This is a genomic window from Neorhizobium galegae, from assembly GCF_021391675.1.
GTDB classification, from domain to species: Bacteria; Pseudomonadota; Alphaproteobacteria; order Rhizobiales; family Rhizobiaceae; genus Neorhizobium; species Neorhizobium galegae_B.
In genome coordinates this window covers 633,704-745,447 of sequence record NZ_CP090096.1, presented here as the reverse complement: position 1 = coordinate 745,447, position 111,744 = coordinate 633,704, and the positions used below count along the sequence as shown (strand labels likewise).

The window sequence follows — 111,744 nt, the reverse complement described above, 5'->3', positions numbered from 1 at the left end:
CTCGCCTCGGAAAGCCTGAAGCGCACCACGATGGAACTTGGCGGTCATGCGCCGGTACTCGTTTTCGACGATGCCGACCAGACCGCGGCGCTCGACATGTCGGTACAGCGAAAATACCGCAATGGCGGCCAGGTCTGCGTTTCACCGACCCGCTTCTATGTGCAGGACAAGTCCTATGACGCCTTCTGCGCCGGCTTTGCGGAGCGTGCCGCGAAGATCACGGTCGGCGACGGCCTCGATCCGGCGACCGGCATGGGTCCGCTCGTCCACGGCCGCCGCCGCGATGCAATCGAGGCGCTGGTGCAGGACGCCACCGCCAAGGGCGCCAAGCTGCTCGCCGGCGGGCATCGCATCAACAACGAAGGCTTTTTCTATGCCCCGACCGTGCTTGCCGACGTACCGGGCGATGCGCGGATCATGACCGAGGAGCCGTTCGGCCCGGTCGCCGTGCTCAACCGCTTCTCGGATTTCGACGACGCTATCACCAAGGCGAACGAACTGCCCTACGGGCTTGCGGCCTATGCCTTCTCCAATTCGCACAAGACCATCGCAAAACTATCCGACGCGCTGGAAGCGGGCATGGTCGGCATCAATTCCTTCAACATCTCCATGCCGGAAACGCCGTTCGGCGGGGTAAAAGCGAGCGGCCACGGTTCCGAAGTCGGGATCGAGGGCGTCGATGCCTACATGGTCACCAAGACGGTCAGCATCACCTGACGGACGAGTTTCTGGCGGGTTATTAAATGTTTCCAAGAGGATTGCAGCATGAAACACGAAAAACCGACCGGAACATTCGCCGCCGAGGCAGTTCTGTCGCATATGAAGGCCGCCGGCATCGATGTCCTGTTCGCCAATGGCGGCACCGACTTTCCGTCGATCATCGAGGCGTTTGCCCGCCAGTCCGAAACCGGCCTGAAAATGCCGGAAGCCCTTGTCATCCCGCATGAGGGTGTCGCGGTCGGCATGGCGCACGGCTATTACCTGATGACGTCAAAACCGGCCGGCGTGATCGTCCACGTCAATGTCGGGCTTGCCAACTCGGTCATGGGCCTGATCAACGCCCGATCCGAAAACGTGCCTGTCATGATGTTCTCCGGCCGCACGCCGATCACCGAACACGGCCGTTTCGGCTCACGCTCCTCGCCGATCCATTGGGGCCAGGAAATGTTCGACCAGGGCGGCATGGTCCGCGAAGTGGTCAAATGGGACTATGAACTGCGTTACCCGGAACAGGCAGGCATCGTCATCGACCGCGCCATGAGCATCGCCATGAGCGAGCCGCGCGGCCCGGTCTATCTGAGCCTGCCGCGCGAGGCGCTGGCCGAAGGTGCGGAGGTCGAGATCAGCCACCGCTCGACGGTTACCCCGACGATCTTCGGCCCGGCCGACCCGGAATTGGTCGCTCAGGCTGCCGACCTGCTCGCCAAGGCAAAAAACCCGCTGATCATCACCCAGAGCCCGGAACTCGCTGCGGATTTCGAGCCGCTCGCCGGCTTCGTCGAGAAGTTCGCGCTGCCGACAATCGAGATGTGGGCGACGCGCCTGGCCCTGCCGAGCGACCATCCGATGATGATTGGCCGCGACTCGACCCAGGTGCTGAAGGAAGCCGACGTCGTGGTGGTGATCAATGCCGCGGTTCCGTGGATTTCCGACCATACCGCCCCCGCCGAAGGCGCCAAGATCATCGCCATCGGCCCGGATCCGCAGCATAGCCGCGTGCCGATCCGCAGCTTCCCGATCGACATCGCGCTTGCGGGCGGCGTCAACAAGACGATCGCGGCCCTTGCCGCTGCGATGTCAGAACGCGTGCCGGCCAGCGAAACCTTCTCCGAACGCCGCGAGAAGTGGGCCAAGGTGAAGGCAACCCAGGTGGAAGCCGCCGCCAAGCGCGCCGCGATCGGCAATGGGTCACCGATGACGCCCGCCTATGTCAGCGCTTGCGTCTCCGCCATCATGGACGAGAAGACGACTGTCGTGAACGAACTCGGCATCGATCCATCGGTGATGGAGTTCAAGCATCCGAAATCCTACTTCTCGACCCCGCTTTCCGGCGGTCTCGGCTTCGGCCTGACCGCAGCGCTCGGCGCCCAGCTTGGAGACCGCAGCCGCCAGGTGATCGCCACGATCGGTGACGGTTCCTACATGTTCGCCAACCCTGTCGCTTGCCACCAGACCGCGACCGCGCTGAAACTGCCGCTGCTGACGGTCGTCTTCAACAACGGCATCTGGAACGCCGTGCGTCGCTCGACGCTCTACATGTATCCGGACGGCAGCGCCGCGACCGCCAACACCATGCCGATCACCGCGCTCGATCCGGCTCCGGACTATGCCGCCGTCGCCCGCGCCCATGGCGCCCATGCCGAACGCGTCGAGACCGGCGCCGACTTGCCGGCGGCGCTGCAGCGGGCATTGGCCTCGACCAGGAGCGGCCAGCAGGCCATGATCGAAGTCATGGTTTCCTACTGAGAGGCGTCGGACATGGGGGGAGCCAGGAACGACGCAAGGACGACAGAAACGCTGGCGGAACTCCGCCGACGTTATCCGATGGTCGGCGACCTGGAGAAACGGGCGAAATGGCGTATTCCGCGTTTTGCCTACGAGTTCCTGCAGGGCGGCGCCGGCGATGAAACCGGCCTCAACCGAAACCGGACAGCGCTGCAGGCGGTCGAGGTCGTGCCGCGTTACGGGCTGGACGTGTCCAAGGTCGACACCTCGGTTGAGCTCTTCGGCCATCGTTATGCCGCCCCGATCGGCATTTCGCCGATCGGCTTCGACGGCATGATGTGGCCGGGCGCCACCGAACAGTTCGCCAAGGCCGCCCAGGCCCACAACATCCCTTACATGGTCGGCACGCTCGCCTGCGCGACGATCGAAAAAGTCGTGGAATGGGCCCCAGACGTCACCTGGTTCCAGCTCTACCCGATGGCGCCGAACAATCACCAATACAGTCTCGAAATGGCCGAGCGCGCCCGCATCGCCGGCGCCAAGGTTCTGGTCGCGACGCTCGACGTGCCGGTGCGCGCCAAGCGCCCGCGCGATCTTCGCAACGGCCTCACCATGCCCTTCAAGCTGACGCCGAAGACGATGTTGGCTGCGGCCTTGGCCCCTTTCTGGCTGGATGCGATCCGCCGCAAGGGCATGCCGACCTTCGCCAACATGGCTGGTTTCGCCGGCGCCCCGGACCGCGTGACGACCTCTGCCTTCGTGCAGCGACATATTGGCGGCGGCTTCCCCTGGGAGCAGATCGCCCGGCTGCGCGACAAATGGCTGGGGCCGATGATGGTCAAGGGCGTCATGCACCCGGCTGACGCCGAGAAGGCGCTGGAACTCGGCCTCGACGGCGTCGTCGTCTCGAACCACGGCGGCCGCCAGTTCGATGCGGCACCTGCGACGATCGACGTGCTGCCGGAAATCGCCCGCACGGTCGGCACACGTGGTACGGTGCTGTTCGACAGCGGCGTCGTGTCCGGCGTCGACATGGTGCGCGCGGTTGCCTGCGGTGCCCATTCGTCGTTTGCCGGCCGTGCCTTCATGCTCGGCCTTGCCGCACTCGGAGACCATGGCGCCACGCATATGGCGCAGGCCTTCATCGAGGAATATCGCATCACGCTCGGCCAGAGCGGGCTTTTGAATACCGGAGAGGCCCGTCGCGCGCCGGTGCGCCATCCCGGCGCCTGGACACGACAAGACTTCGAACCTCACCTCTAATCGACCATGTCTCCGGGGAGGAGAAACCCATGAAAGTTGCCGACGCCATCGTGGAAATTCTGAAGCGCGAGGGGATCGAGGTCATCTGCGGCTACCCCGTGAACCACGTTCTCGAACATGCGGCCATGGGCGGTATCCGCCCGATCATCGTGCGCCAGGAGCGCCACGGCCTGCACATGGCCGACGCCATGTCGCGCCTCTCTTCCGGCAAGACGATCGGCGTCTTCGCCATGCAGCTCGGACCGGGCACGGAAAATGCCTATGGCGGCATCGCCCAGGCCTATTCGGAATCCGTGCCGCTGCTGGTCCTGCCGATGGGCTACGAGCGCCGCGTCGCGCATGTCGATCCCAACTACAATGCCACCCGCTCGATGCGCGACATCACCAAGTCCGCCGAGCCGATCACCTCGGCCGCCGAAATCCCGAACATTTTTCGACGCGCTTTCTCCAAATTGCGGAATGGCCGCGGCGGTCCGGTTCTGGTCGAAATCCCGAACGACATGTGGCAGGACGAGGTGCCGGAACCGCTGAACTATCGCCCGGTTCTTTCCACCCGCTACGGGCCGGACCCGATTGCCGTGCGCGACGCGGTCGACCTGCTGCTCGCCGCCAAGCGGCCGATCCTCTATGCCGGCCAGGGCATTCACTACGCGCAGGCCTGGCCGCAGCTGAAACAGCTCGCCGAACTGCTGGCGATCCCGGTTTCCACCAGCCTCGAAGGCAAAAGCGCGTTTCCGGAACCCCATCCGCTCTCCGTCGGCGCCGGCGGTGCGGCGATTTCCAAGACCCTACGCCATTTCCTCGATAGTTCCGACCTGATCTTCGGCATCGGCTGCTCCTTCACCGAGACTGCCTTCGGTGTGCAGATGCCGCTCGACAAGACGGTCATCCACGCGACGCTCGATCCCGATCACGTCAACAAGGACATCGAAGCCAAGGTGGCGCTGGTCGGCGACGCGGCGCTGACGCTCGACGCGGTGCTTGCCGAGCTCGAAGCCCGCAAGGTTTCTCCGCGCGACCATACGGAAGTCGCCGCCGAAATCGCCAAGGTGCAGGAAGAATGGCTTTCCGAATGGATGCCAAAGCTCACCTCCGACAGCAAACCGCTGTCGCCCTACCGCGTGCTCTGGGATTTGCAGCACACGGTCGATATCGAAAACACCATCATCACCCATGATGCCGGCAGCCCCCGCGACCAACTTTCGCCGTTCTGGAAGTCGGTAAAGCCGCTCACCTATATCGGCTGGGGCAAAACGACCCAGCTCGGTTACGGCCTGGGCCTTGCCATGGGCGCCAAGCTGATGCATCCGGACAAGCTCTGCATCAATGTCTGGGGCGATGCGGCGATCGGCTTTACCGGCATGGATTTCGAAACCGCAGTGCGCGAGCGCCTGCCGATCCTGTCGATCCTGCTCAACAATTTCTCGATGGCGATGGAACTGCCGATCATGAAGGTTTCGACGGAGAAATACCGCTCGACCGACATTTCCGGCGACTACGCCGCCTTCGCCCGCGCGCTCGGTGGTTACGGCGAACGCGTCACCGAACCAAGCGAGATCATCCCGGCGATCAAGCGCGGCATCGAGCAGACGCAAAAGGGTGTGCCGGTCCTCCTCGAATTCATCACAACGCAGGAAATCGCCCGTTCGCGCTACCATCGCATGCTGACCGGTGAGAAAAAGTGACCTCCCTGCAATCCACCCTCGACGCCCTGAAGCTCCATTTCGGCGACCGGCTTTCGACCACCGAAGCGGTGCGTGAACATCACGGCCACGACATGTCCCGGCAGCCGACAAGGTTGCCGGATGCGGTTGTCTATGCCGAAAACGAGGACGAGGTGGCGCGCGTCGTCTCCGCCTGTTTCGAGGCGGGCATACCGGTGACGCCGTTTGCGGCCGGCTCCTCGATGGAGGGCCACACGATCCCGCTGAAGGGCGGCATCTCGCTCGACCTCACCCGCATGAACCAGATCGTCCAGGTCAATCATGAGGATTTCGACGTTCAGGTGCAGGCGGGCGTCACCCGCAAGCAGCTCAACGCCCATATCCGCGATACCGGCCTGTTCTTCCCCGTAGATCCCGGCGCCGACGCCTCGATCGGCGGCATGGCCTCGACCCGGGCCTCCGGCACCACCGCCGTGCGCTACGGCACGATGCGCGAAAACGTGCTGGCGCTGCGTGTGGTCACACCGCAAGGCAAGATCATCACCACCGGCCGCCGCACGAAAAAGTCTTCTACGGGTTACGACCTGACCAAGCTCTATGTCGGCGCCGAAGGCACGCTCGGTGTCATCACCGAGGTCACCGTCAGGCTGCACCCGATCCCGGAAACGATCGCCTCTGCCGTCTGTGCCTTTGATACCATGCGCGGCGCGGTGGAAGCCGTCGTCGCGACTATCCAGAGCGGCATCCCGGTCGCCCGGATCGAATTCCTCGATGAAGTGGCGGTCGAGGCTGCCAACCGGCATGCCGGCCTGACGCTGAAACTGGCGCCGACCCTGTTCCTGGAATTCCACGGCAGCCCGCGCTGGGTGGAGGAGCAGTCGAACACGGTTCGCGAGATCGCCAACGAGTTTGGCGGTTCGGATTTCGAATGGTCGACCCGCACCGAGGACCGCGAGCGGCTGTGGAAGGCCCGCCACGAGACGATCTATTCCAACCAGACGCTGCGCCCCGGCTGCAAGGCGTTTACGACAGATGTCTGCGTGCCGATCTCGCGGTTGGCGGAGGCGGTGCTCGCCGCCCGCGAGGACATCGATAATTCCTTCGTGATGGGCAAGATCATCGGCCATGTGGGCGACGGCAATTTCCATGTCGGTTATCTGATCAAGCCGGAAATCCCCGAAGAGCTGGCCGAAGCCGAGCGCCTCGCCGAACGGCTCTACCAGCGCGCCATGGACATGGGCGGCACGTTCAGCGGCGAACACGGGATCGGCATTTCGAAGCTGAAATATCTCCGCCGCGAACATGGCGGCGCGGTCGACATGATGAATGCCATCAAGGCCGCGATCGACCCGAAGGGCATCATGAACCCCGGTAAGCTGGGTCAGGTGGAGTGAAGGCGGGCAGAGCCCTCAGATGATCATCGGCTGAGATCAATGCGACTGGTCACCACCGGTTTGCCGCTCGAAAGGTCCTTGTCGACCGTCTGGAGCCTGAGGCGGTCGTTGCCGATCTTCTCGATCGTCATGTTGGCGACGCGATCCCCGTTGATCACCCTCGCCCAGCGGACGCCGAGATTGATCGCATTGCCGCGGCGGTTGCCGGAAAGCACTGAAGGCTGGCCGGAGGGCCCGACATAGGTGCCGCTATAACCGCGATCCGAAGCCTGGAGATCGGCCGATATGCTGCGCCGGACGACCAGCAGGCCTCGGCAGTTTCCCTGCATCGAAAGGGTAGTCGCCCCGGCCGTCGAGGTGAAGTCGCAGACGACATTGATGGGTTTGCCTCCGATGCGGGTCAGGACAGTCCCGTTGCCGCTCCAACTGCCGGCAAGCGTCTTTAGAAAATCGCCCTCAGCCGCCGAAGCTAAGGTCGGCGAGAAAGCCGAGGCGATAAACGCGGCGGAGACTAGAAACGAGCGCATGGCGATAATCCCATCTGTGTCTGCTTCGAACGCCGGCCAAGCCGTTCCGTTCCACAAGGCCCCCAGGCGGCCGCCTCGGAACCCGGCGGATCTCTTCCCTTCATCCTCCCCTGCCCTAACTGCATTTTCCGGGCGAGGAAGAAGGAGCGAGTATGATCATCCGGTCTGGAAGTTGCCTTTGCGGCAAGGTGCGGTATTCGGTGAAGGATGCGCCGATCAGGATCGGGCTCTGCCATTGCGCCGATTGCCGCAAGGAAAGCGGCTCGAGCTTCGTCACGTTCGGCATCTGGCCGCGGCATGGCTTTGAAAGCACAGGCGAGGTCAGATATTTTCATGGGCGCGGTTTCTGCCCCGAATGCGGCTCGCGCGTCTTCAACGAGAGCGACGACGACGAGATCGAAATCCGCGTCGGATCGCTCGACATGGCGCCGACCGATCTCGAACCGGTCTACGAAATATGGGTGAAGCGGCGGGAGAACTGGCTGAGCCCGCTTCCCGTCCCTCAATTCGAGGAAGACCGCAACTGACGCGTTGTCGTCACGCCAGGACCCTATAGAGCGCCGCCGAGCGGACGGGAGACAGACAAATGTCGGAACTGATCGACAAGGCGATTGTCATCGCGACGAAGGCCCATCAAGGACAGTCGTCGAAAACCGGCGGCCCGTTCATCGACCACGTCCGGCGCGTCGCCGAAAACGTCGCCGGCGAGGACGAAAAACAGGTTGCCTGGCTGCATGACGTGGTCGAGAAAGGTCCCGGCTGGACATTCGAGCGGCTGGGCCAAGAAGGCTTTTCCAAAGCAGTCGTCGATGCCGTCGACGCGATGAGCAAACGCGATGGCGAGGAATATTTCGCCTTCGTTCGCCGCTCGATCGAAAACCCGCTCGCCCGACCGGTGAAGCGCGCTGACCTCACCGACAATCTTGCCCAGATGCGCCAGATGGGCGGCGACGGTTCGAAATTTGCCGAAGGCCTGCGCATCCTCAACGAGCGATATCCATCCTGACCCCGGGAACCTTGCGCCATCCCTTGCCGTTCGTTTTCGCGCGGCAGAAGCCGCGATCCAGCGACAGGATGGGCACATGGAACTTGAGAATCAGGTGGCTCTGGTCACAGGAGCAGGCTCGGGCATCGGCAAGGCGGCAGCGATGAAACTCGCGGCGGAAGGCGCAAAAATCGCCCTGCTCGGCCATACGAGAACCGAGATCGAAAAGACTGCCCAGGAGATAGAGAAGGCTGGCGGAGAAGCGCTCGTGCTCGAAGCGGACGTTTCCGACGAGAACCGGATGCGCGAAGCGATCGATCAGCTTGCGGAAAAATTCGGGCGGCTCGACATCGTCGTCGCCAATGCCGGCATCAACGGTGTCTGGGCGCCGATCGACGACCTGAAGCCGGAAGAATTCGACAGGACGATCGCCGTCAACCTGCGCGGCACCTATCTGACGCTGCACCTCACCGTGCCGCGTCTGAAGGCGCAGGGCGCCGGCTCGATCATCGTCGTCTCTTCGATCAACGGGAACCGCACCTTCACGACACCCGGCGCCACCGCCTATACCGCCACCAAGGCCGCGCAGGTGGCGATGGTGCAGCAGCTGGCGCTGGAACTCGGCAAGCACCACATCCGCGTCAACGCCGTCTGCCCCGGCGAGATCGAGACCAATATCGGCGACAACACCAAGCTTCGCCACGCGCAGGAAACCGCAATTCCGGTGGAATGGCCGGAGGGCCAGGTTCCGATCAGCGACGGCAAGCCGGGAAAAAGCGAGGACGTCGCCGAAGTCATCGCCTTCCTCGCCTCCGACCGCTCCCGGCATGTGACGGGCACGCCGATCTACGTGGACGGCGGCCAGGGGCTGCTGAGGTAGGATTGTTTTTCCGCTTTGAGCGGCGCTGCCGACGTTGTGCCGTCGAACGGGGAGACAGCCGGTTGAACGGCGGGCATAGGACTTCAGTCCCAATCCTTCTCGTGGAACCCGGCCCCTCAATCCGCGTTCATGTCGCGCAAAAGATTGAGGAAACACCGAATGAAAAACCTGCTTCTCGCATCGGCCCTGGCCATTTCTTCGATTCTCTCGGTCGCCGGCCCGTCCGACGCCGCGAGCGTCACCATTACCACCAATGAGCGGATCGCCCCGCGTCACACCGTCCGCGAAGTCTACCGTCCATATCGTCCCCGCCATCGTGACTGCATGGTCAAGAAGGTGAAGACCCGCTACCACGGCCGGGTCGTCGTCAAGACCACCCGCGTCTGCCGCTGAACGCCAGATCGCAAACGAGAGAGGGCGGCGGCGATCGGGCCGCCCTTTCCTGGCTGACCGGCCAGTTGACAGATGCCGCGAGCGATCGGGCCCTCAGCGCGAAGATATGGGTTGAAATCCGCAGGGAATCCGGCAATTTCCCTGTCCTGAATGGAGGCAAGCCCATGTCCAGCATATCAGCGGAAAAAGCACCGGTCATCGTCATCGACCTGCAGACCAACATGTTCGACGGCCTTGTCGAGCCACCTCTCCATGATGCGGATCTCCTGACCGACCGCGCCCGCAAGGTGATCGACTGGGCGCGGCGCGACGGCCGGGCGATCGCCTTCGTGCGCCATGACGGGCCGGAGGGCGATCCGCTGGCGCCGGGAGAGCCGGGCTGGCCCGTCTGGCCGGCACTCGGCCAGCGGGACGACGAGCCGACCTTCTCGAAAACCGTCCGGGACTCCTTCAGCAACCCGGAACTCGGCGCATGGATCGAGAGCCAGGGCGCGCCCGAAGTGGTTATCCTCGGCGCGCAGACGGATTTCTGCATCGCCGGCACGGTGCAGGGGGCGATCGCGGCCGGGCTGAAGGTGACGGTGGTTTCCGACGCCCACAGCACGCTCGACCAGCCGCCGGAGAGCGCCGCCGCCATCATCCGCCGCTACAATGCCCAGTTCGCCGAGGCCGGCGTCAATCTGGTGACGACCGAGGCGCTGACCGGTGCGCCGGCCGCCTGATCGGCTCTAACCCAACGCCAGCCGGCGGGTGATGCCGATCGCCTCGAGAAACACCTCGTCATGGCTGACGACCAGCAGCGCGCCGTCATAGGCGCGCAACCCGGCCTCGACCGCGGCGATGGAATCGATATCCAGATGGTTGGTCGGCTCGTCGAGGATGAGCAGCGGCGGCGGCTCTGGCCCGCCGAGCACGCAGGCAAGCCCCGCCCGCAGCATCTGCCCGCCCGACAGCGTGCCTACCACCTGCAGCGCGGCATCGGCACGGAACATGAAGCGGGCGAGCGCCGCACGCCCGGCATTTTCGTCCGCCTGCGGATTGAGACGCCGGAAATTGTCGCGGATCGAGAGCGTCGGATCGAGCAGGCTCACCCGCTGGTCGAGCATGGCGGATCTGACCGGCACCCGCACCGTGCCCGAGAAGGGCGACAGGCTACCGGAAATCAGCGATAGCAGCGTCGTTTTTCCCGAACCGTTAGGACCGGTGACGGCGATGCGTTCCGGCCCGGTGATCTCGAAGGAGAAGTCGTGCAGGACCGGCTTTTCGACCTCGTAACCGGCGGTGACGTTGTCGATCCTGAGCACGTCCCGGCTCGCCGGCAGGCCGGTCGGCGGCAGCGTCACTGAGAGCGGCTGCAGGATCTCGATCTTTTCACGCGCGGCGGAGATGTCGTCGGCCGATTGGGTTCGCAGCCGCTCGGCAAGCCGGGCATTGTCGCCGCTGGTGTTTTCCGCCCGCCGCTTCATGCCGCCGGCGACGATACGCGGCATGTCGCCCCGCGCGGCCTTCTTCTTGCCGGCGCTGTCCTTGCGCGCCTTGCGCTCAGTGGTTTCCTGCGCCGTGCGGCTGACCTCCGCCATCCGCTTTTCGGCGTCAGCAAGATCGTGCTCGGCGGCGGCCAGTTCCAGCGCCTTGCGCTCCCGGTAGCGGCCCCAGTTGCCGCCATAGCGGGTGGCATCGAGCGAGGTTAGCTCGACGATCGCGTCGACGGTCTCCAGAAGCTCGCGGTCGTGGCTGACGATGATCGCCCCACCGCGCCAGCCGGCGAGCAGGTCTATCACCGCTTGGCGGCCGGCTCGGTCGAGATTGTTGGTGGGCTCGTCGAGGATCAGGAAATCCGGCCCGGTGAAGATCAGTGCCGCCAGCCCCGCGCGGGTGCGCTGGCCGCCCGACAGCGTTTCGAGCGGCGTGTTCGCATCCGCGTCGAGCCCTGCCCGTGCCAGAGCTTCTGCCATGCGCGACTCCAGCATCCAGTCGGCATCGGCGAGTTCCTCGGCGGAGGCCTCGCCCGCTTCCGCGCGGGCAAGAATAGCCAACGCGCCGCGCGTGCCAAAAAGGTCGGCGATCGTCTCACCGGTCGCGACCTGCACGCTCTGGCGCAGCATGTCGAGGCTGCCGGAGACGGAGACCGTCCCGGATGCGGGCGTCAGTTCGCCGGTGATCAGCCTGAGCAGCGTCGTCTTGCCGACGCCGTTGCGCCCGACCAGGGCGGCGCGTTCGGGCCCGAAGCTGAGGTTCAGATTGGAAAAAAGCGGCCGGCCGTCAGGCGTGGACCACGAAAGATTGGCAAGCGTAATGGAAGGCATGGACGGATTCCCGAATGGCAAGGCAAAGCGGCGTTGCGTTTCGGCTGGAATCCATGATCCACCATCCTGTTGGTGCTGCAGATGGCGATTTTTTAGGCGGAAAATGCGGCGCGTTCAAGACTGGGAAGGAGATGGCTCGCGGGGTAGTGTCAGGGTTCCTTGTCTGTTGACCGGAGGCAACAGGAGATGCCTCACCAACTTTAAAGCACATCCCGCCGGGTATTGTCCTTGCTCGGCATTGACCATTTTGGGTATATCTTTGCGGTGGCGAAAACGGGCACGATCCGATGGATCATGAACGGAGAAGGCATCAACGGGCTGGCTCAGATACGGCCGTCACCACCGGAGAATAGATGTGGGGTTCCTGCATGGAGATGCTGCGAAGGTGGGCATACCAGTCATCGATCATCCCGGCGATAGTTCCCTTTAGGAGCGACAGATACTCACTGTCGCTGAGCGCCGCAACGTCCTCTTCGGTCATGTTGTCGGGAACATGGGTTCGATCAACCTGATCCTTGGATGTCGAATCTTTCCAGACCTCTACCGCGCTCTGAAAGCGATCAGCTTCCAGCATGAGCGAAAGCAGCAGCTTATTTGCGGACATGTCTGGGCCATCGGCCTCGCCTTCATTGATCGGACTCTCCACTTCGGGCGCGGGAACGACCGGTGCACCATCGGGGCCAAAAACTGTGACGTCGAATGTCAACTCGGCGAAGAATTTAAGGATGCGGGCGGTCCTGTCCTGGGCCAGGGCCATTCCTTCAAGACCTGCCTCCTCGGTGTCGAAGCCGATGGAGGAATAGTCGAAGCCGTCGGCAAGTTCCGCCACGCCGCCTTCATAGATTCGTGCCAGGACAACATCGCCGATCTTGATTTCGAACTTTAATTTGCTGGGGTGATTGCTCGCCGTTGAATCGGCAATTTGCTCCGCTGACGGCGGCGGCAACCCGATGACATCGTCGAGATCGGGAGCTGTCGAGAACTTCCCGAAAGCATCATAGATAAACTCACTGACATCGCTGCTTCCTGAGTCGTCAAGCAAGGTTGCTGGCGAAGATGGGTTCTCCGAAGCCGTGGGTTTCGTGCCCACAGTAGCAGGCGTTTCCGCACCCTGCAGAAGCTTGAGCGCGTATGTATTGGTTACGCCAAGCATCGAACTGCCAATCGTCGTCATCTTACCCCCGTGTCCAGATTTTCCGGACCAAACGACGTTGTGATCAAAATGATCGCAACACATCACCAGCGGCGGAGATGCAATTTCCGAGGTTAGCGGGAATGGCTTGCACGTAACTTGCGATAGCGGAACAAGGAAGCCGCATCGCCCCCTCTTCAGGAATACACCGGCTTCCTATTGTCTTGATGGACGCTCAAGTGCGGTTACGCTCGCTCCTCCCACAGTTTTGCAAGCTCCACCACCGTCTTCACGGCCAGTTCCATGTCCTGACTGCTCACGAATTCCAGTGGCGAGTGGAAGGCGTGGCCGCCGGCGAAGAGGTTGGCGCAGGGCAGGCCCATGAAGGAGAGGCGGGAACCGTCCGTGCCGCCGCGGATGCTGCCGCGCACCGGGGTCATGCCGGCCCGGCTGATCGCCTCGACCGCGTAGTCGACGATGCCCGGATGCTGGTCGAGCACCACCTTCATGTTGCGGTACTGTTCCTTGACGGTGAAGGTGTAGGTCGAGCCCGGATAGTCGGCGATCACCTGTCTGGTGATCTCCTCGAGCAGGGTCTCCTTGGTCTTCAGGCCCTCCTCGGTGAAATCGCGGATGATGAAGGAGAGGTTCGCCTTCTCCATCACGCCGGACATGCCGGTCGGGTGGATGAAGCCGTCGCGGCCCCTGGTGGTCTCCGGCGCCATGTCCTTCGGCAATCTGGCGATGATGCCGCCAGCGATCTTGATGGCGTTTTCCATCTTGCCGAAGGCGAAGCCCGGATGCATGGCGACGCCCTTGATGGCGATCTCCACAGCATCGGCCGAAAACGTCTCGTCCTCGATGGTGCCGGCGGTCTCGCCGTCCAGCGTATAGCCGAAATCAGCGCCGAGCTTTGCGAGATCCACCTTGTCGACGCCCCGGCCGATCTCCTCGTCGGTCGTGAAGAGGATGCGGATCGCGCCGTGCTTGACGTCCGGGTTGTTGATGAAGAATTCGGCCGCCGACATGATCTCGGCAATGCCCGCCTTGTCGTCGGCGCCGAGCAGCGTGGTGCCGTCGGAGGTGACGATGTCGTTGCCGATCTGGTCCTTCAGAACCGGATGTTCGGATACCCGGATCACCTGGTTCTTGTCGCCGACGAGCTGGATATCGCCACCCTGATAGTTTTTCACGATCTGCGGCTTGACGTTGGTGCCGGAGAAGTCCGGCGCCGTGTCCATATGGGCGCAGAAGCAGATGACCGGCACGTTGTTCTTCGAAGTCGTCGCCGGGATCGTCCCGTAGATATAGCCGTGCTCGTCGAGATGCGCATCGGTAATGCCGATCGCCAGCATTTCCTCGACCAGCAGCCGGCCGAGATCCTTCTGCTTCATCGTCGAAGGCTGGGAGGGCGACTTGGCGTCCGATTGGGTGTCGATGACGACATAACGGAGGAAACGATCGGTAACGCTGTCGGCCATGGTTCTCAAATCCAAATTGTAGAACGGAATAATGGAGTTGTAGCGGGTGAAGGCCGGGGCGTGAATGGGGTGTGTAGGGAAATCGTCTTGTTCCTGGGCGGTGGTATGCACCTCCTCTTGGTGGGCCAATCGCAATGGAAGGAAACAGCGCAACAGGCCGATCTCCCCCCTTGAGGGGGAGATGCCTGGCAGGGCAGAGGGGGGTGCTGCGGCATACTCTTCGACAATTGAGTTTGCGGCACCACCCCCCTCTGTCACCTCTGGTGACATCTCCCCCGCATGGGGGGAGATCAGTGGGAGCTTGCCGCCCGCCTGTCTCAAGGAAGGCAGAGCCTGGCGAAATTCTCGCAACGTCTACCGCTGCACCCCGATATCCGACGCCCCAACCGAGGGGGCGGCGTTGCCCCAGCTGTTGCGGACATAGGTGAGCACGGCGGCCACCTGCTCGTCGGACAGGCGCCAGCCGAGCGAAGGCATGGCGGGTGTCGTTTTCGCCTGCGGCGTATGCACCGCCTGGCTGCCCTGCAGCACCAGACGCATCAGCGTCTCCGAGCTCGGCTGCTGCACGATCGAGCTCCCGGCCAGCGCTGGGAAGAGCTGGCTGGCCCCTTTGCCGTCGCCGCCGTGGCAGGCGGAACAGGTGTCGTGGTAGATCGCCGCCCCTACCTTCATGCGCGCATCGCTCGCGGGGATCGGCTGCGGTTTTTGTGCCGGTCCGCCTTCGGTGCTCTTGAGATAGGTGGCGATCGCCTTGACGTCCTCGTCGGCCATGAGAGAGGTCGAGGCCTGGATCGCCTCCGCCATTGGCCCCGAGGCGATCGTATGCCCGTTGGTGCCGGTCTTCAGGTACTGGACGATCTCGTCCTCACTCCAGCTGCCGATCCCGATATAGGAGTTGCCGGTGATGTTGGGCGCATACCATCCCTGCAGCGAACCACCCTGCAATGCTTCGCTGGTCTCGTCGGCGCCGAGCGCGGTTTTTGGCGAATGGCAGGTGCCACAATGGCCGGGACCCTGGACGATATAGGCGCCGCGGTTCCATTCGGCCGATTTCGACGGGTCGGGGCGGAATTCGCCGGGCGTGAAGTTCAGCATGTTCCAGCCCATCATCGATAGGCGGATATTGAACGGGAACGGCAGCTGGTTGGATTCGACCGGGTTGAAGACCGGATCGACCGTCCTAAGATAGGACCAGAGATTGCCGACGTCCTTGTCGGTCATCTTGGTATAGGCCGGATAGGGCATGGCGGGGTAGAGCCGCTTGCCGTCATGGCCGATACCGTTCTTCAAAGCGCTGCGGAAGTCCGCCTCCGTCCAGTTGCCGATACCCGACGCCTTGTCGGGCGTGATGTTCGGGGGAATGATCTGGCCAAAGGGTGTTTCGAGCGGCAGCCCGCCGGAGAGCGGTTTTGCCCCCGGCGCGGTGTGACAGGCGGCGCAATCGCCGAGGATCGCCTGATAGCGGCCGCGGATGATCTCGTCCGCCTGGTCGGGCGCCTGGGCGAATGCGAGGCCTGCCGAGAGCGTCGTTGCGGCAAGGGTGAGGGAAAAGACGATTCTGCTCATGCCGACACCAGAGGTTGGCCCGGATTGCGGAGATATTGCTGGCGGATGACATCCGCCGCATGGAACGCCAAGGCGCCAACCGTGCCGGTCGGGTTCTTGCCGGCATTGTGCGCGAAGGCGGAAGCGCCGATGACGAAGACGTTGGCGACATCCCAGCTCTGCAGGTATTTGTTGACGGCGCTGGTCTTGGGGTCCGTGCCCATGATCGCCCCGCCGGTATTGTGAGTGCTCTGGTAGGGCACCGAGTCCCAGCCCTTCTTGCGGCGGGTATTGGTATATTGCCGGCCGCCGAAGGCCTTGGCGATGTCCTCCATCCGGTCAGAAACCCAGTTCGACATGCGGATGTCGTTGTCCGGAAAATCGAAGGTGAAGCGCAGGAGCGGCCGCCCGAACCGGTCCGTATAGGTCGGGTCGAGATCGAGATAATTGCCGCGGGTCGGGTAGCTCGATCCTTGGGAGGAAAAGCCGAGCGTCGACTTGTAGGACTTGACGGTCGCCTTCTTCCAATCGCTGCCCCAGCGCGGCGTGCCGGGCGGGGTCGGGCGGGTCTGGATCGGCCGGCCGTTCGAGGGGATGCAGTTGATGCCGGCACCGCCGACGAAATCGAGCGGTCCGTGGTCGAAGGCATCGCCGTTATAGTCGTCCACCGTCTGGCCGAGCGCGCCGGCGGCGATGAACGGATTGAAGTTCTTGTCGTCGAAGAACACCTGAGCGCCGGCATTGGTCTGGTAGCAGTAGTTGCGCCCAATCGTGCCTTCGCCGGTATTCGGATCGTAGATCTGGCCGATGCCCGACAGCATCATCAACCGGACATTGTGCAAACCGTAGGCGCAGAGAAGCACCATGTCGGCCGGCTGGAAGAATTCCTCGCCCGACGTGTTGACGTAGGTGACGCCGCGGGCGTGTTTCTTCGAGGCGTCGAGATCCACATGCAGGACTTCGGAGTCTGTGCGGACCTCGAAATTCTTCTTCTTCATCAGCACCGGCAGGATGGTGGTCTGGGCAGAGGACTTCGAATAGTTGGCGCAGCCGAAGCGTTCGCAGAAACCGCACATGGTGCACTGGCCCATGGCGATGCCGAGCGGGTTGATATAGTCCTTGGAAAGGTTCGCGGACGGCGTCGGGAACGGGTGCAGGTTCAGCGACCTGGTCACCTCGGCAAACAGCGTCGGCGCATAGGTCATCTGCATCGGCGGCAGCGGATAGTCGCGGGCGCGCGGATCCTCGAACGGATTGCCGCCCTCCTGGATCTGGCCGCTGATATTGCCCGCCTTTCCGGAAATGCCGGCGAGATATTCGAAGCGGTCGAAGGATTTTTCCATCTCGGCGCCGGTCACGCCCCAGTTCTGCAATTGCAGGTCCTGGATGCGCCCTGCGCCATAACGATCCCTCAGGTGGTCGGCGATCTGGAAATCGCTGTCCCAGAACCGCCAGGTATGGCCGTTCCAATGAACGCCGGCGCCGCCCACTCCGTTTCCGGGCAGGAAGGATCCGTAGTCCCGCATCGGCAGCGCCGTCTGCGAGGTGCTGTTGCGCATCGTCATCGCTTCGACGGCCGGCTGCAGGAAGAGATCGCGGCGGATGCCGTAACGAAGCTCGTCCTGGGCATAACCGATGTTGAAATCGGTGGCGGTATCACGCCACGGGCCGCGTTCGATCGCCACGACGTCGAGCCCGCCCTCGGTCAGTTCATGAGCAAGGATCGCGCCTGTCCAGCCAAGGCCGACGATCACGACGTCCTTGCGGGGTAGAATAGTTGTCATGTTTTCAGGTCCCTACCTGGTCATCCATTCCATCGAGCCTGCGATCGAAACCGGAGGCAGGGGATAGGGTTGGTTGTGTTTGGAAACGTGGTCGCGGTAATCGTATCGCGCGCCGGGGAATCCCAGCATCTTCCACGAGGCCATGTCCTTGTTGCCGCCATAGATCGGGTCGGCGAAAAAGCCTTCCATCACGTTGGCGAGCATCAGGTTGAAGAAGGACTTGGCATCCACCTTGTTCGGCAGGGTGATCTTGCCGGCTTCGAGATCCTTGAGCACGGCGTCCTGGTCGGTTGGCGCTAGTTCGGCGAAGCGCTTGCCGCCCTTGGTTTCGCGGGTGAACGCGTTCAGCGCGGCTATCCCGGATCGGTAGCGCTGGGCCGGCGTGTCAGGCGCCTGATAGCCTTGCGTCGCCAGGCCGGGCATGAACGGACCCTTGGTATAGAGCCGGCTCGACGTGCCGTAGGAGCCCACGAGCTGCCGGTCGAGATAGAGAACGCAGCCGGCATCCTTGCCACCGAGCGACAGATCGTCCGCCGGCACCAGCCGGTCGGCGACCGCTTCCATGGTTTGCGCCTCTTCCGGGGTGAAGAACAGCCAGCCTCCAGGCTTCACCTGCACCGGCGGATCGGCGGAACGTGCCTCCCAGGGCAGGCTGCCGGAAATGCTGCGCGCCATCACGGGCGCAGCGCTGCCGGCCAGAATGGTAAAAGCGACGGAAGAAAGGAATTGGCGCCGCGTGGGGCGCTTAAGACAGTGGGTTTCCATAGGAAGACCTCCCCGGAGAGAAAAGGTCGGTGACGCGCCAAAACGACGTGCGCCGATGAGATCGAACCGAACGGTTCAACGATTCACCTAGAGCAGGTCCGACCCGCGGCAACCCTTCTGGAACATTAAATCGTCACTGCTGCCGCGCGTCAGGAATCGCCGGCACCGAGCGGGCCGCGATGCCCCAGACGGGCCGAGATCGCTCGCGCCGCGACAAGCAGCGGCTCGGCAAAACCGTTGAGGTTCTTCAGCGACAGGCGCTGGACGGGACCCGCGACCGCGACCGCGCCGACCACTTCCGACTGGGCGTCGTGGATGGGTGCGGCGATGGCGCGCATGCCGAGTTCGTTCTCCTCGTCTTCCACCGCGTAGCCGAGGCGGCGGATATTGCCGAGTAGTTTCTGCAGCTTGTCCGGATCGGTGACGGTTTTCGAGGTCCGCAGCGGCAAGGGCGCCGCGGTGAGCGCAGCAATGCGGCTTTCCGGCTGGAAGGCAAGCAGCGCCCGGCCGGCCGCCGTCGAATGATAGGGCGCGCGCATGCCGATCTCAGCGCTGATGCGCACCGCCTGCCGGGACGGCTGGACGCGGACATACATGATCTCCGGTCCGGCCGGCACGGCGAGCAGCACCGTCTCGTCCGTCTCCTGCCTGAGATCCATCAGCACCGTGCGCGCTTCCGTGGAGAGGTCCATGCGGTTGCGCACCAGCGAGCCGAGACCGAACAGCCCGAGCCCCAGCCGGTAACGGCCGGTCTCGCGGTTCTGCTCGAGAAAATCCTCCGCCATCAGCGTCACGACCAGCCGGTGGACGGTGCTCTTGGCGATACCGAGACGACGGGCAAGCTCGGTGACGCCGATCTCCGCATCGTCACCCTCGAAGGCTTTGAGGATGCGGATCGCCATCGAAACCGAGGAGAGCCGGCTCTTCTGGTCCTCATCCTGCGCGCCCGTGATCTTCATTTCAGTTGTCGCTCCCATGACAATCTGCCGGCACCCATCCGGATAACACGTGCCGTCGACCCGGCAACACAAAAGCGCCGTTGACAGCCTAATATCCAAAGGAATATCCTGTATATGGACCGGCGTTCCGTATAGAAGAACACATGACGGCGACTCAAGCAAGCGGAAACACCATCGGTGACCGCGCGGTTTGGTGGCCCGCCAGGAACCGGGCTTGCGAAACAAGGACTTGAAACAAAGAGAATACTAAATTGGATACCCCAAAAACCGTGCCGCTGATCGTCGCATCGGCCCTCATCATGCAGCAGATCGATTCGACGGCGATCGCCACGGCCCTGCCGACGATTGCGGACGCACTCGGCGAACCGCCGCTCGCATTGCATTCGGCGATCACCGTCTACGTGCTGTCGCTCGGCGTGTTCCTGCCCTTGAGCGGCTGGCTCGCCGACCGTTTCGGCGCCCGGTTGGTGTTCTGCTCGGCGATTGCGCTGTTTACCTTCGCCTCGCTGCTCTGCGCCGCCTCGACCACCCTCACCATGCTGATCGCGGCCCGCGCCCTGCAGGGTTTCGGCGGCGCGCTGATGCTGCCGACGGCACGGCTGATCCTGGTGCGCTCCGTCCCGCGCGAAGAACTGGTTTCCGCCATGGTGCTGATGAGCATGCCGGCCGTGGTCGGCCCCGCGATCGGGCCGCTGCTTGGCGGTTTCATCACCGGCATCAGTTCGTGGCACTGGATCTTCTGGATCAACTTGCCGGTCGGCATCGTCGCGATCATCCTGACGCTTATGCTTATCGACAAGATCCCGCCGACCGAACGCACGTCCTTTGATTTTCAGGGCTTCATCCTCACCGGCTTCGGCATCGGCGCGGTCATCTTCGGCTTCGATTCTCTCGCCCGCGGCATGAATTCGAGCGCTTTGATCCTGGCTGTGGTCGGCATCTCCCTGCTCGGCCTCTACATCCGGCATGCGCACAAGACGCCGAATGCCATTCTCGACCTGAAACTCTTTCGCTACCCGACATTCCGCTCGAGCGTCACCGGCGGTTCGCTGTTCCGGATCAGTATGGGCGCCCTGCCCTTCATGCTGCCGCTGCTGATGCAGGAAGTTTTCCATTACACGCCGCTGCAATCCGGCGCGATCACCTTCGTCTCGACGATCGGCGCCTTCGGCATGCGAACCATGACGAGACGCATCCTGCGTCGTTTCGGCTTCCGCAACGTGCTCCTCTGGAACGCGCTGATCGCCAGCGCGTCGATGGGCCTGCTCGCCACCTTCACGCCCGCTACGGCGCCGGTCGTCATGGTCCTCATCATCCTGCTCGGCGGCTTCTTCCGGGCTTTGCAGTTCACCTCGCTCAACACGCTGACATTCGCGGAAACCGAAGACCCGGAGATGAGCCACGCCACGTCACTGTCGCAGATGGCGCAGCGCATCGCCCAGAGTACAGGCGTCGCGATGTCGGCCATGCTTTTACATTATTTTTCCGGCGGCTCCGAGACGCTCACCAACTTCGCCTTCGCGATGTCCTTCGTCATTATCGCGATCATTTCCGCATCTTCGTGCTTCTCCTTCTTCCGCCTGTCCGAGACGGCCGGCGACGTGCTCGCGGGCCGCAAGAAGGTGAAGGAAGAGCCGATCGTGGCCGAACAGGCCGATGCGGCGGAGTAAGGCGGCGGCGGCTAGAGCCACGCACGGGAGTATTAAAGCTCGCCGACCTTTGCCGGCGAGCCCTCCGCGGCTGCGACCCCGTTTTGTGATCGGTTGCAGCCGACATGAGCAGAGGCGCGAACGAGCCCACGGCCAGGCAGTCCAGCTACGGATGCGCGGGCGGTTCGCGGAAACGCGATCGTTTCATCTCTTCGATCCTTCAGTCCGCGAGCGGACTATTGGACGAGGGAAGCGAGGTTTCGTGTCGTTGGAGCTTTGGTCGGCGTTGCGTCGACCGGGACGATATCGACTACCTCGGACAGCAGGAACTGCTTCGGAGAACCGCAGATGGTTGCGTAGACGATCCGGTCTAGTATTTTCAGGCTTTCGGACACGAATGTCCTTTGGTCGCCATTGTCGAGCACCGATACAACGTACATGTTGATCCCATAGAGGTTAGGCGCGCAGGTCATTCGCGCACCAACATTCCTAAGCCAGCCATGGTTAACGCGACGTTAATCCTGGGAGACCCCGTGCCAAAAGTGGCGCTTCCCTGACCATCCGCCTCCGAAATTCACGCCTTACGCTCCGCCCCTTGAAACAAATTAGTTGGCATGCTAACTAATGCACATATAAAACTTAGCACACTAACCTTAAGCTCACGATGAAACCTGATCCAATCGCATCTGAATTCCTTGAGGCGCTGACCAAGGTCAGCCGCAAGATCCGCACGGCATTCAACCAGCAGGTGACGGCACATGGGCTGACTTATCCGCGCGCCCGCGCCCTGTTCCGCCTCGCCAAGAAGCAGAACATGACGCAGAGCGAGCTTGCGTGCGAGCTGGAACTCGAACAGGCGACCATGGTGCGCCTGCTCGACCGGATGGAGGAGAACGGCCTGATCGAACGCCGGCCGGACCCGAACGACCGCCGCGTCAAGCTTCTGTTTCTGACGGTCCATGGCGAGGAACAGGCAAACCTCGTCCGCTCGATCGGCGACCGCATGCGCGAGCAGATCTTTCAGGACATCGATGCCGGCCAGATGCATGTCGCCATGGCCCTGTTCGAGCGGATCACGGCCAATATCGGCGAGCTGGAGGACATCGATGTCCCCGCGTGAGACAGCAGCAAGGCAGGAAGACGCAACCATCATACGGCCGGATTTCCGCAGAAACGCGGAGCCGGCCGAAACCGTTGAGGCAATCGAGGCCCGGCCTGAGCCCGCTTCCCCACCTGCCCCGGCCGCGCCGCCTGCCTTCGTGCCCAAGTCGCATAGAATGGTCGCCGCCTACATGCTGGCCGGCACGCTGATTGCGCTCACGCAAGGGCTCGGCATGAGCTTCATCTCCACCAACCTGCAGCAGATCGCCGGCCCGATGGATCTGACCCAGACCGAAGCCACCTGGCTGATGGCGGCCTATCTCTTCCCGAATGCCAGCCTGACGCTGCTGCTCTTCAAAGTGCGGGCCCAATACGGCCTCCGGAACTTCGCCGAGGTGGCGATCGTCGTCTATGTGCTCGTCTGCCTGGCGCATTTCTGGACGGACAGTTACGAAAGCGCGCTGGCACTGCGCTTCTTCGCAGGCGTCGCCGCAGCGCCGATGACGTCGCTCGGTTTCCTCTATATTCTCGAGCCGGTTGCCCCGGCAAAGAAGTTGAGCATCGGCCTCTGCGTCTCGCTGACGGCGCTGGCCCTCCCCTCGCCGGTGACCGGCATCATCTCGCCCTATCTGCTGGATATCGGCGGTTATCATGCGCTCTATCTCGTCGAGATGGGGCTTGCCATGGTCTCGCTCGGCCTCGTCTACGTGCTGCCGCTCGCCTCGCCGCCGCGTGCGAAAGTGATCAGCAGCCTCGATGTCATCAGCTACGTCTTCCTCGCCATCGGGCTCGGCTGTTTTGCCGTGGTGTTCACCGTCGGCCGGCTCTACTGGTGGACGGCGGTCGACTGGCTCGCCTGGATGATCATCGCCGGCATCGCTGCTTCGGCGATCTTTGCCGCGATCGAGCTCAACCGGAAGAACCATCTGGTCGATATCCGCTGGCTCACCTCCCGCGAAATCCTGCATTTCACCGGCGCTCTGATGGTGTCTCGCCTCGTGTTTTCCGAACAGACCAGCGGCGCGATCAATTTTCTGCGCAATGCGGGCATGCTGAACGAGCAGATGGCCGGGCTCTACTGGGTCATCCTCGCTGGTGCCGTCGCTTCAGGCGTCGTCTGCGCCATCATCATGAAGCCCGGCCGCGCCTCGGCGATCCACGCCGTCTCGCTGCTGCTGGTGGCGGTGGGCAGCTACATGGACAGCCAGTCGACCATCCTCACCCGGCCGGAACAAATGTATCTCAGCCAATTCCTGGTGAGCTTCGCGAGCGGCCTCTTCCTGCCCCCGGCGCTGATGATCGGCATGGGCGCTGCGATGAAACGCGGCCCGAGCTACATCCTCTCCTTCATCGTCGTTTTTCTCGCCACCCAGAAGATCGGCGGTTATCTGGGCAGCGCCCTTTACGGCACCTTCGTGCAGTGGCGCGAGCAGTTCCATTCCTTCCGGCTGGTCTCCGAGCTCGCCTCGACCGATCCGCTGGTGGCAACCCGGCTGAATCAGCTCGGCGGCGCCTATGGCAAGGTGCTGACAGACCCCAACCAGCAGGTGGTGCAAGGCGCCGCCCTTTTCGCCAGGCAGGTGCAGCAGCAGGCCTATGCGCTCGCCTACAACGACTCCTTTCTGCTGACCGCCTGGGCCTCGCTCGCCGCGCTTGCCTTCCTTCTCCTCCACGTCGCCTGGCGCAACCGCCACCGGCTTTTGCCAATCAAGACCCCGACGCCCGCCGCTGCCTGAAGCCCCGAGCAGAGCCCGAAAACAAGAAACGAAACTGCCATGTCCAAGATCTTCCGCTTCATCGCCACCTATGTGGCACTTGCCATCGGCGCCGCCGGCATTGTCGTGGTGCTTTATGCCTGGAACCTGCCGCCCTTCCACGGCACGCTCGAGACGACCAACGACGCCTATGTGCGCGGCCAGGTGACGATCCTCAGCCCGCAGCTTGCCGGTTACCTCACTGAGGTGCCGGTCCAGGACTACCAGAGCGTCAGCCGAGGCGACCTGATCGCCAGGATCGACGACCGCATCTACGCCCAGAAGCTGGAACAGGCCAAAGCGGCGCTCGCAACAGCAGAAGCTTCGCTCTCCAATTCCGAACAAAGCCGCAAGTCGGCCGAAGCCAAGATCCAGTCCGCCAAGGCCGCCGTCGAAAGCGCCAACGCCGCCTTCGATGCCGCCAGGACCACCTACGACCGCACTCAGAGCCTGCTCGAAAAGAACATCGCCACCCAGAGCGAGGCCGAAAAGAACCGCGCCGCCTTCAACCAGGCGCAGGCCGCCGTCCACCAGGCCGAAGCCGCCGAACTCGTCACCGAGCAGGACCTCAACACAATCGTGGTCAGCCGCAAGTCGCTGGAAGCCAATGTCGAAAGCGCCAAGGCGGCGGTGAAGCTTGCCGAAATCGACCTTGCCAATACCCGCATCACCGCCCCGCAGGACGGTACGCTCGGCGAGGTCGCCGGTCGCATCGGCCAGTATGTCTCGATCGGCACCCAGATCGGCTCAGTCGTGCCTACCAAAGTCTGGGTGGTCGCCAATTTCAAGGAAACCCAGCTCGGCGGCATGACTGCCGGCCAGAAGGTGACCTTCACCGTCGATGCCCTGGGGCATGAAAAATTTACCGGCCGGATCGAGCGTTTCGCGCCGGCCACGGGTTCGGAATTCTCGGTCATCAAGGCCGACAACGCCACCGGCAACTTCACCAAGGTTGCCCAGCGCATTCCGGTCCGGATCGCCATCGAGCCGCGACAGAGACTCACCGACAGGCTCGTCCCTGGCATGTCGGTGGTCGCAAGCGTGGACCTCGCGCAAGACGGTGCGGCTCTGGCCGAGGCCAAGCTCGACTGATCGCCAACTGGTGATCAGGAACTCGCCTCTGACGATCCGACGGACAACGCCCCGCGCCTGTTCGGTATTCTTGCGGAGCGCTTTGTTATCGGTCGGCTGGATCTGTGCGCCGGCGCGCATGAAACGGGTGGTCGCCACTCGTTTTCGGCCTGTAATGCTAGGGGCCTCATGTTACGGGAGCTCCAACATGTCGCCATTGTTGGCACCGCACGCATCTCCGCCGGGCATCGCAATAGTCACGAATTCCAAGCCCATCGAAGCTCTGCGGCGCGAGAAACCGGCGTCGCAGTGGACCACGCTGAAAAGACCCGCGTGTTCGTCGGTGCCCCTGGCGAGGCGTCCTCCGGTGCACCATCCACGCCACACGCACCATTCCTTATTTGACGCGCCGCAGCAATCGACTAACATTGGTGGAAACTCCAGGTATTTCCCATGAGCGTCCGCCCTCCCCAGTCGTTCCATCAGCCAGGTTTCGCCAATACCGGCCTTAACGTCCTCGAATACGAGCTGATGTCCGAGCGCGCGGCAGCGCTGGGGCGGCAGGGGCTGAAGGTGGAGGAGGCGCTCGCCGAGTTGAATGCCTGGGACCCGGAGCGCGACAACGAGGTGCTGCGGGAGAGCCTTCGCGACGATGCGGCGGACGCCGTCTGGGGGCTGTTCATTCAGCGCGAAATCTGCGGTCTTCGGAACAATCGCGACATCATCAAGAGGTATGCGATCCCGAGCGAGGTGCTTGCGAGGGTGGGGGCAGTCCGCAAGTGAAATTCGTTCCACACATGAAACTCGAAGTGAAATTTGAAATTGCCCGCAGATCTCTTGTCGAAGCACTGCGGCTGGAAGATGGAATTGAGCAATGTCCAGACCCGTGATCGGCGTCATCGGGAATACCCATAGTGTCGAGAACCGTTTTTCCGCCCAACTCGTCGGCGAGCAGAACCTCCGGGCAATCGCGGACGTCACAGGCGCCCTGCCGCTGATGTTTGCCGGCAATCCAAACATCACCGACATTCCGACGTTGCTCGACACCGTCGACGGCATCCTCCTGACCGGCGCCAGGGCCAATGTCCATCCGAGCCATTTCAACATCGAGCCGCATGCCCGCCACGAACCCTATGACCAGAACCGGGATGCAGTCGCCCTGCCGCTGATCAGTGCCTGCGTTGCTGCCGGCATACCGGTATTCGGCATCTGTCGAGGTTTTCAGGAGATGAATGTCGCGGCCGGCGGCTCGCTGCACCCGGAGATCCGCGAGCTGCCCGGTCGCATGAACCACCGCATGCCGCGCCTGGAAAATGGCGAGATCCACCCGGACCTGACCGTCGTCTTTGCCGACCGGCACGACGTCCGGCTGACCCCGGACGGCACGTTCGCGCGCCTGCTCGGCCGCGAGACGATCCGGGTCAACTCCCTCCACGGCCAGGGGATAGACGAACTGGGAACCCGCATCATCGCCGAAGGCGTGGCGGAAGACGGCACGATCGAGGCGATCCGGTTCAAGGAGGCGGAAGGGTTCGCCCTTGGCGTCCAATGGCATGCCGAATACGACCCGCAGATCAATCCCATCAACCGCGCCCTGTTCGAGGCCTTTGGCGAAGCCGTCAGGACGCGCAAGTACGCAGGCTGATATCTGCCATTCAACTTGCCGACACGAGCGCGGCGCATATATTGCCAATCGTATTTCGGGGGAGTCGGCGATGCGGGCAAACGCAAGGTATCTAACAATTCTACTGGCGGGCCTTACCCTCCTTGGCGCCGGAAACGTCCCGGCACGGGCCGATTTTTCAGGCCCGCTCAGCCCCGGCGCGTTCGAAGCGACGCTGAACATGGGGCCTATCGCCGAGACGCTGCGCCGGCAGATGCAGCGCAAGGGCAACCAGGCCCCGGCATCCGCCACCCCCGAGACCGCCCGGCCGCTGCGGCCGGACAGTTTCCGTTACGTCCCCTCGAAAGCCCGCCGCACGGCCAATCTCGCCAGCTTCGTCGCCAAGAGCCGGGCTGTCGATCCGAAGGGGGCGGACGACCTCGCCCAGTTGGTCGCCTCCCGCGACATCATCGAGGAGATGCGGGCGCCGCTCGCCAAATACGGGTTGCGGATCGACAACCTGGCCGACGCCTATACGGTCTGGTGGATCGGCGCCTGGCAGGCGACGCGCGGTTCGACCGACGATCCGAGCCAGGCGGCAACGGCTGCCGTCAAGCAGCAGGTGATGCGTACCATGGCTTCGGTTCGCGAATTCGCCAACGCCAACGACAGCCTCAAGCAGTCCATGTCGGAAGCCCTGTTCATGCAGGCGCTGCTGCTCGGTGTCGGACTGGAACAGGCCAAGGGCAATGCCGCTCAGACCAAGGCCATCGGCCGTGCCGCCGCCGAAGGTGCGCGCGGCATGGGGCTCGACCTTACCTCGATGACCCTGACCGACGAAGGTTTCAAGCCGGCGGACTGAACCAGCCCGGTAGTTGCGGACTTTTGATGGCCCCCGATGATCCGCGGCGGGGTCGATATGATGGGTCGCTCGGTGGCGAGTTGACAGGTGTCAACAAAGCCTCAATGGCCGGCGCGCCGACGCCATCCTCTACTCGCGTAGCCCGTTCTGCCGTCTTGGCAGCTGGAGAAACCAGGGGTACCCTTGGTTCCGGAAGCTTGGGAGGGCGTCATGACATCGAGTTTCAATGTCCGCAACGCGGCCGGTTATGAGCAACTCATGGGGCGCTGGAGCCGGCGGCTGGCACCCCAGCTGATCGATTTCGCCGGTCTTCAAGATGGGGAAAAGGTTCTCGACGTCGGCTGCGGCACGGGAAGCCTGACATTCGCACTGCCGAAGGCAGCCAATCTTTCCGAGATCGCGGCGATCGACTATTCGCCCGTCTTTGTCGAAGAGGCGATCCGCCGCAACACCGATCCGAGGATCAGGATCAGCCAGGCGGATGCCTGCGCGCTGCCGTTCGCGGACAGATATTTCGACCGGGCGATGGCGCTTCTCGTCCTGCATTTCGTGCCGGAAGCGGACAAGGCCGTTGCCGAAATGCGGCGCGTGGTGCGGCCGGGCGGGGTGGTGGCTGCAACCGTCTGGGATCATCTCGGCGGCATGCCCGCCATGCGGATGATGTGGGACACGGTTTCGATGCTGGACGACAATGCCCGGCAGATGCGAAGCCACCATTTCTTCCAGCCGATGATGCAGCCGGGCGAGATGAAGGACAGCTTCATCCGCCAAGGTCTCGTCGACGTGGCGGAAGTCTCGCTGATGATCCGGATGGATTTTCAGTCCTTCGACGACTACTGGGCGCCGATCGCCGCCGGCGAAGGACCGCTCGGCAAATACGTAGCCTTGCTCGAACCGGGGCTTCGGGCGAAAACCGACGCCGCGGTCAGGGCCGCCTATGAGGCGGGCAGGCAGGATGGTCCGCGTTCGTTCGTCTCCGTCGCCTGGGCCTGCCGGGGTGTGGTTCCCTCCGCCTGATCGCCTGACGCCGAAAGCACAGCGCCCTCCCGGCTATTCGGGAGAGCGCTCGTCATCCGATCCGGTTCGGCCGATCAATGCGCCGTGTTCGCCTGACCACCCTTCTTCTTCGCATCGTGACTATGGTGGCTGTCGCGTTCGCCGCCGCCGCCCGAAACGCGGCTGGCGGAACGCAGATCGTCGTCGGCCGGCGGCTTTTTCACCTCGAGCGGCACACCTTTTTTCGCGTTGGGGGCATTTTCATGGGACGCGCCCGGCCCGCCCTGCCGGATGCTTGCGGGTGTCTTCTGCGATGTCGACATGATGAACTCCCTATCGGTCCTGCTGATAACCCTGGTGGGTCGTGTTGACCTTGGTATTGCCTTGCTGACCCTGCTTGCCGGGATCATTCGCCGCCTGAAGCTTGCCGGGTTTAATATCGGACGTATGGGCCTGCTCGCCGGAGCCCTTGTGGCTCAGGTTTTCCGGGGGCGTCGGGGGAAGTTTGCTGCTCATGAAGGGTCTCCTTTTCTTCGGGTTTCCCACTGGTCTAACCCGCAGCGAGTCACGATGTTCCATCAGACGAGTTGTTGCCGCCGGGGCGAGGAACCGCCACCCGCGCTCTCGCGTTCGAACGGGTTAAAGAGGCAGGGAGAGCTTCGATGAACGACTTTCAGGATCAGCTTGCCGCCGCGATCAAGCAGGCTGCATTGCCGATAGAACGCAAATGGTGGCATACCGCCACCGTCTATCAGGTCTATCCGCGCAGTTTCTGCGATCTCAACGGCGATGGCGTCGGCGATATTCCCGGCATCACCTCCAAGCTCGACTATCTGAAATCCCTCGGCATCGAGGTGATCTGGCTGTCGCCGATCTACAAGTCGCCGATGGACGACAACGGCTACGACATTTCCGATTACCAGGACATCGCCCCTGAATTCGGAACGCTCGCCGATTTCGACAGGCTGGTATCGGAGGCCAAAAAACGGGGTATCGGCATCGTCCTCGATCTCGTCGTCAACCACACGTCGGACGAACATCCGTGGTTTCACGAGAGCCGCAAGGGCCCGGGCAACCCGTTCCGCGATTTCTACATCTGGCGCAAGCCGGCCTCAGACGGCGGGCCGCCGAACAGCCTCAAATCCTCCTTCGGCGGGCCGGCCTGGACGCTCGATCCCTTGAGCGGCGAATATTACCTGCATCTGTTCTCGACCCGCCAGCCGGATCTCAATTGGGCAAGCCCGGTTGTCCGGGCCGAGATCTACAAAATGATGAACTGGTGGCTGGAGCGCGGCATTGCCGGTTTCCGCATGGATGTCATCGATTATATCGGCAAACAGGTGGATCAGGGAATCGTCCACGACGGTCCGCACCTGCACGACTACCTGCAGGAAATGAACCGCAAAACATTCGGCAATCGCGATATCCTGACTGTCGGCGAGACCTGGAGCGCGACGCCCGGTTCGGCTCTCCTCTATTCCGGCCGCAACCGCCACGAACTGTCGATGGTCTTCCAGTTCGAGCATGTGACCCAGCAATGGGATGAGATATTCGGCAAATGGCGCTCGAAACCGTTCGACCTGGTGAAACTGAAATCGGTGCTCGGCAAATGGCAATACGCGCTGTCGGACGACGGCTGGAACTCGCTGTTCTGGGGCAATCACGACCTGCCGCGCGCCATCTCCAAATATGGGGATGCAACCGGTTATCCGGCAGAATCGGCCAAGATGCTGGCGACCGTACTGCACCTGATGAAGGGCACGCCCTTCATCTATCAGGGCGAGGAGATCGGCATGACCAATGTGCCGTTCACGGCGATCGAGCAGTATCGCGACATCGAAACGCTCAACATGCACCGGCTGCATATCGAGGCCGGCCTGTCGCCGGAGGAATTCATCAAGGGCGCCAACGAAAACGCCCGCGACAATGCCCGCACTCCAATGCAATGGAGCGCCGCGCCCTATGGCGGCTTCTCGACAGGCGTGCCGTGGATCGAGGTCAATCCTAATTATCCGACGATCAATGCCGAACGCGAAATGACCGACGAAAAGTCGATCTGGAACCATTATCGCAAGCTGATCGCGCTCAGGAAACGCCACCCGGTGATCGTCTATGGGATTTATCAGAGCTGGCTCGACAGCCATCCGGACGTCTTCGTCTACTCGCGAACGCTCGACGGGGAGCGTTTGGTGGTGGTGGCCAATTTCTCCGCCCGCGAGGTGCCTGTCGAGCTGCCGGGCGAATTGAGGATGTCGGGGGAAGGCCTGATCTCGAACTATGAACCGGTCGACCGGCTGGGCGAGAGCCTGATGCTGAAGCCATACGAGGCTTTCGCGGTTTTTGCGCGGACGCTTTGAAAAGGTGCGTCACCTTCAGATCTGCCCCTCATCCGGCTGCCAGTTAAACCGCCCTCACCCGCAGCAGCCGCAGCGCATTGATCGTCACCAGTACAGTCGCTCCCGTATCCGCGAGGATCGCCGGCCACAATCCGGTGATGCCCAGGATGGTGGTCACCAGGAAGACGGCCTTCAGGCCGAGTGCGATGGTAATGTTCTGGTAGATATTGCGCATCGTCCGCTTCGACAGCGCAATCATTGCCGCGATGTCGCCGACCCGGCCGTGCAGTGCTGCGGCATCGGCAGTTTCGAGTGCCACGTCGGTGCCGCCTCCCATCGCGATGCCGACATCGGCGGCGGCGAGTGCCGGGGCGTCGTTGATGCCGTCGCCGACCTTGCCGACCACGTAACCCTCGCGCTTCAGCTCGCCGACGATGCGGCTCTTGTCTTCCGGCATCAGCTCGGCACGCACCTCGATGCCGAGGTCCTTGCCGATCGCTGTCGCAGTCCGCGCATTGTCGCCGGTCAGCATCACGGTCCTGATGCCAGCATCGGTCAGCGCCTTCAGGCCGGCCCTGGCGTCGGGACGCGGCTCGTCGCGCATGGCGATGGCACCGGCGAGGACCCCGCCGACGATCAGCACCGAGACAGTCTTGCCCTCGTCGTTGAGGCCGGTGATCCGCCGGGAATGGGCCATCGGCAGCGAAACCTGCTCGGCCGCTGCCTTGGGCGAACCGAAAAACACCTCCTGGCCTTCGACCACCGCCGTGACGCCCTTGCCGCCGAGCGCCCTGGCATCCGTCGCAGCCGGGATCTCGACCTCGTCATCGGCAGCCTTGGCGAGGATTGCAACGGCAAGCGGATGGCTCGAGCCGGTTTCGAGCGCGGCGGCAACGCGCAACACGTCTTCCGCATTGCGGCCGAAGGCGATGACATCGGTCACCTGGGGCTTGCCGGCCGTCAGCGTTCCAGTCTTGTCGAGCGCGACGGCGGTAATATTGCCGAGGGTTTCCAGCACCGCGCCGCCCTTCATCAGCAGGCCGCGGCGGGCACCCGAAGACAGCGATGCGGCAATCGCCGCCGGCGTCGAGATGACCAGCGCGCAGGGGCAGCCGATCAGCAGGATCGCCAGGCCCTTGTAGACCCACTCGCTCCAGGACGCACCGGCAACGAGCGGCGGCAGGATGGCGACCAGGGTCGCCACCGCGACGACGCCCGGCGTGTAGTACCGCGAGAACCGGTCGATGAAGCGTTCGGTCGGGGCCTTGCTCTCCTGCGCCTCCTCGACCAGCCGCACCACGCGGGCAATCGTATTGTCCTCGGCAGCCGCCGTCACGCGAACCCGCAAGGCGGCATCGCCGTTGATCGTGCCGGCAAAAACCGTGTCGTCCATGCCCTTGGAGACGGGCGTGCTTTCGCCCGTCACCGGCGCTTCGTCGATCGCGCTTTCGCCGGCGATGATGATGCCGTCGGCCGAAATACGGTCACCGGGACGCACCAGAATGATTGACCCGACGGCAAGGCTCTCGGCCGGTACTTCGCGGGTCTGGCCGTTTTCTTCGAGAAGCGCGTTCTGCGGCACCAGCGCCGTCAGGCTCTGGATGCTCTGCCGCGCCTTGCCCGCTGCGACCCCTTCCAATAGTTCGCCGATGAGGAAGAGGAAGACCACGGCGGCCGCCTCTTCCGAAGCATCGATGATAACCGCGCCGACGGCGGCAATCGTCATCAGCATCTCGATCGAAAACGGCGTGCCGGCAAGCGCGGCCATGATGGCGCGCCGGGCGATCGGCACGAGGCCGATCAGCATCGCGGCGGTAAAGATATAGGTGTCATAGGCCGGCACCAGATGACCGATCCCGTAGGCCGCCACCAACGCAAAGCCGACCAGGATGGTCAGGCGGCCCTTTGCCGATTTCCACCACGGCCCGTCCATCGGTCCGTGATCGTGGCCGTGCAGGCCTTCGATTTCTGGTGTGCCGTGGTCGTGGTGGGAGTGATCGTGCCCGCCGTCGTGGGCGTGATGGTGGCCGTGGTCGTGCGTCTTGCCGATCTCCCCCTTGAGGGGGAGATGCCCGGCAGGGCGGAGGGGGGTGTATCCGCATATTCATTGGCCGTTGAGCCCGCGGCACCACCCCCCTCTGTCATCTCCGATGACATCTCCCCCGCAAGGGGGGAGATTGGGAGCTTGCCTCTTCCCAGCGCCCTCAACGAATACCCCAGCCCCACGACCTTCTTCTCGATGGCGCCGAGGTCGCCGGTGCCGTCGTGCTTCACAGTCATAGTGCCGGATGCAACCGAAACGGACACGTCCTCGACGCCCGGCATGCGGCGCACGGCGGTGTCGATCTTCGTCGCGCAGCTGGCGCAATCCATGCCGCCAACCTTGTATCGTGCCTGTGTCGTTGCGTTCATCGTCTCATTCCCGTTGGATCGAGCCTCGTCTCTACAACCTCTAGCGACTAGAGCTGCAAGGCCCAAAATCAGAAAAAATCACTGGCGAAGCGCATTATCTTTGCTGTAAGCCATGATGAAGACAGGGGCGTCCGGCAAAGCCGGGCTGAGAAGCACCCTTAGAACCTGAACCAGATCATGCTGGCGGAGGGAGTCGTCCGGGCGTTCAACATTGCGCCCTGCGCCTGCCCCGCCGAACGAGGCAGACATGCAGACGACGATGCCCCTTGGACCCCTTGGACAGACCCCCGGCCAGCTGCTGACCGCGATGCGCGAAAAAAATCCGCTTGTGCAGAACATCACCAATTTCGTGGCGATGAACATCGCCGCCAACGTGATGCTCGCGGCCGGCGCCTCGCCCGCTATGGTGCACACGAAGGAAGAAGCCGGCGAATTCGCCCGCATCGCTGCGGCTCTGACGGTCAATATTGGCACCCTGTCGCCGGATTTCCTGGCCGGCATGAAGGCGGCGGCCTCAGCCGCCGCAGAAGCTGGCAAGCCATGGGTGCTCGACCCCGTCGCCCATTACGCCACCGCCTATCGCCGCGCCGCACTCGCCGAATTGATGGAACTGAGGCCCACGGTCATCCGCGGCAACGCCTCGGAAATCATCGCGCTGGCCGGCAGCCAGTCGAGCGGCCATGGCGTCGACAGCGGCGACAGCGTCGCGGCGGCGGAAGGCTCGGCAATCACCATCGCCCAACAAAAGGCTTGCGTGGTGGCTGTTACCGGCGAGGTGGATTTCGTCACCGACGGCCGGCGTTCGGTCCGCATCCTCGGCGGCTCGGCCCTGATGCCGCGGGTTACCGCTCTCGGCTGCTCGCTCACCTGCCTGGTCGGCGCCTTTGCAGCGACCACGGACGACCCCTTCGAGGCGACGGTCGCCGCACTCGCGATGTTCGCGGTCGCGGGCGAGGAAGCGGCCTTCACCGCCTCCGGTCCCGGCTTCTTCTCGCCGATCTTCCTCGACCGTCTCGCGGCGCTGACCGGCGAGACGCTCGATGCCCAAGCAAGGATCGTCGCAGCATGAAAAAGACCTTCGACCTTTCCGTCTATCTCGTCCTCGATCCCGATCTCTGCCGCGAGATCGGCATGATCGAGACGACAAGGTTGGCCGTCGCCGGCGGCGTCACCATCGTCCAGTTGCGCGACAAGCAGGCGGATACGGCAAAAATGATCGAGACCGGCCGGGCGCTGAAGGCGGTGCTGGCCGGCACCGGCGTGCCGTTAATCATCAACGACGACGTGGAGGCAGCCATCGCGATCGGCGCCGAAGGCCTGCATGTCGGGCAGAGCGACATGGCGGCAGTGATGGCGCGGCAGCGTGCCGGCCATGGCATGATCCTCGGCCTCTCGGTCGAGACCGAGGACCTGGCGCGGCGGGTGGACCCATCGATCGTCGATTATGTCGGCATCGGCCCCGTGTTCGCGACCAGCACCAAGCCCGACCACAAACAGCCGATCGGTTTCGACGGGCTTGCGCGCATCGCCGCCATGGCGCCGGTTCCGGCGGTCGCGATCGGCGGCGTCAAGGCGGAACATGCCGCCCCCGCGCTCGCCGCCGGCGCAAAAGGCATCGCAGTGGTGTCCGCCATCTGCGGCAAGCCCGACCCTGAAGCCGCCGCCCGCAGAATCGCCGCGGGAATCGAAAGGGCACGCGCATGAGCATCAAGAATGTCCTGTCAATCGCCGGTTCGGACCCTTCCGGTGGGGCCGGCATCCAGGCGGATCTGAAAACCTTTGCGGCCCGCAGCACCTATGGCATGGCGGCGCTGACCGCGCTGACCGCCCAGAATACCCAAGGGGTTACCGGCGTGCATGCGGTGCCAGCAGCCTTCGTCGCAAACCAGATCCGCACTATTTTTCTCGACGTGCGAGTCGATGCGGTGAAGATCGGCATGATCGCCAATGCCGAGATCGCCGAAGCGGTTGCGGACGTGCTGCGCCCCTATCGCGATACCGTGCCGATCGTGCTCGACCCGGTGATGATCGCCAAGGGCGGTTCGCCGCTGCTGGCGCTCGATGCGGTGGATGCCGTCACCTACAAGCTGATGCCGCTCGCCACCGTCGTCACCCCCAACCTGCCGGAAGCAGCCGCTCTGCTCGGCGAGACGATCGCCACGACCCGCGAAGAGATGGCAGCCCAGGCCGAGCGGCTGCTGAAGATCGGCCCCAAGGCAGTCCTGGTGAAGGGCGGTCATCTCGACAGCACGGACAGCCCCGACGTGCTTGCTGACGTAACCGGCATCCACTGGTTCGAGGGCAGACGCACCGCGACCAGCAACACCCACGGCACCGGCTGCACGCTCTCGAGCGCGATCGCCGCCGAACTCGCCAGGGGCGCCTCGCCGGCGCAAGCGGTCGCGGTCGCCAAGACCTATCTCGCCGGGGCCATCGCCGCCGCCGACACCCTCACCGTCGGCACCGGCCACGGGCCGGTGTCGCATTTTTACGCGTGGTGGTGAGGCGCGTTTACGATCATATCGGGCACGGCAGTCTTCGCGGTCGCAAGGCGCTGTCCGCGACTTTCCCGCAATTGAGGAGACAGCACGGTCATCCGGCTTGATAGGCGTGAAGACTGCTTCTCAGCCCTTCTGCACCGCAATCTTCTCGAAGGCGACGGCGATCTCCTGGCTGCCATAGGGTTTCTTCAGAAGCACTGCACCTTCTACTGCCGCCTCGTCGGGAATGCGGTCGTTGCCGGTCGCGAACACGATGCCGACATCGGGAGATAGCTTGCGCGCCTGCTGCGCGAACTCGCCGCCGGAGAGACCCGGCAGGCCGAGGTCGGTGACCACTACGTCGAAGCTGCGCTCCTCTATCATGATGATCGCCTCCTCCGCGGTCGAGGCTTCGGAAACCTGGTGCCCCAGTTCGGCCAGCAGATCGGCCGTGCTCATGCGGATCAGGAAATCGTCCTCGACCAGCAGCACGGAATAACGCGGCAGAACCGGCCGCTGCCCGATCGGCGGGGCGGGCGGCTTGGCTGCGAACGACGCCCTCACCCGGTTGCGGTGCTGCTGGCCGTTCAGCACGTGGCGGATCTTTCGCGCCAATGCCTCGCGGGTATAGGGTTTCGAGAGCAGTTCGACCCCGGGATCGAGCCTGCCACCGTGCACGATCGAGTTTTCCGTATAACCCGAGGTGAACAGCACGGCGATATCAGGCATCCGCTCGCGCGCGTGCCTGGCAAGCTCGGTGCTTTTCAGAGGTCCCGGCATTACCACGTCAGTGAACAGAAGATCGACCGGTACGCCGCTTTCGATGACGCTCAGCGCACCCGCCGCGTCCTTCGCCTTCAGCACCGCATAACCGAGATCGCCGAGCAGCTCGACGACGGTGGCACGCACCTGCTCGTCGTCCTCCGCCACCAGAATGGTTTCAGTGCCGCCCGTCACCGGACCGAAATCGGCGTCGGTGACGAGATCCTCGCTGCGCTGGATGCGCGGGAAATAGATCTTGACGGTCGTGCCCTGCCCGAGTTCGCTGTAGATCTTGACATGCCCGCCGGACTGCTTGACGAAACCGTAGACCATGGAAAGACCGAGGCCCGTGCCCTTGCCGACGGGCTTCGTCGAGAAGAACGGCTCGAATACCTGTTCCATCACGTCCGGCGTCATGCCGGTGCCCGTATCGGTCACCGCCAGCATCACATATTGACCGGCCGGCACGTCCGCATGCTGGCGCACGTAATTGTCGTCGAGGAAAGCGTTGCCCGCCTCGATCGTCAGCTTGCCGCCGCTTTCCATCGCGTCGCGCGCGTTGATCGCGAGGTTCAGCAGCGCATTCTCGATCTGGGTTGGATCGACCAGCACGTTCCATAGGCCGCCGGAGCGGATCGTCTCGACCTCGATATCCTCGCCGAGCGTGCGGCGCAGCAGTTCTTCCATGCCGGTCAGGAACCGGCCGATATTGACGACCTTCGGTTCCAGCGGCTGGCGGCGGCCGAAGGCGAGCAGCTGGCTGGCGAGCTTGGAACCGCGCTCTACGCCGGCAAGCGCATTTTCCACCCGGCGGCTTGCCCGCTGGTTGCTGGCGACGTCCTTGGCGAGAAGCTGGAGATTGCCGGAGATCACCTGCAGCAGGTTGTTGAAATCGTGCGCGACACCGCCTGTCAGCTGGCCGAGCGCTTCCATCTTCTGGCTCTGGCGCAGCGCCTCTTCCATCTTCATGCGTTCGGAGATCTCGGAGGCGATCTTCTGTTCGAGGCCGGCGTTGAGCACCTGCAGCGCCTCCTCGGCGCGCTGGCGTTCGGCAAGGTCGCGTTCCGCGGCGCGGAAAAGCCGCGCATTGTCGATGGCGATCGCCACCTGGCCGGCAGCCCCCACGACCAGCCGTTCATGCTCCTCGCGAAACTGAGCCGGCTCGGCATGGCCGAAGAACAGACCGCCGATCACCTCGCCGGAGCGCGAGATCACCGAAACCGTAAGATAGCTGCGCACCGGCAGATGACCCTTCGGCATGCCGAAATACGGATCATTCCGGCCATAGCGGGCGTCCTTCAGGATATCGTCGGAGCGGATGATGCCCTCGCCGCCGAAGGTCGGGGCAAAAACTGCCGTGTTGCGCGGCATCGGAAAATTCTCGAACGCCGAGCGGGGAACGCCGGACAGCGCATAGAGCATGTAGCTCTCGCCGCGCTCGTTGACCACGTTGTAGAAGAAAGCTCCGAACTGCGCGCCGGTCAGTTCCACGCCGGCATCGGTGGTCATCTGCACCACCTTTTCGAGGTCGAGTTCAGCGGAAAGTTCTGCCCCGAGCCGGTTCAGCACCTCGAGATGCCGGGTCTCCTTGAGGAGCGCGATCTCCGCCTTCTTCTGGTCGGTGACGTCGCTGCCCTGGATAAAGATGCCGGTTGGCTGGCCGGCATCGTCGACGATCGGCTGATAGACGAAATCCACGAAACGCTCTTCCGTCGGCTGGCCGGGCCGGCGCGTCAGCATCACACTCACGCCTTGGCCGAGATGGGGACGGCCGCTTCTGCGGACCTCATCGAGCAGGTCGGAAAAACCCTGTTCGGCCACTTCCGGCAGGGCTTCGCGGATGGGGCGCCCAAGCAGGTCCCGCCCGCCGACGAGGCGCATATAGGCGCCGTTCGCCATTTCGAAAACATGGTCCGATCCGGTCACCATGGCCATGAAGCCAGGAGCCTGATCGAACATCAGCCTCAGACGCTCGCCCTCGCCCTGAAGCCGCCGCTCGGCGCGCACCTTGGCCGTGTTCTCGACGACGATCGCCACCACGCCGAAAGGGTTGCCGGCCTCGCCATAGACGGGGGAATAATAGAGGTTCATGAAGGCGGAGGCCGGCGTGCCGGAGCGGTCGAGCACCATTTCCTGGTCCGAATAGGCAAGCGTGCCGCCGGCGAAACAGACCTTCATGACGTTGTCGTTGAAGTCGGCCACTTCAGGCCAGCCCTCGCGTACCTTGCATCCGAGGATGCCGGGATGGCGCCGTCCGGCAAAATCGGAATAGGCGTCGTTATAGATCATCACGCCGTCCTCGTTCCACAGCGTGACGATCGGGACCGGCGAACGAAGCATGAGGGAAATCGTGGTCTTGAGACTCTGCGGCCAGGTGGCGATCGGCCCAAGCGAGGTGCCTGCCCAATCGAAAGCCGCAATAAGACGGGCCATTTCGCCGCTGTGGGAAAGAAAGGCTGTCTCGGCAGTCGAATGATTCATCATCAGGCTTTCGGCCGCGATCGGCGCTATGCTGCCGTCCTACATGACAACGATCACCTCGGACAGCCTTTTTGACAATCGTCAATTAGGGTGGCGCCACAAAAAAGCCATGGGCGCCGACGGCTATTTTCGACGCAGCCCGAAGGGCCTCAGGCGAGGTCCGTACGGGCAAAGTCGTCACCCTTGTAGAGCAGCGACAGGCCGCGATTTTTGGCGCAGGCATAAGAGAGGCAATCGGCCAGGTTAAGCTGCGCCGGGTGCCCCCTGCCCTTGCCGTAATCCCGGAAAGCCCGGATCGCCAGCTCACCATCCGCCTCCTCGATTGGGACGATCTGGATTTTCGCCTCTTTGAAAAAAGAGGATAGACCTTGCTCAATGACGATGGGATCCTCATCGAGCTTCGTCGACAGCCTCATGGTGGTCTCAAGTACGACCAAAGCGCTTGTGCAGAGGTTTTCCGCCGCTTCGATCTTGCTTATCCACTGCGGCGCATCCTCCTCCTTGGAAAAGATTGCGACGATGACGGAAGTATCGACGAACACTAATGGCCCCACATTTCGTCGATTTCTTCCTTGGTCATGTCCCGCCCCTCTCCGCCCTTGATGGCGTAAAGACGATCGACGATTTTCATCACACGTTCCTGAAGGGGCGCTTCCGCCTGCTCCTCTTTTGAAAGCTTCTCCTCAAGCGCCTCGATCACCGCCTCGGTCATGCTAACATTACGTTTTTTGGCAAGCCGCTCCGCGAGTTCTCGGGCGCGAGGATCACGTATCTGCAGGTTCATGGCAGTCGCTCCAATCGTCGTCATGACAGATAGCACATCTGCCATGACAACGCGAGCGAAACCCTGTCAGCCGCAGCGCCCCGCCTGGGTCAATGCCGCGCTCACGCCGGAAAGCGAGAAGGTGTAGCTGGTCTGCGTGCCGCGCTGGGAGACCGCTTCGAGCGTCATGCTGCTTCCCGATTTCATCGCCGCGATAAGAGCGGCATCGGTGCTCTCCTGTTTCGTCCAGCCGGAATTGCCCTTCGGCTCCAGAGTAAAGGTTCGGCCGTCTACGGTGACCGTTATCTGCGATCCGCCCTTGAGGTCGTAGCCCATGATCGCCTGCGGATAGAAGCCGGATCCTGAGGGCTTTGGCGCGACCAGGAAAAAGTTGTCGCCGTGATCGACATTGGCGGGCTGCATCTGCGTCGGCGTGGTCAGCACGTAGCAGGTCGTGCCGCCGTCGCCCTTGTAGGAATAGAGGCCCCAGGCATCGAATTTTCTCACCATGCTCGGGGTTGGCTGGGCAAGGACGGGTGCTGCGATTGTGGAAAGAGCGAGCGCGGAAAGGGCGAAAAGCTTGATGGACAATCTTGTCTCCATAGTCGGAAATGGCGAGGGAGCCGCGGCGGCGATGGCCACGCGCAGAAGATAGCCCATTCAAAAATCGATCGGTTATCACAAGGTTAATTGCATCGGGCACACGTCCCGAAACGAGGCACTCACGAGGCCCGGATGAGGCCGGATCGTGATCCGCGTTACTTTGCGCTTCCCCCGGGTTTCAGGGGAAGCCGTCAAAGGTTAATGCCCCGCGGTCACAGCCCGGTCACAATCATGTCAGGCGGCCATAAATGCTGTGCATATTTGCGGTGGGTCGAAAGGCGGCCGCCAAGTGCCGCCTCATCTCGTGAGATTATTCCGGCTTCGTCGCGCAGATCGCGAAGCGTTCCTGCACCATGCGTTCGAGGCCGCGCAGGAAGGGCATCTTGCGGGCCTGGGCCCAATGGATGTCGGACAGCTTGCGGTCGACGACGATGTTGACGAACCCCGCCTTGGTCAGCAGATCGACCACTGCTTCCGCCGGCATCGCGTCGGAGAAATAGACGCGCGAGCGGATGTTCTGGTGGCGCGCCGCCATGGCAGGGCTCATGTGGCTTCGCGCCGGCTTGCCGGTGATCCTCGACCAGAACTTCTGCAGGCCCTTGACCCAGGTCTCCTTGCCCATGTTGCCGTCGAGGATCAGCACCTTGCCGCCCGGCTTCAGGACGGAGAACCATTCCGCGAAGGCGGCTGGCGGATCGACCAGCGTCCACACCAGATGCCGGTTGGTGATGACGTCGTAGCTGTTCTTCGGCTCCATCGTGTTTTCCGCATCGCCCGACACGAAACGGATATCGGTGCCGCGCTTCTCGGCCTTCGCGCGTGCCTGAGACAGCATCGCATCCGACCAGTCCAGACCGGTGACCTTGAAACCGACGTCGTTCATCAGATGCGAGATGACGGCGGTGCCGCAGGCGAGATCCAGAGCGGCGCGGCCGGTGCCATCGCCCAGATGCTTGCGGATCAGCCGCTGCCAGCCCTTGCGTTCTTCCTCAGAGAAGATTTCGTGGCCGACGCTCTCGTCGAACGTCGCCGCCCTCTCCGACCAGAAGTCGCGGATTTCGTCACGGATGGAATAGTTGGAGTTCATCGAATTCATTATAGGCGCCCCGATAGTCAGACTACTTTGGAAAAGCTCTAAAACATAGAACTTGATTCCAAAAGTCATATTTCATATGCATGCGGACATTATCAGACATCGGGGGAGTTTCCAGATGAATTTCGCGAAAATGCTTGCAACATCAACGGTTGTGTTGGCGAGCCTTCTGCCCTTTTCCGTGCTGGCCCAGTCCTTCACCGTCAAGGACGTCGCCGGCCGTGAGGTGAAGTTCGACAAGCCGGTCGAGCGCGTTATTCTCGGCGAAGGCCGGATGCTCTATTCAGTTGCCCCGATCGAAAAGGAAGATCCTTTCGCCAGGATCGTCGGCTGGCGCAACGACCTGTTGACCACCGACAAGGACGGCTACGACACCTATCTCGCGAAATTCCCGAAGGGCAAGGAACTGCCGTTCCTCGGCAACCTGACCGACGGCACGCTGCAGACCGAGACCGTCGTCAAGCTGAACCCGGACGTCATGCTGCTGCCGATCGGCAACAAGAAGGCCGCAGACGAGGTGAAGCTCGAGGACATGCTGAACAAGATCGGCGTGAAGATCGTCTATATCGATTTCCGCGAACACATCCTCGACAATACCGAACCGAGCCTCAAGGTTCTCGGCCAGATCTTCGGCCACGAGGATCGCGCCGCAGCCGTCGCCGCCTATTGGAAGCAGCAGATGGCCCGCGTTACCGATAAGCTGAAGGCCACCAACCCGAAGAAGCCCAATGTCTTCATGTATCGTGCGGCCGGCCTCGTCGAGTGCTGCGGCACATTCGGCCCTGACAACTTTGGCCTGATGGTGGATTGGGCAGGCGGTCGCAACCTCGGCTCGGATTTCCTGCCGGGGTATACGGGCTCGATCAATGCTGAGCAGGTCGTCGCCTCCAATCCGGACGTCATCGTCGTCACCGGTTCCAACTGGAGCCAGACCAAGAACGCCAAGGACTTCGTGAATGTCGGCCCGACAGCCGCCGCCACCGCCGAGAATAGCCGCAACGCGCTGAACGTCCTGATGCAGAATGCGGCCTTCACCGGCTCCAAGGCTGTCGCAGGCGGCAATGTCCACGCCATCTGGCATCAGTTCTACACGAGCCCCTACCAGTTCGTGGCCGTCCAGCAGATGGCGAAATGGTTCCACCCGGAACTGTTCGCCGATCTCGATCCGGATGCGACCTTCAAGGAATTCCACGAGAAATTCCTGCCGGTTCCGTATCAGCCGGGTTACTGGGTCGACGCCAAGGCGGCAAAGTAAACCGACATGGCAGAGATCGCCGCATTGCCGATCGAAGCTGAAGCCGGGCGGGAACGCTATCGCGCCCTCGCCCGGCGCAAGCTCATGATCCTCGCAGCCATGACAGGCGCCCTTTGTCTGTCATTCGCCGTCGATCTCGCCTGGGGGCCGGCCCGCTACAGCCTCGGCGAAGTCGTCGCCGCGCTGATCGACCCCTCCTCCGTCTCGGCCCAGATCCGTGCCGTGGTCTGGGACATTCGCATGCCGGTCGCCGTCATGGCGATCGTCGTCGGCGCGGCGCTGTCGGTTGCCGGTGCGCAGATGCAGACGATCCTTGCCAATCCGCTCGCCAGCCCGTTCACGCTCGGCATCTCGGCCGCCGCCAGTTTCGGGGCGGCACTGGCAATCGTCACCAGCGTCTCGATCCTGCCGGTTGCGGCCACCCTGCTCGTACCGGTCAATGCCTTCATCATGGCGCTGATCGCCACGCTGTTCATCCATTTCATCTCGCAGATGCGCGGCGTTTCGGTGCAGACGGTCGTCCTGCTCGGTATCGCGTTGGTCTTCACCTTCAACGCGCTGCTCGCCTTCCTGCAATATCTCGCCTCCGAGCAGGCGCTGTCGGCCGTCGTCTTCTGGACCATGGGCAGCCTCACCAAGGCGACCTGGCCGAAGATCGGCATCACGCTTGCCGTCCTCTTGATCGCGCTGCCGCTGTTTGCGCGCCACGCCTGGGCGCTGACCGCGATCCGGCTCGGCGAGGACAAGGCCGCCAGCTTCGGCGTCAATGTCCGGCGCATCCGGCTCGAAACCATGCTGATCATCTCGCTGCTCGCCGCCGTGCCGGTCAGCTTCGTCGGCACGATCGGTTTCGTCGGTCTGGTCGGTCCACATATCGCCCGCATGATCCTCGGCGAAGACCAGCGTTTCTTCCTGCCAGGCTCGATCCTGTCGGGAGCGCTTTTGCTGTCGGTCACCTCGATCGTCTCGAAGTCGATCATCCCGGGCGTCGTCTTCCCGATCGGCATCATCACCGCGCTGGTCGGCGTTCCATTCTTCTTCTCGCTCATCCTCTCGAATCGGAGCCGGTCATGGTAGCGATGCAACTGCAATCGGTCGGCGCCTATCACGGCCGCAAGCTGTTCGTGGAAGACGTGACGACGCCGGTCATGCAGGCCGGCGAGCTGATCGCCGTCATCGGCCCCAACGCCGCCGGCAAGTCGACGCTGTTCAAGCGCATCACGGGCCTTCTGAAGGGGCCTGGCAATATCGTCATCGACGGCGCCAGGACCAAGAACGCCATCACCTACATGCCGCAGGACACCTCGGCCAATGCGGTGCTGACCGTCTATGAATCCATTCTTCTCGCCCGCAAGCAGGGCCAGTCCTGGACCGTCAGCGACAGCGACCTCTCGTTCATCGACGAAATAATGAGGGCGCTCAACATAACCTCCATCGCGTTTCGCGATCTCGGCGCGCTTTCCGGCGGCCAGCGCCAGCTGGTATCGATCGCCCAGGCGCTGGTGCGCGAGCCGGAAATCATGCTGATGGACGAGCCAACCAGCGCGCTCGATCTTCACCGCCAGGTCGAAGTGCTCGATTTCATGCAGCGGCGGGCGCGCGCGAAGGGCATGGTCGTGATGATCGCCATCCACGACCTCAACCAGGCGCTCCGCTTTGCCGACAAGGTCCTGGTGATCGCCAACGGCCGCATGCGCGCCTGCGGTTACCCGCGCGACGTCGTCACGGTCGATATGCTGCGCGACGTCTACAGGGTCCATGCCCGCATCGAGAAATGCTCGATGGACCACGACCACGTGATCGTCGACGGGACGGCACACTAGGATCGCCGAAGCCGGGGCCGGCTGGGAGCGAAAAGACACCCCAAGCAGTGGGTGAGGCCTAACCGAAAGGTTTGGAAATTATGGTCTTGGCTTTTCCAATTGCCACCTCAAGTTGGCTTTGACAGCGGGCCATTCAGACGCGATTATCGAATAAACCGCCGTATCGCGAATGGTCCCATTGGCCATCACCATATTGGAACGAAGCACCCCATCAAGCTTGGCCCCAAGCCGCTCGATCGCTCGGCGACTTTGAATATTCATAAAATGCGTCCTGAATTCCACGCATATGCAATCCAGCTTCTCAAAGGCGTGTTGCAACAAAAGCAATTTGCATTCGGTGTTGAGTGGTGACCTCTGCACAGACTGACGGCACCACGTGGCCCCGATTTCAAGCCTTCTGTTTGCTGCATCGATGTTCATATAGGTGGTCATTCCAACGGCTTTACCATCTGCCCTTTCAATGATGGCAAATGGGAGCATCGAGCCGATAGAGCGCAGCCCAAGCCGTCTTTCAATTTCGGCCCCGATATTTTCTGGCTCCGGTACTTTTGTGTACCAGAGCCGATGCAACTCTCCGTCGCCGGCGGCTTCAACCAGGTCATCATGATGCTCCATCGTAAGCGGAACGACGGATGCGAAATTGCCTTCTGCCGTAAACAAATCCGGCCAAACTGACATTCAGAACACTCCAAAATTCGTTTCGCTAATTACGAAATTGATGCGGTTTTCTCAGATCGGTTGTTACGCCTTGTTATTTCACCAACTGCATTCTTGCTAATGCCGAGATCGGGTGCAATCCGGCGGTAGCTGCGCCCTTCCGCGATCAGTGCCTTGCGCCCTTTTCCACTGTCAGGTGCTTGCCGAGAACCTCATCGTTGGCGAGCAGATCCGCACTGGTGCCCTGGTAGACGATCGCGCCGCGATCGAGGATGACGGCGTCGTCGGAGAGCGGCAAGACCTTCCGGGCCTTCTGCTCGATGATGATAGCCGACATGCCCTCCCCTTGCGTGATCCGCTGGATCGCCGCCAACAACTCGTCGACGATGATCGGCGCCAGGCCTTCGGTCGGCTCGTCGAGGAGAAGCAGTTTCGGATTGACCATCAGCGCCCGCCCGACCGCCAGCATCTGCTGTTCGCCGCCGGAGAGCTGGTTGCCGAGGTTCTTGCGGCGCTCCTTCAGGCGCGGGAACATCGTGTAGACCCGTTCCAGCGTCCAGACGCCGGGGCGCGCGATCGCCGTCATGTTCTCCTCGACGGTCAGCGACTTGAAGATGTTGCGCTCCTGCGGCACCCAGCCGATGCCTGCCGCGGCACGTCGGTCGGCTCGCAGTTTCGTCACGTCGCGTCCCATCAGGTGGATCGAGCCGGAATGATGGGTGGTGACGCCGGCCAGCGTGTTGACGAAGGTCGTCTTGCCGGTGCCGTTGCGGCCGAGCAGCGCCAGCGTCTTGCCCTCTTCGATCGTCAGGCTGATGCCGGCAAGCACGCTCGCTTCGCCATAACCCGCGACCAGCTTTTCGGTGACCAGAACCGGGGCGCTCATGCATTTTCTCCGAGATAGACCGCCTTGACGCGCGGATCGGTGGAGATTTCCGCAACCGTTCCCTCGACGAAGACGGCGCCCGCCACCAGAACCGAGATCCGGTTGGCGAACGAGAAGACCAGATCCATGTCGTGCTCGATCAGGAGCACGGTGACGTCGGCCGGAAGGTCGGAGACGATCTGCAGCACTTCGTGCCGCTCGTCTTCCGGCACGCCGGCCGCCGGTTCGTCGAGCAGCAGAACGCGTGGCTTCGACGCAAAGGCCAGCGCGATCTCGAGCAGGCGCTGCTTGCCGTAGGGCAGGATCACCGTGCGCTCGCCCATCACAGAGGCAAGGCCGAAGCGCGCCAGCAGGGCTGCCGCCTCGTCGACCACCTTGCCGTAACCGGCGATCGACCGCCACAGATTGTGGCCGACACCTTCGCGCTCGGCGATTGCCAGCGCCACGGTTTCAAGCGGCGTGAAATCGTTGAACAGCTGGTTGATCTGGAACGTGCGGGTGAGCCCGCGTTTGACGCGCCGGAAAGAGGCCATCGAGGTGATGTCCTCGCCTTCGAGGAAGACCTGACCTTCCGACGGCGGCAGGACGCCGGTCAGGAGGTTGATCAGCGTCGTCTTGCCGGCGCCGTTCGGGCCGATCAGCGCATGGCGGGCGCCGCGTTCCACCTTCAGGCTCACGTCATTAGTGGCGAGGAAGGCACCAAAGCGGCGCACCAGGTGCCTGGTTTCGAGAACGATCTCGCTCATCAGCGGTCCTCCTTCTTCGAGAGGCGTTCCGGCAGGTATTCGACCCAGCGCGACAGCCGATCACGGCCGATCAGCACCAGGATGACGAGCAGCAGGCCGATATAGAACATCCAGTATTGCGGGGTGATCACCGACAGCCAGTCCTTGACGAGCGTGAACAGGATCGCCCCGAAGATGCCGCCATAGAGATAGCCGGTACCGCCGATGACGAGCACCAGCAGGACGTCGGCCGAGCGATGGAAGGCGAGCACATCGGGGGAAACGAAGGCGGTCGTCTGGGTGAGCAGCGCCCCCGCCATGCCGGCAAACACCGCCGCGATCGTATAGGCGGTGACGATGCGCTTGCGGCCCGGCACGGCGACCATGGCAGAGCGCATCGAGTTGCCCTTGATCGCCTTCAGCGACAGGCCGAAGGGCGAGAAGGCGATGCGGCGCATGATCATCGTGCCGATGAAGAGCACGCCGACGCAATAGAGATAACCGACCTTGCCGAACAGGTCGAACTCGAACATGCCGAGGATCGGGCCGGGCGAAAAACCGCTGAGGCCGTCGGCGCCGCCGGTCAGCCAGGCCATCTGGTTGGCGACTTCCGCCATCATCAGGCCGATGCCGAGCGTGGTCATCAGGCGGGTGAGGTCGGAACCACGCAGGATGAGGAAGCTAGTGAGCAGGCCGAGCACGCCGGAGGCGGCGCCCGCGACGATCAAGCCGGTCACCGGCTCGGCAAAATAATGCTGCGCCATCAGGCCCGCCACATAGGCGCCGAGGCCGAAGAAGGCGGTATGGCCGAGCGATACTATGCCGGCGAACCCGAGCACCAGGTCGAGCGACACGGCAAACAGCGCCAGGATGGCGATCTCGGTGAGGATCAGCATCTTCGACGGCAGCAGGAAGTAAGCGGCGATCGCGGCGATCCAGACGATGATCTCGTAGAAGCGGATGCGGCTCCGGCGCTTCATCAGCTTCGCAGCACGGGTTTCGGCGGCAGCGGTGGAGGGATTTGCTGGCACGGTGGTTTCCTGCGGAAGAACGCTCATCGGCCGCCCCTTGAGAACAGGCCGTTCGGCCGCACGATCAGCATGACGATCATCAGCGCATAGATGACGAAGGGACCGATCGCCGGCACGTAATATTTGCCGGCCACGTCGGCAATGCCGAGCAGCAGGGCGGCAAGAAACGGGCCGGAGACGGTGGACGTGCCGCCGACGGAGACGACGATGAGGAAGTAGATCATGAATTTCAGCGGGAAGTTCGGATCGAGCCCGAGGATTTCCGCCCCCATCGCCCCGCCGAGACCGGCAAGGCCCGAACCGAAGGCGAAGGTCAGCGCAAAAACGAGCGGCACGTTGATGCCGAGGCCCATGGCGACGCGCCGGTCGTCGACCGCAGCGCGCAGCCGGCTGCCGAAGCGGGTCTTCGACAGGATCAGCTGCAGCGCCAGCGCCAGCGCCGCGCAGACGATGATGGTGAAGAGCCGGTAGCGGCCGACGCCGACGCCGAATACATCCATGCGGCCGGAGAGTTCCGGCGGCAGGTTGATCAGCTGCTGCTGGCCGCCCATGAAATAGTCGGTCGCGGCAATCGCCATGAAGACGATGCCGATCGAGAAGAGCACCTGGTCCAGATGCGGCGCCTGGTAGAGCCACTGGTAGAGCGTCCGCTCCAGCACGAGGCCGATCAGCGCCGACACGATGAAGGCCGCCGGCAGGCACCAATAGAAGGAGATGCCGTAGCGGTTCATCATCACCACGGTCACGTAGCCGCCGGCCATGGCAAAGGCGCCATGCGCCAGGTTGATGAAGTTCATCAGCCCGAGCGTCACCGTCAGCCCGCAGGCCAGAATGAAAAGCAGCATCCCATAGGCGATGCCGTCGAACAGGATTGTCAGCATATAAATCTTCTCTGCGAGGCCCTGCTGCGAGCGATGATGTTGCCCGACATTGTCGCCGGGAAAACGAAGGGGCTCAAGTGCCCTGACCTTCTTGTTATGAACCTGCTCCTCATCCGCCTGCCCCTCCCCGTCAAGCCGGGGAGAAGGCATATGCCGCGCCGGTTGTGGTTTCCCCCTCGCCCCGTTTACGGGGAGAGGGTGCGCCGAGCGAAGCGGAGGCGGGGTGAGGAGCTATCCCTGCCCTTACTTGGCGTCGGCCTTTTCCGGATCCTTGAGATCCTTGAACGTCTGGAACTCGACGTTCTGCAGCTCGCCGTTCACGTCCTTGACCTCGCGCATGTAGATGTTCTGGATGATGTCGCGCGTTTCCGGATCGATCGAGACGGGACCGCGCGGGCTCGTCCAGGAGAGGCCCTTGACGGCTGCCATGAAGGCCGGGCCGGTGACGTCGCCCTTGGTCTTTTCGAGCGCTGCGTAGATCAGCGCCATGCCGTCGAAACCGCCGACCGACATGAAGTTCGGGCGCATGTCGGCATTGGCCTTCTTGAAGGCGGCGACATAGGCCTTGTTTTCCGGGCTGTCATGCGCGGTCGCATAGAAATGGCCGGTAATGGTGCCGATTGCCGGCTTGCCCATCGAGTTCAGGATATCGTCGTCGGTGACGTCGCCTGTTGCAATCAGCTTGATGCCGGCATCGGCAAGACCGCGGTCTGCGAACTGCTTCATGAACAGCGAACCGGCGCCCGAGGGCAGGAACACGAAGACCGCATCGGGCTTGGCGTCACGGACGCGCTGCAGGAAGGGTGCGAAGTCGGGGTTGGCGAGCGGCACGCGCACGGCCTCGACGATCTCGCCACCCTTGGCCTTGAACTCCTTGGTGAACCATTTTTCGGCGTCGATGCCCGGACCGTAGTCGGAAACCAGCGTCACCACCTTCTTGATCTTGTTGGCGGCAGCCCAGGTGCCGACCGGCAGCGAATATTGCGGCAGGGTGCCCGAGGTGCGGGTGATGTATTCCGACGCCTTGGTGATCGAAGCCGTGCCGGCAGCCATGACCACCGACGGGATCTTCGCCTGGGTCGCGACTGGGGCAACCGCCATGGCGAGCGGCGTCAGGCCGAAGCCGGCCAGAACCTTGGCGCCGTCGTTGACGACCAGTTCCTGGGCGATGCGACGGGTCTGGTCGGCCGTGCCGGCGTCGTCGCGGATGACGAGCTCGATCTTCTTGCCGGCGACCGTGTCGCCCTTCATCACCATGAATGTCTTGGCGCCGGCCGAAACCTGACGGCCGGTCGATGCAAACGGACCGGTCATCGGCAGGATGAGGCCGATCTTGATGGTTTCCTGGGCGGCTGCCGGAATGGCAGCAAGGCAGCTGAGCGCTACGCCCGCCGCTGCAATGAGCATTCTTCTGTTCAGCATGTATTTCCTCCTCCGAGTGCAGAATTTTCTTGTGGAGGCCTTGCCGGACTTCAGCCCAGGCCCGCCAAAACCGGTAGCCTATATCGTTGACTGCCGATACGTCAGTCAACCGGTCGAGATACTTCGACGTCCCACGATTTTCAACTTTTCGTTAACCTCCATGGGCCTCGATAGGCGATTCCCGCGCCAGCATCAGTCTCTCCACCTGCCTGGCGCATTTGCACCTTAGCCCGGCCGCGTCTCCACGCTCAATCAGTTCATCTGCCGGACTCATAAGTTATGGTTATAGCGATCGATCGGACCAAGTCGGCAGAAGTTCCAAAAAAAGCCTGCTGTGCCGCCGTCGGCAGCCAGTCCCTTCTCGTCGTCACTCCAATCGGCCGCGATGTGTGGCTGAGGTCGAAAGGCAGCGCCCGCATCAGCCCGCGGGCGATCTCCGCTTCCGCCTGGAGACGGGAGGTGCAGCCGAGATGGTCGCTGGAATCCAGGAGCTCGCGCATCAGGATCAGCGAGCCGGTCTCGACAATGCTCTTCGGCGGCCCGTTTGCCGAACTGGCAAAGACGCTGTCGAAATACCGGCGCATCGGCGTGCCGCTCTGGTTGACGACCCAGGGGAAGGCGGCAAGCTCCTCGACCGTCAGCTCCTCACGACCGGCCAGCGGATGCGCCTGCCCCGAAACCATGACCACCGTGTCGTGAAACAGCACCTTCTGCTCCACATCGCCGATCGGGGCCGGCACCCGAAGCGCGCCGAGCATGAAATCCACCTCGCCGCGGCGGAGAGCACCCAGCAGATCCGGGTAGGGACCCTCCTGGATCTGGATCGGCAGGTTCGGCCGGATCTTCCGGAAACCGGCGATCGCCTTCGGCAGCACATAGGATTTGGCAAGCGGCGTCGCACCGATGACGATCTGGCCGATCTCGGCCGCCGTCAGTTCCGCAAGATCCGCATCCGCCTGTTCGAGCTCGACGAAGGCGAGCCTTGCCGCCTGAGCGAGCGCATGGGCCGCACGCGTGGCGACGATGCCGTAGGACGTCCGTTCGAACAGCGGACGCGCAGCCTCCTCCTCGAGCTGGCTGACGGCGCGATAGACCGCCGGCTGGCTGAGGCCCAGGCGGCTCGCCGCCAGCGTAAAATTCTCGGTTTCCCGAACCGCGATCAGCGACTTCAGTTGCGCGGTCGTCGCCGTCACCCGCAGTCGCGGCGACAGTTCCGACAAGGCGGGATCAAGGTATCCGAAGGCGCGCTTGATGCGCAGCGCCAGGATCTCGCCGGCGCCATTGGCAAAAATCCGCTGCGGCGTGCGGGAAAACAGCGGCAGGCCGGCGGTCTTTTCGATCTTCGACAGCGCCTGGGTAACTGCCGGCTGGGAGACGAAGCAGAGCTCCGCCGCCTTGGTCACAGAGCCGGTATCGACGACCGCGAGGAACGCCCTCAGATGTCTGAGGCTGTGATGCAGGATCGTGGATGAGGAAGCGGGCCGCGAGGAACTCATGATGGGTTCTTCTAGCACATCTGTTTGGCACCGGAAGCGGAAGCCCAGGCCCCAACGGGTCTCCGCCCCAACAGGCCTCCTCGGCTGTCGCCGTTCCTTCTCGCCTTTACTTGACCCCGTTGGCGACGGCTTCCCTAACCGCGAGCTCCGCCATCGCGAGCGCCGCTTCGCGGGTCCTGGCGGCGGCGATGAACCGGCCATTATGACAGAAGCTCGCGCCCTCCACGCCGCAGGCTGCCTCGAGATCGCGATCGGTCAGGCCGGCCCAGGCCGCCGGCAGATCGGCGCGCACCTCGAAACCTTCATCCGCACGGCGGATGGTCGTGAGGCACCAGTCCTTGTCGCGCGGGTGAACGACGAACAACAGATGATCGGCGCCCGCCTTGATGATCGCCGGGCGGAACGGCATTCCCGTCGGCAATTCGAGAATGCGCCCCTCGCCCGTATCCACGATCGCCTGATGCACGAGCGCCTCGGCCCGCAGTTTGGCAGCGCTCTGGGCAATCCGTGCTTCGACGAAACTGCGGGCAATGGCGAGTGCCGTGTGAAAGCTGCGGTTTTCTGCTTCCGGGTCCTTTTCGTCGAACACCGGTTTCAGGGTTTCCAGGAGAGCTGGCAGAGTGAGCCCAGCCAGCGGCCCCGCAATCGAGGGGCTGAGCGCACCATTGTCCATCAGATCGATCGGAAGCACGAAGCTCCCATCGAAAGAAGCGTGCAAAGTCTCGATATGAGCCCCAGGAAGGCCCAGGGCGGCAAGGTAATCACGGCCATAGTGCTTCCAGACCAGCCCGAACGAGCTGTAGGGCTGGCCATCGTCGCGCAGCGGTGCGCCGCGTTGGTGGTGATCGAAGATCTGCGCCGCAGCGTCATAGGCGCCGCCGACGTCGTAGATGATGCGGTCGGCACCGGGCGTGATCCATTCCGGCGCCCGGCTGCGAACGATACGAGCCTTTGGGAAAAGCCGGGTCAGGATGACGCTCGACAGCAGTTCGTCGGCATGGAAGCCACCCGAATGGGTGACGAGAAAATCTGGGGTCATGCCGGGATGCGCCTCGTGGTTCGCTGAAGGTTCGTTTGCGAGCACCTGATAACCATTGCCGGACGCCTGCTCAACCCACCATCCGCCCGTTTGAACACGTATACAGTGGCTATATGAGCACTTCAGGAGATTGCGAGAATCTCCAGTTCCCGACCGCCGGCTTCGACGACATCTCCGACAGCCTTGCCCATCAGCAGCCTTGCGACCGGCGAAACGAAGGAAATCGATCCGGTCTTGGGGTCCGCTTCATCCTCTCCGACGATCCGATAGGTCTGCACGCGCCCATCGTCGCGACTGAAGGTCACCGTGCTGCCAAAGGCGACATTCTCGAACGACGTCGGATCTGGAACAAGCTGGGCCGTGTGAACTCTCGCCGCAAAATAGCGCGCATCGCGCAACGGATTTGCCTGCTGGCGCCGCCGTTCATTGACGTCCTCGATCGCGCTCGCCGCGCCATAGGCCTCGCGCGCCTGCCGGAGCTGCAATTCCAAGGCCTTCAGCCCCGCTTCCGTCACCAGGTTTGGATGCGGCGAAATCGGACGATCCGGCAGCAGGGTTTCCGAAGCGGTTTCGGAACTCTCTTCCTTGGTGAAGGCAACACTCAATCTCAAACTCCGTCTGGTATGGCGCGCCCTCAGCGCATGGAGCGCCTGGCCCGCCGTTTGTCGGACCCATGCATACGACAACAACGGAAGAACCGCCAATCTCGATCCATCGGCGCCGAACCATGTTCTACGATGTTTTCTGGTGTCTAGGTGGCTGGATGACCTTGTAAGCCGCACAGATTATGCGTGCGGTAAATCGAAGCCGCTCGGTAGTGAAATCCAGATGACAGTTTGCGCCTCTGGAGAATGACGTGACAGATGGCCCTTCCCGTACGTGTCTTCCACTAACACGAAACTACCCGCCTGAACGTGGCGCACCTCGCCATCGCTCGTCTCGTATTCAACCGAACCATCCAGCCTGACCGTAAGTACAGGCTCTGGAACCGTATGCCAGGCAACCTCTCGCATACCTGCCGGGATGTGGGTGAGGCGGACACGGGACGCCGGATAACTGGCCGTCACGTCGAAAGGCACGGCATCGGGGTGCACCGACCTCTTCGTTGTCGGCAGTTCAATTTCATCGAAATGGGACTCGCCATCCGAGGTGGCATAGATCCGCAAACACTTCATTACGGCTATCCCTTCCGGTTCGCCACGCTGAAAACGAAGCATGGATACATGAACAAGCCGGGTAACGCCACGAGAGTTCGGTCTCGGGCCGTAAGCAGACGCGAAACCAAAAATGGCGGACCGAAGTCCGCCATTCCCATGTCGAAAGCTCCATCCCGCCTTACTTGGCGTTCGGGTCCTTGATCTTCGGGAAGGTCGCGAATTCGACGTTGTAGAGTTCGCCGTTCACTTCCTTGACTTCGCGCATGTAGATGTCCTGGACGATGTCACGGGTGGCCGGATCGATGGTGATCGGGCCACGCGGGCTCGTCCAAGTGGCGCCCTTCATGGCTTCGATGAGCTTGGTGCCGTCGGTATCGCCATTGGTCTTCTTCAGCGCCATATAAGCGAGCGTCATGGCGTCATAGCCGCCGACCGACATGAAGTTCGGACGCATGTTGTTGGCAGCCTTCTTCACCTGGGCGACGAAAGCCTTGTTTTCCGGGCTGTCGTGCAGGGCCGAATAGAAATGGCCGGTTATGACGCCCTTGGCGACCGGGCCCATGCCGTTCAGCAGGTCATCGTCGGTGACGTCGCCGGTGGCAATCAGCTTGATACCGGCGTCGGCCAGGCCGCGGTCGACATACTGCTTCATGAACTGCGCACCGATGCCGGCCGGCACGAAGGCGAAGACCGCGTCAGGCTTGGCGTCACGGACGCGCTGCAGGAAGGGGGCGAAATCCGGGTTCGCCAGCGGAACGCGGATCGCTTCGACGATCGTGCCGCCGTCTTTCTTGAACTGGTTGGTGAAACCCTGCTCGATATCGATCCCCGGACCGTAATCGGAGACCAGCGTCACGACCTTTTTCAGGTTGTTCTGCACCGCCCAGGTGGCCACCGGAACGGCGGACTGCGGGCCGCCCATCGAGGTACGGACGTAATACTGCGACTGCGGCATGATCGCCGAGGTCGTGGCCGAGGTAATGATCGCCGGGATCTTCGCCTGGTTGAGAACCGGTGCAACCGACATGGCGAGGGGCGTCAAGCCGAAGCCCATCAGCATCTTGGCACCGTCATTGACGACGAGTTCCTGGGCGATGCGGCGGGTCTGGTCGGCGACACCGCCGTCGTCGCGCAGCACGACTTCGATCTTCTTGCCGGCGACGGTATCGCCGTTCAGCGCCATATAGGCCTTGACACCCGCCTCGACCTGACGGCCGGTGGACGCGAACGGACCGGTCATCGGCAGGATGAGGCCGATCTTGACCGTTTCCTGCGCGGATGCCGGAATGGCAACGAGGCCGCCCATGGCGAGACCGGCCGCAGCCATCAATGTTCTTCTGGTAATCATTTTCTTTCCTCCTCTAAGACGAACTGTTCTCAAAGCTCCTGGTGACAGACCGCGTCCTCCTAGCGGCGTCCGGCCCATCACAGCCTGTCGGATATATCGGGGACATCGCGATCAACAGTCAACGGGCGCGATAGTTTGGCGTCCGACTATTTTCCCACCTTCGTTAGCCGGCTGAACGTGGTTAGCCGTTTCCCGAGAGCTGTACCTGGATTTCGCAAGTCCGTGTATACAGTCCCGCCTCTTACGTCGCGTTTTGTCAAAAGCCGCTCCTGGAAACGACTAACTTCGACCCAGGCATCAAAACCGCAAGAAAAAACGGGATAAAAAAGGCATGTCCTGCGCGGCCAAAAAAACCGCCGGCCTGCTGCTCCCCCTCAACGCCGTTATACCAGCAATAAATCTGTATACATTGCCTGTCAATATTAGCCTTTGGGCCGAGAGAGCTATTTGCCCGAACGCGAGCCGCTCGACCTGGTTATCGTCTCTGCTCTTCGATCAGGCGTTCCAGGGCCTTCACCGCCAGCGGATAACCTGTAGCCCCGAGGCCGGCCATCACCGTCGTCGCCGTCATGGAGACATAGGAGTTGTGATAGATCTGTTCACGGCGATGGACGTTGCTGATGTGAAACTCGATGATCGGCCCCCTGAACATCTTCAACGCATCGAGGAGCGCCAGGGACGTGAAGGTGAAGGCGGCAGGGTTGATGATGATCCCCGCACCCTCGTCGATCGCCTCATGCACCCAGTCGATCAGCTTTTCCTCGCTGTTGGTCTGGCGGAACTCGACCGGGCGTTCGCCCGCCGCCTCCCGGCACCACGCCTCCACTTCACCAAGCGTCGTGGTGCCGTAGATTTCCGGCTCGCGCTTCCCGAGCCGATTGAGGTTCGGGCCGTTGAGAATATAGATCGGTTTCATCGGTTCACCCCTGATAACCCATGAGGCGCGGAAGCCAGAGGACGACGTCCGGCATGAAAGTGATGATGACCAGGCTGACCACCATCCAGAAAATGAAGGGTGCCGCGTCCTTGATGATGTCCTTCACCGGCACACCGGAAATGTTCGTCATGATGAAGAGCAGCAGCCCGTAAGGCGGCGTGACAAGGCCGAGCATGATGTTGACCACCACCACGACCCCGAAATGCACCATGTCGATGCCGAGCGCCTGGGCGGTCGGGATGAAGACCGGCACGATGATCAGGAGGATCGCCGTGCCTTCCAGCACGCAGCCGAGCAGAAGCAGCAGGATATTGACGAGGATGAGAAAGCCGGTGGGCGTCAGGTCCCAGCTGGTCAAAAGCACCCGGAGGGTGTCCGGGATGTTTTCGATCGTCACGACATAGTTGAAGACCAGAGAACCGGCGATCAACATGCCGATCGACGCCGTCGACTTGGCGCTGAGCAACAGCGAATCGTAGAAGGCTCCGAAGCTGATGCTCCGGTAGATGACCAGCGAGATGACCAGCGCATAGGCGGCGGCGAGCGCGGCGGCTTCGGTCGGAGTCGTAATACCTGAATAGATGCAGCCGAGCAGCACGACCGGCATCATCAAAGCCGGGAAGGCCCGCCAGGTAATGCGGGGAATATCCCGCAGCGGCACCGGATCTTCAACGGGGAAATTTTTGCGCCGCGCGGTGATCGCCACCTGCATCATCTGCAGGCCGGCCATCAGCAGGCCAGGCACCATCCCTGCGAGGAAGAGGTAGCCGATCGAGGCATCCGACACGAGCGCATAGATGACCATCGGGATCGAGGGCGGGATGATCGGGCCGATGACGGAAGTGACAGCCGTCAACGCCGCGGCATAGCTTGGCGTATAGCGCCCGTCCCGCGTCATCATGTTCTGCATCATCCGGCCGCTGCCGGCGGCATCGGCGATCGCCGAGCCGGACATGCCGGCGAAGATGATGCTCTGCACCACGTTGACCTGCGCCAGTCCGCCACGGAAGCGGCCGACCAGCACGTTGCAGAACGCCAGCAGCCGTTCGGTCATCGAACCGATATTCATGAATTCCGCGGCCAGCACGAAGAGCGGCACCGAAAGGATGAGGTAGTTCGAATACATGCCGTTCAGGAACTGCTCGGCCACCGTGCCCATGTCCGCCCCGGCGAGGAGCAGGTAGAGGATCGAGCCGCACATCATGGAAAGGCCGATCGGCAGGCCAAGGAAGGCGAGCGCCGTGATGACGACGAGCGCGATCGAAAAGGGGCTTGTAAGGTTCATACGCCCGAGCCCGCCTTGGTGGGATCGAAGGCTTCAGGCGCCCTGCCGCGAACCGCGAGCACCCCGAGCCAGATGTAACGCACGATCATCGCGACGGCGAAGACGATGTAGATGGAATAGAGGTAGTCGAAGCGGATCTTCAAATAGGCGGTACTTTCCACCTTCATGAAGGTCACATAGTCGATCACCGCCGGCAGGGACATGCCGAACAAGACGACGAGCGCGATGGCGCAGATGGTCTGCATCACCCGCCGCGCCTTGTCGCCGGCGCCGGCCCAGAAGAAGTCGAAGCGTATTTCTTCCACTTCCCGCACCACGAAAGCGGCGCCGAACAGCACGATCCAGATCCACAGCACGACACTGATCTCGTTGGTCCAGCCGACCGACAGGTTCAGGATGTAGCGGAAGACGATCTGCAGGACGAAAGCGACAAACATCCCGAGCAGCATCAGCGCCAGGAGATTTTCGGCGCGGCGCCGCAGCCAGCCGCCGGCAGCGATAAGTTTCGAATTCATTTACCCCCTCCCCCGGAGGTTCGGCCACCAGGCCGGGCGTTTGATCGCTCCGGCCTGCCGCCGCATTTGTGAGGAGCCCGCCCGTGGGCGGGCTATTTCAGATTGCCGCAACCTTCTCGAGGACACCTTTCGGCCATGACTTGGCAAGATCCGAGGCCAGGTATTTCTCCTGGGCAAATTTGCGGAAGGCCGCGATGTCCGGCTCGTAGATATTGAGGCCGGCTTTCTTGAATTCGTCGACCAGCGTCTTCTCCTGCGCAAGGTGCTGGTCCTCGCTCCACTTCATCGCCTTGTCAGCGGCTGCCTGGAAGGACTTCTGCTGGTCGGCGCTCATGCCCTTCCAGATCTTGCTGGAAATGGTGAGCAGATCATAGCCGATGAGGTGCGAGGTCATGACGATCTGCGACATGACTTCGTAGAACTTCATGTTCTTGACGTTCGGCAGCGGATTGTCCTGGCCGTCGATCGCGCCGGTCTGCAGACCGGTATAGACTTCGGCATAGGCCATCGGCGTGGGGTTGGCTCCCAACGAGGCGCCGAGGAACTGCCAAGCGTCGCCACCCGGCATGCGCAGCTTGATGCCCGCCATGTCCGCGGGCGTGGTGATCTTCTTGTTCGGCTTCAAACCGATCTGCCGGGCGCCGAAATAGGTTGGGCCGAGAATATGAACGCCGAGTTTTTCGTCGGCCATCTTCTTGAATTCCGCGCCGGCCGCGCTCTGGAAGAACTTGGTCACATGCTGCGCGTCGCGGAACAGATAGGCCGAGGTGAGCACCGACCATTCCGGGATCTGGTTGGAAATATCCTGCGGAGCGATATTGCCCATCTGCAGATTGCCGCGCTGGATGGCGACGAGCTCGGTGCCCTGCTTGAAGAGGTTGCCGCCGTAGTAAGGCTCCAGCTTGTACGAGCCGGCGATCGCCTCGGCGAACATCTTGGTCATCTGGGCGCGAATATCCTGTTCGGAAAATACCGCGGAAAACTTCAGGACCGGCTTGTCCTGTGCCAGCGCCGGCACGGACAGTGCGGCGGTTGCCAATGTAGCGCCGAGAAAGTGTCGGCGGGTCAGATCGAATGTCATGGGCTGGTTCCTCCTCCTCACGGCGCGCCGCTTACCTGCGACGAAGCCTCCCTTGTGCAGGCCATTCCTCCCGAGAACGTCGCACCTTTGTATTGTACGAAATAGTTCGTATAAGTCAATTCAGTCTTTGCCTGACTTCTCTGTCTTTGTGGTTGAGACCGAAAAACATCATACTTACAGGATTATGCCCTATATTTTCCTTTTCATCAGCTATATACGATCAGGCTAAAGGGAGAAACATGCTGAAATCAGAAAAAGAGGCAGCCGAGACGATCGGCGAGACCGTATTTCGGCGGATACGGCAGGATATCATTTCCGGCGCACTGTCCCCTGGTTCCAAGATCAGGCTCGAGCAGACCAAGGAGCGTTATTCCGTCAGCGTCTCGACGCTCAGGGAAATATTGAGCCGGCTTACCACAGAGAACCTCGTTATCGCCGAAGGGCAGCGTGGGTTCGAGGTCAGCCCCGCGTCCCGGCAGGAACTCCTGGAACTGGCGGATCTTCGCATCCTGCTTGAAAGCCATGCGATCGGCCTCTCCTTCGCAACGGGAGATCTCGACTGGGAAGCGCGGCTCGTCGCGGCGCATCACAAGCTTTCGGCGATCGAGCGGCAGCTTCTCGAAGGCGACGCCTCACGCACCGTCGACTGGGTACGTTACGATTGGGAATTTCATCAGGCTCTCGTCTCGGCCTGCAATTCCGAGACGCTGATGGCGACGCTCTCGTCCGTCTTCGACCGCTTCCTGCGTTACCATCTGCTGGCCGAAAGTTTTCGTGGCAAACCGGTGGTGGATGACCACCGGTGGCTTTTCGAGCTTGCCATGAAACGGGATGTCGGCGGCGCTCGGGATATACTGACGCGGCATGTCCGCAACGGCACCGAACATGTTCTGACAAGCGGCCGTATCCGCTGATAGGGCAAGCAGGTCTTGCCGAGACGGTCCAGCATTGCCCTTTCGGTCTCGATCCGGCAGACGGCCCTGGCGGATCAGGTTGCAAAAGTGTTGGAGAGGCGGTCCAGATCTTCCGAGATCGCAGCCGCGGCCGACTGCAGGATCGGAGCGTAGCGTTCGCAAGCTTCCCGTTCCGAGCCGAAGGCCGACTTGAAGTAGGTCAGCCCTATGCTCGCCAGGACCCGCCCGCCCTGGCCGATGATGGGAACGCCGATGGTATTGGAGTTCTTTGGCTCCACGAGAGACGACCGGGTGGCGTAGCCGTCTCGATGGACCTTGCCGACAACCCGCTTCAGTTCGGCCGGATGATGACTGAGCGCGTTCTCCGGATCATCCGACCTCTTCAGCACGTCGATGATCAGGTCGAATTCATCCTTGTCGAGGAAGGCAAGGTAAGCGAGGCCCAGCCCGCGCGTAAGCAGACAGAGACGCTTGTTGACCGTACTGTGAAACGGCGAAATGAAGCTGTCCGGCACCGTGCTGAACCGCACCACCATCCCGTCATAGTCCGGCAGGGCTATCGCTATCGGCCATTTGTGTTTGCGGGTCATTGCGATGGCCCAGGCGCGGCCTGCTTCCACGACCAGCGGTCCCTTGTGAAAGCCGGAACTCAGGGACGTTACCAGCCCGCTGACCTGATAGCCGCCCTGCCGTGTATCATTTTCCACATATCCGGCTTCCTCGAGCGTCCGCAGGATGCGAACGAGAGTAGGTTTCGGGAGCTTTGTCCGGGCATGCAGTTGGGCAATTGTATTGATTGGGTGAAGGTTCAGCTCTTGCAGAACATTCATCGCGCGTTCGATTGCTCGAATGCCCATGGATCCTCCTCCCGTAGAATCTAGATGGCTGTTTCGACTAGCGAAATGCCGGGGATGATAAGTTGTCGCGATCTGGAGTCAAGCTTTAGGGAGGTTCAGGACGTAAGCAGGAGATTGCCATGGCTTCGGCAGACGATGTGAACCGCAATAGACAGGAAGTCAGAAGGCTTATCGCCGGTGTCGACGATGAATTGGCCAGCACTTTGCTGCGCGGCGCGGTTGATCTTCACGTTCACTCCGGCCCCTCGACGATGCCCCGGAAGCTCGACCACATGGAGGCCGCCGAAGAGGCGGCGGCGGCGGGCATGCGCGGGCTTCTGTTCAAGGACCATCACTACTCGGTCGCACCGGTGATCCCGATGATGGAGCGGCTGTTCGGAGACCGCGGCCTGTCGATGTTCAGCGGTCTGGTGCTCAACAATTCGACGGGGGGATTGAACCCGTTCGTGGTCGACGCCCAGCTGAAAATGGGCGCAAAGCTGATCTGGATGCCAACCGCACAGGCAGCCAATCACATCCGAAGCGCGCATCGCAAGACGCGGCTTGCTTCAAATGTCCAGCTGAGACATTCGCCGGCGCTGACGCCTGTCGATGCCTATGGAAACATTTTGGACGAGGTGAAGCAGATCCTCGACATGATTGCGGAATTCGATGCCATTCTGTCCTCCGGGCATCTGCATGTCTGGGAAATCTGGAAGCTCTTCGATGAAGCGCGGGCCCGCGGCGTCAAGCGTCTGCTCGTCAATCATCCGATGTACGGGCTCCACTTCACCCCCGACGACGTTCGCGAACTGGCTCAACTGGGCGCCCTCATCGAACAGTCCGCCGGACTGTATGTCGATTCCCGCTTCAACACCTATACGCCGGAGGAATTCAAGGAACACATCCTGGCTGCAGGCGTCGAACATTCCTCGATCGGCTCGGACCTCGGACAGGTCGACAATCCCACGCCGGTGGAAGGCATGCGCCAGGCGATCAAGCTCTGCCTGGCATTGGGTTTCAGCGAAACGGAGGTGCGGACCATGGTTGCAGACAATCCGGCCAAGCTGGTCGGATTGCCGACGTGACCACTCCATTCCGCTGACCCAGTCATATGCAAGTCATCGAGATCGAACGTCCAGGCGGGCCTGAAGTTCTTCGCATCGTTGAACGCCCGCAGCCGCGGCCGGCGCCCGGGGAAGTGCTGATCCGCGTCGTCGCAGCCGGGATCAATCGGCCGGACGTCCAGCAGCGGCGCGGTCTCTATCCACCGCCGCCAGACGCCTCCGAAATTCCCGGTCTCGACGTTGCCGGGATCATCGACGACCTCGGGGAAGGCGTTGAGGGGCTTCAGGCAGGAGACCTGGTCTGCGCACTCGTCAACGGCGGCGGCTACGCGGAGTTCTGCGTGGCGCCGGCCGTGCAATGCATGCCGATCCCGAAAGGCCTGAGCTTCATAGAGGCTGCTTCGCTTCCGGAAGTCTTCTTCACGGCCTGGAACAACCTGATCTGGTTGGCGCGACTGGAATATGGGGAGACCCTGCTGATCCAGGGCGGCACCAGCGGGGTTGGAATGGCCGGCATCCAGATCGCCACGCAGCTTCGAGGCGCAACCGTTTTTGCGACCGCCGGCACCGCCGAGAAGCGAGCGGTCTGCAAGATCGTCGGCGCGCAAGCCGCGGTCGACTATCGCGATGCCTGGGATGAACACATCCGCAACCTGACCGGCGGCGAAGGGGTCGATATCATCCTGGACGGGCAAGCCGGAACCGAAACGCAGCGCCAGCTGGACCTCTTGAAGGACGACGGCCGGCTCGTCTTCATCGCCAGCCATCAAGGCAGCATGGCGCAGGTGAACATCCGTACGCTGGTTCGCCGACGGCTGACGATCACCGGATCGACCCTTAGACCAAGGCCACCCTCCTACAAGGGACGGCTTGCGAAAGACCTGGTCGACCACGTTTGGCCGCTGCTTGGGGACGGCCGCATTGTCACCCGCATCCATCAGGTCGTCCCGTTCGGGCAAGTGCGGGAGGCTCATCGCATCCTGGACGAAAACCGCCAGATCGGCAAAGTTGTCCTTGCCGTCGATCCGGCGCTTGCCCACGCCGTTCCGGAGCCGACGGCGAGCCGATAGCGGCTAGACCTGGGGCATCGGGTAATCGTCTGCGTTGAGGACCCAGCCGGGCTTTTGCGAAAAATCCATCCGCGGCGGCGCGAAGATGTCCACCAGTTGATTTACGCCGGCGGATTCAGCGGTTGTCGTGTGGATCGCTGGCGGCGGGATAACGCAGATCGACGGCGATTCGCAGTAGAGATGTTCGTCCTCCCGCCAGATGTTCATGTTCGTAGTCCAGGGCCAGCGCAGATGGTGCGTGAAGGAACCGCTTAACGCCAGCGAGCACTGCTCGAAATCGTCGTGATGGTGCGGGGACACCTTGTCCCGCTCGCGAGGACCGATGCGCGGCGACAGATAGTTGATCATGAACGTCGTAGAGCGGTAGATGCGCCCGAACCGGGACGGATCGTCCGGAACCTCCAGCGTATACCACTTCAACTTCAGCCCGCCGGGCGGCTCCGGCCACGCTTCGAAGGGGGGACATTGGGATGCTCTCCGAGGAAGGCATCCGCGTTCGAAGCGGCGCCAGCCAGATCCTCCGACTTTGGTGTAAAAAGGCGAACGACGCTGCCGCCCGTGGATACCCGGATTGAGCTGTCGCCCGGCGGCACGAAGGCGACGGAATAGCCCGGAACGACGGTGGCTCCCTCCGCGGTCGTGATTTCGACCGAGGTCTCCTTGTCGGGAATGATCAAGGCATATTCATCGGGCTGCGACCGGCGTGAGAAGATGCCGCCCTCTGTCGCATTGCTGTATGCGACGACAAAGTTCTGCCCACGGCTGATCCATGTGTCGCCGTTGGCATCGGCGATCTGGGGCGCGGTTTCGTAGAACAGGGCAAGCTGCGAGCCGAAATAGCTGTTGTGCACCTTCGTGCCGCCCGGTTTCGCAGCGTTGGACAGATTGGATCGTGGGTCACTCTGAACGTACATTGGCATCTCCGCTTTTCTGCCAGAATTGCTGGCGCCGTAGTCGAAATCGTCTGGCTCCGCGACAGGAAACCGGATTGCATTAAGGCAGGGCTGCGGGCCGCCTTCCCGGGAAGCCGGCCGAGTGGCATGCTCCGCCCGAAGGATCTAGCGTGGCTTCGGAAGCTGCTTCTTCAGCCCCAGAATTTCTCGCGCCTCGCCGGCGGTCGCGATGGTGCCTCCCAGCTCTCTTAAAATGCGCACGGCCTTCTCCACGAGCACGGTGTTGCTTGAGGCGAGGACGCCTTTCTCCAGATAGATGTTATCCTCCAGTCCGACCCGAACGTGACCGCCCAGAAGCCAGGCCTGCGCCAGCATCGAAAACTCCCAGCGCCCCACGCCAAAGGCCGCCCAATGAGCGCCTGCCGGCAGAAGCGATTTCATGTACATCAGCGTTTCCGGCGTGGCGATTGCCCCGTAACGCACTCCGAGCACGATCTGGAACAGCGCGGGCTCCGCCAGCCTCCCCTCCTGAAGGAACTGATTGGCGAGCTGGATGTCTCCCGTATCGAATACCTCGATCTCCGGCAGTACGCCCGCATTGCGAACGATGTCCGCCATGACCGCGAGATTGCGGGGCGTATTGATGACCACGGAAGAACCGGAATACATCGTATTGAAATCGAGGCTGCAGATCTCCGGCCGCAGGAAAGCGATATGTTCGACCCGGTGCTCCGGTCGCATCAGCGTGGTTCCCGGCGCAGCGATCCGCGGTTCGTCTTCGCTGGGGACGAACCGCCCGCCAGGGCCGGTCGTCAGGTTGATGATCACGTCCTCGTCCGCTGCCCGCAGGCGCTCGACAACCTCGCGATAATGCTGCAACTCCATGCTTGGCCTGCCGTCCGGATGCCTCACATGGATATGAACGATCGCAGCGCCCGCCCGCGCAGCATCGATGCAGGCAGCGGCGATCTGCTCCGGAGTGACCGGCAGATAGGGGGTCTGATCGATCGTCGTGATATTGCCTGTGACGGCGCAGCTTATGATGGTCGGATTGGCCAAGGCTTATGTGTTCCTCGTTGAGCGTCACGCGCGAATGAAGTCGCACTGTCCTGAGACATTGGCTCGCACCCGAAGCTGCCGATCACAATCGTTATCGCCGCCCGTTTCGCGAGAAGAAACGCCAGCCGCGTGGGAGATGTTTCGCAGGGAGAAACGGGACCGCAATTGCCTTCGCTCCTGGCATGGGAATAGCTAGGGATCGGTATCGAAAGGTGGCCAGATGACAGAACAGCGTCCCGATTTTACCGCATTCCGTGAACGACTGCTGACGCGCCAACGGATGCTCGGCACATTCCTCAAGCTTCCCACGACGCAGGTGGTCGAGATATTGGGGGCGATCGGCTATGATTTCGTGGTTATCGACCAGGAGCATGCCGCGCTCGGGCGCGACATGACCGACCTGATGATCTTTGCCGCTCGCGCATCGAATATCGCGCCCGTGGTGCGCATCGCCGAATTCAGCGAAGCAAACATCCTGTCGGCGCTCGATTCGGGCGCGATGGGGATCATGGTCCCACATGTAAACACGGTCGAAAAGGCTCGGGCAATCGCACGCAGCTGCCGATATACGGGAGGCAGCCGAGGTTTTGCCGGGCTGACGCGCGCCAGCAATTGGGGAAGTGTTGAGGCGGTGCATCATATGTCGCTGCAGGACAGCCAGGTCGCCTGTATCGCCATGATCGAAGATTTCGAAGCCGTTGACCGGACGGCGGATATCGCCAGGGTAGACGGCATAGACGCTTTGTTCATCGGCCGGGGAGATCTGACTGCAGCATACCGAGGCGATCCGCAGGCCGGCATCAAGGTGGCGGAAACAAGCAGGCAGATCGCGGCAGCGGCACGAGAGGCCGATATTCCGCTCATGATGCTGCCGACCAGCAAGGCCGACTTCAATTTTGCGGCCGAACTCGGCGCGAGTGCGATGTTGGTGTCGAGCGACCATGGCTTCATCCGATCGGCCGCCGCCGCCGCTCTCAAGGAATACTCGGCTTAAATTCATTGTCGGCAGGTCTTTTCGGGAGGAAAAATGCCACTGATCGAAGTTCCGGAACTGGCAGTTCCAAGAGTTGCGCTCGTGACCGGTGGAAACAGCGGGATCGGGCGCGCGATCGCCGCGCGGCTCGCCCGCATGGGCACCACCATCGTGGTCGGCTACAACAGCCGCCCGGAGATGGCCGCTGACGTCGTCCAAAGCCTTCAAGGCAGCGGCCACAGCGCCCTGCGCATCGCGATCGATGATCCGGCATCCGTCACCGAGGCGTCCGTCGCCGTCGGGGAAAAATTCGGTAGCCTCGATGCCCTGATCAACTGCGGGGGTGCGACAACCCCGGTCGCGGCAAACGACCTCGACGCGCTCACCGACGACATATTCGATCGCGCGGTAGCGATAAACCTCAGAGGCCCCTTCGCGATGGTTCGTGCATTCCGCCCGATGCTGGAGCAAGGCAACAACGCCGCCGTCGTCAATATCTCCTCCATTGCGGCCCGGACCGGTGTGGGAAGCAGCCTGGCCTATATTGCGGCGAAGGGCGGATTGGATGCGCTCACAATTGCCCTCGCCAAGGTGCTGGCACCCAAAGTTCGAGTTTTCTCCGTTTCGCCCGCTGGCGTGGATACGGATTTTGTTCCACACCGTACCCGGGACCAGCTGCAAAAAGTCGCGGAACGACTTCCACTCGCCAGGATCACCACTCCCGACGATGTCGCGCGGGCAGTGACCGCCTGCATCGTCAACCTCACCAGTTCGACGGGAATCGTCATACCGGTCGACGAAGGCCGCCATCTCTAGCCGCTGAAGCCGCAGATATTTCAGAGGCGGCGGCGCCTTCAGGCGCTGCCTTCCCGCTGCTTCCGCATCATTGGTCAATCGTCTGGCGAAACAGGTTGCCTGCGACATTGCCAGCTTGAGCCGGCTTTGTATTGTGAATGTCTGCGACCTCGCGAGGAGATTGGTTCGCTTGTTGAACAGACAAATCAGCGCGCGCAAAATGGCAAATCGCATGAACAACTTTTGGATGGGAGCCTCGGATGAAGCTGAGCCAAGACGTTCTACTGGGACTCTTTTTCGTTGTTTTTGGTGTCGTGTCCGTTTCAGTTGCGATGAGTTACCCATTCGGCACATCAGGTCGGATGGGGCCGGGTTATTTTCCTGTCATCATTTCGAGCTTGCTGGTGTTGACGGGCCTCCTCGTCCTCTTTCGTTCGAAATTCGTCCAGCCGGAAATACTGCCAGCCATTCGGTGGAAGCCGCTCTTGCTGATCCCCGGTGCGGTCGTGATTTTCGGGCTGGCGGTCGAGACCCTCGGGTTGCCGCTGGCCATTCTCCTGCTGACGGTCTTGACCGCGGCGACGAGCATCAAGTTTCACATCGGATGGAAGGCCGTCGCAGGGTCTCTCGCCTTTGCCGCGCTCTGCTCCGTCGTCTTCATCGAACTCCTCGGCCTACCCATCCCCATCGTGGGAAGCTGGCTACGGGTTCTCGGTTTCTAACCGCTTTGCAGGATTGACATGGACATTTTCAATGGACTTCTCCTGGGGTTTTCGACGGCAACGACGCTGTCCAATTTCGCCTATTGTTTTGCGGGTGTACTTCTTGGCACCGCAGTGGGCGTCCTGCCCGGTCTCGGGCCGATCGCGACCATTTCCATGCTCCTGCCGTTCACGTTCGGGCTGCCGGTCGATACAGCGCTGATCATGCTGGCGGGCATCTTCTACGGATCGCAATATGGAGGCTCAACGACTGCGATCCTGATGAATCTTCCAGGAGAAGCTTCATCCGTCGTCACCACGCTCGACGGACACCAGATGGCGAAGCAGGGCAAAGCCGGGCGCGCGCTGGCGGCGGCCGCCATCGGCAGCTTCTTCGCCGGCACGGTGGGAACGCTTTTCATCGTGATAGCAGCGCCACTGCTGGCAAGTCTGGCCCTCACCTTCGGGCCGGCGGAGTATTTCTCGCTTATCATGCTCGGCCTTATCACCTCGATGGTGCTGACCAGCGGATCGCTCCTGACAGCCTTCGGCATGGCTCTGTTCGGCATCACCCTCGGAATGATCGGAACCGACATCAATACAGGGGCCGCGCGGTATACGTTCGGCTCGCCCTACCTGCTCGACGGGTTGGATTTCGTCGTCGTCGCCACGGGCATATTCGGTCTGGGCGACGTCCTCATGAACCTGGAAAACGAGCGTTTGCGGGTGGTCGGGGTCGCGCCCGTCAGCAGCCTGTTCCCGACGGCCGAGGACTGGCGCCGGATGTCCGCGCCGATCCTGCGCGGCACCGGTATCGGGGTGCTGCTCGGAGTCTTGCCCGGCGCCGGCGTCCTGCTCGCGTCCTTCTCGGCATATGCGCTGGAGAAGAAGATCTCGAAACATCCCGAGCAATTCGGCAAGGGTGCGATCGAGGGGGTAGCCGCACCAGAGGCCGCGAACAACGCCGCGGCGCAAACCTGCTTCATACCGATGCTGACGCTCGGCCTTCCGGGAACCGCGACCATGGCTCTGATGATCGGAGCGCTGGTCGTTCAGGGCGTCCAGCCCGGGCCGGAAATCCTGTCTCAGCAGCCTGCCCTGTTCTGGGGCCTGGTCGTCTCGATGTGGCTTGGCAATCTGATGTTGCTGTTCCTGAACCTTCCGCTCGTGGGCATGTGGGCAAAGCTGATTTCGGTGCCATACCACTTTCTGTTCCCGACGATCTGCGTCTTCATGGCAATCGGCGTCTACAGCATCAACAACAGCGTTTTCGACGTGTACATGATGGCGCTGTTCGGCGTGCTCGGATATTTCTTCAAGAGGATGGGAGCAGAGCCCGCGCCGCTCATCCTGGCCATGATCCTTGGTCCCATGGCGGAAGAATATCTGCGCCGGACGCTGCTGATCTCCCATGGAGATGCAAGCGTCTTCTTCACGAGCCCCCTCAGTCTCGGAACATTGGTCGTCGCCGCCCTGCTACTCCTGTCGATCGTGTCGCCGCGCTTTCGCAAAGTGCGCGAGGAAGGGCTGCAGGAAGTCGACTGATCGCTACAGCACGCATCCATATACGCACCAACTTTGAGGAGACCCTTATGCAACCGGACGACGACAGGCGCCTTCGGGCTCTTCTAGACCGCGAAGAACTCTTCGATCTCGTGCGCCGCGAACGCTTTGCCCGTGACCAGCGCCGTTTCGACGTGATGAGCGCATGCTTCCATCGCGACGCCTATATCCGGACAAGCTGGTACGAGGGACGTGGCGGCCAGGCCTATGTGGACGCTACGCGCGAGTGGATGAAGGCGACCGGAAACAGCAAACACTGGGTCTTTCCCGCCTTTGCGCAAGTGACTGGGGACCGGGCAACGGTGGAAAGCCCGGCGATGATCTTCAATCGCGCAAGGCCTGACGGCGTCGAGATCGACCTTCATGTCTTCTGCCGGTTCTTCTCCCGCGCCGTGCGGGAGGCCGGCACCTGGAAGCTCCTCACCTTCGAGGTCCTGTTCGAGAGGGATATCGCCAAGCCCGTCAACCCGGCAGAGACACTTCCCATCGACTGGTCCGTCCTGTCGACGATGCGTCCCTCCTACAAGTTCCTGGCTTATATCCAGCATACGCGCGGGGTGACGGTAAAATCCGATCTGCTGGGCGACGATCGGCCGGACCAACTCGGCGCTTTTCATGAGGGCGAGGAACGCTGGCTTGCCGGCATGGAATGACGGCCATCAAGGCTTGCGATCGAGCGGACCATTCCAAGCAGCGGAATGGTCTCAGTCAGAGGTTCGCGGTCGCAATCCGGCACGATAGTGTTGCGCCTATAGAACTCGATTCAACGGGTGGGAGGAGACGTGTAATGAACAGGCGGGAATTTATCGTATTGGGCGGGACAGCTGCCATGCTGGCGTCCAGAGGAATTGCGCTGGCCGACAGTTGGCCGAGCAAATCGGTGGTGGTGATCTCGGCTTATCCTCCGGGTGGCACCAGTGACATAATTGCCCGGCTGGTCGCGGACGCATTGACGGCCAAATACGGCCAGCAATTCGTCATCGAGAACCATGCCGGCGCAGCCGGGCCCTGGCCGGCGGCCGGCTCACACGCGCCGCGCCCGACGGCTACACGATCATGATCAGCGGCAGCGCGCCGATTGCGGCTAACAAGGTGGTGCAAAAGAACCTTGCATACGATCCGCAGGTGGACTTCACACCGATCTCGATTGTCGCAGAAAGCCCGGCGCTGCTCAGCGCAAGCGCTTCGGCTCCGGCGAAATCGGTCCAGGAACTCATCGCCTATGCAAAGGCAAACCCTGGAAAGTTGAATATTGGAAATCCGGGTGCGGGGACCAAGGGGCATATAGCCGCTGCGATCATCGGCCAGATGGCCGGCGTGCAGATCAACCATATTCCCTACAAGGGTTCGCCGCCGCTGCTGGCCGACCTGCTGGGCGGGCACATCCACTTCGCGCTCGACGCCCCGTCCAACTATCTCCCTCATATCCGCGAGGCGAAAATCCGTGGGCTTGCGGTTACCTCGGCCAAGCGGATTCCGGAACTGCCCGAGGTGCAGACCGTCGCAGAACAGGGTCTCAACGGCTACGAGCAGACCCTCTGGTTCGGCGCTGTCGGCCCAAAAGGGATGCCCAAGGAGATCGTGAGCAAGATCTATATAGCCATCAAGGAGTGGAGCGATACGCCGGCAGCACAGAAGAAATTTGCGTCGCTTGGACTGACCCCCGTCGTCAATTCGCCTGACGAAATGGCCGGCTCGATCGAACGCGAGATCCGGTCGATCGAGCCGCTGGTCAAGGCCGGGCTTGTCGAGCCGACCTAAGCTGCTCGTCGCAGGCGCAGTAGCGCCTTATCGGTGTCGCGGCCGCAATCACCTGGCCGCGACGCCTCTCGGCGGGACTTGGAGATACTGGCGCAAGGATGGAATTGAACTGGATGAACGAATGCCTCACTCTCAATGTCAATGGGCAGGTGCATGAGCTGGACGTGCCTTCGTCAGCGCCGCTTCTGGACGTGCTGCGCAATCACCTGGGGCTGAAAGGCAGCCGGTATGGCTGCGGATTGGAGCAATGCGGCGCCTGCATGGTTCTGATCGACGGCGTTGCCGCCTATTCCTGCAGCCGGGAGATCGGCACGCTTTCCGGCCGCACGATCACCACGGTCGAAGGCTTGGGCTCGGCGGATGCATTGCATCCGCTGCAGCAGGCATTCCTCGACGAGCAGGCAGGACAATGCGGTTATTGCCTATCGGGCATTCTCATCGCGGCAAAGGCTTTCCTCGATCACAATCCCGACCCGACGCGGGCCGAAATCGCCGCAGCGCTCGACGCAAATCTCTGCCGCTGTGGCTCCCACCCCCGCATTTTGCGCGCCGTGCTGAAGGCGGCAGCCGACATGCGTGAGAAGGTAGCCTGATGACCGCTCTTACCTTCAGCCTGAAGGACAATCCCCGGCTCGACCGCTGGCTTCGCTTTCAGGACGACCACACGGTGCGGATCGGCACCGGCAAGGTGGAACTCGGCCAGGGCGTGCTGACGGCGCTTGCGCAGATCGCGGCGGAGGAACTGGATCTTCGCATTGATCAAGTGCGGATGATGTCCGGCAACAGCGTCGAAGGTCCAGGCGAAGGTTATACCGCCTCGAGCTGGTCCATCGAGCATTCCGGTGCTGCGATCCGCCTTGTCGCGGCGGAAGTCCGTGCGCTTGCATTGGCGCGGGCGGCGCTGCGCCTGAATGCGGCACCCGACGAGCTGACGGTCGCGGACGGCGCCTTCTTGAAGAACGGTGCACCGAGCGGCATCGACTATTGGAACATTGCTGGAGAACTCGACCTTTCCGCCGAAGCCACCGGCACGGTTCCGCCAAAACCCCAAAGCGCTCACCGCCTCGTCGGCAGATCTGTCCCACGGCTGGACCTGCCGGCAAAACTCACCGGATCCGGCTTCATCCAGGATATGATGCTTCCGGGAATGCTGCACGCGCGGACACTGCGCCAGCCCGGGCCGGGCGCGGTGCTTCTGCAACTGGATGAGAAAATCATCCGGCGCAGAGCGGGAGGCGGGGTTCGCATCGTTCGCCTCAACAATTTCGTGGCGTTCGTCGGCACCGACGAGACCGCGGTCCGCGCTGCCGCCGTGGCTGCAACGGAAGGCGCCGTCTGGGACAATGCCCTCAGTCTCTCGCCCGAACAGGCAACGCCAGACTGGGTCGCCTCCCAGCCCGCGGACGATCGTCTCATGGGCGATCCTCCGCCGGAGCTGGCGACGAATCGTGTCTCCGCGCGCTTCACCCGCCCGTTCCTTTCGCACGGCTCCATCGCGCCCTCCTGCGCGATCGCGCTCTACCGTGACGGCATCCTTGCCGTCTGGTCCCATGCACAAGGCATGCACCCGCTGCGGGAGAATATCGCAAGAACGGTCGGATTTTCGCTCGACGCGGTTGCCTGTCATCATGTCCAGGGTGCCGGCTGTTATGGCCATAACGGTGCCGACGACGCCGCCTTGGATACTGCTCTCGTGGCACTCGCGCTGCCCGATCAGCCGATCCGCCTCATGTGGCGGCGCGAAGAGGAATTTGGCTACGAGCCTCTCTCCTCGGCCATGACCGTCGCCGTCCATGCAGGATTGAACGCGGCCGGCCGGCCCGTCGACTGGACTACGGAAATCTGGAGTGCCACCCACGGCCAGCGGCCCGGTGTCGGCGGCGCCAGCCTGCTTGCCGCCCACGCCATGAAGACGCCGCCACCTGACCGCAAGCCCTTCGACATTCCGCTTGAACGCGGCGGCGGAGCTGCCCGCAACGGCATTCCCCTTTACGACATCGGCCCGAAGCGGATCGAATTGCATCTGATCCACGACGTGCCGGTACGGACCTCGTCATTGCGCGGCCTCGGAGCGACGCTGAACGTCTTCGCCATCGAAGGCCTTCTCGATGATCTGGCCGGGCAAGCAGGCGAAGATCCGGTTGCATACCGGCTGGCCATCCTTTCCGACCCTCGCGCCCGTCGCGTCCTCGAGAAAGCGGCCGCGATGGCGAACTGGTCATCCCGCGATGCCGGGGGGCGGGCAGCGGGCTGGGTATCGGCCTCGCCCGCTACAAGAATTCTTCGGCCTATGCGGCGGTCGTCGCCGCCGTCGATGTGGACGAGGCAGTGCGGGTCACGGATATCTGGTGCGCCATCGACGCCGGGCTCGCCATCAATCCCAACGGAATTCTCAACCAGATCGAAGGCAATATCGTCCAGGCCATCAGCTGGACGCTGATCGAGGAGGTCCGCTTCGGTCCGCAGGGTATCGCGACGCTCGACTGGGAAAGTTATCCGGTCATCCGCTTTTCGCAGATACCCGAGATTCGCGTCGAGCTTGTCGAAGCCAGTGAATGCCCGCCGCTCGGCGTCGGTGAATGCGCAGGTGGTCCAACGGCAGCCGCCATCGGCAATGCGGTCGCCCATGCCCTCGGCACGCGCATTCATCATATGCCGATGACCCGCGATCGGATCATGACGGCCCTGATGGCATGACGAGACGGCCGACGACGATGGTTCGATGCGCCACGGCGGGATCCGTCGTGTTCGGGACGCGTTAGTCCTCGCGCGAGGAGAATGAAACAAAGAACTGGTCGGCGAGCTTTTTCGATGTCGCCTGCACCAATCTGCCGCCCAGCGCTGCAATCTTTCCGCCGATTTCCGCGTCGGCGCTATAGGTCAGGATGGTGGCGTCGCCATCCTGCGCAAGCCTGACAACGCAGTCTCCCTTGGCGAAACCGGCGATGCCGCCGTTTCCCTTGCCGATGATGCGGCAGCTCTCCGGCGCCTCGATATCGATGATCTCGACGGTGGCCGCAAAGGTTGCGGAAACCGGGCCTATCTTGAGCACGACCTTGGCGTCGAAACTGTTCTCGGCCTTCTGCGTCAGTTCCTTGCAGCCCGGAATGCAACGGCGCAGGACATCGGGATCGAAGAGCCTCACCCACACGTTGTCACGCGGCTCTTCCAGCCGGTACTCTCCAGTGATTTCCATTAAAATATCGCTCTTCGCCGCGCAAGCGACGAAGCCCTGTGTTCGATGATGATCGGGTCGGTGGATTGCGGGCTCAGACCGCGCAGTATCGCTCCTGAATGTCCTTGTCCGCCAGAAGTGTTGCCGCATCGCTGCGATAGACGATCTCGCCCTGGTCGACGATAACCGCCCGGTCCGAAAGGTTCAGCGCCCATTCGACATTCTGCTCGACGAGGAGCAGCGTCGTCCCCTCCTCCCGCAGCCGCCTGAACAGTGCGCCCATCTCCTCGACCAGCACGGGCATGATGCCTTCCGACGGCTCGTCGAGCAGGATCATCTTCGGCCGGGCGATCATGGCGCGGGCTATCGCCAACATCTGCTGCTCGCCGCCCGACATCGTTACACCTTCCTGATGCAACCGCTCCTTCAAGCGCGGGAAGCTGCGGGCGATCTCGTCGATCGCAGCCGCCTCGTCGATCCGCTTACGGTCGGCGACGAGCCCCAGCTGCAGGTTTTCCAGCACCGTCAGCCCACGCACGATACGACGTTCTTCCGGAACATAGGCGAGGCCGCGGACATAGCGGTCGTGAGCCTTTAGCCGGGATATGTCTTCGCCGTTGAACCGGATGGCGCCGGCGGTACGCGGCATGAGCCCCATGATCGAACGGATGATGCTCGTCTTGCCGGCGCCGTTGCGGCCGACAAGCGCGACGATCTCGCCCGGTTCCACCGCAAACGATACCCCATGAAGCACATGGCTCGCGCCATACCAGCCGTTCAGGCCTTCGATTTCAAGCATAGCCATCATTTTGTCCCAGGTAGACGCGGCGAACCTCGGAGTTCGCCTGGATTTCCTTCGGTGTCCCGTCGGCCAGCAACTGGCCATGGTGAAGTACGAGCACGCGGTCGCTGAGGCCGAGGATCATCTTCATCTTGTGCTCGACCAGCAGGATCGTGCGTTGGGTCGCCAGCTTCTCTATCAGCGCGACCATCTCGCGCGTCTCTTCCGGCCCCATCCCGGCAGTCGGCTCATCGAGCAACAGAAGCGCCGGATCGGCCACCAGGGCGATGGCGATTTCCAGCGCACGCTGCTGGCCGTGCGCCAGGAATTTGGCCGGTGTCGCCGCCCGCGCCGACAACCCGACAGATGCGAGCATTGCCGAGGCCCTGTCCTCGCTATCCCTGTCGGCACTGCGGTCTGCCCAGATGTTCATGCGGGATCGGAAAGCCTGTGCAGCGACACGGACGTTCTCAAAGACGGAAAGGTTGGGGAAGATGTTGGTGATCTGGTACGAGCGGGCGATGCCGCGGTGCACATAGTCGTGCTGTGGCACGCCCGCCATGTCCGCGCCACGAAACCTAAGCGTTCCGCTGGAGGGTTTCAGGGCGCCGGACAGGATGTTGAAGAACGTGCTCTTGCCGGCACCGTTCGGCCCGATGATGGCGGTGATCTGGCCTTCCCGGAAATCGGCCGTCACGTCCTTCAGTGCGACCAGTCCGCCGAACTGCTTGCCGATATTGGTGACGCTCATGATGGGTGCGCTCATCGGCTTTTGCCCCAGGTTATTAAGGTGCCCCAGATGCCCTTCGGCAGATAGAGGACGAAGAGGATGAAGATCACGCCGACAATGAGCTGCCAGTTGGATGTCCAGAGCGAGAAAATGTCCTCCATCGAAAGAAACGCCAACGCGCCGATAAACGGACCGAAGAAGCTGCCGGCGCCGCCGAGCAGCGTCATCATCACGATCAGACCGGACGTATGGTAGTGGAGCGAATCCAGGGGCACGATCGAAAGATGCATCGCCGACAGCGTGCCCGCGAGCCCGCAGAGAATGCCTGAAAGGATGAAGGACAGCAGCTTGGTTCGCTCGACATCATAGCCGCAGGCGCGCGCCCGCGTCTCGTTTTCGCGGATCGCCTCGATCACCGCGCCGAAAGGCGAATTCAATACCCTCGACACGAACCAGAGCGCCGCCGCGACCACGATCATGATCGCGTAATATTTCACGAGAGGATCGAGGAAATTTACCGAGAAGCCGGGAAGGTGCAGCGTGCTGACCGTAAAGCCGCGCAGACCATTTTCGCCGCCGGTCCAGGATGAGGCTTGCAGCGCCGCATAGTAGACGAGCTGTGCCAGCGCGAGCGTCACCATCGAGAAGTAGATGCCACGCGTGCGGATGGCGAGCACCCCCATGACCGTCGCAAGCAGGCCCGAAATCAGCACACCGATCAGCATCGCGATGAACCAGTGGACCCCGAAAGCACCGATCGCGATACCCGTCGCATAGGCTCCGGCCCCGAAGAAAGCCGCATGACCGAAGGAAAGCAGGCCGGTGTAACCGAAGAGCAGGTTGTAGCCGACGGCGACGAGGCCGTAGATCAACACGTTGACGGCCAGCGCCTGCGAGGGCAGCACCCAGGGCAGGATGCAGAGCGCCAGGATTGAAAGCGGCACCCGCCAGCGGCTGACATTGGAAAACAGTGTCGCGAAGCTGCGGCGGGCGGGCGCCGGGACAAGTTCCGCATTTCTGATGACGGACATGGCGGTCTCCCTAGAGTCCAGGCGCGGCGCGGCCATAAAGGCCGTTCGGACGCACCAGCAGAATGAGCGCCATCAGCGCGAACATGACGATCGTCGCCATTTCCGGCGCGAAGAGCGATGTCATGCTGACCGAGACGCCGACGATGAGCCCGGCAATGACGGCGCCGGGAAGCGAGCCCATGCCGCCGATGACCGTCACCACGAAGGCCTCGGCCAACACAAGCGTGCCCATTTCCGGACTGACATTGCGCATCGGTGCAGCAAGCACACCGCCGAGTGCGGTGATGCCGACCCCGATACCGAACACGACCAACCATAATCTACTGATATCGACACCCAGCACGCGCATGATCAGCGGATCGGCGGAACCTGCCCTGACGATCAGGCCGAATTTCGTCTTTTCGAGACCGACCCACAGCAGCAGCAGGACGGCGACAACCACCCCGATGACGAAAAGGCGGTAGAGCGGAAAAAAGCCGATGCCGAGGTTCACCACGCCTCGAAGGGCTGCCGGCGTCGAGAACGGAATGCCGTCGGTGCCGAAAAATATCCGTACCGCCTCGACCAGCACGTAACCAAGGCCGAAGGTTAGAAGCAGCGGATCGTCCGGCGAGCGGCCATAGAGAGGACGGATGAGGAAACGCTCGATCAGCATGCCGAACAGGCCGATCATGACCGGCGCGATCAGGAGAGCCCACCAGAAGCTCCCCGTCAGGCCGGCCACGTAGAGCCCCGCATAGGCTCCCACCATGAACAGCGCACCATGCGCGAAGTTCACGATGCCGAGCATGCCGAAGATGATCGACAGGCCGAGCGCAACCATGATCAGGACGGCGCCCAGCGCGAGACCCGAAAACAGCTGCATTGCAATCAATTGGACAGTCATGACCTCATCCGTCCCAGGGTATCAGCTCTTGAAGCCGAGTTCGGAGCAGGTTCGCAACACGCTCTCCGACGCAGGTTCCGCGGCGACGATCTTGAAGAGATCGGCATCCGATTTCATCGCGCTTTTCGCCTTGGATTCCAGGACGAGTACCGATTGCATCGACTGGTGGTCGCACTTGCGGTAGGACTGCTCTCCCTTGGCGATATCATATTTCAGCGCTTCCAGAGCCGCGATGACCTTCTGTGGCTCCGTCCCGCCTGCTTTTTCGATGGCCATCAACAGGGAAGCGACGCCGGTATAGCCGTAGGCTCCATAGTCGGTCGGGATCGTGCCCTTATACATGGCTCTGAAGGCGTCGTTGAACGCCTTTGCGGAAGGCACCGTTTCTTCCAGGCCCCAGTAATAGTTCGCGCCGCCGGTGACACCTTCGAAGACTTCGGGATCGACCGCAAGCCGCTGGTTGTGCAGCAGCACCGGCACGACGATCTTCATCTGGTCCTTCACGCCGAAATCCACCGCCTGCTTGATGGAATTGGCCTGGTCGCGACCGAAATTGCAGATGCAGAGGATGTCGGCGCCCGACGACAGGATGGTCGGGATGAAGGTCGAATAATCCGCCGCGCCGAACGGGTGCAGGATTTCGCTGACTGTTTGTGCACCGATTTCCTTGGCCGCCCGCTTGAAACCGCGCAGCATCTCGTGACCGTAGGCATAGTCGGCAACAAGATAGGCGACCTTCGAACCCTTCTTGAAACTGTGCTTGGCGACAACCGCGGTCGTCATCGTCGGATTTAGCGCCTCGTGGAACGTATAGGGGCTGAAATCCTTGATCTCGTTGATGGTGTCCGACTGGCTGATCGAGATGTACAGCATGCTGCGGGCACGGGTCACCTCGTTGACCGCAAGCTGTACGGCGCTCGAAAGTGCGCCGACCACGGCATGGACCTTGTCCTTTTCGATCAGTTCGAGCGTGCGGGTGGCGGCTTCGCCGGCATTCAGCTTGTCGTCGCGCACCAGGAGCTCGACCTTCCGTCCGGCAATTCCGCCCTTGTCGTTGGCGAGCTTTACGGCGAGCTGGGCGCTGCGGACCTGGTCGTTGGCCTCGGCTGCGAACGGGCCGGTCAAAGGCGTCGGAAAACCGATGCGGATGGTTTCCGCCTGCGCCCGCGCTATCCATGGCATCGAAAGTGTTCCGGCGACACCGGCCAACCCGAAAAGGGCTGCACGGCGGCCGATCGGCCTTAAAGCCAGCTTCTCAATTCCGTTTGTCATCCTGTCCTCCTCCTGACATCGGATCGTTATTGCGTTCAGATCGTGCCGAGCGCCTTCAATATGCGCGTCGGCGTCATCGGTATCTGCGTCAGCACCGCGCCGTGACCCACAAGCGCATCGTTGACGGCATTCATCGCGGCAGCGGAAGCCGCCGCCGTCCCTGCTTCGCCACAGCCCTTTGCACCGAGCTCGGTGTCCCGGGTCGGCGTTTCGACGTGGGAAATCTCTATATCCGGCATCTCGCAGGCCATCGGCACGAGGTAATCGGCAAGCGAACCGTTGGTGAGCTGACCTTCCTCGTTGTAGAGGCATTCCTCGAAAAAAGCCGCGCCCAGTCCCTGCACCACCCCGCCCCGCACCTGTTCGTCCACCAGCAGCGGATTGATGATGCGGCCGCAATCCTCGACCACCCAATGCTTGAGGATCTTCACGAAACCGGTCTCCGCATCCACTTCGACCAGGCAGCCCTGGGCCCCGTTCGTGAATGCGAACGGATAACCCTGCGGCGCATAGTGATGCGCAACGGAAAGCTGCGCCTGAGTTTCGGGCGGCAGCGTGTCCGACCGGAAGAAAGCGATGCGCGCGACTTCCGCCAGGCTGATGCGTTGCTGGCCCGTGACCGCCTCGACGATCCAGTCCGCGCGGATATCAAGCTCGCCCGGCCGCGCCTGCAGGATGAGGCCTGCAACGGCGAGCAGATTTGCCTTCAGCTTGCGCGCCGCCTGCAGCGCCGTTTCGCCGCCGATGCCCGCCCCACGGCAGGCCCAGGTGGCGCCACCATGGGGTGTCGTATCCGTGTCGCCGGTCATCACCCGCACTTTTTCACGATCGATGCCGAGCTGGTCCGCGACGATCTGACCGATGATGGTCTCGGTCCCCTGCCCCTGTTCGGTCACGGAAATCGAACAATGCACCTCACCGGACGGCGTGAGCTTGAGGATGGCTCCGTCCTGCGCGGAAATCCGCGCGCCGCCGACACCGTAAAAAGCCGGGCTCGGGTTGGTGATCTCTACGAAAAGGGCGATACCGATGCCGCGCAGGATACCTTTCTGCCGCAGACCCGCCTGCTCCGCACGAAGAGCGTCATAATTCATGATCGACTTCAGCCGCGCGAGACAGACCTGGTGGGAGAGCTTTTCGAACTGGTACCCGGTCGGCGATGTGCGGGGATAGCTGCTGTCCGGAATGAGATTGCGTTCGCGGATTTCAAACGGATCGAGGCTGAGTTCGCGCGCCGCGGCGTCGACCAGGGATTCCGTCACCGCGCAGGCTATCGGGTGCCCGACGGCGCGATACTGGCTGGTCTGCACCTTGTTCTGGAACACGACCGAAAGATTGGCGCGATAGGACGAGAAGTCATAAGGGGCGCCCATCAGGCGGATGACCTGGTTTCCCTCGACCGCGCTGGTGCGCGGGTAGCTCGAAAAGGCACCGATCGCGGTGACGTCGTCCACGTCCATGGCTGTGATGCGGCCGTCCCTGTCGAGGGCAAGACGCCCGGTTACCCGGTGGTCGCGGGCATGAATATCCGAGACGAAGGATTCCATCCGGTCGGCGACGTATTTGATGGGGCGACCGAGCAGGATCGACGCGCCAACGACCGCCATCTCCTCGTGATAGACATGCAGTTTCATTCCGAACGAACCGCCGATATCCGGCGCGATGACGCGGACATTGGCTTCCGGAATGCCGTAGTGGCGGGAATAGACATCCTGGAACTGATAGGGTGTCTGGGTCGCGTGGTGGGCAGTCAGCCGGTTCTCGCTCGGATCGTAGTCGGCAACGATCGCGCGCGGTTCGAGTGTCACCGCCGTGTGCCGGCCGAAAATGAAGCTCTGTTCGACCGTCGTGTCCGCTGCATCGAATGCCTCCTCGACGCCGCCGCTGTCGAGTTTCGTGGCAAAGCAGATATTGTCGGCGAGCTCTTGCGACATCGCCGCGGCGGACATGGCCTCGACCGGGTCCGCCAGCGCTGGAAGCTCCTCGATATCGACGATCACCAGCTCGGCGGCATCTTCGGCGATCGCCCTGCTGTCGGCGACGATGAGAACGACCGGCTGCCCTGACCACATCACCTTTTCAAGAGGTAGCGGCACTTGCGGCGGAGACTTCATATTGGTGAAATGATCGAGCGTTCCGGTCCAGGGCGCGCAGATCGATGCCAGGTCCTCACCGGTGAAGACCGCGCGAACGCCGGAGAGGGCCTTTGCCTCCTCGATATCGATCGAAACAATTTTTCCATGCGCATAAGGGCTGCGGACGAAAGCCGCATGCAGCATGCGCGGCAGCACGAGATCGGTCACGTACCGCCCCCGGCCCTCGAGCAGACGCTTGGCATTCGGTCGCGATACCGAGCGGCCGATATAGGAGTTCGGCCTGTCGATGGAGCCGGCGAACGCGTTCATGCCTTCTCCTCCTCCACATGCTGCCGGCGCTGTCTCACCGTCGTTTCGATCGCATCGACGATCGATTCGTAACCGGTACAGCGACAGTAGTTTCCCGAGAGCGCGTCACGGATACCGTCGCGATCGGGTTCTCCCCCGGAAGCCAGAATCCCGTAGGCGCTCACCAGCATGCCCGGCGTGCAGAAGCCGCATTGCAAAGCATTGCGCTCATGAAACGCCTTCTGGAGGTCGTCTATAGCTCTGCGAAGGGTCAGGCCTTCGACCGTCTCGACGGCGCAGCCATCGGCCTGCACCGCAAACATCAGGCAGGCATGCACCGGTCGGTCGTCCAGCAATACCAGGCAGGCGCCGCAGACACCCATTTCGCAACCCGTATGGGTGCCGGTGAGCTGGATGTCCTGCCGCAGGAAATCGGCAAGCGTGGTGCGCGGTGCAACCAGAGCCTCGATTGTCTCGCCGTTCACGGCCAGCGAAATCTCCACCTTGCCGCTCATACATTCGCCTCCAGCCGACCAAGCAGCCTTCCGAGCAGCACCCTTGCAAGATGCCGGCGCATCTCTGGAGGCGTGTGCTCGTCACCGACCGGGTCAAGCTCCGTGCCGAGTACGTCCTGTGCCTGCCGGATCGTCTCCGGCGTCAATTGCCGCCCGGTCAGCGTGGCTTCGACCGCACCCGCCCTGACCGGCGTCGAGCCCACCGAAAGGAAGGCGATCCGCATGCGTTCGACAAAACCGCCCTGCATCTCCGCATCGATGCCTGCGCCGACGATCGCATAATCGCCGCGCCGGCGGGCCAATTCGTCGAAGGCTGTCCGGGTTTTCGCGGTAGCCAGGGGTACGTATACCGCGGTGATGAGCTCGCCGGGCTGAAGCGCCGTTTCATAGAGATCGATGAAGAAATCGCCGGCACCGACGCGGCGGCCGCCTTCAACGGAGGCAATTTCAATGATCGCATCAAGCGCCAGCGCCATGGCGGGGAATTCCGATGCGGGATCGGCAAGTGCCAGGCTGCCGCCGAATGTGCCTTTGTTGCGGATCGCCGGGTGCGCCACGAAAGGAGCCGCCTTTGCAAGCAACGGCGCATGTTCCCGCACGAGGTCCGAGCCGAGAATTTCGCAGTGACGAGTGGTTGCGCCGATGCGCAGATGACCGCCAGCGATGGAAAGGCCGCGCAGTTCGTCCAGGCGAGCGATATCGATGAGAAGGCCGGGGGCTTGCAGCCGAAGCGCGAGCGCCGGGACGAGACTCTGCCCCCCGCAATATAGCTCGCATCACCATCCGCGCTGACGAAAGCTTCCAATGCTTCCTGCACGCATTTCGGGCGCATGTAATCGAAAGCTCTCGCCTTCACCGGCTCCTCCCACGTGGCCCTCCGGATTTGTGACCACTTGGTTACAATATTTCGCAGGTCGATCCGCCGGTCAAGAAAAATAACCAACTGGTCTCAAATAAAATTACCACTTGGTCTCAAACGCGGGTCGCGGTATCGCTATGCGAAATGAGTTGCCGGTGACTCGGTGGCGGCATGGCAGATCAGGGCAGGCATGACGGATCAGCAGAAGAGCCTTGAACGCGAAGGTGGCGGAGAAAAACCGCGGCGTCCCAAGCAATACATGCGGGCGAACGAGCGCGAACAGTTCATCCTGGAGGAGGCCGTCCGCTTCTTCGCCGAGCATGGCTTCGAGGGCCAGACCCGCGAACTCGCCAAGCGCATCGGCATCACCCATTCTGCGATCTACCGGCATTTTCCCAGCAAGGAAGCCTTGATCGAGCGGGTCTACGAACATGTTTATCTCAGCCGCTGGGACGATAGCTGGGCCGGCCTCATCATCGACCGCGGCCGATCACTGGAAAGCCGGCTGACGGAATTCTACCTGCGATATGTGGAGCGTGTCTTCCACTACGACTGGGTCCGGATCTTCGTCTTCTCCGGCCTCAAAACCTTCGACATCACGACGCGCTATCTCGACATCGTGCGCCGGCAGATCGTCGAACCTGCCTGCCTGGAACTCCGCCACGAACTGGGCCTGCCAGGCCCGGACGAGGCGCCGCTTTCCGAGCGGGAGACCGAATTGTTCTGGGGTCTCCATGGCCGCATCTTCTATCTGGCGATCCGTCGGTTCGTATACGCGACGCCCACCCCGGAATCTCTGGACGACATCGTCCGCGACGGCGTCCGAAGCTTCATGCTCGGTGGCCCCGCAATCGCAAAGGCGATCGTTCGACGGAAACCCTAGCGCGCATCCGCCTGAATGCCGCCGTCCACCATGATCTCGGCGGTTCCGCCGTGTCTCCCCTAATGCGCGCCCAGCATGGCGCGGCGGATCTCGTCATGGGCGATCTCGCCGTCCGAACGCTTGAACTCCCGTTGAATGCTGCCATGGGCGAGCACATAGGCGCGCGACGACACGTCGATCGCCTGGAAGAAGCTCTGCTCCGCCATCAGGATCGTCATGTTGCTCTTCTCGCGCAGCTTTGTGATGGCATTCAGCACGTCGCGCACGACGATCGGCGCCAGGCCCACCGAGGGTTCGTCGATGATGATGATCTTCGGCGCCGTCATCAGCGAACGGGCGATCGCCAGCAGTTGCTGCTGCCCGCCGCTCATGGTCGAAGCGATCTGCCTGCGACGCTCCAGAAGCAGCGGGAAAGTTTCGAAACAGTAGGCGAGGTTCTGCTTCATCCGGTCGCGGACCAGGGGGTTGCTGCCCGCGAGCTTGAGATTGTCTTCGACCGAGATGTTCGGCACGAGGCGGCGCCCTTCCGGGACGATCGACAGGCCGAGGCGGACGATCTCGTGCGGTTGAAGTTTCGTGAGGTCGGTGTTCTTGCCGTTCCATTCGAGCACGATCCGGCCCGCGCTTGCCCGCACGAAACCGAGGATGCAGTTGAGCAGCGTGCTCTTGCCGTTGCCGTTCATGCCGAGCAGCGCGACCATCTCGCTCTCGTTCAGTTCCAGCGAAACCTTTCGCAGGACCGAGACGGCGCCGTAACCGGCCGACAGGTTTTCAATAATCAGCCTATTCACCGAAATACACCTTCTGAACGAGCGGATTTTCGGCGATCTCGGACGAGGTTCCCGCCGCGATCAGGCGGCCGGTCTCGAAGCAGACGACCCGTTCCGAGAAGCGCATGACCGCATGCATGATGTGTTCGATCATGATCACCGCGACGCCTGACCGGTTGAGCGCGAAAAGGATCGCCAGGACCTCGTCGATCTCGATTCAGCACGAGGTGATCGCCTGGCTCAACGCCATTGCTGCGTTGCGCCGCCCGGCATCTTCTGCCATAAATTCATTGCTGTCGTCGGCAAGGGACCGCGCGAATCTACGACCGCGCATTTCGCCTTTGGGTAACGTCCGGACCGAGATGGCATGTCGCCATGCCCGCGCCGGACGGTTTCGGGGCTGCCATCCCGACATGCGGGTGACCGGCGATGCGGCGGAAAGCCAGTGGACCTCATCCCACCTGTGTATGGTCGACATTCTTCGGAAGAATGCTGCCGCCCAGTCCGCGGATCAAGCGCGGTGCGTCCGGCTGCCCGAAGAGGACACTGTTCATCGTGTCGACGCCAATAACGAAGAGGTCCGGAAACAACAGCCGCAGATAGCGGGCAGTGCCGCAGAGCGAACCGCCTGACCCCATGGTTCCGACGAGGCAATCGATGCGGCCGATCCGTTCGATCAGCTTCGCGGCTACCTTCGCGTATGACAGCGGGTTGTCCGGATTGTCATACCGGCAAGGCCAAAATCGCCCGGTCTTTTGATGTGACAGCCAAGGAGCAGCCATTGCCAATGGGACGAAGTCTTGGACCAGCAATGGATAGCCAGATGGCTGCTCTTGACAGGATCTGAACCAACGGTGAAGACGTACTCTTCCTGAGAGCTTCGGCGACGCCGGTTGATCCGACGGTTTCCTCTTCGGATGGCGTCGCAAGCCAATCGACTCGACTTCTCCGCGAGCCGCGATTACTCTTCGAGCTGCTCCATCGAACCCCCATAGCTTGTTTCACATCAGCATTTGCATCCCCAGTCTTTTGCCCCAAGTTGGAGTTTGCGCATGGTGGAAGTACCGCTTAATCAGCTGCCTGACGTAAGGATCGGTCGGCCCGATCTCGTGCCTGATATCCTTGAAGCAGTCCGCCAAGCTGCGACCGAGATGACACGGCAGGGGCAGAATTTCGCGCCGCCTCCGTCGCTCAAACAGGTCAATCATTTGCTGGCGATGGCATTCGCCAAATGCGATTTCGATCCCCCGCCCCCACCTGAAATCGAAATGGTCGTCGATAATGACGGCAGCCTGGTCTACCGCTGTCAACACGCAATACCGCATCGTTGGCGGTTGAACGGAACGCCAAAGTGAAACAGTTCATCGGAACGGCGACAACCGGCCTGCCGGCGACGGCGGGCGTGCTACTCGGTATTCGATCCTTCACCGGCAGCGGTTGGTGGCTGATCGCGGATGTTGCCCTCGTCATCGGCGGCTTCGGGCTACTGTGGATCGGCAACCTTCTCCTCCCGACCGCGCCGAAAGCTGGCCGATGGTTCATTGAATTCTGGATTGCCACCGCATTAGGAATCATGGCGCTCGCGACATACGCTATCTTGTTCGTCAGTCTCCAACCACTGCCGGCCTGGCTCGGCTCAGTTGCGGGCGATGAGCGGATAAAAGCTGTCACTTCCGCGTTTGGTGGCGCCATTACCGCCTATATCGCGCTAGTGTGGACGAAAGATATCGCAGAAGGAAAAGGATACTTCTGGCCGAGCACCCAGTTCAAGGATGGTCTTGAAGGTGCCTGGAAGAAGATGACCGCGCCTCCAGGGAGAGGCACGAAAGCGCGGGCCGCGATGTTTGACGAATATATTGAGACTGTCGGCAAGATCGGCTGGGATTTCTCGGGCCGCAGGACCCGGGCCAGGATCATCCAAGAGCATCTTGATGGGCGAAAGGCGTAGATACCGCAAACGTCATGCTTCACTTCACTGCGTTCAGGATGCTCCAGGGAAGCGTGAACCGCTTGATCAATCCTAGCTCAAGACCGGCACTCCCATGGATTGGCAGGCCGTTCCACTCCAGGTCTGACAGGATAGCAATCTCACGAATCGACGACTTCTCGCGCAGTGCCATCCGACGGATGATGTTTAGAGGTCCCACGTGATCACTCCGTTGCCCCGCCGCGTGCCCCGATGTGGGACGTTCGCAAGGCTCAATTCTGAATGGAAATTATGGCCCGAACCGGCTCGGTTCTGTGGAAATCAACAGGGAACCTTTTCGGATCGCGGCCGAATATGCGCAGGACTAAGACAGTTCCCAGCCCAGCGCCTACCTTGTGCGCAGTGCACAATTTTTGACAACAACTGCTGATGATTTAAGCTCTACCGAGATCAGTTCAGGCGGAATTCCGGCAAAAAGACCGGATATTCGACATCAGAAACTGGCACGGCCCTTTCTTATAAAATTGTGAGCCGAAAGGCCGCATCTTGCAGCCCAATGACGTGCGCCTCAAGCAAAGCCGCTGAGCAGGTATCCCGCGTACTTTCGTATGCCTGCCCTGACGTGCGGCGTTTGGCGTTTCTGACCCTCATCGATTGATTGAGCACAAACTTGTCGGGCCGCGGAGAAGTCAGTCTGTTTCTGAGAAAAACTGTTCCCTAAACGCCGGCGCACCAGCGAAAGCACTGTGGATTTCCACGACTGCCTTCACCGTCTGTTTCGCCGTGTGGGCGATCTTTGCGATCATCGGTGTTCGCATCAAGCAGGATCTCGGACTTAGTGAGGCTCAGTTCGGCCTGTTGGTCGGCACGCCCATATTGACCGGATCCGTCGCCCATCTTGTGCTTGGAATTTGGACTGGGCGCTATGGTGGGCGTTTGGTTTACACGCTCACCATGCTGGCATCGGCGATGGCCACCTTCCTGCTTTCTTATGCGACAACCTATGCCGAAATGCTCATCGCAGGGCTCGGCGTCGGTCTTGCCGGCGCGGTCAAGAAATCGAGCATCAACTGCCTAAACCGCTGGTATCCCTTTGAGCCTGCGAAAATGCGGCACGTCCATTGCTCGGCGCTCGATGGACAAGATCAGCCGCTCAACAGTCGCAGGCAGCGGTACGCCGGTTGCCGTGATGACGCCCCAGTAGAACGGAATGTGGAAGGCGAGCGGCAGGATGACGACATCCTTGATCGGAAGGCCCGTGAGGGTAACGGATTCGACGATCGCCACCCCAAGTCCCGATCGAGCCAGCGCGAGCGAGACATAAGTCGCATTGCTGTCGATAATTCCACCCGTTTCAATCGACTGCTCCGCAAGTGCCTTGTCGATCCTCATCCTCAGCCGATAGGGGTTGGCGGAAGCGATCAGCCGGCGGCCCTTCAGGTTTTCCGCGGAAAGCAGATCGAGACCGGCCAGGGGATCGTTTGCGGCGACAACGGCGACACAGGGGACTTCGCCCACCCAATGCACATCCACCCCCGGATTATCCAGCGGAAGGCTTGCAATGCCGATATCAGCGGTTCGTGCTACGACCGCCTGCACGACATTTTCAGCCGACGTGCTTTGAAGGTGGACATGATCCGGAAACTGATCCGCGGGTAAGTCACTGAGGGCGAGCGGAACAATGCTCGCGGCGATGGCCGGGATCGACGCCACTTCGATCGGCGTCGCCCGCGCTGTCGCGATCGACCGGGCACGTTCGCTGATCGTGCGCAATCCGCTCAAGAACAGCTCCGCCTGAGCGAAGAAGGCCACGCCATGCTCCGTCGGCGCTATCCGCGGACCGTTCCGATGCAGGATTGGAAATCCGAGTTCCTGCTCCAGATCCTGTATGAGCCGGGTAATCACCGGCTGCGACTTGCCCAGCGCCTTGGCAGCTCCGGTCATGCTGCCGATCGAGATCACGGCAACGAACGCTTCGAGCTGTTTCGTATCCAGATAGTCAGGGGGCATCCAAAATCCTGAATTCGGCAAGACCGCAAAGCCTAGCAATAGTTGCAAGCCGACGGGATGTCTTCTTAGACCCGCTCGGATTGCCCGATAATACCCATAGGTCGATTTGCTCAGCGGAAGCTAGAGGTGGATTGAACAAGGTCGGCAATCTCCATCATCGAAGCGAAAGTCCATAAGGGGCAGGCTCGGCCCAAGGAAACCGGGTTAGGCGAGCGGCCTTGCCCAAAGCGCCGTTCGGCCGTCGAAGGGATCGATCGGGAGGCGGAATATACCCTTCTCCATGTGCAAGACCTGTGGCTTGGTGCGGGAATAACGCGGCCACCTGCCTGCAGGCGTCTCGGGCCTCACGTCGCGAATAAACGAAACCCAGACCTTGTGAACCGCTGCCGCGAAGGTCCTGTCCTTGACGGCCTGACGTGCCGGCAGATGGCTGACATCCATTCCCTGGCGATACCAGACCTCGCCGACCTCCGCACCGTGTGGGGCGCCAAGCTCGTCCGGCTCGACGGGACCGTAGAGATATTTATAGACCGGCTGATGCGCCGCATGGAGGCGCGCGAACCGGGTGGCAGGGTTCTGGAATACCAGGTCACCGCCGACGGCCCTCCAGATGCCGCGTGCCGTGTGCTGCGGAAGAGCTTCACGATATCGCCCGACGATCTCGACGCCGGACAGGCCCAAGGGCAGCACGCGCTGATGCAGCAGCCGGGCTGCGAGGTCGAAGTCCATTTCCGGCTGCGCTGTCGCGTGCGTGACGTATTCGCCGGTCGTGCAGCCGATCATCATCGGGACGGCGGCCGTTTTTCCGCGCGCGGCTGCGTCTTCCGGGTGCAACGGAAGCGAGAAGCCGTCGACAACCGGAACGAAAGGCACGCCCAGCATCGAGGCCGAGCCGTCCCGCTCGAAATCGTGCTTTTCGTAAGATTCATTACAGAGGTCGCGCTGTGCAATGAGCAGTTTCTCGAAGGGCACGTTTGCGAGTTCCGTTTCGGTCACCTCTAGATAGTCCAGCATGCGCCTGTTGAGCTTCTGGGCATCGTCCATCGTCGAGACGCCAGTGCTTGCGCCGCTCTGCAGCATTGCTTTGCAAAACAGCCCGTCGGCAGCCGGCATCGCCATGACAGCCGCAATCGAGAAGCCCCCCGCCGAACGACCTGCAAACGTTACCTGCTTGGGATCCCCTCCGAAGGAGGAGATGTTGTCGCGGACCCATTCCAGTGCCGCGATCTGATCGAGAAGACCGCGATTGTCCGGCGAGCCGTCGTTGAGATGCAGAAAGCCGAGTGCCCCGAGCCGATAGTTGACTGTCACCTCGACGAGGCCGCTCGCGGCGAATGCACCACTTTGCAGCACCGCCTCGTTGGCGGAACCGACCGCGTAACCGCCTCCGTGAATCCAGACCAGGACCGGTGCCGATCCGGTGACGGACGGCGTGCGGATATTGATCGTCAGGAAGTCGGTGCCGAATTCCAGCGTCGATGCAGCGGCTTTCCCCACGGGACCATAGGTCGGGATCTGCGGACACACTTCGCTGAGCGCCTTGGCGGACCGGATCCCGGACCAGCGCGGCGCCGGCTGCGGCGCGGCGAAACGCCGCTCGGGAGTAATCGGTGCCGCATAGGGAACCCCGAGAAAAACGGCGTAGCCGTTTTCTTTGAACCCCTCGACGGTGCCGGCAGTTGTCTCGACGAGCATGTCAGAGCGCCTTGCGTAGGCCGATCAGCTTTTCGACCGCCATCACCACCCCGACCGAGATCAGGATCAGGACGACGGAGAGGGCGGCGATCTGCGGATCGGTGGAATATTCGAGATAGTGGTAGATTTCCGTCGGCAGCGTCGAAGCCTTGACCGACACGATAAAGAGCGAGATCGTCGCTTCGTCGAAGGAGATGAGGAAGGCAATCACGCCGCCCGCGATCAGCCCGGGCCGCACCAGCGGCAGGGTGATGCGCCAGAACACCATACGCGGCGATGCGCCATGGACGAGGGCTGCTTCCTCGACGCGGGTATCCACCGCCATCAGGCTCATGGTGATCGTTCTGACGGTGTAGGGGATCGTGATGCCGAGATGGGCAAGCACGATGCCCGGATAGCTATCCAGCAGGCCGAGCGGCGCGATCACCAGCATGATGCCGACGGCAAGAACGATATGCGGCACCAGGAACGGCGCGAGGATAAGGAAGTTCACCGCCGCCTTGCCACGGAATTGGTAACGCACCAGCGACAACGACAGCAGCATTCCGGCAGAAACCGCGACGAGGCCGACAACCGCGCCGATGACAAGGCTCCGCCAGAAGGCCGAGATGAACTTGACGTTCTGGAAGACCTTTACATAGGAGCCGAAGGAGAAGCTCTCCGGCGGGAAGGCGAGATACTGGCGTGTATCGAAGGAGATGATGAAGACAACGATGATCGGCGCCAGCAGGAACAGGTAAAGCAGCGCGATCAGCGTATTCCAGGCGATCCGGCCGAGGAGTGGATTGCTCTGCATGGCCCCTCACGTCTCCAATGCGCGCAAAGCGCGCTGGTAAAGCAGGATAATGCTGCTGAACAGGATCAGCAGCATGACCGACAGGGCTGCCGCCAAAGGCCAGTTGAGCGTGACCGTCGCCTCGTTGAAGACTTCGGTGCCGAGCACGAAAACGCGTCCGCCGCCCATCAGCCGCGGCGTGACGAATGAGGAAATCGCCAGTACGAAGACCAGAAGCGCTGCAGTGAGCACGCCGGGGGCGCTGAGCGGCAGGATGATGCGCGTGAAGACCCTCAAGCGGTTCGCCCCGAGCATGGCGGCGGCCTCCTCGAGTTGCGTGTTCAGCCGCCCGAAACCGCTGAGCATCGCAAGGATGGCATAGGGCATCAGGATTTCGATCAGCGCAACCGTGGCACCAAAGCTGTTATTGGTGAGCCGGATGACCCCGCCCGTCAGCGAAAGAGACTGGAGCGTGCTGTTGATCACGCCGCGGTCTCCGAGGATGACCATCCAGCCATAGGTTCTGACGACCGACGACGTCAGCAGCGGTGCGACGGCAAGTGCCGTCAGGACACCGCGAAAGCGGCTTTCCGTGCGCGCCAGGAACAGCGCGATCGGATAGGACAGGATCACCGCAAAGATCGCCACGTTGAAGCCGAGCACCAGCGTGTTCCAGGCTATCCGCCAGTAAAACGGATCGAACAGCACCGCCGAATAGGATTGCACCGTCCAGTTTCCGCCGCTGAACGCGCCCATCGTCGAGGATGCGAAGGAGGCCCGCAAAAGCCATATCAGCGGCAGCAGGAAGGTGATCGCAAGAGCGATGAGCCCCGGCAACAGCAACATCAGCAATATCCCGCGCGACGCGTTTGCCGGTGATGTCCCGGCGGCCGGAAGTGTGGCGGCACTCATGGCGCCACCTGCCCGACCAGGGTCACGTCTTGTGGGGCGACGGCGAGCGTCACCTCGTCGCCTTTTTCGGGCAACACGCCGGCGTGAGTGGGAAGATCCGCCTGCAGCAGCCTGCCCCCGCATCGAATGTTCAGCGTCAGGATCTGGCCGCGATAGACGATGTGCTCCACGGTTCCGGTAAAGCTGTTCGGGTGGCCGGCACTGTCGGCGAGGACCAGCCTGTGCGGCCGGATCATCAGTTTGACCGTCGATCCCACCGGCGCTTCACCGACGAAACGCAGCGTCTTCAGCCCTTCGACCACGGCAAGGCCGGGTTCGGCTACCCGGCCTTCGAAGAAGGTCCCTGCACCGATGAAGGACGCGACGAACTCGGTCTGAGGCCGGTCGAAAATCTCGCGCGGCGTGCCGACCTGTTCCAGACGCCCGGCGGACATCACCGCCAGGCGGTCTGCCATGGACAAGGCCTCGTCCTGGTCATGGGTGACGAAGATCGCCGTGACGCCGGTGCGCGCCTGGATATCGCGGATCTCATCGCGCATCTCGTCGCGAAGCTTGGCATCGAGATTGGAAAGCGGTTCGTCGAGCAGCAAAAGTTCCGGCTCGATCACCAGCGAGCGGGCAATCGCCGCGCGCTGCTGCTGACCGCCGGATAGCTGGCTGACCTTGCGGTCGCCAAGCCCGGTGAGCTTGACGAGATCGAGCGCCTTGCGGACACGCTCCTCCCGTTCGGCGCGGCCGACCTTGCGCATTTCGAGGCCGAACGAGACATTCTGGGCGACTGTCATATGGGGAAACAGGGCATAGGCCTGGAAGACCATGCCCATGTTGCGCTTGTAGACGGCAAGCGACGACACATCCCTGCCCTCGAGCCTGATCGCTCCTGAGGTCGGGGCGATCAGGCCTGCTATCATGCGCAGGATCGTTGTCTTGCCACACCCCGAGGGGCCAAGCAGGGCCAGCATCTCGCCGCGCGGCAGCGAGAAGCTGACGTGATCCACGGAAGGCTTCTGGGCGCCTGGATAGGTCTTCACGAGATTGTCGATGACGACGTGATGATCAGCCATGGCGGCCAGATTCCTCAAGTTGGATCAATTGAGCGCGATGACTTCGCGGTTGATGCGCTGGATCCAGGCCGAGTATTTCTCGGCGACGAAATTCCAGTCGAGCGACATCTGGGCGGCCTGCGCTTCCTTCGAGCCGTAGATGCGGGCAGCAACGGCGTCCGGCAGGTTCACCTTGGTATTGACCGGACCATAGAAGCTCTTCTCGGCGAACGCCGCCTGCGCTTCGGTGCCGAGCGCATAGTTGATGAAGAGCTGGGCCGCCGCGGCGTTCTTGGAGCTCTCGACGAGGCCGATTGTGTTGGTCTGGCCGATCGAACCTTCCTTCGGGGCCGCGACGCCGATCTTGCCGCCCTGTGTGTCGTGCAGGTACTGCGCACGGCCGTTCCAGCAAATCGAGAGATCGACTTCGCCGCTCTGGATCACCGCATAGCAGTCCGGAGCCGGCTCCCAGGTCGAGACGTTCGGTGCGATCTTCTTCAGGAGACCGAGGGCGGGGTCGATGCTCTGCTTGTAGTCGGCACCCGCCAGCTTGTCGAGAATCGGCAGCAGGATGACACCGCGGGTATCGCCAAGCTTTGCGGCGATCTTACCCTTGTATTTGGGGTCCGCCAGATCGTTCCAGCTGGTCGGCGGCTGCTTGACGGTATCGGTATTGTAGAGGATCGCCAGGTTGTCCTGCGAAAACGCGACGGCCTTGTCACCGTCGAGACGAGCCCAGGCGGGCATCTCGTCGAGCACCTTGACCTTGGCGGGGTCGAGCTTGGCGAAAATGCCGTCCTTGCTGGCCTTGATGGCGACGGCAACGTCGATTAGCGCGATGTCGATCTTCGGATCGGCGCGCTGCAGGGTCAACAGCGCCAGCGTCTCCGCAGAGTTCTTGCTCTGCTGATAGGTTACGTCGATGCCCGGATGTTTGGCCTTGAACGGTTCGATGATGAACTTCTGGTAGTTGTCGGCGAACACGCCGGAAAAGCCGACGATGTTGACCGTACCTTTGGTGGGGGCGTCCTGCGCCTGAGCCACGCCCAGCAGCGCCAGCAGCCCGGTGACAGCCACGCCGGCGCGGAGCAAGATCCGCGAAACCGCATTCCCTGATATCCTATTCACCATGCATGTCGTCATGTCCGTCTCTCCAGTTTTAGACAAGGCTTGCCGTTATCGGCTTGCAATTCATTGAGCACGCCAACGCGAACCACTATTCGGCGCGTTGCAGTTTTCTTCCGGCTTCATCTAGGCGGCTGGCGTCCAGGCCTTGCCGAGAACACGCAGCCAGTTCTTTCCGAGCAGCTTCAGCACCAGGTCCTCGCTCCAGCCGCGGGCCAACATGCGGGTCGTCAGGTTCGGCAACTCGGTCATGCGCTCTATGCCCTTCGGCTTGGAAATCTTGACCGAGCCGAACTCGGTGAGCGTGCGGGCCGTGCCCTTGTCCTTGTTGGCCCAGAGCAGCCAGGGGCCGGGACGTGGGCGATCGAGCGAAAAGTCGGTGCCGACGCCGACATGGTCTTCGCCGACCAGGTCGATGACATAGGCCATGGCATCGAGGTAGTCCTCGACGGTGGCATCATTGCCGGCGGCAAGGCCGGGTGCGAACAGGCTGACACCGATAATGCCACCCTTTTGCGCACAGGCCACGAAGAGCTCGTCCGGCTTGTTGCGCTTCACGTCCTTCAGTGCCCTCGGCAGGATGTGGGAAATGCAGACCGGGCTCTTCGACTGCGCAATAACGTCCGCGGTCGTCTTGTCGCCCACGTGACTGAGGTCGCAGAGCACGCCGACACGGTTCATCTCCGCCAGAACTTCCTTGCCGAAACCGGTGAGGCCGCTGTCGACCTCCTCCAGATAACCGGCACCGGAATAGTTCTGGGTATTGTAGGTGAGCTGCATGATCCCGACGCCGAGATCCTTGAAGATCTCCACGTAGTCGAGTTTGTCCTCGAGCGGCGACGTGTTCTGCCAGCCGATGATGATGCCGGTCTTGTTCTCCGCCTTGGCGGCATGGATATCGGCGACGGTGCGAACCGGACGGAGAATGTCGTCGTTCTCGCGCAAGAAGCGCTTCCATTCGGAAACGTAACCGATGCCTTCGCGGAAATTCTCCCACAGCAGCGATGAGACGTTGACGGCCGTCAGACCCCCTGCCCGCATTTCCTCGAAGATCGACCGACTCCACTGGCAGGTCTGCAGGCCGTCGACGATGATGGCATCTTCGTGCAATTTCTTCGCGCTCAGGTTTTCGGTGTCGGGCATCACGCAGGCTCCTTCAGTGCTTCAGTCCTTTTTCGGCCGGCTTTCAGGGCCCGGTCGACGAAATCGAGACGGTCCTGGCCCCAGAACAATTCCGTGCCGACGACATAGGTCGGCGTCCCGAAAATGCCGAGCCGCTCGGCTTCGGCAAGGTTTTCCTGCCACTCATCGACGATCGCTTCCGGCTGCGGATCGACCACCAATGCGGCAGCTTCTTCGCCGGCCGTCGCATGGGCGATAGCGCGCAAGGTGTCGGTGTCGGCGATGTCGCGCTCTTCGGCCCATAGGGCGCGCTGGACAGCGAAGGAAAACGAGATGGCGTCGAGGCCGGCTTTCTGGAGCGCGATCACCGCCTGCGCCGCCGGTTCGATCGTGCGGCAGGGATAGAATTTCGGTTTCAGGTTCAGCGGGATGCCGAGATATTCCCGCCAGCGGCGCAATTCGACTTCATGATAGAGCTGACGCGCGTCCGGCCGCTTGCGTAACGGTAGACCGCCATTGGCCTCGATAATGCGGATCGGGCGCAGACGCACATGGGCGCTGTTGTCGATGGCGACGGTGATCGCCTTCCGTGCCCCGAAATATGCCCAGGGGGACGAGATGCCGTAGAAAATCTGCAACTCCGGAACTTGTTCATCCATTGGCACGGTTCATTTCCTCATGGAGGTCTGCATCTGTCCACTCGTCGCCAAGCAGCTCCGGCGTATCGAACCCGAGAAAGCGATCGAGATGGTAGGCGCGGTCTTCGACAAACAGCGAGCGGGCAAGTCCCGTCGCAAGGCGCGTTGCCCCCTCGCTGATGGACGGAATGCCGCTCGTGATCTTGCCGTGTGACGGGACTGCCGGATAGGCGAAACATGAGATCCGGGAGACCGCATCCGCCGTCGCCGTATCGAGATCGGGTTTGGGCCGGAACTCGAAAGCCGGGCCGAGATAGGGTGTGGCGCCGATGCCGGCATGTTCCCAACCGGCAGGAGGGGTGTAAACGTCCTGCCAGAGCAGGATCCTATCCCGTAGCGCCGCAAATTCCGGACGCTTGTCGAAATCGACCGAAAAGCCGGTGGCAAAAATCACCAGGTCGGCGGCATAACGGCCCTTCGGCGTCACGACCTCGACACCATCGCCTGTCTCGACGAGATCGTCCACTGGGCTTGCGACGTGAAAGAAGGCGTTCGGGTGCCGCGACACGCGCAGCACGCTGTGGCGAGGCGGCGGAATCTGCGCCCGCTCGCCGGCCACCATATAAGTCCATTTGTCCGCATCGGGCAGGCCGAGATAGCCATGCGTCATTCCCTGGCTGCCGACACCGGTAAACTTGTCGATGCGCGGGATATCCGGCCGGCGGACGAAGATATCGACGCGCGCCGCGCCGGCTTCGAGAGCGGCTGCTGCATTGTCCATGGCCGAGGCGCCGGCCCCCACGATCGCAACCCGCTTGCTCCTCAGCGAGGTCATGTCGATGAGGTCGGCGCCGTGCTTCACGAAGCGCGGCGAGACCCGGGTAGCGACTTCCGGCTGGGTGGGTGCGCCCAATCCATCGAGACCGGTCGCCAGCACGACGCGGCGGGCAAGCACTTCCGTCGTCTGCCCGCCGGCTTCCAGCTGCAGCGCCAGAAAACCGTCCCCACGAAATTCCAGGCCCGAAAACACGGTCTCGTTGGCCACGTCAAGATCGAGCACCCGGCGGTACCAGACAAGGTATTCCATCCACATCGGACGCGGGATGAGCCTCATGTCGAGATAGGCCTGAGCGCCATATTGCGCCTCGAACCAGGCCCGAAACGTCAGCGACGGAATACCGAGTGCGGGACCGACGGCATCCTTGCGCGTCCGCAGGGTCTCCATGCGCGCATAGGTCATCCAGGGTCCTTCGAACCCTTGCTGGCTACGGTCATAGGCCCGCACATTCGATATTCCGACCTTTTTCAGTGCCGCCAGAGCGACCAATCCGCACAAACCCGCTCCAATCACGGCAACATCGAGAACTGGCGAGCCGTTGACGCCCCGGGACGGCATCCAAGCCTTCGGCGGCTGATTCAACCACAGCAAGTCCAGGGCGAGACGCGCTTCAAGCACCTCAAGATCAGCGGGTCGATTTCGATCCTGCATACAGGTGCCCCCAAACCGATTATGCGAAAACAACATAGAACAGCATCTAGGATGCATTTTTTGAAAAATTACTCCAATCGTGGGAGATTGCAAGAGCGTCATGATTGTGTGTCGGGGGCGCAATAGATTTCCTTTTCAAGAAGTCCCTCGGATTGAGCATTGCTTGATTGGGGCCTTGGAAAGGGTTCGCCTGCAGAAACGTCGGCTGCTGTAGGCAGAGGGTTTCGTGCGGCGCATGCCACTGCACCGGCATCATCAGATAGGGCCGGATTGAAGTGGGTTTGGCAAGTGAGCGCCTCTCAAAGCGGATACTCGGCAAATGACCACTGTCCGCGGCCAACTGCTCGAAATGTTGAAAGTCGTCGCAGCAGCGCTTGAACAAGATTTGCGCGATCGCCTTGTGTTCGTCGGGGGCTGCATAACGGCGCTCTTCATCACAGACCCGGTGACCCTCGAAGATGTCAGGGCTACCGACGATATTGACCTTATTGTCGATCTTGCGGGGCTTGCCGAATGGGACCAACTATTGGAACAGCTGCGAGAAAGGGGATTCAAAGAGTCCTCGGATGACGACGTCATCTGCCGAATGCGGCTCGGCCCGCTCAAAGTCGATTTCATGCCGGATGATGAAGCGATCCTTGGCTTTAGCAATCGCTGGTACGCAAAAGGTATCGAAACCGCTGAGGTTCACCAACTCACTGAAAGTCTCACCAGAGGCGGTGATGATCTTTATTCCGGCAGAGATGCCGACGACATACTTCTCGTCGTTGATGGGAGAGAGGAACTTGGTCAGGAATTGGCGAATGCTGATCTCGACGTAAAGACATACATCGCTGAGCAATTCCAGGCGCTACTCAAGCATCGCGACTTTGACGATTTCCTCGAGGGAAATTTGCGTGGGCAGCCCGGCCGCGTAGCTATCGTGCGCGAGCGCTATGTTGCCATAAGCCACTGCGCAGACGGTGGCGCCCATGCGCATTGAAGCAAACTGGTATTGCCGGAAAGGCACCAAGACCACAGACAATCGTGACCATGCAGGGCTTGGCACAAATACCAGCGGCGTGATGGGCATCGTCGTCGATGACTCTACCGCAGGCGAGAACACGAGAACAGCGGAGAATATGCCGAAGCGATCGTGCGGGAAGTGATCGACTGGTTCAACGGTCTACAAGGAGCACTTGATGTCGATGCCTTTTCGAAACAGCTGCGCGGAATCCATCTTGGGGTCGGCACATAGGACAGACCCAGAGATACGCTAAGCGCTAAAACATTTAGCAGGCCCGCTCAGGCGGCGGAAAAGACCTGCTTGTCGCCGGTGTCGTAGCTTTCCCGCAAACGATGTTGTTTTGGGAAACTCGGTTAGATCGTCAGTGACAGGATCGGCCGGATTCACACCAAATGTGCGGCCACATCAATTCCTGCCAGCCCGTAGCCTTCCAGCATCGCGCGCAGGCGGTGTGCCGAACATCCGCGTGTACTCCCGACTGAACTGCGACGCGCTTTCATATCCGACTGCAAATGCTGCGCTTGTCGCGTCGGTGTCGGCGAGCAGTAGCCGCCTCGCTTCCTGCAGGCGGAGAGTCTTCTGATATTGCAGTGGGCTCATGGCAGTGGCAGCTCGGAAATGGCGATGAAATGTTGCCACACTCATCCCGGCAATTTCCGCCAGTTCTTCAATTCTGACAACGCGATCCAAGTTCGTGCGCAAATGGGCGATAGTGTCCCGAACCTGTGAAATCCGGCTACCGGCTCGGGCTGCCTGGCGTAGCAGCGCTCCTTGCGGGCCTTGCAAAAGGCGAAACAGAATCTCGCGCTCGATCAATGGTGCGAGCGTATCGATTTCGTCTGGCGCATCGAACAACCGCAGCATCCGTGACCAGGCATCGAGCAATTCAGGCGTCATAGCGCCCACCGCAAAAGCTATGGTATCTCCCTCGGCTTTGCGAGGTATGTCAACAACCAGATCCGAAAGGATATCCTGGTCGATCGCAAGCCGTACTGCGACGTAGGGCGCCTCGGGCAAATCCTCGATCGTGACGCGCGATGCCGGCACGTCGATCGAAGCGATGAAAAAATAATTGCTATCGTAGCGCAGCGTGCGGTCTCCGATGACCACTCGCTTGGTGCCTCGCAAGACGGTGCCAAGCATCGGCTGATATAGAACCCCAACCGGCCAGCCCTCCTTCTGCGCGGCATGGAGGCTAACTCGCGGGATCGACGCGCCTTCCGATTGGGTGGCGTGGCGGTATGCCAGATCGGCGAGAGTTTCGTGCATTAAATCTATATAGATTTCACCGAGCGTCCAGGCAAGATGCAGCCGGATTAGAACGGTCAGTGATCGGATCAGGCAAAAACTTGCGACAATCGGGCGCGAAGAAGCCAGGGGCAGGTGCCATAAACGGGACATACGCCTGCCCGTTACGTTTCACTCAGGAGAGCCCCATGCGCTATAACATCCTCGGCCGCACCGGCCTGTTCGTTTCCGAACTCTGCCTCGGCACCATGACCTTCGGCGGCGGGAGCGGTATCTACAGCAGCATGGGCGGTCTACAGCAGAAAGAAGCTGACGGTCTGGTCAAGACCGCGATCGATGCCGGCATCAACTTCATCGATACGTCCGACGTCTATTCAAAAGGTCTTTCCGAACAGATCACGGGCCAAGCGTTCCGCAACCTCGGGATCGCACGGGAAGATGTGATCGTCGCCACCAAATTCTTCGGGCCTACGGGCGACGGCCCGAACGCGCGTGGCACGTCCCGGTCGCATATGCTCTACGCCCTGGAGGGCAGCCTCAAGCGCCTTCAGGTCGACCATATCGATCTTTACCAGATCCACGGCTTCGACCAGATCACACCGATGGAGGAGACGCTGCGTGCGCTCGAAACGGTCGTCCAACAGGGCAAGGTCCGTTATATCGGCGTCTCCAATTGGGCCGCCTGGCAGATCGCAAAGGCGGTCGGTATTTCCAACCAGTTCAACTTGGCCCGCTTCGCTTCGCTTCGCTTCAGGCACATTATACGATCGCCGGACGCGATCTGGAGCGTGAACTGGTGCCGATGATGCAATCCGAAGGCATCGGGCTGATGGTGTGGAGTCCGCTAGCGGGCGGTTTTCTGTCAGGCAAATATAGCCGCGACGGCGCCAACGAAGGCGACAACCGCCGCGCCACCTTCGATTTCCCGCCGGTCAATGAGGAACGCGGCTACAACGTCATCGACGCGATGAAGCCGATCGCGGAAGCCAAGGGCGTCTCGATCGCCCAGATCGCACTCGCCTGGCTGCTCCACCAGAAGGCTGTCACTAGCGTAATCATCGGTGCCAAGAAGCCAGAGCAACTCGATGATAACATCGCCGCGACCAAGGTGGAGCTGACCGACGCCGAACTGAAAACACTCGATGAGATCAGCAAGCTGCCCGCGGAATATCCCGGCTGGGTATTCGAGTTCCAGAGCAAGGTCCGTTGTGACCAGCTCAAGCAGGAACCGCGCGGGGCCTGAGAGCGCCAGCTTCCAGTTAAAGGCGGAGACAGTCGGCCCAAGGGAAACTGGCGATAGGGCTTTGGCTCAGCCAGCCATTCTTGCCCGAAAATTCAAAAAGTCTGCCCGTAACAGGAGAGCAAGTCGCATGTTACGGGCAGATATTCGAAGCTTGCACCGGCGATGCCTTATTTTGCGCGCGACCAGTCCGCGATATCCCAGAGCTCGCTATCCCATGGGTTCATTGTATTGCCTTGCAGCGACATGACCGCACCCGACACGTTGCCGCGGTGGACGAGAGGAATGACGGTGTAGGATTGAACCAGCATGTCATTCATCTTGCGCGCAAGCTCGCCGCGCCCTTCGATCGTACCGGTCTGACGGAAGGTCTTAGCCAACCCGTCATAATCAGGCGAGCAGTAGCGCGGCATGTTGCTGCCCTGCCACTGCGTCTTGGGCGAAGGAACAGCCGCGCATGTCCATTTGCTCAAATAGGATTCCTGATCGATCCCTTTGGAATTGTCGGTGTACATCTCGACATCAGCGTAGAATTTCTGACGCGTGTCAGGATTGCCTGCGTCACCACCGAAGAAGACCGAACCGCTGACGTTACGCAGATCGACATCCACACCGATCGCTTTCCAGCTCTGCTTCAACATCGCCTGGGTATCCTGACGGACACCGCTAGTCGATGTCAGGAAGGAAAGCTTCAGCTTCAGTCCGTCCTTCTCGCGGATACCGCTAGCGCCAGGCTTCCAGCCCGCCTCATCCAGCAGCGCTTTGGCCTGTTCGACATTGGGCGTCAAGCAGCTGTCATTTGCTTTCGAGACAAATTGCGATGGCGCCGGGACCACGTTGCAGCTCGGCTCACCTTGATCGGCGTAGAGAACTTCTGAGATCTCACCGCGGTCGATTGCCAGCGACAACGCCTTGCGGACGCGAATGTCACTTAGGAATTTGTTGGGGCCGCCCTCGACCGTCGAACGTTTGTCACCAAGCTCGGCGCTCGGGTCTGTCAGGTTCAAGAAGAGATATTCCACCATCGAGCCGAATGCCGTCACCGGACGCGCTTTTCCGGCTGAGACGAGGTTCTCGAAGACGTCCGGCGCTAACTGTAGATTCCATCCATAGTCCGCTTCCCCCGTATTGAAGACGGCGCGGGCGGCCGACATCGCGTCACCGCCACCCTTGATGGAAATGCTCGAAAAATGTGGCTTGTCGGTATCTCGGAACTGTGGGTTCATCGAAAAGACCGCGACATCGTTTGGCTTGAACTCCTTGACCACATAGGGGCCGGTGCCAACGGGGGCGAAGTTCTGCGCCGTGCAAGACGCAATCTTCTCGCCTATGCAATCCTTGAACTGCTTTTCCTGCAGGATCGGTGTTGTTGAGCTGACGAAGGGGATGTAGGGATAGGGCGTCGATTGTGCGAAGTTGATCTCGAGCGTCAGATCGTCCTTGGCGACGACAGACTTGACGCCGTCAAAAGTATTCGATGCCGCGCAGCCCGCGCCTGGCGCCGTGCAATATTTCCATGTGAAGACCGCATCTTTCGCGGTCATGTTGCTGCCGTCGGACCATTTGACACCTGAGCGCAGTTTCCAGGTGATCGTCGTCATGTCCGGCGAGATGCCGCCATTGTCCTTGGTGGGAATTTCGGCGGAAAGGAGAGTGATCAGATTGCCCTTGGGATCAAAACGCGCGAGCGGCTCTACAACGAGCGCAGCGGCATCGACGTCCTTACCTATGCCTGACAAATAGGGGTTCAGTGTCGACGCCCCTTGCCAATACAGGATCTTCAAGTTTCCGTCCGTGCCAGGTGCGGCTTGCGCGCCGAACGGTAGCACGGCGGCTGCGACCGCGGCGAGGAATATGGCCTTATTCATCTTACGAGTCTCCTGTTGCTTTGCACTGCTGGTTACGGGACAGAACGCCACAGACGGGCGATTGACCTTTGTACCGTATTGTGCAAAATCACCACACAGAGTCAATATGTAATAAAGAATACAAATGATGTCGACTTCCCCACTTTTCGAGAGAATTCGCAAGGGAGCCCGTTCGACCGCTGAACGGAAGGTCGCCTCGGTGCTTCTTGAGGGGTATCCGACACGCGCGCTCTCGACGGTGGAAACACTGGCGAAGCAGGCTTCGGTCAGTGCGCCAACCGTACTGCGTTTTGTTGCCAAGATCGGTTATCCGCGCTTTGCTGATTTTCAGGCTGCCGCTATTGCAGATGTTGAGCGTCAGCTCGGCTCGCCGCTCAATAATATCCGTTCCGCGGTCCAGGCAGAAAAACCGGATCATATCTATCAGCAGACCTTGCTCTTGCAGGCGGAGGCGCTGCAAACCGCCGCGGCCCACGCGATGCCGGTAGAATTTGATGTTATCGTGGATTTGCTGATCAATCCGAAGATAACGATCAAGCTTCTGGGTGGTCGCTACAGCCAAAATCTTGCGCAAAGACTGGCCTTGCAACTCGGACAGTTACGCCCCTCAGTCTTCTTTACGCCGCTGACGTTGGGTTTTACTTACGACGCCTTGGTGGATGCCGGGCCGCAAGACTGTTTCGTAATCTTCGACTACCGCCGCTACCAGGCCGAGCTGCTTAATTTTGCGCGGGGTGCAAAACGCAGCGGTGCAAGAATCTGCCTATTCACCGATACCTGGCGCTCGCCAGTGGCCGAATATTCCGATGCAGTCCTGACGTCGCCCGATAGCTCGACGTCTCCCTTCGGATCGCGCGTGGTCCCCACGGCACAGATCGAGGCAATCGTTGCCGCGGTAAGCCTGCGCACACACGATCGAAGCCGCGATCGGCTGGCCCGCATCGAAGATTTGCGAAAGCTCGATGATGATGCCTCATCATCGGGGAAAGACGAAGCCGAATGAACGCCAACCCACCGATCGTCCTGAACCCTCAAGGGCGTCAGCCGGGTGTGATTGCCGTCGACCATGCCGGTCGATCCATTCCCGAGGCGCTTGGTGATCTGGGATTGAGCGCCCACTGGCGGGACACTCATCACTTCTGTGATCTTGGTGCGGCTGAGCTTGCCTATGCACTGGCCGACCGCATCGACGTGCCGATTGTGCTTTGCGACGTAAGCCGGCTGGTGATCGATGTAAACCGTTGGCTCGAAGACCCGAGGTCTATCGTGGCAGAGGTTGAGGCAACATCCATTCCCGCAAATGTCGAAATGGACGATGCCGCCCGCATTGCTCGTCAGGAGGCGGTGTTTTGGCCCTATCAGTGTTGCCTCGGTGAAATCTGGATGGAGCAGAAAGCCAGGCATGAGAGACCTTTCTTCTTCTCGTTGCACAGTTGCACGCGCGTTTTCGAGGGCTTTCATCGTCCTTGGGACGGGGGGACAATCTGGCATGATGACGAAACCCTATCGCGCCACCTGGTCGGCCATCTTTCGCGCGAAGATAGCCTCTTGCTCGGCGATAACCAGCCCTATTCCGGCTTAGGTGGAGCTTACACGGTCGATCGACATACCTACGGTTCGGGGCTGCCTGCCTGCGGTTTCGAGGTAACGAACGACCTGTTGGAGACTAAAGCAGACTTTTCCCGCTGGGCCGACCTTCTGTCCGGTGCGTTGTTGGCAGCAATTGATGAAGGGCTGGCCGCATGAAACCATTCCAATCTGAACCACCCTATGGTTTGACGGCGCCGGACGCTCCGGTAACTCCGGCTTTCAGTGGCGCGCGTGAGGTGGATTTCCTGTTGATTGGTGGCGGCTATGGCGGATTGTTGACTGCGATCGACCTCGCTGAGCGTGGTGCCCATGTCGTCGTGCTGGAAGCTGCCGAGATTGGTGCCGGCGGTTCAGGGCGCAATCACGGCCAGTGCATTCCTGTCTTTCGCTACCTCGATCCGGAAGTCCTGCCCGCAAAGGGAGCGGAACTGCTGGCCAATGCAGGCGCACTGGTCTTCGAGCGGATTCGCCAGTACGATATGCAATGCGAGGCCGTGCAGAAGGGAACGCTGACAGCGGCCTATAACAAGCGGACCCTTGCGGCAACAAGGAGCGCGCACGCAAAATATAGCGGCCTCGGCAAGTCCGACTGCTACTTCGATGCCGATGAAATTGCTTCGCTGACGGGCACCCGGAAGTTTTCGGGCGGCTGGGCGCACAATGAGGGTGGTCACCTAAACCCGCTTGCCTATGTCCGGGAACTGGCCCGTGTCGCTCTTTCCCTCGGCGTCGAGATCTTCACGCGAAGCCCCATGGTTGGCATGAGCCGCCGAAACGGCGCCTGGCACGTCCGGACGCCGGATGGTGAAATCCACGCAAAGGTCGTTGGACTGACGACTGACGCTTATTCCACCAGATCGATACCCAGTTCGCTGACGAAGGGCTTTTTCCCTTTAACGAGCTACGCGGTCGCAAGCCGACCGCTGACGGCCGAGCAGCGCCGCTCTGTCATGCCCTCGGGAATGAATTTCGGCGATACTCATCACGACCCCATGTTCTTTCGCATTGATGCATCGGGGCGGATAATCACCGGCGGCCTGCGTGAGCCCGGACGTGGAACGCGCCTCGACTATACTGCAGCCTTCATGACACGCCGGCTCAGCGCTATTTGGCCGGTCCTGGCCGATCTGCAATGGGACCATATGTGGACGGGTGTGGTCAGTATGGCGCTTGATCAGACACCGTCGATCCAAAAGCTCGATGATGGCCTCTGGGCTCTATCGGGGTGGTCGGGGCGCGGAGTGCCGACTTCGGCTGCGCTGTCGCTAGCTTTCGCGCGAACGCTGGAGGATCCGGCGAAGGGGCTTGCCTATTGGCCGCAGCGGAACCCGCCACAGGTGATCGCACGTAGGCTTCTCGGCAGCATTGTGCAGCGTTGCCGAGGTCCATACAATCAGATGCGCGACAAGCTGGAAAGCTGATCGCAAAGGCGGGTAACAGGAGCTGATCCCTTTTGCCCGCCACCTCCATTTGCATGCCGCCGGTCTAGTTGCCGCGGATCCTTGGATCCATCGCATCCCGCAAACCATCGCCCACATAGTTGACCGACAAAACGGTCAGCGAGATTGCAATACCGGGCATGACAACCCGCATCGGATAGATCTGTATCTGGTCGATCGCGTCGTAGAGCAGACGCCCCCAGGTCGGGAAATCCGGCGGAAAGCCGAGGCCCAGAAACGATAGCGAACTTTCGGTGATGATTGCGCTGGCGATGCCCAGTGTCGCGGAGACAAGCACCGGCGAGAGCACATTGGGCAGGATATGGCGCAGGATCATCTTGCCGCGCCGTGTGCCGATCGACTGCGCGGCAAGGATGAATTCCCGTTCCTTAAGCGTCATCACCTCTCCCCGCACGAGGCGGGCGGCATGCATCCAGCTTGTCAGCCCGATCACAAAGACGATCAGCAGAAACGTGCCGGCTTCCGCTCCGAGCAGCCGGGATACAGGCTCCCGAAACAACATTGACGTAACGAGAAGAAGAGGCAGCAATGGCAGGGCCAGAAACAGATCCGTGATCCGCATCAATACACCGTCTACCGCACGGATATAACCAGCGCAGACGCCGACCAGCGTTCCGAGCGACAACGACAGGATCATGGCTACCAGTCCCACCGTCAGCGATACCCGCCCACCGGCCATCAATCGAGCCAGCATGTCGCGGCCAAGTTGATCCGTGCCCAACGGATGTGCGAGCGACGGCCCCTTGTTTCGAGCCCGCATCGCGATCTCGGTCGCGTCCACATGCCATAGCCAAGGCCCAGCAATAACTGCAAGCAGCATAAGGCCCAGGATGACCATTCCTGCCATTGCGCCGCGATGGCTGCTAAACTGGCGGCAGACATCGAGCAACTGGCTGGGGCGCTTCGTGAATATCACTTGGGTTGTAACGTCAGTCATAGCGAATTCTCGGGTCCAATATGCCATAGAGGATGTCGGTGATGAGATTGAAGAGAACGATCAGCACCGCGAAAATGAACGTGAGCGTCTGCACCATCGGAAGGTCGTTTGCCTGGATCGACGAGATCAGCAGTTCGCCGATGCCATTCACCTTGAAGACCTGCTCGGTGATGATCGCTCCCCCGAAAATCTGCGGTACCCCCATGCCGATGACCGTGACGACGGGGATCATCGAGTTGCGTAGCACATGGATCAGCACCACAACCTTCTCGGTAAGTCCCTTGGCGCGCGCCGTACGGACATAGTCTTCGCGAAGGTTGTCGAGGACGGAAGCCCTCATGAAACGGCTGATCTGGCTCGCATTGTACAGCGCAAGCACCATGACGGGCAGCACCATCTGGCGTAGCTGAGCTAGGAAGCTCTGCCAATCGGTAACCTGCAACGTCGTGTCATAGAACGATGGAAACCAGGGAAGACCGACGGAGAACAGCACGATCAGGACGACGCCGGTGAAGAACGTAGGTACGGAAAATCCGATCATCGACACAAGCGTGCCAATTTGATCGAACCAGCTGTATTGCCGGTAAGCAGAGATGATGCCGATTGGCAGCGCGATCGCTATGCCGACGATATAGGCGACGCCGACGACCCAGAGCGTCTGCGGCAGGCGCTGTGCGATGATATCGGCCACCGGTGCGCGCGATTGCCAGGAAACGATCCGCTGGCTGTTGCCGCTCAGATCAAGCCCGAACAGCGCATCGACGACGTGCAGCGGCTCGATCAAGAAAAACTGTTTGAGCCAAAGGGCATAGCGCGTCATCAGAGGGTCGCCAAGCCCGAGTGAGAGCCGCATTTTTTCCTTTACCTCGGGTGGGATGGTCAATGGTAGCTGCGCCATCGGGTCGCCGGGTGCGAGGCCGAGCAGGAGGAAAATGATAAAGCTGATCAGTAGGAGTGTCGGAACAGCGACAACGAGGCGCCTGATTGTATAATGGAACATTCACCACGCCTCAGCTTGCCGAGCCGAACAGGCGAGCGCCGTCCGGGCCAGTGTGTAGACATTGATATTGCGGATAGAGATGTGACCAGCTTCCACGTCTCGGCTTCTTCTTTTGGTTCCCGAATTTTTGTAAAATAGATTGCAAAAATGCCTTGTGATAGTCAATATGTAAAAAATGGTACTTTTTGAATGTCGCTGATTGCTGTCTCGCAATGTGTCAGATGCGCTGAGTTGCGGTCTGATGCGAATGCGCGGGTAAGCGACTGGATGACCTAACCGACGAGCAGGAGGTTTGATGTCCGAAATTTCCAGCGCCTTGAGAGCGCCTGTGCAAGATCGGTCCGAACCGCTTGTCTCGATTCAGAATTTGCGGGTCGAGTTCGAAAGCGATCGTAGCCTGATTGTCGGTGTGCGCGATGTCAGTTTTGACATCATGCCAGGCGAATGTGTGTGCGTCGTCGGCGAGTCCGGCTCGGGGAAATCAGTCTCGGCTCTCTCGCTGATGAGGCTCGTGGAATTCGGCGGTGGCCGCATCGCTGCCGGTCGCATGCAGTTCAAGCAAACGAATGGTCAGCGGATCGACCTAGCCGAGGCCGATGCTGCCACCATGCGAACCATTCGCGGCAACCAGATTGGCATGGTTTTCCAGGAGCCGATGACCGCTCTCAATCCGGTCTTCACGATCGAGCGGCAGCTGGTCGAGGTCATCATGGCCCACCGGCCGCTCACCTTTGCTGCCGCCCGAAACAGGGCACTCGATCTGCTCCGCCAGATGCAGATCAGCGAACCCGAGCGCCGCATACAACAGTATCCACACGAACTTTCTGGTGGCATGCGCCAGCGCATCGTGATCGCGATGGCCATGGCATGCGGGCCGCGTCTGCTAATTTGCGACGAGCCAACGACGGCGCTCGACGTCACAATCCAGGCGGAGATCCTGGCGCTCATCGATACCCTGAAGCGCGAAAGCGGCGCTTCCGTACTGTTTATCACGCATGACATGTCTGTCGTTGCGCAGATGGCAGACCGGGTGGTGGTCATGTATCGCGGCGAAAAAGTGGAGGAGGGATCCGTCGATGAGATCTTCACCGCTGCCACGCATCCCTACACACGCGCGCTGCTTGCGGCCGTTCCCCGGCTGGGTGAAATGCGCGGAACAACAGAGCCGGAGCCGATGCGGGTGCTTGCCGCCACCGGTAAGCCTGCCGACTCTTTGCCGGAGCGCGCGCAGTCGCCGCGTGCAACGGAAGATTCTGCGGTTCTCTTGGAGGTCAGGAACCTGACCACTCGTTTTGCCGTCCGCAAAGGGCTGATGCGCAGGATTACGGCCAATGTCCACGCAGTCGAGGACGTGAGTTTCTCGCTGCATCGGGGCCAGACGCTTAGCATCGTTGGAGAATCCGGCTGCGGAAAATCGACTTGTGGCCGGTCTATTCTCAGGCTTGTGCAGCCCAATTCCGGCCAGGTATGGCTTGACGGTCTCGATGTTCTCGCGCAGTCGAGCCAAGACTTTCATGCGACGCGGCGCCAGATGCAGATGGTGTTCCAGGATCCCTATGCGAGCCTCAATCCGCGGATGCGGCTGTTCGATCAGGTGGCCGAGCCGCTGCGAAACTACGGACTGCTGTCAGGAAACGCTCTGCATCAGCGGGTCACCGAACTGTTCGACCGGGTGCAACTGCCCTCGTCTTTCCTCCACCGTTACGCGCACGAACTTTCCGGCGGGCAGCGGCAGCGTATCGCGATAGCGCGAGCACTGGCGCTCAATCCGAAGCTTATCGTTGCCGATGAGGCAGTTTCGGCCCTCGATGTATCGGTGCAGGCACAGGTTCTGAACCTTCTGATGGAGCTTCAGAGGGATCTAGGGATCTCGCTCCTGTTCATCAGTCATGACATGTCCGTGGTTGAACGCATTAGTCACCGGGTTGCCGTTATGTATCTGGGGCGGATTGTCGAGATCGGTCCCCGGGCGGCAATTTTCGAAAGGCCGCAGCATTCCTATACGCAAGCCTTGCTTGCTGCAGTGCCGGTCGCTGATCCCACCCGGAGGATCATGAGCGGCCCAACGAGCTATCATCCGCTACATTCGCCGATCCATCCCCAGGATCATGTCGTGCAACCATCGCTTTACAGGGAAGAGGCACCCGGACATCTGGTTTTAAGCAATGATTAGACGCAGGCAATCGAAATTTCAGGCATCAAACGGCGTTGTTGCATCGGTCGATGAATGAATGGATTCCAGTCTTTGATGCAGTGTCTATGTGGTCGCTGTCACGCACCGGACGGATTTCGGTCGCGCGCATGCCAGCATTCGATTGAGGATGGTGCAGCCGAGATGGTCAATCAAGCTGTTTTCAATCGCAGCGACATAGGCAAGAACTATTGAGATTTGGTCCGTGCACCAACGCCGGAGGGACTTGGACCTTGCGTGCTGCGGTCAGGCCGCCCAGCTGCGTTCCAGTACGGAGACCCAGTTCTCATAGGCGATCTTCTTCATTTCCGCATCGTTGAAACCGTTGCGGCGAAGTGCTTCGGCGAGGCGCGGCAGACCAGCAGCATCCTTCATCTCGGTCGGAATGGTCGTTCCGTCGAAATCCGAGCCGAGCGCCACATGGTCGATACCGATCCGCTCGGCAATATAGGCGACGTGGCGGACGAGCAGGTCGAGGCTGGTATTCGCATCCCGGACGCCATCCTCGCGCAGGAACAGCACACCGAAATTGATGCCTGCCAGGCCGCCCGTGTCGCGGATCGCGTCGAGCTGGCGATCAGTCAGGTTACGACTGTGTGGGCAAAGCGCAAGCACGTTCGAATGGGACGCCACCAACGGCGCCTTGGAGATTTTCGCGATCTCCCAGAAACCGGCTTCGTTCATGTGCGACAGGTCGACCATGATCTTCAGCTCGTTGCAGGCGCGGACTAGGTCCCTGCCCGCGTCGCTCAGACCCGGACCGATATCCGGCGATGACGGGTAGCGGAAGGGAACACCGTAAGCAAAAATGTTCGGCCGGCTCCAGACCGGACCCAGCGTGCGAAGCCCGGCCTGATGAAGGACGTGAAGCGCATCGAGATCGGCGGCGATAGCTTCGGCGCCCTCGATATGGAAGACGGCGGCGAAGCTGCCCTTGTCGATCGACTGGCGGATGTCCGAGACCGTTCGGCACACCGTCACCGCACCCTGTGAGCGTGCCTCGATATCGAACAGCAGCCGCGCCATGGCGAGCGTTTCGTTGAGCGCTTCCGGCTGCGCCGGTGTCGGGAAATCGCCATTGGCATCCTTGGTCATGCTCGGCGACGGCACGTAGATGGCGCAAAGGCCACCGGCCAAGCCGCCGGCCCTTGCGCGCGGCAGGTCGATATGTCCGACCTCCTCGCCTTCGAGAAAACGCCTGACCGGGTCCTCGCCGCCAGCCCGCCTGAGGCGCAGCAGCACGTCGTTATGGCCGTCGAAGATCGGGAGCGAATTGTTCAGCATTTTCTGAAATGTCCTACCGGAGCCTGGAAATTGCGTTTACCGTTAAGTTCCGGGCGCGGCGGCCGCAAATGCAAACCGCGCATAACCCATTCGAAAAACGGAATTGGTCGCCTGAAATCGCGCCTGATAAGAGGCCTGCATCTTTTTGCGGCAAAATCTTGCCGGCTTCCGGCACTCCGGAGGTCCGGTCGTTCCAGGGGAATATAATAATGGTATCCAGACGCAATTTTCTGATCGGCGGCGCAGCCCTGCCCTTCCTGTCCTATATCGAACTGGCAGACACCGCCTTTGCCGCCACGCCAAAGGATATTCTGGTCGTTGCCCAGCAGCTCGACAACATGACCAGCCTTGACCCGCATGAGGGTTTTGAGGCGGTCGGCGGCGAAGTGATGAGCAACATGTACCAGAAGCTGGTGCGTGCCAACAGCGACAATCCCGACCATGTTCTCCCCGTCGTCGCCGCTTCCTGGGAAGCCGATGCCGACAACAAGGTGTTCACCTTCAAGCTCGCCGACGCCAAATTCTCGTCCGGCGCATCGGTCACCGGCGAAGACGTGGCCTTCTCGCTGCAGCGCGCCATCAAGATGAACAAGAGCCCGGCCTTCATCATCAACCAGTTCGGCTTCACCGCCGAAAACGTCGAAAGCCGCATCGTCGCCAAGGACGCAAAGACCGTCACGCTGACGACGGAAGCGCCGACCGCGATTTCCTTCCTGCTGTTCTGCCTCTCGGCAAACATCGGCGCCATCGTCGAAAAGAAGGTGGTTCTCGCCAATGAGACGAATGGCGACCTTGGCAATGCCTGGCTGCAGAAGAACAGCGCCGGCTCCGGCTCGTTCAAGCTGCAGGCCTGGAAGGCTTCGGAAAGCATTACCCTGGTGCTCAACGAAAACGGCCCCTACAAGGGCAATCTGAAGCGCGTCATCATCCGCCACGTCGTCGATCCTTCGTCCCAGATGCTGATGCTGCAGAAGGGCGACGTCGATATCGCCCGCGACCTGACCTCCGAACAGCTGAAGGCGCTGCAGTCGGACGACGGCATCGTTCTCGTACGCAAGCAGATTGCCTCGCTGGTGCTGATCTCGCTCAACCAGAACAATGCCAATCTCGCCAAGCCGCAGGTCTGGCAGGCCGTGAAGTGGGCGCTCGATTACGAAGGCATGCAAAAGAACATCGTGCCGCTGACGCACGCCGTTCACCAGAGCATGGAACCGGCCGGTTTCCCGGGCACGGTCACCG

109 protein-coding genes, 4 pseudogenes and 1 riboswitch (2 of these 114 only partly in view) are annotated in these 111,744 nt (G+C 61.6%); of the genes and pseudogenes, 50 read left to right on the top strand and 63 right to left on the bottom strand.

Features of this window, described 5'->3' with window-relative positions:
- The 5 genes in view from LZK81_RS26260 to LZK81_RS26240 are tightly spaced (at most 48 nt apart) and all read left to right on the top strand, a layout consistent with a single transcriptional unit that may run on beyond the window.
- Positions 1-717: the final stretch of an NAD-dependent succinate-semialdehyde dehydrogenase gene (locus LZK81_RS26260; protein ID WP_233956835.1), read on the top strand. It extends 747 nt beyond the left edge of the window; only the last 717 of its 1,464 coding nucleotides appear in the window; its start codon lies beyond the left edge, outside the window; it ends in the stop codon at positions 715-717.
- Positions 718-765: 48 nt separating this feature from the next.
- On the top strand, positions 766-2,466 hold the full coding sequence (locus LZK81_RS26255) for a thiamine pyrophosphate-requiring protein (RefSeq protein ID WP_233956834.1): 1,701 nt from the start codon (positions 766-768) through the stop codon (positions 2,464-2,466).
- A gap of 12 nt (positions 2,467-2,478) precedes the next feature.
- Positions 2,479-3,708, top strand: coding sequence for an alpha-hydroxy acid oxidase (locus LZK81_RS26250; RefSeq protein ID WP_233956832.1), 1,230 nt, complete (start codon positions 2,479-2,481; stop codon positions 3,706-3,708).
- 29 nt (positions 3,709-3,737) lie between these two features.
- Positions 3,738-5,393 carry a thiamine pyrophosphate-requiring protein gene (locus LZK81_RS26245; RefSeq protein WP_233956831.1) on the top strand — a complete coding sequence of 552 codons (1,656 nt, stop codon included), beginning with the start codon at positions 3,738-3,740 and terminating at the stop codon, positions 5,391-5,393.
- A complete protein-coding gene (locus LZK81_RS26240) occupies positions 5,390-6,766 on the top strand; it encodes an FAD-binding oxidoreductase (RefSeq protein ID WP_233956830.1) in 1,377 nt (458 codons plus the stop codon). The genes LZK81_RS26245 and LZK81_RS26240 overlap by 4 nt, the downstream gene beginning before the upstream one ends.
- Positions 6,767-6,789: 23 nt before the next feature.
- On the opposite strand, the gene LZK81_RS26235 is transcribed toward LZK81_RS26240, so the two are convergent.
- Entirely contained in the window at positions 6,790-7,293 is a 504-nt protein-coding gene (locus LZK81_RS26235) for a hypothetical protein (RefSeq protein ID WP_233956828.1), read from the bottom strand.
- Positions 7,294-7,445: 152 nt separating this feature from the next.
- Between LZK81_RS26235 and LZK81_RS26230 the strand changes: the two genes are divergently transcribed.
- The 5 genes from LZK81_RS26230 to LZK81_RS26210 all read left to right on the top strand — a co-directional run bounded on the left by LZK81_RS26230 (position 7,446) and on the right by LZK81_RS26210 (position 10,273).
- On the top strand, positions 7,446-7,820 hold the full coding sequence (locus LZK81_RS26230; protein ID WP_233956827.1) for a GFA family protein: 375 nt from the start codon (positions 7,446-7,448) through the stop codon (positions 7,818-7,820).
- A gap of 59 nt (positions 7,821-7,879) precedes the next feature.
- The gene (locus tag LZK81_RS26225; protein ID WP_233956826.1) at positions 7,880-8,299 is read left to right on the top strand and encodes a metal-dependent phosphohydrolase; all 420 of its coding nucleotides are present in this window, start codon (positions 7,880-7,882) and stop codon (positions 8,297-8,299) included.
- Positions 8,300-8,375: 76 nt separating this feature from the next.
- The gene (locus LZK81_RS26220) at positions 8,376-9,158 is read left to right on the top strand and encodes an SDR family oxidoreductase (protein ID WP_233956824.1); all 783 of its coding nucleotides are present in this window, start codon (positions 8,376-8,378) and stop codon (positions 9,156-9,158) included.
- A 159-nt stretch (positions 9,159-9,317) separates the two neighbouring features.
- Positions 9,318-9,551 carry a hypothetical protein gene (locus tag LZK81_RS26215; RefSeq protein WP_105439783.1) on the top strand — a complete coding sequence of 78 codons (234 nt, stop codon included), beginning with the start codon at positions 9,318-9,320 and terminating at the stop codon, positions 9,549-9,551.
- 164 nt (positions 9,552-9,715) lie between these two features.
- Entirely contained in the window at positions 9,716-10,273 is a 558-nt protein-coding gene (locus LZK81_RS26210) for an isochorismatase family protein (RefSeq protein ID WP_233956823.1), read from the top strand.
- A gap of 6 nt (positions 10,274-10,279) precedes the next feature.
- Here LZK81_RS26210 and LZK81_RS26205 read toward each other — a convergent pair whose 3' ends face one another.
- From LZK81_RS26205 to LZK81_RS26175, 7 genes are all read right to left on the bottom strand, one after another.
- Entirely contained in the window at positions 10,280-11,857 is a 1,578-nt protein-coding gene (locus tag LZK81_RS26205) for an ABC-F family ATP-binding cassette domain-containing protein (protein WP_233956821.1), read from the bottom strand.
- 310 nt (positions 11,858-12,167) lie between these two features.
- Positions 12,168-13,031, bottom strand: coding sequence for a hypothetical protein (locus LZK81_RS26200; RefSeq protein WP_233956820.1), 864 nt, complete (start codon positions 13,029-13,031; stop codon positions 12,168-12,170).
- Between the two features lie 203 nt (positions 13,032-13,234).
- Positions 13,235-14,470: a peptidase T gene (gene pepT, locus LZK81_RS26195; protein WP_233956819.1), complete on the bottom strand. Its 1,236-nt coding sequence runs from the start codon at positions 14,468-14,470 to the stop codon at positions 13,235-13,237.
- A gap of 354 nt (positions 14,471-14,824) precedes the next feature.
- The gene (locus LZK81_RS26190; protein ID WP_233956817.1) at positions 14,825-16,036 is read right to left on the bottom strand and encodes a c-type cytochrome; all 1,212 of its coding nucleotides are present in this window, start codon (positions 16,034-16,036) and stop codon (positions 14,825-14,827) included.
- Positions 16,033-17,799, bottom strand: a complete 1,767-nt coding sequence (locus LZK81_RS26185; RefSeq protein ID WP_233956816.1) for a GMC family oxidoreductase — start codon at positions 17,797-17,799, stop codon at positions 16,033-16,035. Before LZK81_RS26185 ends, LZK81_RS26190 begins: the two co-directional genes overlap by 4 nt.
- A 12-nt stretch (positions 17,800-17,811) precedes the next feature.
- Entirely contained in the window at positions 17,812-18,564 is a 753-nt protein-coding gene (locus LZK81_RS26180; RefSeq protein WP_233956815.1) for a gluconate 2-dehydrogenase subunit 3 family protein, read from the bottom strand.
- A gap of 149 nt (positions 18,565-18,713) precedes the next feature.
- Positions 18,714-19,523: an IclR family transcriptional regulator gene (locus tag LZK81_RS26175; protein ID WP_233956813.1), complete on the bottom strand. Its 810-nt coding sequence runs from the start codon at positions 19,521-19,523 to the stop codon at positions 18,714-18,716.
- A 251-nt stretch (positions 19,524-19,774) separates the two neighbouring features.
- Here LZK81_RS26175 and LZK81_RS26170 point away from each other — a divergent pair, with 251 nt between their 5' ends.
- Positions 19,775-21,193 (top strand): DHA2 family efflux MFS transporter permease subunit, encoded by a 1,419-nt coding sequence (locus LZK81_RS26170; protein ID WP_233956812.1) that lies wholly within the window; start codon positions 19,775-19,777, stop codon positions 21,191-21,193.
- Positions 21,194-21,408: 215 nt separating this feature from the next.
- Here the strand turns inward: LZK81_RS26170 and LZK81_RS26165 are convergent, their stop codons facing one another.
- The gene (locus LZK81_RS26165) at positions 21,409-21,612 is read right to left on the bottom strand and encodes a hypothetical protein (RefSeq protein WP_046624842.1); all 204 of its coding nucleotides are present in this window, start codon (positions 21,610-21,612) and stop codon (positions 21,409-21,411) included.
- 224 nt (positions 21,613-21,836) lie between these two features.
- Between LZK81_RS26165 and LZK81_RS26160 the strand changes: the two genes are divergently transcribed.
- From LZK81_RS26160 to LZK81_RS26130, 7 genes are all read left to right on the top strand, one after another.
- Positions 21,837-22,292, top strand: a complete 456-nt coding sequence (locus LZK81_RS26160) for a MarR family winged helix-turn-helix transcriptional regulator (RefSeq protein ID WP_046604849.1) — start codon at positions 21,837-21,839, stop codon at positions 22,290-22,292.
- On the top strand, positions 22,279-24,009 hold the full coding sequence (locus tag LZK81_RS26155) for an MFS transporter (RefSeq protein ID WP_233956811.1): 1,731 nt from the start codon (positions 22,279-22,281) through the stop codon (positions 24,007-24,009). Before LZK81_RS26160 ends, LZK81_RS26155 begins: the two co-directional genes overlap by 14 nt.
- Positions 24,010-24,048: 39 nt before the next feature.
- Positions 24,049-25,119 (top strand): HlyD family secretion protein, encoded by a 1,071-nt coding sequence (locus LZK81_RS26150; protein WP_233956809.1) that lies wholly within the window; start codon positions 24,049-24,051, stop codon positions 25,117-25,119.
- 432 nt (positions 25,120-25,551) lie between these two features.
- Complete coding sequence (locus LZK81_RS26145) at positions 25,552-25,881, top strand: DUF6665 family protein (protein ID WP_233956808.1); 330 nt, start codon at positions 25,552-25,554, stop codon at positions 25,879-25,881.
- A gap of 91 nt (positions 25,882-25,972) precedes the next feature.
- Positions 25,973-26,743 carry a gamma-glutamyl-gamma-aminobutyrate hydrolase family protein gene (locus LZK81_RS26140; protein ID WP_233956806.1) on the top strand — a complete coding sequence of 257 codons (771 nt, stop codon included), beginning with the start codon at positions 25,973-25,975 and terminating at the stop codon, positions 26,741-26,743.
- Positions 26,744-26,813: 70 nt separating this feature from the next.
- The gene (locus tag LZK81_RS26135; RefSeq protein ID WP_233956805.1) at positions 26,814-27,563 is read left to right on the top strand and encodes a DUF6683 family protein; all 750 of its coding nucleotides are present in this window, start codon (positions 26,814-26,816) and stop codon (positions 27,561-27,563) included.
- A 210-nt stretch (positions 27,564-27,773) separates the two neighbouring features.
- Entirely contained in the window at positions 27,774-28,580 is an 807-nt protein-coding gene (locus LZK81_RS26130) for a class I SAM-dependent methyltransferase (protein WP_233956804.1), read from the top strand.
- Positions 28,581-28,654: 74 nt separating this feature from the next.
- On the opposite strand, the gene LZK81_RS26125 is transcribed toward LZK81_RS26130, so the two are convergent.
- Together LZK81_RS26125 and LZK81_RS26120 are read right to left on the bottom strand one after the other, a co-directional pair.
- A complete protein-coding gene (locus tag LZK81_RS26125; RefSeq protein ID WP_046605037.1) occupies positions 28,655-28,882 on the bottom strand; it encodes a hypothetical protein in 228 nt (75 codons plus the stop codon).
- A gap of 10 nt (positions 28,883-28,892) precedes the next feature.
- Positions 28,893-29,075: a hypothetical protein gene (locus LZK81_RS26120; RefSeq protein WP_233956803.1), complete on the bottom strand. Its 183-nt coding sequence runs from the start codon at positions 29,073-29,075 to the stop codon at positions 28,893-28,895.
- 146 nt (positions 29,076-29,221) lie between these two features.
- On the opposite strand from LZK81_RS26120, the gene LZK81_RS26115 reads away from it, so the two are divergent.
- Positions 29,222-30,916, top strand: coding sequence for an alpha-glucosidase (locus LZK81_RS26115; protein ID WP_326491520.1), 1,695 nt, complete (start codon positions 29,222-29,224; stop codon positions 30,914-30,916).
- A 43-nt stretch (positions 30,917-30,959) separates the two neighbouring features.
- On the opposite strand, the gene LZK81_RS26110 is transcribed toward LZK81_RS26115, so the two are convergent.
- Both LZK81_RS26110 and LZK81_RS29500 read right to left on the bottom strand, forming a co-directional pair.
- Positions 30,960-32,828, bottom strand: a complete 1,869-nt coding sequence (locus LZK81_RS26110; protein ID WP_418936512.1) for a heavy metal translocating P-type ATPase — start codon at positions 32,826-32,828, stop codon at positions 30,960-30,962.
- Between the two features lie 272 nt (positions 32,829-33,100).
- Positions 33,101-33,307, bottom strand: a pseudogene (locus LZK81_RS29500) (cation transporter); the annotation flags it as partial.
- Between the two features lie 113 nt (positions 33,308-33,420).
- A riboswitch (TPP riboswitch) is annotated at positions 33,421-33,516 on the top strand.
- 38 nt (positions 33,517-33,554) lie between these two features.
- On the opposite strand from LZK81_RS29500, the gene thiM reads away from it, so the two are divergent.
- The 3 genes from thiM to thiD are packed head-to-tail and all read left to right on the top strand — an operon-like array spanning position 33,555 to position 35,811.
- Positions 33,555-34,376: a hydroxyethylthiazole kinase gene (gene thiM, locus LZK81_RS26105; RefSeq protein ID WP_233956801.1), complete on the top strand. Its 822-nt coding sequence runs from the start codon at positions 33,555-33,557 to the stop codon at positions 34,374-34,376.
- Positions 34,373-35,011: a thiamine phosphate synthase gene (gene thiE, locus LZK81_RS26100; protein WP_233956800.1), complete on the top strand. Its 639-nt coding sequence runs from the start codon at positions 34,373-34,375 to the stop codon at positions 35,009-35,011. The genes thiM and thiE overlap by 4 nt, the downstream gene beginning before the upstream one ends.
- Positions 35,008-35,811 carry a bifunctional hydroxymethylpyrimidine kinase/phosphomethylpyrimidine kinase gene (gene thiD, locus LZK81_RS26095; RefSeq protein WP_233956799.1) on the top strand — a complete coding sequence of 268 codons (804 nt, stop codon included), beginning with the start codon at positions 35,008-35,010 and terminating at the stop codon, positions 35,809-35,811. Before thiE ends, thiD begins: the two co-directional genes overlap by 4 nt.
- Before the next feature lie 120 nt (positions 35,812-35,931).
- On the opposite strand, the gene LZK81_RS26090 is transcribed toward thiD, so the two are convergent.
- From LZK81_RS26090 to LZK81_RS26070, 5 genes are all read right to left on the bottom strand, one after another.
- Positions 35,932-38,484, bottom strand: coding sequence for a response regulator (locus LZK81_RS26090; protein WP_418936529.1), 2,553 nt, complete (start codon positions 38,482-38,484; stop codon positions 35,932-35,934).
- A gap of 695 nt (positions 38,485-39,179) precedes the next feature.
- The gene (locus LZK81_RS26085) at positions 39,180-39,572 is read right to left on the bottom strand and encodes a type II toxin-antitoxin system VapC family toxin (RefSeq protein WP_233956797.1); all 393 of its coding nucleotides are present in this window, start codon (positions 39,570-39,572) and stop codon (positions 39,180-39,182) included.
- Complete coding sequence (locus tag LZK81_RS26080) at positions 39,572-39,814, bottom strand: type II toxin-antitoxin system VapB family antitoxin (RefSeq protein ID WP_233956796.1); 243 nt, start codon at positions 39,812-39,814, stop codon at positions 39,572-39,574. Before LZK81_RS26080 ends, LZK81_RS26085 begins: the two co-directional genes overlap by 1 nt.
- Before the next feature lie 66 nt (positions 39,815-39,880).
- The gene (locus tag LZK81_RS26075; RefSeq protein WP_046605041.1) at positions 39,881-40,396 is read right to left on the bottom strand and encodes an invasion associated locus B family protein; all 516 of its coding nucleotides are present in this window, start codon (positions 40,394-40,396) and stop codon (positions 39,881-39,883) included.
- Positions 40,397-40,706: 310 nt separating this feature from the next.
- Complete coding sequence (locus tag LZK81_RS26070; protein ID WP_233956793.1) at positions 40,707-41,492, bottom strand: class I SAM-dependent methyltransferase; 786 nt, start codon at positions 41,490-41,492, stop codon at positions 40,707-40,709.
- Between the two features lie 115 nt (positions 41,493-41,607).
- Between LZK81_RS26070 and LZK81_RS26065 the strand changes: the two genes are divergently transcribed.
- Genes LZK81_RS26065 through LZK81_RS26055 form a run of 3 tightly spaced genes read left to right on the top strand, consistent with a single transcriptional unit; the run spans position 41,608 to position 44,567 of the window.
- The gene (locus LZK81_RS26065) at positions 41,608-42,744 is read left to right on the top strand and encodes an ABC transporter substrate-binding protein (RefSeq protein WP_233956792.1); all 1,137 of its coding nucleotides are present in this window, start codon (positions 41,608-41,610) and stop codon (positions 42,742-42,744) included.
- A gap of 6 nt (positions 42,745-42,750) precedes the next feature.
- Positions 42,751-43,821, top strand: a complete 1,071-nt coding sequence (locus tag LZK81_RS26060) for a FecCD family ABC transporter permease (RefSeq protein ID WP_233956791.1) — start codon at positions 42,751-42,753, stop codon at positions 43,819-43,821.
- On the top strand, positions 43,815-44,567 hold the full coding sequence (locus tag LZK81_RS26055) for an ABC transporter ATP-binding protein (protein WP_233956790.1): 753 nt from the start codon (positions 43,815-43,817) through the stop codon (positions 44,565-44,567). Before LZK81_RS26060 ends, LZK81_RS26055 begins: the two co-directional genes overlap by 7 nt.
- A 78-nt stretch (positions 44,568-44,645) precedes the next feature.
- Here the strand turns inward: LZK81_RS26055 and LZK81_RS26050 are convergent, their stop codons facing one another.
- The 15 genes from LZK81_RS26050 to dctP all read right to left on the bottom strand — a co-directional run bounded on the left by LZK81_RS26050 (position 44,646) and on the right by dctP (position 59,027).
- Positions 44,646-45,245 (bottom strand): GNAT family N-acetyltransferase, encoded by a 600-nt coding sequence (locus LZK81_RS26050; protein WP_233956788.1) that lies wholly within the window; start codon positions 45,243-45,245, stop codon positions 44,646-44,648.
- A 145-nt stretch (positions 45,246-45,390) separates the two neighbouring features.
- Positions 45,391-46,110, bottom strand: coding sequence for an ABC transporter ATP-binding protein (locus LZK81_RS26045; RefSeq protein ID WP_233956787.1), 720 nt, complete (start codon positions 46,108-46,110; stop codon positions 45,391-45,393).
- Entirely contained in the window at positions 46,107-46,856 is a 750-nt protein-coding gene (locus LZK81_RS26040; protein ID WP_046610242.1) for an ABC transporter ATP-binding protein, read from the bottom strand. Before LZK81_RS26040 ends, LZK81_RS26045 begins: the two co-directional genes overlap by 4 nt.
- A complete protein-coding gene (locus LZK81_RS26035; protein WP_233956785.1) occupies positions 46,856-47,893 on the bottom strand; it encodes a branched-chain amino acid ABC transporter permease in 1,038 nt (345 codons plus the stop codon). The genes LZK81_RS26040 and LZK81_RS26035 overlap by 1 nt, the downstream gene beginning before the upstream one ends.
- Positions 47,890-48,747 (bottom strand): branched-chain amino acid ABC transporter permease, encoded by an 858-nt coding sequence (locus LZK81_RS26030; protein WP_046605043.1) that lies wholly within the window; start codon positions 48,745-48,747, stop codon positions 47,890-47,892. The genes LZK81_RS26035 and LZK81_RS26030 overlap by 4 nt, the downstream gene beginning before the upstream one ends.
- A 243-nt stretch (positions 48,748-48,990) precedes the next feature.
- Positions 48,991-50,169, bottom strand: coding sequence for an ABC transporter substrate-binding protein (locus tag LZK81_RS26025; protein ID WP_046604866.1), 1,179 nt, complete (start codon positions 50,167-50,169; stop codon positions 48,991-48,993).
- Between the two features lie 257 nt (positions 50,170-50,426).
- Positions 50,427-51,665, bottom strand: coding sequence for a LysR family transcriptional regulator (locus LZK81_RS26020; protein WP_233956784.1), 1,239 nt, complete (start codon positions 51,663-51,665; stop codon positions 50,427-50,429).
- Positions 51,666-51,771: 106 nt separating this feature from the next.
- Positions 51,772-52,704, bottom strand: a complete 933-nt coding sequence (locus LZK81_RS26015) for an MYG1 family protein (protein WP_046604868.1) — start codon at positions 52,702-52,704, stop codon at positions 51,772-51,774.
- Between the two features lie 122 nt (positions 52,705-52,826).
- A complete protein-coding gene (gene greA, locus LZK81_RS26010) occupies positions 52,827-53,309 on the bottom strand; it encodes a transcription elongation factor GreA (RefSeq protein ID WP_046604869.1) in 483 nt (160 codons plus the stop codon).
- Between the two features lie 180 nt (positions 53,310-53,489).
- Complete coding sequence (locus LZK81_RS26005; RefSeq protein ID WP_233957827.1) at positions 53,490-53,879, bottom strand: hypothetical protein; 390 nt, start codon at positions 53,877-53,879, stop codon at positions 53,490-53,492.
- Positions 53,880-54,039: 160 nt separating this feature from the next.
- A complete protein-coding gene (locus tag LZK81_RS26000; protein ID WP_046604871.1) occupies positions 54,040-55,209 on the bottom strand; it encodes an ABC transporter substrate-binding protein in 1,170 nt (389 codons plus the stop codon).
- Positions 55,210-55,684: 475 nt separating this feature from the next.
- Positions 55,685-56,125, bottom strand: coding sequence for a type II 3-dehydroquinate dehydratase (locus LZK81_RS25995; protein WP_046604872.1), 441 nt, complete (start codon positions 56,123-56,125; stop codon positions 55,685-55,687).
- Between the two features lie 4 nt (positions 56,126-56,129).
- Entirely contained in the window at positions 56,130-57,431 is a 1,302-nt protein-coding gene (locus tag LZK81_RS25990) for a TRAP transporter large permease (protein ID WP_046610252.1), read from the bottom strand.
- Positions 57,428-57,946, bottom strand: a complete 519-nt coding sequence (locus LZK81_RS25985; RefSeq protein ID WP_233956783.1) for a TRAP transporter small permease — start codon at positions 57,944-57,946, stop codon at positions 57,428-57,430. Before LZK81_RS25985 ends, LZK81_RS25990 begins: the two co-directional genes overlap by 4 nt.
- A gap of 97 nt (positions 57,947-58,043) precedes the next feature.
- Complete coding sequence (gene dctP, locus LZK81_RS25980) at positions 58,044-59,027, bottom strand: TRAP transporter substrate-binding protein DctP (protein WP_046604875.1); 984 nt, start codon at positions 59,025-59,027, stop codon at positions 58,044-58,046.
- Between the two features lie 239 nt (positions 59,028-59,266).
- Here dctP and LZK81_RS25975 point away from each other — a divergent pair, with 239 nt between their 5' ends.
- On the top strand, positions 59,267-59,941 hold the full coding sequence (locus LZK81_RS25975; RefSeq protein ID WP_233956782.1) for a GntR family transcriptional regulator: 675 nt from the start codon (positions 59,267-59,269) through the stop codon (positions 59,939-59,941).
- Between the two features lie 74 nt (positions 59,942-60,015).
- On the opposite strand, the gene LZK81_RS25970 is transcribed toward LZK81_RS25975, so the two are convergent.
- On the bottom strand, positions 60,016-60,771 hold the full coding sequence (locus LZK81_RS25970) for a helix-turn-helix domain-containing protein (RefSeq protein WP_233957826.1): 756 nt from the start codon (positions 60,769-60,771) through the stop codon (positions 60,016-60,018).
- A gap of 146 nt (positions 60,772-60,917) precedes the next feature.
- Here LZK81_RS25970 and LZK81_RS25965 point away from each other — a divergent pair, with 146 nt between their 5' ends.
- On the top strand, positions 60,918-61,865 hold the full coding sequence (locus tag LZK81_RS25965; RefSeq protein ID WP_233956780.1) for a DUF6282 family protein: 948 nt from the start codon (positions 60,918-60,920) through the stop codon (positions 61,863-61,865).
- A 26-nt stretch (positions 61,866-61,891) separates the two neighbouring features.
- A complete protein-coding gene (locus LZK81_RS25960; protein ID WP_233956779.1) occupies positions 61,892-62,914 on the top strand; it encodes an NAD(P)H-quinone oxidoreductase in 1,023 nt (340 codons plus the stop codon).
- Between the two features lie 3 nt (positions 62,915-62,917).
- On the opposite strand, the gene LZK81_RS29375 is transcribed toward LZK81_RS25960, so the two are convergent.
- From LZK81_RS29375 to LZK81_RS25950, 3 genes are all read right to left on the bottom strand, one after another.
- Positions 62,918-63,262, bottom strand: coding sequence for a hypothetical protein (locus tag LZK81_RS29375; protein ID WP_326491519.1), 345 nt, complete (start codon positions 63,260-63,262; stop codon positions 62,918-62,920).
- A 74-nt stretch (positions 63,263-63,336) separates the two neighbouring features.
- Positions 63,337-63,828, bottom strand: a complete 492-nt coding sequence (locus LZK81_RS29370; RefSeq protein WP_326491518.1) for a hypothetical protein — start codon at positions 63,826-63,828, stop codon at positions 63,337-63,339.
- 144 nt (positions 63,829-63,972) lie between these two features.
- A complete protein-coding gene (locus LZK81_RS25950; RefSeq protein WP_233956778.1) occupies positions 63,973-64,866 on the bottom strand; it encodes a 3-keto-5-aminohexanoate cleavage protein in 894 nt (297 codons plus the stop codon).
- Positions 64,867-65,086: 220 nt separating this feature from the next.
- Here LZK81_RS25950 and LZK81_RS25945 point away from each other — a divergent pair, with 220 nt between their 5' ends.
- From LZK81_RS25945 to LZK81_RS25900, 10 genes are all read left to right on the top strand, one after another.
- Positions 65,087-65,860: an HpcH/HpaI aldolase family protein gene (locus tag LZK81_RS25945; protein ID WP_233956776.1), complete on the top strand. Its 774-nt coding sequence runs from the start codon at positions 65,087-65,089 to the stop codon at positions 65,858-65,860.
- A gap of 33 nt (positions 65,861-65,893) precedes the next feature.
- Entirely contained in the window at positions 65,894-66,655 is a 762-nt protein-coding gene (locus tag LZK81_RS25940; RefSeq protein ID WP_233956775.1) for an SDR family NAD(P)-dependent oxidoreductase, read from the top strand.
- Positions 66,656-66,894: 239 nt separating this feature from the next.
- Positions 66,895-67,356 (top strand): tripartite tricarboxylate transporter TctB family protein, encoded by a 462-nt coding sequence (locus LZK81_RS25935; RefSeq protein ID WP_233956774.1) that lies wholly within the window; start codon positions 66,895-66,897, stop codon positions 67,354-67,356.
- An 18-nt stretch (positions 67,357-67,374) separates the two neighbouring features.
- Positions 67,375-68,880 (top strand): tripartite tricarboxylate transporter permease, encoded by a 1,506-nt coding sequence (locus tag LZK81_RS25930; RefSeq protein ID WP_233956772.1) that lies wholly within the window; start codon positions 67,375-67,377, stop codon positions 68,878-68,880.
- Positions 68,881-68,927: 47 nt separating this feature from the next.
- Positions 68,928-69,551 (top strand): nuclear transport factor 2 family protein, encoded by a 624-nt coding sequence (locus LZK81_RS25925; protein WP_233956771.1) that lies wholly within the window; start codon positions 68,928-68,930, stop codon positions 69,549-69,551.
- Positions 69,552-69,685: 134 nt separating this feature from the next.
- Positions 69,686-69,958, top strand: a complete 273-nt coding sequence (locus LZK81_RS25920; RefSeq protein WP_233956770.1) for a hypothetical protein — start codon at positions 69,686-69,688, stop codon at positions 69,956-69,958.
- Entirely contained in the window at positions 69,955-70,659 is a 705-nt protein-coding gene (locus LZK81_RS25915) for a Bug family tripartite tricarboxylate transporter substrate binding protein (protein WP_233956769.1), read from the top strand. The genes LZK81_RS25920 and LZK81_RS25915 overlap by 4 nt, the downstream gene beginning before the upstream one ends.
- Before the next feature lie 113 nt (positions 70,660-70,772).
- Complete coding sequence (locus LZK81_RS25910; RefSeq protein ID WP_233957825.1) at positions 70,773-71,252, top strand: (2Fe-2S)-binding protein; 480 nt, start codon at positions 70,773-70,775, stop codon at positions 71,250-71,252.
- Positions 71,252-73,099, top strand: coding sequence for a molybdopterin cofactor-binding domain-containing protein (locus LZK81_RS25905; protein ID WP_233956768.1), 1,848 nt, complete (start codon positions 71,252-71,254; stop codon positions 73,097-73,099). Before LZK81_RS25910 ends, LZK81_RS25905 begins: the two co-directional genes overlap by 1 nt.
- On the top strand, positions 72,988-73,356 hold the full coding sequence (locus LZK81_RS25900) for a molybdopterin cofactor-binding domain-containing protein (protein WP_233956767.1): 369 nt from the start codon (positions 72,988-72,990) through the stop codon (positions 73,354-73,356). The genes LZK81_RS25905 and LZK81_RS25900 overlap by 112 nt, the downstream gene beginning before the upstream one ends.
- 61 nt (positions 73,357-73,417) lie before the next feature.
- Here LZK81_RS25900 and LZK81_RS25895 read toward each other — a convergent pair whose 3' ends face one another.
- From LZK81_RS25895 to LZK81_RS25855, 9 genes and pseudogenes are all read right to left on the bottom strand, one after another.
- Positions 73,418-73,855, bottom strand: coding sequence for a CoxG family protein (locus LZK81_RS25895; protein ID WP_233956766.1), 438 nt, complete (start codon positions 73,853-73,855; stop codon positions 73,418-73,420).
- Positions 73,856-73,928: 73 nt separating this feature from the next.
- Positions 73,929-74,633, bottom strand: coding sequence for an ABC transporter ATP-binding protein (locus LZK81_RS25890; protein ID WP_233957824.1), 705 nt, complete (start codon positions 74,631-74,633; stop codon positions 73,929-73,931).
- Positions 74,626-75,381 (bottom strand): ABC transporter ATP-binding protein, encoded by a 756-nt coding sequence (locus LZK81_RS25885; protein WP_233956765.1) that lies wholly within the window; start codon positions 75,379-75,381, stop codon positions 74,626-74,628. The genes LZK81_RS25890 and LZK81_RS25885 overlap by 8 nt, the downstream gene beginning before the upstream one ends.
- A complete protein-coding gene (locus LZK81_RS25880; protein WP_233956764.1) occupies positions 75,378-76,376 on the bottom strand; it encodes a branched-chain amino acid ABC transporter permease in 999 nt (332 codons plus the stop codon). Before LZK81_RS25880 ends, LZK81_RS25885 begins: the two co-directional genes overlap by 4 nt.
- Positions 76,377-76,386: 10 nt before the next feature.
- The gene (locus LZK81_RS25875; protein WP_233956763.1) at positions 76,387-77,262 is read right to left on the bottom strand and encodes a branched-chain amino acid ABC transporter permease; all 876 of its coding nucleotides are present in this window, start codon (positions 77,260-77,262) and stop codon (positions 76,387-76,389) included.
- A gap of 21 nt (positions 77,263-77,283) precedes the next feature.
- Positions 77,284-78,534, bottom strand: a complete 1,251-nt coding sequence (locus tag LZK81_RS25870; RefSeq protein ID WP_233956762.1) for an ABC transporter substrate-binding protein — start codon at positions 78,532-78,534, stop codon at positions 77,284-77,286.
- A gap of 35 nt (positions 78,535-78,569) precedes the next feature.
- Positions 78,570-80,939 (bottom strand): xanthine dehydrogenase family protein molybdopterin-binding subunit, encoded by a 2,370-nt coding sequence (locus LZK81_RS25865; protein ID WP_233956760.1) that lies wholly within the window; start codon positions 80,937-80,939, stop codon positions 78,570-78,572.
- Complete coding sequence (locus LZK81_RS25860) at positions 80,936-81,433, bottom strand: (2Fe-2S)-binding protein (protein WP_233956759.1); 498 nt, start codon at positions 81,431-81,433, stop codon at positions 80,936-80,938. The genes LZK81_RS25865 and LZK81_RS25860 overlap by 4 nt, the downstream gene beginning before the upstream one ends.
- A pseudogene (locus tag LZK81_RS25855) lies at positions 81,430-82,289 on the bottom strand (FAD binding domain-containing protein). Before LZK81_RS25855 ends, LZK81_RS25860 begins: the two are co-directional and overlap by 4 nt.
- A gap of 262 nt (positions 82,290-82,551) precedes the next feature.
- Here LZK81_RS25855 and LZK81_RS25850 point away from each other — a divergent pair.
- Positions 82,552-83,175 (top strand): TetR/AcrR family transcriptional regulator, encoded by a 624-nt coding sequence (locus LZK81_RS25850; RefSeq protein WP_046605048.1) that lies wholly within the window; start codon positions 82,552-82,554, stop codon positions 83,173-83,175.
- Positions 83,176-83,234: 59 nt separating this feature from the next.
- Here LZK81_RS25850 and LZK81_RS25845 read toward each other — a convergent pair whose 3' ends face one another.
- The 3 genes from LZK81_RS25845 to LZK81_RS25835 form a co-directional block, all read right to left on the bottom strand.
- Positions 83,235-83,966 (bottom strand): ABC transporter ATP-binding protein, encoded by a 732-nt coding sequence (locus tag LZK81_RS25845; protein WP_052756832.1) that lies wholly within the window; start codon positions 83,964-83,966, stop codon positions 83,235-83,237.
- Positions 83,959-84,099 carry a hypothetical protein gene (locus tag LZK81_RS25840; protein ID WP_233956758.1) on the bottom strand — a complete coding sequence of 47 codons (141 nt, stop codon included), beginning with the start codon at positions 84,097-84,099 and terminating at the stop codon, positions 83,959-83,961. The genes LZK81_RS25845 and LZK81_RS25840 overlap by 8 nt, the downstream gene beginning before the upstream one ends.
- Before the next feature lie 298 nt (positions 84,100-84,397).
- Positions 84,398-84,727, bottom strand: coding sequence for a pyridoxal-phosphate dependent enzyme (locus tag LZK81_RS25835; RefSeq protein WP_233957823.1), 330 nt, complete (start codon positions 84,725-84,727; stop codon positions 84,398-84,400).
- A gap of 270 nt (positions 84,728-84,997) precedes the next feature.
- On the opposite strand from LZK81_RS25835, the gene LZK81_RS25830 reads away from it, so the two are divergent.
- The 3 genes and pseudogenes from LZK81_RS25830 to LZK81_RS25820 all read left to right on the top strand — a co-directional run.
- Positions 84,998-85,300, top strand: coding sequence for a hypothetical protein (locus LZK81_RS25830; RefSeq protein ID WP_233956756.1), 303 nt, complete (start codon positions 84,998-85,000; stop codon positions 85,298-85,300).
- Positions 85,297-85,893, top strand: a complete 597-nt coding sequence (locus tag LZK81_RS25825) for a hypothetical protein (protein ID WP_233956755.1) — start codon at positions 85,297-85,299, stop codon at positions 85,891-85,893. Before LZK81_RS25830 ends, LZK81_RS25825 begins: the two co-directional genes overlap by 4 nt.
- A 636-nt stretch (positions 85,894-86,529) precedes the next feature.
- Positions 86,530-86,970 (top strand): annotated as a pseudogene (locus LZK81_RS25820) (MFS transporter); the annotation flags it as partial.
- Here LZK81_RS25820 and LZK81_RS25815 read toward each other — a convergent pair.
- The 9 genes from LZK81_RS25815 to LZK81_RS25775 form a co-directional block, all read right to left on the bottom strand.
- Positions 86,947-87,882 carry a LysR family transcriptional regulator gene (locus LZK81_RS25815; protein ID WP_046604905.1) on the bottom strand — a complete coding sequence of 312 codons (936 nt, stop codon included), beginning with the start codon at positions 87,880-87,882 and terminating at the stop codon, positions 86,947-86,949. The pseudogene LZK81_RS25820 and the gene LZK81_RS25815 overlap by 24 nt on opposite strands.
- A 204-nt stretch (positions 87,883-88,086) precedes the next feature.
- Positions 88,087-89,577: a carboxylesterase/lipase family protein gene (locus tag LZK81_RS25810; protein ID WP_233956753.1), complete on the bottom strand. Its 1,491-nt coding sequence runs from the start codon at positions 89,575-89,577 to the stop codon at positions 88,087-88,089.
- 1 nt (position 89,578) lies between these two features.
- On the bottom strand, positions 89,579-90,373 hold the full coding sequence (locus LZK81_RS25805; RefSeq protein WP_233956752.1) for an ABC transporter permease: 795 nt from the start codon (positions 90,371-90,373) through the stop codon (positions 89,579-89,581).
- Between the two features lie 6 nt (positions 90,374-90,379).
- Positions 90,380-91,264, bottom strand: a complete 885-nt coding sequence (locus LZK81_RS25800) for an ABC transporter permease (RefSeq protein ID WP_233956750.1) — start codon at positions 91,262-91,264, stop codon at positions 90,380-90,382.
- Positions 91,261-92,328, bottom strand: coding sequence for an ABC transporter ATP-binding protein (locus LZK81_RS25795; RefSeq protein WP_233956748.1), 1,068 nt, complete (start codon positions 92,326-92,328; stop codon positions 91,261-91,263). The genes LZK81_RS25800 and LZK81_RS25795 overlap by 4 nt, the downstream gene beginning before the upstream one ends.
- A gap of 24 nt (positions 92,329-92,352) precedes the next feature.
- Positions 92,353-93,450: an ABC transporter substrate-binding protein gene (locus tag LZK81_RS25790; RefSeq protein ID WP_233956747.1), complete on the bottom strand. Its 1,098-nt coding sequence runs from the start codon at positions 93,448-93,450 to the stop codon at positions 92,353-92,355.
- A gap of 108 nt (positions 93,451-93,558) precedes the next feature.
- Positions 93,559-94,575, bottom strand: coding sequence for a dipeptidase (locus LZK81_RS25785; RefSeq protein WP_233956745.1), 1,017 nt, complete (start codon positions 94,573-94,575; stop codon positions 93,559-93,561).
- Positions 94,575-95,213: a 2-hydroxychromene-2-carboxylate isomerase gene (locus tag LZK81_RS25780; protein WP_233956743.1), complete on the bottom strand. Its 639-nt coding sequence runs from the start codon at positions 95,211-95,213 to the stop codon at positions 94,575-94,577. The genes LZK81_RS25785 and LZK81_RS25780 overlap by 1 nt, the downstream gene beginning before the upstream one ends.
- Positions 95,206-96,681, bottom strand: coding sequence for an NAD(P)-binding domain-containing protein (locus tag LZK81_RS25775; RefSeq protein ID WP_233956741.1), 1,476 nt, complete (start codon positions 96,679-96,681; stop codon positions 95,206-95,208). Before LZK81_RS25775 ends, LZK81_RS25780 begins: the two co-directional genes overlap by 8 nt.
- Before the next feature lie 319 nt (positions 96,682-97,000).
- On the opposite strand from LZK81_RS25775, the gene LZK81_RS25770 reads away from it, so the two are divergent.
- A complete protein-coding gene (locus LZK81_RS25770) occupies positions 97,001-97,663 on the top strand; it encodes a hypothetical protein (RefSeq protein ID WP_233956739.1) in 663 nt (220 codons plus the stop codon).
- Positions 97,653-97,829: a hypothetical protein gene (locus LZK81_RS25765; RefSeq protein ID WP_233956737.1), complete on the top strand. Its 177-nt coding sequence runs from the start codon at positions 97,653-97,655 to the stop codon at positions 97,827-97,829. Before LZK81_RS25770 ends, LZK81_RS25765 begins: the two co-directional genes overlap by 11 nt.
- Before the next feature lie 263 nt (positions 97,830-98,092).
- Here LZK81_RS25765 and LZK81_RS25760 read toward each other — a convergent pair whose 3' ends face one another.
- Positions 98,093-99,088 carry an AraC family transcriptional regulator gene (locus LZK81_RS25760; RefSeq protein WP_233956736.1) on the bottom strand — a complete coding sequence of 332 codons (996 nt, stop codon included), beginning with the start codon at positions 99,086-99,088 and terminating at the stop codon, positions 98,093-98,095.
- Positions 99,089-99,123: 35 nt separating this feature from the next.
- Here LZK81_RS25760 and LZK81_RS25755 point away from each other — a divergent pair.
- Positions 99,124-100,178 (top strand): annotated as a pseudogene (locus LZK81_RS25755) (aldo/keto reductase).
- A 167-nt stretch (positions 100,179-100,345) separates the two neighbouring features.
- Here the strand turns inward: LZK81_RS25755 and LZK81_RS25750 are convergent.
- The gene (locus tag LZK81_RS25750) at positions 100,346-102,043 is read right to left on the bottom strand and encodes a peptide ABC transporter substrate-binding protein (protein ID WP_233956734.1); all 1,698 of its coding nucleotides are present in this window, start codon (positions 102,041-102,043) and stop codon (positions 100,346-100,348) included.
- Positions 102,044-102,167: 124 nt separating this feature from the next.
- Here LZK81_RS25750 and LZK81_RS25745 point away from each other — a divergent pair, with 124 nt between their 5' ends.
- Genes LZK81_RS25745 through LZK81_RS25735 form a run of 3 tightly spaced genes read left to right on the top strand, consistent with a single transcriptional unit; the run spans position 102,168 to position 105,054 of the window.
- A complete protein-coding gene (locus LZK81_RS25745; protein WP_233956733.1) occupies positions 102,168-103,046 on the top strand; it encodes a MurR/RpiR family transcriptional regulator in 879 nt (292 codons plus the stop codon).
- Positions 103,043-103,789, top strand: coding sequence for an N-formylglutamate amidohydrolase (locus tag LZK81_RS25740; protein ID WP_233956732.1), 747 nt, complete (start codon positions 103,043-103,045; stop codon positions 103,787-103,789). Before LZK81_RS25745 ends, LZK81_RS25740 begins: the two co-directional genes overlap by 4 nt.
- Positions 103,786-105,054, top strand: coding sequence for an NAD(P)/FAD-dependent oxidoreductase (locus LZK81_RS25735; RefSeq protein ID WP_233956730.1), 1,269 nt, complete (start codon positions 103,786-103,788; stop codon positions 105,052-105,054). Before LZK81_RS25740 ends, LZK81_RS25735 begins: the two co-directional genes overlap by 4 nt.
- Before the next feature lie 64 nt (positions 105,055-105,118).
- Here LZK81_RS25735 and LZK81_RS25730 read toward each other — a convergent pair whose 3' ends face one another.
- Positions 105,119-106,030 (bottom strand): ABC transporter permease, encoded by a 912-nt coding sequence (locus LZK81_RS25730; protein WP_233956729.1) that lies wholly within the window; start codon positions 106,028-106,030, stop codon positions 105,119-105,121.
- A complete protein-coding gene (locus LZK81_RS25725; RefSeq protein ID WP_233956727.1) occupies positions 106,023-107,030 on the bottom strand; it encodes an ABC transporter permease in 1,008 nt (335 codons plus the stop codon). Before LZK81_RS25725 ends, LZK81_RS25730 begins: the two co-directional genes overlap by 8 nt.
- Before the next feature lie 295 nt (positions 107,031-107,325).
- Between LZK81_RS25725 and LZK81_RS25720 the strand changes: the two genes are divergently transcribed.
- Positions 107,326-109,203 carry an ABC transporter ATP-binding protein gene (locus tag LZK81_RS25720; protein ID WP_233956726.1) on the top strand — a complete coding sequence of 626 codons (1,878 nt, stop codon included), beginning with the start codon at positions 107,326-107,328 and terminating at the stop codon, positions 109,201-109,203.
- A 264-nt stretch (positions 109,204-109,467) separates the two neighbouring features.
- On the opposite strand, the gene LZK81_RS25715 is transcribed toward LZK81_RS25720, so the two are convergent.
- Positions 109,468-110,505 (bottom strand): dipeptidase, encoded by a 1,038-nt coding sequence (locus tag LZK81_RS25715; protein ID WP_233956724.1) that lies wholly within the window; start codon positions 110,503-110,505, stop codon positions 109,468-109,470.
- A gap of 209 nt (positions 110,506-110,714) precedes the next feature.
- Here LZK81_RS25715 and LZK81_RS25710 point away from each other — a divergent pair, with 209 nt between their 5' ends.
- Positions 110,715-111,744, top strand: the 5' portion of a protein-coding gene (locus LZK81_RS25710; protein WP_233956722.1) for an ABC transporter substrate-binding protein. It continues 569 nt past the right edge of the window; 1,030 of the gene's 1,599 nt are visible here — the first part of the coding sequence; the start codon lies at positions 110,715-110,717; its stop codon lies beyond the right edge, outside the window.

Excerpts from the sequence above, each read along its gene's own strand:
- LZK81_RS26255 (WP_233956834.1), top strand. The coding sequence starts at position 766 with ATGAAACACGAAAAACCGACCGGAACATTCGCCGCCGAGGCAGTTCTG.
- LZK81_RS26250 (WP_233956832.1), top strand. The coding sequence starts at position 2,479 with ATGGGGGGAGCCAGGAACGACGCAAGGACGACAGAAACGCTGGCGGAA.
- LZK81_RS26245 (WP_233956831.1), top strand. The coding sequence starts at position 3,738 with ATGAAAGTTGCCGACGCCATCGTGGAAATTCTGAAGCGCGAGGGGATC.
- LZK81_RS26235 (WP_233956828.1), bottom strand. The coding sequence starts at position 7,293 with ATGCGCTCGTTTCTAGTCTCCGCCGCGTTTATCGCCTCGGCTTTCTCG.
- LZK81_RS26230 (WP_233956827.1), top strand. The coding sequence starts at position 7,446 with ATGATCATCCGGTCTGGAAGTTGCCTTTGCGGCAAGGTGCGGTATTCG.
- LZK81_RS26225 (WP_233956826.1), top strand. The coding sequence starts at position 7,880 with ATGTCGGAACTGATCGACAAGGCGATTGTCATCGCGACGAAGGCCCAT.
- LZK81_RS26220 (WP_233956824.1), top strand. The coding sequence starts at position 8,376 with ATGGAACTTGAGAATCAGGTGGCTCTGGTCACAGGAGCAGGCTCGGGC.
- LZK81_RS26215 (WP_105439783.1), top strand. The coding sequence starts at position 9,318 with ATGAAAAACCTGCTTCTCGCATCGGCCCTGGCCATTTCTTCGATTCTC.
- LZK81_RS26210 (WP_233956823.1), top strand. The coding sequence starts at position 9,716 with ATGTCCAGCATATCAGCGGAAAAAGCACCGGTCATCGTCATCGACCTG.
- LZK81_RS26205 (WP_233956821.1), bottom strand. The coding sequence starts at position 11,857 with ATGCCTTCCATTACGCTTGCCAATCTTTCGTGGTCCACGCCTGACGGC.
- LZK81_RS26200 (WP_233956820.1), bottom strand. The coding sequence starts at position 13,031 with ATGACGACGATTGGCAGTTCGATGCTTGGCGTAACCAATACATACGCG.
- pepT (WP_233956819.1), bottom strand. The coding sequence starts at position 14,470 with ATGGCCGACAGCGTTACCGATCGTTTCCTCCGTTATGTCGTCATCGAC.
- LZK81_RS26190 (WP_233956817.1), bottom strand. The coding sequence starts at position 16,036 with ATGAGCAGAATCGTCTTTTCCCTCACCCTTGCCGCAACGACGCTCTCG.
- LZK81_RS26185 (WP_233956816.1), bottom strand. The coding sequence starts at position 17,799 with ATGACAACTATTCTACCCCGCAAGGACGTCGTGATCGTCGGCCTTGGC.
- LZK81_RS26180 (WP_233956815.1), bottom strand. The coding sequence starts at position 18,564 with ATGGAAACCCACTGTCTTAAGCGCCCCACGCGGCGCCAATTCCTTTCT.
- LZK81_RS26175 (WP_233956813.1), bottom strand. The coding sequence starts at position 19,523 with ATGAAGATCACGGGCGCGCAGGATGAGGACCAGAAGAGCCGGCTCTCC.
- LZK81_RS26165 (WP_046624842.1), bottom strand. The coding sequence starts at position 21,612 with ATGTACGTTGTATCGGTGCTCGACAATGGCGACCAAAGGACATTCGTG.
- LZK81_RS26160 (WP_046604849.1), top strand. The coding sequence starts at position 21,837 with ATGAAACCTGATCCAATCGCATCTGAATTCCTTGAGGCGCTGACCAAG.
- LZK81_RS26155 (WP_233956811.1), top strand. The coding sequence starts at position 22,279 with ATGTCCCCGCGTGAGACAGCAGCAAGGCAGGAAGACGCAACCATCATA.
- LZK81_RS26150 (WP_233956809.1), top strand. The coding sequence starts at position 24,049 with ATGTCCAAGATCTTCCGCTTCATCGCCACCTATGTGGCACTTGCCATC.
- LZK81_RS26145 (WP_233956808.1), top strand. The coding sequence starts at position 25,552 with ATGAGCGTCCGCCCTCCCCAGTCGTTCCATCAGCCAGGTTTCGCCAAT.
- LZK81_RS26140 (WP_233956806.1), top strand. The coding sequence starts at position 25,973 with ATGTCCAGACCCGTGATCGGCGTCATCGGGAATACCCATAGTGTCGAG.
- LZK81_RS26135 (WP_233956805.1), top strand. The coding sequence starts at position 26,814 with ATGCGGGCAAACGCAAGGTATCTAACAATTCTACTGGCGGGCCTTACC.
- LZK81_RS26130 (WP_233956804.1), top strand. The coding sequence starts at position 27,774 with ATGACATCGAGTTTCAATGTCCGCAACGCGGCCGGTTATGAGCAACTC.
- LZK81_RS26125 (WP_046605037.1), bottom strand. The coding sequence starts at position 28,882 with ATGTCGACATCGCAGAAGACACCCGCAAGCATCCGGCAGGGCGGGCCG.
- LZK81_RS26120 (WP_233956803.1), bottom strand. The coding sequence starts at position 29,075 with ATGAGCAGCAAACTTCCCCCGACGCCCCCGGAAAACCTGAGCCACAAG.
- LZK81_RS26115 (WP_326491520.1), top strand. The coding sequence starts at position 29,222 with ATGAACGACTTTCAGGATCAGCTTGCCGCCGCGATCAAGCAGGCTGCA.
- LZK81_RS26110 (WP_418936512.1), bottom strand. The coding sequence starts at position 32,828 with ATGGACGGGCCGTGGTGGAAATCGGCAAAGGGCCGCCTGACCATCCTG.
- thiM (WP_233956801.1), top strand. The coding sequence starts at position 33,555 with ATGCAGACGACGATGCCCCTTGGACCCCTTGGACAGACCCCCGGCCAG.
- thiE (WP_233956800.1), top strand. The coding sequence starts at position 34,373 with ATGAAAAAGACCTTCGACCTTTCCGTCTATCTCGTCCTCGATCCCGAT.
- thiD (WP_233956799.1), top strand. The coding sequence starts at position 35,008 with ATGAGCATCAAGAATGTCCTGTCAATCGCCGGTTCGGACCCTTCCGGT.
- LZK81_RS26090 (WP_418936529.1), bottom strand. The coding sequence starts at position 38,484 with ATGGCCATGGTGACCGGATCGGACCATGTTTTCGAAATGGCGAACGGC.
- LZK81_RS26080 (WP_233956796.1), bottom strand. The coding sequence starts at position 39,814 with ATGAACCTGCAGATACGTGATCCTCGCGCCCGAGAACTCGCGGAGCGG.
- LZK81_RS26075 (WP_046605041.1), bottom strand. The coding sequence starts at position 40,396 with ATGGAGACAAGATTGTCCATCAAGCTTTTCGCCCTTTCCGCGCTCGCT.
- LZK81_RS26070 (WP_233956793.1), bottom strand. The coding sequence starts at position 41,492 with ATGAATTCGATGAACTCCAACTATTCCATCCGTGACGAAATCCGCGAC.
- LZK81_RS26065 (WP_233956792.1), top strand. The coding sequence starts at position 41,608 with ATGAATTTCGCGAAAATGCTTGCAACATCAACGGTTGTGTTGGCGAGC.
- LZK81_RS26060 (WP_233956791.1), top strand. The coding sequence starts at position 42,751 with ATGGCAGAGATCGCCGCATTGCCGATCGAAGCTGAAGCCGGGCGGGAA.
- LZK81_RS26055 (WP_233956790.1), top strand. The coding sequence starts at position 43,815 with ATGGTAGCGATGCAACTGCAATCGGTCGGCGCCTATCACGGCCGCAAG.
- LZK81_RS26050 (WP_233956788.1), bottom strand. The coding sequence starts at position 45,245 with ATGTCAGTTTGGCCGGATTTGTTTACGGCAGAAGGCAATTTCGCATCC.
- LZK81_RS26045 (WP_233956787.1), bottom strand. The coding sequence starts at position 46,110 with ATGAGCGCCCCGGTTCTGGTCACCGAAAAGCTGGTCGCGGGTTATGGC.
- LZK81_RS26040 (WP_046610242.1), bottom strand. The coding sequence starts at position 46,856 with ATGAGCGAGATCGTTCTCGAAACCAGGCACCTGGTGCGCCGCTTTGGT.
- LZK81_RS26035 (WP_233956785.1), bottom strand. The coding sequence starts at position 47,893 with ATGAGCGTTCTTCCGCAGGAAACCACCGTGCCAGCAAATCCCTCCACC.
- LZK81_RS26030 (WP_046605043.1), bottom strand. The coding sequence starts at position 48,747 with ATGCTGACAATCCTGTTCGACGGCATCGCCTATGGGATGCTGCTTTTC.
- LZK81_RS26025 (WP_046604866.1), bottom strand. The coding sequence starts at position 50,169 with ATGCTGAACAGAAGAATGCTCATTGCAGCGGCGGGCGTAGCGCTCAGC.
- LZK81_RS26020 (WP_233956784.1), bottom strand. The coding sequence starts at position 51,665 with ATGAGTTCCTCGCGGCCCGCTTCCTCATCCACGATCCTGCATCACAGC.
- LZK81_RS26015 (WP_046604868.1), bottom strand. The coding sequence starts at position 52,704 with ATGACCCCAGATTTTCTCGTCACCCATTCGGGTGGCTTCCATGCCGAC.
- LZK81_RS26005 (WP_233957827.1), bottom strand. The coding sequence starts at position 53,879 with ATGAAGTGTTTGCGGATCTATGCCACCTCGGATGGCGAGTCCCATTTC.
- LZK81_RS26000 (WP_046604871.1), bottom strand. The coding sequence starts at position 55,209 with ATGATTACCAGAAGAACATTGATGGCTGCGGCCGGTCTCGCCATGGGC.
- LZK81_RS25995 (WP_046604872.1), bottom strand. The coding sequence starts at position 56,125 with ATGAAACCGATCTATATTCTCAACGGCCCGAACCTCAATCGGCTCGGG.
- LZK81_RS25990 (WP_046610252.1), bottom strand. The coding sequence starts at position 57,431 with ATGAACCTTACAAGCCCCTTTTCGATCGCGCTCGTCGTCATCACGGCG.
- LZK81_RS25985 (WP_233956783.1), bottom strand. The coding sequence starts at position 57,946 with ATGAATTCGAAACTTATCGCTGCCGGCGGCTGGCTGCGGCGCCGCGCC.
- dctP (WP_046604875.1), bottom strand. The coding sequence starts at position 59,027 with ATGACATTCGATCTGACCCGCCGACACTTTCTCGGCGCTACATTGGCA.
- LZK81_RS25975 (WP_233956782.1), top strand. The coding sequence starts at position 59,267 with ATGCTGAAATCAGAAAAAGAGGCAGCCGAGACGATCGGCGAGACCGTA.
- LZK81_RS25970 (WP_233957826.1), bottom strand. The coding sequence starts at position 60,771 with ATGAATGTTCTGCAAGAGCTGAACCTTCACCCAATCAATACAATTGCC.
- LZK81_RS25965 (WP_233956780.1), top strand. The coding sequence starts at position 60,918 with ATGGCTTCGGCAGACGATGTGAACCGCAATAGACAGGAAGTCAGAAGG.
- LZK81_RS25960 (WP_233956779.1), top strand. The coding sequence starts at position 61,892 with ATGCAAGTCATCGAGATCGAACGTCCAGGCGGGCCTGAAGTTCTTCGC.
- LZK81_RS29375 (WP_326491519.1), bottom strand. The coding sequence starts at position 63,262 with ATGATCAACTATCTGTCGCCGCGCATCGGTCCTCGCGAGCGGGACAAG.
- LZK81_RS29370 (WP_326491518.1), bottom strand. The coding sequence starts at position 63,828 with ATGTACGTTCAGAGTGACCCACGATCCAATCTGTCCAACGCTGCGAAA.
- LZK81_RS25945 (WP_233956776.1), top strand. The coding sequence starts at position 65,087 with ATGACAGAACAGCGTCCCGATTTTACCGCATTCCGTGAACGACTGCTG.
- LZK81_RS25940 (WP_233956775.1), top strand. The coding sequence starts at position 65,894 with ATGCCACTGATCGAAGTTCCGGAACTGGCAGTTCCAAGAGTTGCGCTC.
- LZK81_RS25935 (WP_233956774.1), top strand. The coding sequence starts at position 66,895 with ATGAAGCTGAGCCAAGACGTTCTACTGGGACTCTTTTTCGTTGTTTTT.
- LZK81_RS25930 (WP_233956772.1), top strand. The coding sequence starts at position 67,375 with ATGGACATTTTCAATGGACTTCTCCTGGGGTTTTCGACGGCAACGACG.
- LZK81_RS25925 (WP_233956771.1), top strand. The coding sequence starts at position 68,928 with ATGCAACCGGACGACGACAGGCGCCTTCGGGCTCTTCTAGACCGCGAA.
- LZK81_RS25920 (WP_233956770.1), top strand. The coding sequence starts at position 69,686 with ATGAACAGGCGGGAATTTATCGTATTGGGCGGGACAGCTGCCATGCTG.
- LZK81_RS25915 (WP_233956769.1), top strand. The coding sequence starts at position 69,955 with ATGATCAGCGGCAGCGCGCCGATTGCGGCTAACAAGGTGGTGCAAAAG.
- LZK81_RS25910 (WP_233957825.1), top strand. The coding sequence starts at position 70,773 with ATGAACGAATGCCTCACTCTCAATGTCAATGGGCAGGTGCATGAGCTG.
- LZK81_RS25905 (WP_233956768.1), top strand. The coding sequence starts at position 71,252 with ATGACCGCTCTTACCTTCAGCCTGAAGGACAATCCCCGGCTCGACCGC.
- LZK81_RS25895 (WP_233956766.1), bottom strand. The coding sequence starts at position 73,855 with ATGGAAATCACTGGAGAGTACCGGCTGGAAGAGCCGCGTGACAACGTG.
- LZK81_RS25890 (WP_233957824.1), bottom strand. The coding sequence starts at position 74,633 with ATGCTTGAAATCGAAGGCCTGAACGGCTGGTATGGCGCGAGCCATGTG.
- LZK81_RS25885 (WP_233956765.1), bottom strand. The coding sequence starts at position 75,381 with ATGAGCGCACCCATCATGAGCGTCACCAATATCGGCAAGCAGTTCGGC.
- LZK81_RS25880 (WP_233956764.1), bottom strand. The coding sequence starts at position 76,376 with ATGTCCGTCATCAGAAATGCGGAACTTGTCCCGGCGCCCGCCCGCCGC.
- LZK81_RS25875 (WP_233956763.1), bottom strand. The coding sequence starts at position 77,262 with ATGACTGTCCAATTGATTGCAATGCAGCTGTTTTCGGGTCTCGCGCTG.
- LZK81_RS25870 (WP_233956762.1), bottom strand. The coding sequence starts at position 78,534 with ATGACAAACGGAATTGAGAAGCTGGCTTTAAGGCCGATCGGCCGCCGT.
- LZK81_RS25865 (WP_233956760.1), bottom strand. The coding sequence starts at position 80,939 with ATGAACGCGTTCGCCGGCTCCATCGACAGGCCGAACTCCTATATCGGC.
- LZK81_RS25860 (WP_233956759.1), bottom strand. The coding sequence starts at position 81,433 with ATGAGCGGCAAGGTGGAGATTTCGCTGGCCGTGAACGGCGAGACAATC.
- LZK81_RS25850 (WP_046605048.1), top strand. The coding sequence starts at position 82,552 with ATGCGGGCGAACGAGCGCGAACAGTTCATCCTGGAGGAGGCCGTCCGC.
- LZK81_RS25840 (WP_233956758.1), bottom strand. The coding sequence starts at position 84,099 with ATGATCGAACACATCATGCATGCGGTCATGCGCTTCTCGGAACGGGTC.
- LZK81_RS25835 (WP_233957823.1), bottom strand. The coding sequence starts at position 84,727 with ATGGCTGCTCCTTGGCTGTCACATCAAAAGACCGGGCGATTTTGGCCT.
- LZK81_RS25830 (WP_233956756.1), top strand. The coding sequence starts at position 84,998 with ATGGTGGAAGTACCGCTTAATCAGCTGCCTGACGTAAGGATCGGTCGG.
- LZK81_RS25815 (WP_046604905.1), bottom strand. The coding sequence starts at position 87,882 with ATGCCCCCTGACTATCTGGATACGAAACAGCTCGAAGCGTTCGTTGCC.
- LZK81_RS25810 (WP_233956753.1), bottom strand. The coding sequence starts at position 89,577 with ATGCTCGTCGAGACAACTGCCGGCACCGTCGAGGGGTTCAAAGAAAAC.
- LZK81_RS25805 (WP_233956752.1), bottom strand. The coding sequence starts at position 90,373 with ATGCAGAGCAATCCACTCCTCGGCCGGATCGCCTGGAATACGCTGATC.
- LZK81_RS25800 (WP_233956750.1), bottom strand. The coding sequence starts at position 91,264 with ATGAGTGCCGCCACACTTCCGGCCGCCGGGACATCACCGGCAAACGCG.
- LZK81_RS25795 (WP_233956748.1), bottom strand. The coding sequence starts at position 92,328 with ATGGCTGATCATCACGTCGTCATCGACAATCTCGTGAAGACCTATCCA.
- LZK81_RS25790 (WP_233956747.1), bottom strand. The coding sequence starts at position 93,450 with ATGACGACATGCATGGTGAATAGGATATCAGGGAATGCGGTTTCGCGG.
- LZK81_RS25785 (WP_233956745.1), bottom strand. The coding sequence starts at position 94,575 with ATGCCCGACACCGAAAACCTGAGCGCGAAGAAATTGCACGAAGATGCC.
- LZK81_RS25780 (WP_233956743.1), bottom strand. The coding sequence starts at position 95,213 with ATGGATGAACAAGTTCCGGAGTTGCAGATTTTCTACGGCATCTCGTCC.
- LZK81_RS25775 (WP_233956741.1), bottom strand. The coding sequence starts at position 96,681 with ATGCAGGATCGAAATCGACCCGCTGATCTTGAGGTGCTTGAAGCGCGT.
- LZK81_RS25770 (WP_233956739.1), top strand. The coding sequence starts at position 97,001 with ATGACCACTGTCCGCGGCCAACTGCTCGAAATGTTGAAAGTCGTCGCA.
- LZK81_RS25765 (WP_233956737.1), top strand. The coding sequence starts at position 97,653 with ATGCGCATTGAAGCAAACTGGTATTGCCGGAAAGGCACCAAGACCACA.
- LZK81_RS25760 (WP_233956736.1), bottom strand. The coding sequence starts at position 99,088 with ATGTCCCGTTTATGGCACCTGCCCCTGGCTTCTTCGCGCCCGATTGTC.
- LZK81_RS25750 (WP_233956734.1), bottom strand. The coding sequence starts at position 102,043 with ATGAATAAGGCCATATTCCTCGCCGCGGTCGCAGCCGCCGTGCTACCG.
- LZK81_RS25745 (WP_233956733.1), top strand. The coding sequence starts at position 102,168 with ATGATGTCGACTTCCCCACTTTTCGAGAGAATTCGCAAGGGAGCCCGT.
- LZK81_RS25740 (WP_233956732.1), top strand. The coding sequence starts at position 103,043 with ATGAACGCCAACCCACCGATCGTCCTGAACCCTCAAGGGCGTCAGCCG.
- LZK81_RS25735 (WP_233956730.1), top strand. The coding sequence starts at position 103,786 with ATGAAACCATTCCAATCTGAACCACCCTATGGTTTGACGGCGCCGGAC.
- LZK81_RS25730 (WP_233956729.1), bottom strand. The coding sequence starts at position 106,030 with ATGACTGACGTTACAACCCAAGTGATATTCACGAAGCGCCCCAGCCAG.
- LZK81_RS25725 (WP_233956727.1), bottom strand. The coding sequence starts at position 107,030 with ATGTTCCATTATACAATCAGGCGCCTCGTTGTCGCTGTTCCGACACTC.
- LZK81_RS25720 (WP_233956726.1), top strand. The coding sequence starts at position 107,326 with ATGTCCGAAATTTCCAGCGCCTTGAGAGCGCCTGTGCAAGATCGGTCC.
- LZK81_RS25715 (WP_233956724.1), bottom strand. The coding sequence starts at position 110,505 with ATGCTGAACAATTCGCTCCCGATCTTCGACGGCCATAACGACGTGCTG.